Raw genomic sequence first — 112,562 nt, 5'->3', positions numbered from 1 at the left:
GAGCGCTTCGCGGGCGCCTGGCTGCAGGGAGCGACCTCCGCGGAACTCGCCGTCGCGACCACGCACGCCGACGACGTGTCCGTCATCAAGGCCCAGGGCGCGAAGGCCGTCGTCGTCAAGCGGGCGCTGAGCGACCTCAAGACCGTGAAGGAGAGGCTGGACAAGGCCGCGGCCCGCGTGGACACGCGTGACACACCGGTCTGGTACGTCGACGTACCGACCAACCGTGTCGTCGTCCAGGCGGTCAAGGAGGCGGCCGCCACCGACTTCATCAAGGCCGCCGGCGTCCAGAACAAGGGTGTGGGCGTCCATGTGTCGGCGGCACGGCCGCGGCCGCTGGCGGACCTCGTCGGCGGTGAGGCCTACTACATCGAGGGCTCCGCCCGTTGCTCCATCGGGTTCTCCGTCACCAAGGACACCCAGCAGGGCTTCGCCTCGGCCGGCCACTGCGGCGATGCCGACGACTCGACCACCGGCTTCAACATGGCCGAGCAGGGCACCTTCGAGGCCTCCACGTTCCCCGGCAAGGACATGTCGTGGGTGAGCGTCAACAGCGACTGGACCGCCACGCCCGACGTCAAGGGAGAGGGCGGCCAGCGCACGCAGGTCACCGGTTCGGTCCAGGCGCTGGTCGGCGCGTCGATCTGCCGCTCCGGTTCCACCACCGGCTGGCACTGCGGCGCCATCGAGCAGCACGACACGAGTGTCAGCTACTCCCAGGGCACCGTCGACGGTGTCACCGAGACCACCGTGTGCGCCGAGCCGGGTGACTCCGGCGGCCCGTACGTCTCCGGCTCCCAGGCACAGGGCGTGACCTCCGGCGGCTCGGGTGACTGCACGGACGGCGGCACCACCTTCTACCAGCCGATCAACCCGATCCTCAGCGACTTCGGGCTCATCCTGAAGACCGCCGCCGCGCAGGGCGGCACTCCCGCCCCGCAGGACCCCGGCACCCCGGTCAACTGGGCCGCCGGCCGCGTCTTCGAAGCGGGCGCCACGGTGACCTACGGGGGTGTCCGCTACCAGTGCCTGCAGACCCATCAGGCGCAGGGCAGGTGGTCGCCGAGCGCCACCCCGGCCCTGTGGCAGCGGTTGTAGGCGGATGCAGAAGTCGTACGGCGGACGGTGCGGGGCGCGGCCCCGCACCGTCCGTCCTCGTCTCTGATCACGACGGCTGGTCGTCCGCGAGGAACGCGTAGGCGGTGGCGATGAAGGCGTCGCGGGCGCGGAAGCGGCGGGTGCACAGCGCGACCAGGGCGGTGCCGGTGTCGGGCCGGAAGCCCAGGAAGGCCTGCTGACCGAGGGTCGCCCCGCTGTGGAAGTACATCGGTCCGCCGTTCGTGGGGTGCCGGAACCACGCCACCGTGTGCACATGCCGGTGCCCGTAGCCGCGTCGCAGCACGGGTGTGCGCACCGCCCGCAAGGCCCCGGCGAGCGGGGAGGCGGCCGGGTCGAGGTGAGCCTCCAGGAACGTGAGCAGATCGTGGGGTGTGGCGCGGACGGCGCCGGCCGCCTCGAATCCCCCGGCGTCGAAGCCGAGCGTGGGCGTGTGCCCGTCCTTGGCGTGTCCGACGGCGTCGGCCTTCGGGTCCTGCGCCCGCAGCGCGATGCCGCTCAGGCCGAGGGGGCGCAGCACATGGGCGCCAAGCAGTTCCGCCCAGGGCGTGCCGGCCGCCGCGGCGACGGCGTGGCCGAGCACGGCGACGCCGAAGTTGGAGTACTGCCACCGGGTCCCGGGCCGGTGCCGCGGACGGTGGCGCAGGAAGGCGCCGGTGACCCGCTCGGCCGGGTAGCTGCCGTAGGGATTGGTACGCCAGGCGGGCAGTGCCCGCAGATAGAAGTCGGCGGGCAGGGTGGGCAGTCCGGCCGTGTGCGTGACGAGGTGGGCCAGCGTCACCGGGTCGGCCTCGGTCCGCCGGCCCGGCGCGAGACAGGCGACGGCCCGCTCGCCGCCGGTCAGCAGACCGCGCCGGATGAGCTGGGCCAGCAGCAGCCCGGTGAACGTCTTCGAGGCGGAGCCGATCTCGTACCGCAGGTCCTGCCGTGGGACCGGCGAGTGCGGGGCGGTGCCACCGCAGCGCAGGAAGCGACGGCCGGACCTCGAGACGGCGAAGACGACGTCCGGTGCGTCGACGGCGTCCACGGCGGCGGCCAGCCGCTCCCGCAGCGTGTCGTCATCACAGGCGGCGCCGCCCGCAGGTTCAGGGTCCGTGTCGTCGGCGGTGCCTGGCCAAAGGACGGGCCGGCCGGTCATGAGGTCGCGTGGGTCAGCTCGGCGAGGGAGCGGGACGTGGCCAGCACGGACGCGAACGCCGCGACCAGCGTCGGGTGGTAGACCATGTCGAACACCTCGTCCGGCTCGCCCTCCGGCATCCCCCGTACGGCGGGCATGGCACCGTTGGGCTGCTGTGCGGCGGCGAAGCCCTCCCAGGCCCGTTCGTCCAGGGTGGGTCGGGGCAGACAGGCGTCGACCACGAGGAGTTCGCCGAGCAGGTCCCAGCGCTCGAGGTCCAGCCAGTCGTCGATCCACACCGGCAGCCAGGTGGCGAGGTAGTCGGCGATGTCCGGCGGCAGGCCCCCGGGATGCTCGCCCCAGTCGGTCAGATGGAACACCGTGTGGGTGAGGTCGTAGGCGATGTGCCCGCCGACCGTCCAGGGTTCGGGGGTCCGGGCCAGCCAGGTGGGACCGACCAGGTCCGCCTCCGGCGTGCGGGGCGTGAGGCCGAAGCGGCGCTGGAACGCGGCGAGTCCCAGGCGTCGGGTCGGGTCCAGTTCGAGCGCCGACCAGCTTTCGAGCCGGTGGTAGAGGACGGTGGCGCGCTCCACCTCGGGCTCGCTGTACCCGAGTTCCTTGTACGGCAGGTACACCTCGAAGGGGATGGGCGACATCGGCTCGATGCGCTGACCGCGCACCAGCATGCGGCCGCCGTCCAGGGTGTGCCGCCAGGTGTGGTCGAGGAGGCGGCGGGCGAGGTCGGCCTGCCGGGAGCCGGCGACGCCCTCGCGGAACAGCACCCGGCAGATCAGGGCCAGTTCACCGACGGGCTTGAAACGCTCCAGGAAGCCCACCTCGGGATCGACGTCGGGCTCCAGGCGGAATCCGTCGCGGTGGGCCCACAGCCACTCCAGGGCGCGGACGCCGACGGTGTGCATCAGACGGGTGTCGGTCATCCGGGCACTCCTTGTCCGCTGCGGCGGGTCGGTGTGCTTCCCGCGCGCGATCCGTGGCCGTCGGGGTGTTCGTCGGCTTCGCCGCTGAGACGCTTGACGGTCTGTGCCGCCGCGAAGGCGGCCATCAGGGTGGAGTGGTAGCAGTGCAGGAAGTCCGGCTCCGCCGCGGCTTCGTCGCGTGGAGCCTCCTGCGGGAGCGCGCCGGAGTCGTACTGGGCCCGCGCGATCCGCATCCAGGCGTCCTGGAAGGTCGCGCGGCGGGGCGGATCCGGCAGGCTCGCGGCCACGACCAGCAACTCGCAGCCCAGATCCCACATTCCGGCGTCCAGGCAGCCGTCGAGCCAGGACGGCAGCCAGTGGGTCAGATAGGCGACCAGGTCCGCGGGGACGCCCGCGGGATCACGGCCCCAGTCGGTGAGGTGGAAGACGACGTGGGTGAGGGCGTACCCCGAGGAGCGTTCGAACGTCCAGGGCTCCGGCAGACCGCCCAGCCAGGTGCGCCGCAGCACCGGCCCGGACTCGTCAGGCCGGTCGATGCCGCTGCGCCGCTCGGCCTTCAGGACGCCGAGCCGGCGGGTGGGTTCCTGTTCGGTGAACCGCCAGCCCCGGGTACGGGCCGTCGTGGCGGCGGCGGCCTCGTACCCGGAGTGCCGCAGTCCGGCCGCGGCGAAGACCGAGTAGACCTCCAGGGGGTAGGTCGCGAAGGGCTCCAACCGCTGGAGCCGTACGAAGAGTTCGCCCCGGCCGGTCTGCTGCCAGGCGAACCGCAGCAGGTCCGAGGCGCACACGTGGAGCGGGTCCGACGGTGCCAGGTGTGTGCGTACGCTCTGGCACGTCTGGGCGAGTTCCCCGAGCGGTTTCCAGGTGGCGTCCACGTGGCCGTCCGCGGTGAGCGCGTCCTCGCCCAGCGCGAAGTCGCCGCGATGCGCGGCCAGCCAGGCGAACGCGGCGGTTCCCACCTCCCGGATCTCGCTGACGCCCAGGGCGGTCATACGAGCGCTCCGGCCGCCCGCATGACACGTGTGGCCTGAACCTGGAGGGCCACCCTGGGGTCGGCGCCGCCCATCAACTCCACGAAGTCGAGGCCGGTTTCGAGGCCGAGGGTGTCGGGCACCCCGTCGAGCAGGGTCAGCCAGCGTCCTGCTCCGGCCGCCTGCTGCCAGTCCCTGCGGCGTACGGCCCGTACGAAGCCCCGGGCCACGTCGACCGGGCGCCGTCCTGCCGCGCGGGCCACGCCGCTGTCCTCGCCGGGGACGGCGAGGGGGGCCAGGACGGCGAGTTGGTGGGTCAGCGTCTGCCACGCCGCGTCGTCGAGCCAGCCTGCATCCGGTTCGGTGTCCCCGGCTCCGGCGGGCGGGCCGTCGAGAGGTGTGTCGAGCCGCAGCAGTGTGCGGCGCATGGCCCAGTGGCTCCACCTGACGGTGGGTGCCGCGTCCGGGCGTGGCGGGAAGGCCTCCACCGTTCTGCGGAAGACGGCAAGTGCCTCCGGTGCGGGCGGAGTCGGGAAGAGAACGTGCGGGAGCAACAGATCCGCTCCCAACACCCTGACGGCGGCGAGCGCGAGGCCCGCCTCGACGTCGTCCATCGTCTCCGTGCCGGACATGCGCACGTGGTCCCCGCCCCGAAGGGCGGAGACCACGTCGGACGCAAGGTCCTGCACAGCGCCCTGCAAGAGGGCCGAAGTGCCTGACTGCTCCATTCAGTCGCTCCCGTTCGTTCCGCTCAGCCCTTCTTCGGGCGAGGGGTCGGTGGCGACAGCAGCAGCTTGGTGTCTGCGGAGAGCAGCGCTAGGGCGGCGCACTCGCGGCTGTCACGGAAGACGCCGTCGGGCTCTGCGGGGTCGAGTGCCGCCTCGAGGTCGGTCCGTACACTTGTCGTGTCCTGGATCGCCTTGTCAATGGAAGGCATATCACCATCTCCTCTGGGGTCAGCTAGCCTCCACAACCAAGAGCACCACACAGTCACAAAGCGCGCATCTTTTCCCACAGCGTGCGATCTGTCACGTATTCAACATTCAGGGCGCCCACGGCTGGGGCCGGCTGACGGTCCCTCCGGGCGGCGACCCGTTGCCGGGAATTCGAATCCAAGTCAGCCGAAAGGCCCCTCAGGCATCCATGCCTGATCTGTTGATTCGTTTTCCGGTGCCGGCCACCACTGAGGGCCAACTATGGCACCCGGCACGGGAATCAAGTGTTCATCCGCGTTACCGGCCAGTTTCTCGCAGATGGCTCGACGGTGACCGGACAGAGCCAAGTGCCTGGCCTGATCAGGCGGGTTGGCCAAAAGGAACACCCGCACCGGCCGTCGCGGGATTCAACGAAGGGGCTTCTGACCGTGGCGCCGACTTATCAACGCGTGTTGATTCCTCGGTAACCTCAAAAAAAGCTCAGGGATCCCTCAGGAAACGTGTAATGGCGGTTGACGTCTCGCTAATCTCCGACTGAAGGAAGAGCAGGTCACCCGACGGTCGTCAGACGAGAGGTGCGCATGCGAAACCGTCCGCGGCTCGCCACACCCCCCAGCGCCCCCCACGGCGTGCGTGCCGCGACCCCCCAGGGTCGCCCATGACCACCAGCCCCGCTTTCGTCCCCGCTCAACTCGTCGGCCGGCAGGCCGTGCTCGACACCCTCGACGGTCTTGTGCACCGGCTGCAGGACGGTGTCTCCGACATCGCTGTCATCACCGGCCCCGTCGGCTCCGGCCGCAGTGCCGTGCTCGAACGGGCCGTCGAGCGGGCCCGGTCCTCCGGTCTCGCGGCCGGTGTCGCCCGCTGCTCCCCGCGCGAGTCCCAGCTCCCCTACGGCGCCATCACCCAGCTGCTGGGCACTCTGTGCGGTCCGTCCCGGATCGGTGCGCTCGCCTGCGGCATCGGCCCCGCCAGCCGGCCCACGGACACCGTCGCCCGCATGTGCGACACGCTCCTGGCGCTGTCGGCGGGACGGCCCGTGCTGCTGGCCGTCGACGACCTGCACCTCGCCGACCCTCACTCCCTGCGCCGGCTCGTCGACCTCATCGACCGGGCCCGTCAGGGCGCCGTCCTCGCCGTCGTCACCTCCCCCGTGCCGGTCCGGCAGGTACTCGCGGCGGCCGGAGCACGGCCCTCGGTCCCCCGCCCCGTGCACACGCTGCGCCTCGACCCGCTCACCACCGCCGAGGCGCGCGGCCTGGTCGAGTCCCGCGTCGGCCACCCCGTACCGCCGCCCGTGCTCACGGTGGCCGGCATCGCCGACCGGTCTCCCGCCGTCCTGCACGCCGTCGCCGACCGGATCAACGCTTTGGGCCGCCCCCTGGACACCGATGCCGTACCGCAGCTCATTGCCGCCGCCCGCACCACTTGGTCCGCCCGTGCCCTCAACACCATCCACGGGTTGCCCAAGAACGTCGTCGCGCTGCTGCACGCCACGACCGTCGGCGGCCGGCATGTGCAGCCGGCCCGGCTCGCGGCCCTGACCGGACTCGACGCCACAGCCTTGGCCGACGCCGTGGACGCCCTGCGGGCCTGCGGGCTGCTCGCCGACACCGACCCTCCCCGGTTGCGCCACCCCTGGTTCGCCGACGAGGTCGTGGCGGGCATGAGCGGGCCCGAGCGTGACCGTCTGCACCGTCGCGCCGCCTGGCTGGACGGCCAGGAGGGCTCCGGCGTCGGCACCGTCGCCGAGATGCCCGGCGATGCCACCGCCCTGGTGTGCCCCTGGACCGCCTCGGACCACACCGACTCCGCCTGCGCCCGCCCCCCGCAGGCCGTCGACCTCGCCACCGCGACCCTGAGGCACTCGCTGTGCGAGCCGGTGACCGAGACGGAGCGGGCCGGGCGCCTGATCCGGCTGGCCGCCGCCGAGGCCGCGATCGCCCCGCAGGCCTCGGACGGCCGGCTGCGCCAGGTGATGCTGCGCCACCTCAGCCGCGCCACCTGGCCGCACGTGCTCCACGCCGCCGATCTGCTGCTCGGCCGCGGTGACGCCGAGACGGCCCGCTGGGTGATCGCCGACGTCCACCAGCGGGCCCTCACCGAGATTCCCGACGACGAGCTGCGCCCGCTGCGCGCCCTGGGCCGGCTCGCCCACAAGGAGAAGGGGGGCCTGCCGCTCGTCGCCCCGCCGCCCCTGCACTCCGACCGCCCCGGGCACCCGGCGCAGTCCGCCGTGCTCGCCTGGACCCTCGCCACCCGCGGCGAGGACCGGGCCCAGGCTCTGGAACTCGCCCGTGCCGCACTGGACGAACCGGAGTCCGTCCCCTATATGTGCCGCTTGGCCGCGGCGCGTGCCCTGCTGTGCGCGGACGACGTACCCACCGCCCTCGTCCGCCTCGACGCCGTCGCCGCGGACGCGCACCGTGACAACGCTGTCGCGGCCGCGGCGCAGGCCTTGCTGAGCCGTGCCGAGGCCGAAGTGCGCCATGGCCGCGGCGAGGAGGCGATGCTCCCTCTGAACGCCGCCAAGGCGGCCCTCCCGCCCGCCTCGTGGCACAGCCTCCTCGCACCCCGGCTCGCCGGCGCCGAGATCCTCGCCCTTGTGCGCTGCGGCCGCGTGGACGAGGCCCGGAGCGCCTCGGAACGCGCCCGGAGCCGGCCCGAGGGCCACAGCGTCACCATGGCCTTCCTGCTGTACGCCCGTGCCGAACTCGCCCTCATCGACGGGGACGCCGCCCGGGCCCTGCTGCTGCTCGAGGAGTGCGGCCGGGTGCTCCGTGCCAAGCGCTGGCGCAACCCCATGCTCATCCCGTGGCGCAGCACGGCGGCCGTCGCCCACCATCATCTCGGCGCCCCCGTCATAGCGGACGAGCTGCTCGCCAAGGAGCTTGACGTCGCGGAGCGTTGGGGAACGAGGGAGGCCTTCATCGCGCTGCGCGCCCGCACTCACGAGGCGCTGGCCCGGCACGGGGTCGACGTCCCCTGGGCGTCCGGCCCCGACATCCCTCCTGCGGCACCCGACGAGACCGCACCGGAGCCGGAGGTCCTGACGCCCTCCGAGCGCGACGTGGCCGCCTTCGTCGTCGAGGGACTGGCCAATCGCGAGATCTCGCGGCGGCTGGGCCTGGCCACCCGCACCGTCGAGTTACGGCTCACGAACGTCTACCGCAAGCTCGGCATCAAGGGGCGCGCCGCCCTCGTCGCCCGCCTGCGGGCCCGGCAGGAGGACGCCTGATCCATGCTGCTGGAGCGCGATGGGGAGCTGGCCGCCTTGGACGAGGCGGTGGCCCACGCCCGTTCGGGCACCGGGGTCCTCGTCGTCGTCGAGGGCGGTGCCGGCGCCGGCACCACGGCCCTGCTGAACCGGCTGGCCGACCGGGCGACGGCGGCCGGTGCGCTCGTACTGCGCTCCACCGGCACCCCCGGCGAACGCGCCGTCCCCTTCGGTGTGTTGCGTCAGCTCGTGCTCCCTCTCATCGCCGAACCCGACCTGCTCACCCCGCCGCCGGCCGCCGCACCGCCCATCGTCCCCGGCACCGGCACCGGCCGGTCGGGGTTGACCGGCGCCGCCGTCCGCGCCGACACGCTCCACTGGCTGCACATCCTGTTCGCCGGACTGAGCGCCGAGCGGACCGTAGTGGTCGCCGTCGACGACCTGGGCTGGGTCGACGACGCCTCTCTGGAGGCGCTCGCCCACCTCGCCGCCCGCCTCGACGGGTTGCACCTGCTGCTGGCCGTGGTCCGCAAGAACGGCGTCGGCGCGTCCGACCCGCTGGTCGGCGAGATAGCCGCGGCCGCCACTCACCGGGTCCACGCCCGCGGACTGTCGCGCCGTGCCACGGCGGAGCTGGTGAACCGCCACCTCGGGCCGGGCTGCCCCGACGAGTTCGGCCGGACCTGTCACGACGTCACCGGGGGCCGGCCCAAGGACCTGAGGGTGCTGTGCGACCGGGCCCGGCTCAGGCGGCTGGGCGCACCGCACTGGCACACGCAGCGACTGCGCGGACTCGGCGAGTCGCTGCACCGCGAGCGGCTGCGGTCGCTGCTGCGCCGCGAACCCGTCCTGGACGCCTTCCTCAAGGCCACCGCCGTGCTCGCCGGCCAAGCCACCGACGAGCTCGTCGCGCTGCTGGCGGGACTGGGCCGGCGGCAGTGCGAACAGGCCCGCGAGGTCCTCGCGCAGGTGTGGCCCGCGGCCGTCGGCCAGGGCCCGGCCGCCCACCTGCGCGCCGCCTGTGCCGTCGTACTCCAGGCGATGGGGGACGAGGAGAGCTCCCGCCGCCACCGGCGGGCATCGGCCCTGCTCGACGCGTCCGGTGCCGGACCGGAGGAGGTCGCCGTGCCGCTGCTGCACGTCGACCGGCTCGGCGATCCGTGGGAGATCCACCAGTTGCGTGCGGCGGCGGCCGCGGCGCGTCGCCGGGGCGCGCCCGAGTCGGCCGTGCGCTATCTCAGCCGGGCCCTCGTCGACGTGCCCGCCGCCAGCCATGTGCGTGCCGAGTTGCTGTACGAACTCGGGGTCACCGAACTGGATCTGAGGTCCCCGGTCGCGGGCCGCCACCTCGTGCAGGCGGCGCGGCTCATGCCCCGGCTACGGCGCCGCGCCGAGGTCGTCTCGAGCACACCGATGGACCTCGTGCGCAACGATCCCGAGGTCGCTGCCCTCGTCCGGGAGACGGCCGCCGGCCTCGGCACGCCGCGCGAGGCCGACCGGCAGGGCGGGTATCTCGCGATGCGGCTGGAGGCCCGGGCCCGGTACGCCGGCCTTGACGACCCCGGCCTGGTGACGTCGGCGGCGCGCCGGCTGCACGAACTCGACGAGCAGCGCCACGGCGCCTCGGCGGCCGAACGCGAATTGCGCACCGTCCTGGTGTTCACGGCGGCCATGGGCGGACAGACCGACCACCGCAGCGTGGCCCGGATGGCCCGGCAGGTCCTGGAGGAGGAGCCCGCGCACACCGCCCTGTCCGGCCTGGCGCTCGAGCTGCTTCCCCCGGTGCTCTACTGCACGGACAGCCCGCACATCGCCGCACCCTGGCTGGACGCCGCGCGCCTGCACGCCGTGCAGGAGGGCACCCGCGCCAGGCTGTCCCGGATCGAGGCGGTGCGGGGTCTCACCCAACTGTCCCGGGGCGAGGTCGGTCTGGCCCGGGAGTGCGGCGACCGCGCACTCGCGCTCGGCGAGGGCGTGGAATCCCGGGACCGGGTGCAGCCCACCCTCGTTCTTGGCTTCATCGCTCTCGAACTGGACGACGCCGAACTCGCCGCAGATCTGCTCGATGCCGCCGAACCCTCCGCCGACCTGCGGATGTTCGCCCTGCACGGGGCGCTCAACGGCCTGCTGGCCGAGGCCCGGGGCGACCTGCCGGTGGCGCTCGCGCACCATCTGGACTGCGGTCGCGTCCTGGAGCGCGCCGGCTGGGTGAATCCGGCTTTCGCCCATTGGCAGGTGCGGGCCGCGCTGGTCCAGCACCGGATGGGCCGCACCGCCCAGGCGCTCGCGATGGCGCGCACGTATCACGAACACGCCGTTCGCTGGGGAGCTCCGACCGCTCTGAGCCGCGCGCTGCGCCTGCTCGGCGTCGTCACCGACGGCGCGCCCGGCGTCGAGTTGCTGCGGCAGGCCGTCGACACGGTCGAAACGGACGGCAGCCGCTTGGAGACCGCCCATGCCCTCATGGAACTGGGACGGCGTCTTCAGCAGGAGTCTGTCCCGGAGGGCGACCGCCTGCTCAGACGTGGGCGCCGACTGGCCGCCGAGTTAATGAACGTGCCAGCCGAGTCAGTGCACGGCACCTCGGCCTCGGCTCGCCCCGCGCGGGCACTCGCCGCCGGGCTCACCCCGGCCGAGACACGGGTGGCGGAGCGCGCGGCGCGCGGTCTCAGCAATAGGGAGATCGCGGAGGAACTCCAAACGAGTCTACGGGCCGTTGAGAGACACCTCACGAGCTCCTATCGAAAATTCCGCATTACCGGCCGGGAGAATCTGGCCGAGGTCATGGGAATGGACGGAACCGGCTAGTCTGCCCAGGAGATCCCGCAGCCATGCCGCAGAGCTGCGCGGAGTTTTGTTCATTGTGTTCACGTGATTCATGCAACCCAATGCCCGTCTAATTTTCCCTGACCCTTCACTGCCGCACACTCAGATGGCTCGTCGCTCACCCGGGCACGCACTCCGACATGGGCGGATTCTGACTTCAGCGCCTCTCGGACGCACATTCGCAGGTTGCCGAAGGGTACCGAGAAAGCGATTGCACGCGGACCGCAATGCGCACCGAACCATCACCGGCGGGCACCGCAGTCTTAGCGGTGAATAGGCTCCGGCGAGCCCTGTATGCCTTGACACGTATTTTCATTCGATGGCAATGTCATGAGTGAAGGAACACTCCCCGCTGCGGGATGCACCACTGGTCATGAGCGCTGAGAGAGAGTGGCCCACCCCCCATGAACAACCCAGGCCTGGACTCCGCCGAAATCCTCCCCGACGCACCGCGGAACTGGTCTCCGGAACCGTATCGCGACAGCTATTTAGCGCTTTTCGAGCAGTCCATCGTTTGTATCGCGAATCTTGATCTGGAATTCCGGATAATGGAGGCCAACCGATCCTTCGCCCGCCAATTTGCTTGGACCCCCGGGCACGGTACGGGAAAGGACTTCTGTGATCTCCTGCATCCCAGTGTGCAGGGCAAGACGAAGAACGAGTTGATCCGGCTGGCGGACGGTCAGAGCCCGCGGTTCGCCGACCACTTGGTCGCGGTGGGCGCGCAGGACGCCGTATTCCGCGCGGAGATGACGGGAATCGCCGTACGAAGTGGAGCCGGCCGCGTCGACCGCATCCTGGTGCTGGTCGACCCGGAGGAATCCGCGGACGGTCCGCAGATCGCCAACGCACGGCGCAAACTGTTCAGTCCGATGCACGCCCGCATTCTGGAAGGTGTGGCGATGGGTGAGTCGACGGTCCAGCTGGCCACGAGACTCTTCCTCAGCCGGGGCGGAGTGGAATACCACGTTGCGTCGCTGTTGCGGAAGATGAAGGTGACCAACCGGCCGGCGCTGATATCGAAGAGCTACTCCCTGGGTGTCTTCGCCGTCGGTCAGTGGCCGCCGCGGGTACGCCCGGAGTTCGTCTCCGACTGACCGCGAGAATCCGAAGGTCTCGTGGGCCCCACCGTTTCCCCGCGGTGGGGCCCACGGCGCTCTGTCAGTGGCCGCTGGAGAAGGCCCGCATGCGCCGGTGTCAGCCGACGGGTCTGCGTTCGGCGACGAGCATCGCCGTCAGTTCGCCGCGCCCCCGGATACCGAGCTTGCGGTACACGCTGGTGAGGTGGAACTCCACGGTGCGCTGAGTGAGGAACAGGGCCTCGGCGATCTCCCGGTTGGTGGCTCCGGCCGCGGCCCGCTCGGCGACCTGGCGTTCGCTTCCGCTCAACGCGTCGGTGGGTGACTCGGTGCCGCGTCGCAGCCGGCCGCCCGCCGCGCCGAGGGCGGGCACGGCCTGGTCGAGGAGCAGCCGGTCGCCGCAGAGTACGGCGATGTCGATGGACCGGCGCAGCCGTTCGCGCGCGCTCTCGGCGTCGCCGCGCTCCAGCAGCCGCCTGCCGAGCAGGTACTCGGCGCGGGCGTGCTCCAGACGGCCCGGGCTGTCGTCGAGGAGACGGACGGCCTCGGTCAGTTCGTCGATGCCGGTGTCGCCGGGCGTGAGGACACCGCGGGCGAGGGCGAGCATGCCCAGGGCGCGGGGTGTGCCCCAGCGCCGCACGGCCGGTGCCACGCGGTCGACGAGGTCGCGTCCCTCGCCGGGCCGGCCCAGTTCGGCGAGCAGTTGCGCGGCGTCGTACCACCAAGGGGCGAGGACGGGGTTGCCGATGCCCGCCTCGGCGAGGCTGTCACCGCAGCGCACGAGGTGGCCGAGGGCGCCCTCCAGGTCACCGAGAGCGGCACTGACTCGGGCCCGGCTCATCATGTAGGTGTGCGACTCCAGCGCGAACTCCTCCAGGCGGGGCCGCCGGATCAGGTCGAGCACCTCCTCGGCGCGGCGGGCGTCGCCACGCAGGACGAGAACGTCCGCGAGGGTGCAGTGCGGGCCGACGGCGCTCTTCACATGCAGGTCGCGGTGGACGAGGTCGAAGGCGAGCTGCGCGTCCGCCAGCGCCTGCGCGAGGTTGCCGGTCCACATGTGCACCTGGGCACGGGTGGTGGAGGCGAGGGCGCTGTTCCAGGCCTGGCCGCGCTTTTGGGCGTGCTCCAGCAGCGCGGTGAGCACCGACTCGACGGGCCTGACCTCGTCGGCGAGATAGAGGGTGAGGCTCGCGCCGAGGGCGCCCCAGCCGCCCAGTGACACGTCCCCGACCCGAAGGACCCGTTCGGCGGCCGGGACCAGCTCGGCAGCGGGGCGGCCCTCCAGGGTGCCGAGCGCGCACAGCATGCCGAGCAGCAGGCGCTCCTCGGCGGTCTCGCCGGGCGGCCACACATGTTCGCGGAACCGCTCGCTGACGCGGCGCACGGTGGACTTCTCGTCGAGTCCGGAGACCAGCGCCATCGCCTCGACGAGGGTGCGCAGCGCCTGTTCCTCCGCGGAGTCGCCGAGTTCGGACTCGACCATGGGCAGCGTCTCGCGCACCAACTCGAAGGCGCGCAGCGAGTTCTGGGCGCCGAGGGAGGTGATGACGTACTGCAGGACGAGGCGGCAGCGCAGGCGCGGGTCGGTGGCCAGGGACAGCGCGTGTTCCAGCCGGCCGAGCGCGGTGGGGTGGTCGGAGTGGGCCAGGACCCGGGCCGAGGCGGACAGCAGCTCGATGTCGTCGAGGTCGTGCCGTAAGGCGCGGGAGAGGTACTGGCCGGCGGTGGCCGGGGCGCCGCGCTGCTCGGCGCCGAGGGCGGCGGACCGCAGGACGGTGACCATCCAGGGCTCGGGCACCTCGGACAGGTGCATGAGCTGGACGGCCACCTGGTCGCTGGGGCGCCCGGAGTCGTTGAGCAGGCGGGCGGCGCGTTCGCGCAGCGCCAGGCGTTCCTCGGCCGGGGTCGTGTCGAGCACGGCCTGGCGCATGAGGTCGTGGCGGTAGCCGAGGGAGTCGGGGCGCAGCAGTCCGGCGGCGCGCAGGGCGTCTACGGCGACGGCGGCGGGGCCGGGAGTGGTGCCGGCGAGGGCGGCGACGGGTTCCAGGTCGTCGGACTCCAGGATCGCGAGCGCCTTGGCGACGGCGAGCCGGTCGGGTCCGAGCCGGTCGAGGTGGAAGCGGGCCACCACGCCCTGCCCGAGGCCGTCCCGCAGCGCGTCGGCGTCGAGTCCGGCGTCCGGGGCGCGTTCCCTCAGCTCGCGGACGACGAGCTGGACCAGGAAGGGGGTGCCACCGGTGAGTTCCATGCAGCGTCCGACGACGGACGCGTCGGGTGTGACGGCGAGGGCCGTGGCGAGCATGGTGCGCACGGCGTCGTCGGTGAGCGGCTCGACGTCGACGGTGAGGCAGGAGGGGGCGTCGGCCATCTCGTCCAGCACCTCGGGACGTGCGGGCTCGACCTCGGTGCGCAGCGTCAGGAGCAGGGCGACCGGCAGTCCCTCGGCCCGGCGCAGCAGGAAGCCGAGCCAGCGCAGGGACGCCTCGTCGCACCACTGGAGATCGTCGACGGCCAGGATCAGGGGCCGCTCGGCGGCGAGGGAGGCGGTGAGCCAGTAAAGGCCGTGCATGACGCCGTACATGTCGGCCGGCAGGCCGTCGGGGGCGCCGTCCGCCGTGAGGGCGGGCAGGGCGAGTGCGGCGCTGCCGGCGAGGGCGGCGCTCCCGGCGAGCAGTGGATGGCGCGCCGGGTCTCCGTCGGTGAGCCCGAGCGGCGCGAACAGCCCGCGTACGGCCTCGTAGGCGGCGCCGCCGCTCTCCTGGCACTTGACGGTGAGAACACGGGCGTCGGTGCCCGGTTCGGCGAGCGCCGCGGACATCAGCCGGGTCTTCCCGATGCCGGCGGGCCCGCGGAGCAGGACCGCGCGTCCGTCGCTCGTGCCGTGGAGGTGCTCGCGGATCAGGGTGAGTTCCAGGTCCCGGCCGACGAGCACAGGCTCGTCCTCAGCCTTCAGACCGGACGTTAAAGGCACCGAGTCTCCTGTACTGCCCCCGCCCGCACGGGAGTTGGCGGAAGCACAAACCGAACGACCTTTTCTTGTCCGATCATATGCATCCAACGGAGAGCTCCTCGGCCGCCCGCGATCCGGTCACGCACGACCCGCGGCACCCTTCACGCATTCCCGGTCGCCCACTCGGATCCGATCGCCCATGCCACGCCGCCGGTCAGAGCACCCCCGGGAGAGCAATCTCGTTCGACCCTCCGCACATCCACGGCGGAGCAGGTGAACGGGAATCGCATTCGAGTGTGGCGCACTACACATGAGTGGCCCGCGAAGAATCCGTGAGTGGCCAAGAGGAAATGGCGCGGGCACGCGGGTGCACGCAGAGGGCGGCCGCCCCGGGGGACGGGCGGCCGCCCGGCTCCGACCGTCCTCAGCCGTTGGAGTAGCGGCCCGCCTGGGCGAGGAGCTCCTCCGCGTCGTCGACCGGCGGGTAGATCCAGACCGCGTTGATCTGCTGCTTGAGCGTCTTGGCCTCCTCACCGGACAGCGCGATCTCGCGCTCCCAGCCCTCGGTGTAGAGGGCGCCGGCCGGGCCGAGGTCGAGGCAGGTGACGTACGGGTCCGGGGTGAAGGGCAGCAGGGCCTTGCCGAACAGCTCGGCGGCCACGTTGTGACCCGCGAACTTGCCCATCGGCAGGGCGTGCTGGCAGGACTGCGTCGTGGAGTGGCCCGCCTCGGCGGTGGCGAGTGCGGTGTCGCCGGCGGCGTAGACGTCGGGTACTCCGACGACCTGGAGGTACTCGTCCACGCTCAGCCGGCCCAGCCGGTCGCGTTCGGCGGGGATCTGGGCCGTGAGGGGGCTCGCGGCCATGCCGGCCGTCCAGACGACGGTCGCCGCGGGGATCACCTCACCGTCCGAGAGGGTGACGTCCTCGGAGGTGACGGAGGCCACGGTGCGCCCCAGCCGTCGTTCGATCTTCAGTTCGTCGATCGCGCCGAGGATGGCCGGGCGCGGCACCGCGCCGAGTTCGGGGCCGACGACGTCGGCGAGGTCGACCAGCAGGACACGGACGTCCTCGGCGGCGCCCTCGCCGGCCGCGATGCCGTGCAGCCGCTCCCCCAGCGCGGTGGCGAGCTCCAGCCCGGTGAAGCCTGCACCGACCACGACTGCGGTGTAGCGGCCCGGGGTCGACTCCCGCTCGGGCAGCCGGCGCAGATGGCTGTCGAGTGCGGCGGCCGCGGGCAGAGTGTCGACGTCGAAGACGTCCTGCGCGCCCGGGAACTGGGGGCGTACGAGCTGGCTGCCGGTGGCCAGCACCAACTTGTCGTAGGACAGGGCCAGTTCCTCACCGGTGGGCCGAACGGCCCGTACGGTGTGCGCCTCGGTGTCGATTCCGGTGACGGTGGCCTGGACGCGGCGTACGCCGATCGGGCCGAGGACTCGGTCGAGCGGCACGCGCATGCCCTCAGGGGCGTCCTCGTAGAGGCGAGGGCGGATGACCAGGTCGTCGCCCGCGCTGACGAGCGTGACGCGCACATCGTCGCCGCCACCTGCCTCGCGGGCGGCGCGCACGGCTCCGGCCGCGCTCCACACTCCGGCGAACCCGCCGCCGATGATCAGGACGTCCTTCATGAACTTCTCCGTTCTGAAAAAGCCGAGGTGATCAGCCGGTGCTCCGCGAGTCGGTGCTCCGCGAGCAGGGGCTGTGTCTGCGGGGGCGTCCCCGAGAGCCCGTTCCGCTAATTCTGGACACTACATATCCTGGATATTGAGTGTCAAGATTTACCTGAGCTCGATGCCGGACATCCTGGACATGTAATGTCCGTAATATGCGAATGGCTAAAGGGGTCGAGTGGGCGCTGCACACACTGCTCAACCTGGACATGATCGGCGGCGGCCCGGTGGGCAGCGGCCAGCTCGCCGAGGCCCACGGCCTCTCGGCGTCCTATCTCAACAAGCAGTTGCAGCAACTCGCCCGCGCCGGACTCGTGCTCTCGGTACCCGGGCCGCGCGGAGGCTTCCACCTGGCCAGGCCGCTTGAGGACATCACCTTGCTGGACGTCGTGGAGGCCATCGAAGGGGACGCGCGTCTCTTCCACTGCACGGAGATCCGCTGCTGCGGCAGGATCGGCGAGCTGTCACCCCCGCCGACGGGCATGTGCGCCGTCAACTCGGCCATGCGCAGGGCGGAAGAGGCCTGGCACCAGGCGCTGGCCGCCCAGAGTCTCGACGAGATCAGGACGGAGCTGGACGGCAGCCCGGACGTGCGGCGGATCGTGCGCTCCGCCCTCGAATAAGCCGGCACTCGACACTCGTCCAGCACCCGGCACTCGTCCGACACCCGGCACTCGTCGAAGGCCGCGCAGAAGTCACGTGCCTCAGTCGCGACCCCGCACCGCCGCGAGGCACTGGTCGTACAGGCCGGCCAGGTCGAGGCGGCCGTCATGCCTGGCCCACAGCTCGGTCGCCGTGTCGATGCAGGCGAAGACCGTCGCGACGATCGCCTGGGCACGCGGGTCGGCGGCAGCGCCGGGCCCGGGGCTCAGCCGTGCCTGGACGACCGGGACGAGTTCGGCCTGCCAGCGCAGACGCTTCTCGATGTAGCGGGCGCGCAGCGAGGGCGTGTCGAAAATCAGGCGGGACAGCTCCAGCACCCGCTCCGGGGTATGGCGGGCGGTCAGCAGGACCTCGAATCCGGCGCGCAGCGCGTCCCAGGCGGAGACCTCGGCGGGCTGCTGCTCGACGGTCCGCCTCAGCAGTTCGCCCAGCGCCTCCTGGTCTCCGCAGACCAGGTCTTCCTTGGTGCCGAAGTAGCGGAACAGCGAGCGCTGCGAGATCCCCGCCTCCCGCGCGATCTGCGCGATCGTCGTCTGCTCGTAGCCCTGCTCGGTGAACAGGCGAACCGCCGTGTCCAGGATCGCCTCGACGGCGACCTGCCGTGAGCGGTCCCACAAAGTCGTCATGACCATCAGGCTACCCCTCTAGACAGCGACCGCCTACCTGGCATTAACTGCCAGAAAAGCAGTGACTGAAAAGAGGGCACTCCATGTCAGCCGTCGACTACCGCGGACAGACCACACTGATCACCGGCGCCAGCGCCGGCCTGGGCGCCGAGTTCGCCCGCGAGCTCGCCGCCCGCGGCTCCGACCTCGTGCTGGTCGCCCGCCGCAAGGACCGCCTGGAGGAACTGGCCGGCGAACTGCGCACCCAGCACCGGGTCCAGGTCCACGTGGTGGGGATGGATCTGGCCACGGACAACCCGGGGCAGGAGCTGGCCGCGCTGCTGGAGCGGCAGGGCGTGCAGGTCACCAGCGTGATCAACAACGCGGGGTTCGGGAGCTTCGGCCCCTTCCATCAGGCGGATCCGGTACGGCTGCACCAGGAGATCGCCGTCGACGTGACCGCGGTCGCCGACATCAGCCGCGCCTTCATCGAGCAGTTGCGTACGGCGGGGCGCGGGGTGCTGGTCAACGTGGCGAGCATGGCCGCCTACCAGCCCAACCCGCGCATGGCGCTCTACGGGGCGACGAAGGCATTCGTACTGAGCCTCACGGAGGCGCTGTGGGAGGAGTCGCGCGTCACCGGTCTGCGGGTGCTGGCCCTCTCCCCCGGCGCCACCCGGACGGAGTTCTTCGATGTCGCGGGCACCACGCAGGCCGCGGGCGGAACCAGGCTCGCCGCACCGGTCGACGTCGTCCGCACCGCGCTGGCCGCACTGGACCGCAGGAACCCGCCGCCCAGCGTCATCGCGGGACGTATGAACCGGGTGATGGCCTTCCTCGCCCGTCGCGTGGCCACTCGACGGCAGGTCATCCGGGCCATCGGCCGGCTCACCGCCGAGGGGGCATGACGATGGGCGGGACAGCCGTCGTACTGGGCGGCGGAGGCGCCGTCGGGATCGGCTGGCAGGCCGGCCTGCTGACCGGGCTGGCCGAGGGCGGCTGCGATCTGTCCGGAGCCGACCTCGTCGTCGGCACCTCGGCCGGAGCACTGGTGGGTGCGTTCCTCGCCCGCGGAGCCGATCCGTCGGCGGCCTTGCGTTCGCTTGCCCGGATGGCGCCGGCCATGACCGCGGACCAACTGGCGGAGGGATCCAGGGCTCTCCTCGCCGCAATGGCGGACGCCGGTCAAGGACCCGAGGCGCTGCGCTCGATCGGCCGGCTCGCCGCACGGCAGCCGGCGCTGCTCGACGAGGCGGCCTTTCTCGGCCTGGCAGCCGATCTGGACGGCCAGCCCTGGCCGGGGAACTACCGGTGTACCGCGACCGCCGTCGACACCGGCAAGGTCGTGGTGTGGACCCCCGAATCCCGGGTGGCGCTGCATCGCGCCGTCGCCGCCAGCTGCGCGGCACCGCTGATGTTCCCGCCCGTGACGATCGACGGACGCCGCTACATGGACGGCGGCGTACTGAGCCACCTCAATGTCCGGGCCGCCGTCGGTGCCGAGCGCATCCTGGCCCTGTCGTGCTTCCCGCTCGACCAGCCACTCGCGGCCTTCCAGACGGTGAGCCAGGAGATCGCCGAACTCCACGCCTCGGGAACCGCGTTGCTGGCCATGGAACCCCCCCCCCGAGGTGTTCGCGCTGGGTGCGGGCGGCCCGGCCATGATGGACCCGGCGCTGGCCGAAGAGGCGTACGCCCTCGGACGCGCACAGGCGGACCTCGAGAGGGACGGCGTGATGGCGTGGTCGGGTGAGCGGCGATGGTGAAAGGGAGGACGGCAACTTAGGCGCGAGCGAGGCGAAACGGGTCACACCGGCGCGGGGCGACCGCGGAACGAGGCGCGGTAGCCATGCGGCGTTGTCCCGGTCACTCGCTTGAAGCGCTCGCGGAACGCGGTGGGCGAGCCGAACCCGGCCTGGTTCGCCACGCGTTCGACCGGGTCGTCGGTGGTCTCCAGCAGGTACTGGGCCCGGCGGACGCGTGCGCGCAGCAGCCACTGCAGGGGCGTGGTGCCGGTCTGTTCGTGGAACCGTCGGCTGAAGGTCCGCTCGCTCAGCCCGGATCGGGCCGCCATGGTCTCCAGGGAGAGGTCCTGGCCCAGGTGTTCCTCGATCCACGTGAGCACGGGTTCCAGGACCGAGCCCTGCGGCGCCGGGGGCTGTTCGTGGACGATGAACTGGGCTTGTCCGCCTTCCCGTTCCAACGGCATCACCATCAGGCGGGCGGCGTCGGCCGCCACGGCAGAACCCAGGTCCTGCCGGACCAGGTGCAGGCACAGGTCCAGGCCTGCCGACGCACCTGCCGACGTCAGCAGCCGGCCGTTGTCGACGTACAGCACGTCCGGACGCACCTCCACCTTGGGGTGCAGCTCCGCGAGCAGACCGGTCGCCATCCAGTGCGTGGTCGCGGCGTGACCGTCGAGGAGCCCCGCCTGGGCGAGGGTGAAGGCCCCCGAACAGATCGAGGCGATCCGGGTCCCCCGTGCCGCCGCTGCCCGCAAGGCCTCCAGGGCCTCCTCGGGGGGCGGGCGGCCGTAGTCGAAGCGACCGGGCACGATGATCGTGTCCGCGTCGGCCAGCGCCTCCAGCCCCCAGGGCGCCCGCACGACGTAAGTGCCGCTGTCCACCTCCGGCTTCACGCCACAGACCCGCACCTGGTAGGGCCGTCGGCCGTCCGGCAGCCGTACGCATCCGAACACCTCGACCGGGACCGCCAGATCGAACGCCAGCACCCGGTCCAAAGCGAGAACTGCCACGGTGTGCATGGCATCAACGATAGACGTAATTCGGCCAATGCCAACACCCTCACCAAAAGCCGCAAAGTCAAGAACTTCCCACGTCAGACGCGTGGCGAGAATCCGTTGGTCTTTGTCGATCCAGCCCCTGTGCCGTATTTCGGCCACTCACTAGCGTGAGAACTCGGGCCCCGAGAGCGAACGACCAACCACCGCCGAAAGGAGCGGTCTCTTGTTCATCGATCATCTGTGGATGGTGGGGTTCCGCCTCTGCACCGGTACGGATCGGATCGTCAGGCACTTCTATGTCGTCCGGGACGCCCGGGACGAGCACCACGCCCGGCAGCTCGCGGCCCGGCTGGCCGACACTCTCGTGGAGCGGCGGGCACGCGAGTACGCGCCGCTCGACGAGACGTGGGCCGAGGTCCTCCTCCTGCGCCGCGACGACCTGGGGAACTGGCGCGCACCGAGTCGAACGGCCGCCGGCTCCGCTCAGGCCCAGGCGGTGACCGGCACGAACGAGCTGTCCTGCCGGAACAGCTGAGTCCCGTCCGCCCGTTGCACCCGCAGCTCGTAGTTGTAGTGCCGCAGGTAGTACCCGGGGTAGTTGTACGACTCGAGGCGGATCGAGCCGCCGGCCGTGCCCGTGCGGGCGATGAACGTGGCGTCCTTGGCGAAGGTCGACGTGCCGTCGCTGGTGTCGAAGCGGCCGCGGAAGTCGTAGTGGCGGAGGTACCGGCCGGAGGAGTCGCGGAAGGAGTAGCCGTTCGCGTCGGCGAGGCCCGCCACGACCGTGAAGGTCGAGGCCTGTTTCTCGGCGGTGCTGCTGGAGGCGCCGACCACCGGGAGGTTGAGCAGCAAGGACTGCACCTGCCAGTGGCGGGTGGTGTAGTTGGCGGACTGGAAGGAGCGGGTGACGTTCTTCGCCAGGGCCGGGCCGCCGGAGACCGTCTCCTTGACGACCGTGAAGTGGCGGGCCGTTCCCGAGACGGCGGGCAATGCGGCCGGGGCGGACCAGGTGGCGAAGGTGTCGTGGCTGTCGCTGTAGTAGTACGTGCCGTCGCCGTAGCCGTCGAAGAACAGACGCCAGCCGCCGTTGTCGAGTCGGACCAGTGCGGGGCCCTCGCGGTAGCTGCCCCAGCCGGCCCAGTCGCCGGTGCGGGAGATCGTGTAGGGGCCCGTCAGCGCGGTGGCCGTCGCGTACTCGATGTACTTCGTCGTCTCGTTCTTCGTGAAGGCGTGGTACGTCGAGCCGGTCTTCACGATGAAGGTGTCGATGTGGTTCTCGCCGATGCCGGACAGGGCCACCGGTGAACTCCAGGCCGTCAGCGTGGAGTTGGTGGCCTTCAGCAGATAGGGCGTGAAGATCCACTCGTCGTCCGTGGTCGAGCAGGAGACGATGACGTTCACGCTGCCGTCGCCGTCGACGAACCACTCGGGCGCCCAGGCGCGGGAGAGACCGGCGATCGGGACCGTGTAGTCGTACAGGAACGTCCAGTTGACCCGGTCGGCGCTGCGGGCGAAGCCGATGGTGGTGCTGGGGTCCTGCCAGGTGTGGGTCGTATAGGTGATGTAGTAGTAGCCGTTGGTGTGCTTGAAGATGCTCGCGTCGCGGATGCGGTTGCTCGGCGGTGTGTAGGCGGAGGCCTGGACCAGGCGGAAGTCGGTGGCGTCGTCGGACTGATAGACGTTCACGGTCCCGTCGTCGCTGTTCAGGAACGGCACGATCGTGTACCGGGTGGCGGAGCCGCTGGGCGGTGCGGCCGCCAGTGCCGTGCCGAGCAGTCCGGGGGCCTCGCCCAGGGCCAGCGCCGAGGCGGGTAGGGCGGCCATCGCCCGCAGCAGAGTGCGGCGGGACGGGGTGTGGAGGCGTCTGGTCACGTGCGGCTCTCCCTACGGCTCAAGGGACAACTTCGACATACAGGTTCGGGATTTCGAACGTGGTTCGGAAATTCGATCAGAAGGTAGGGGTGGGGTCCGGGCGCGTCAATGGTTTGCACACGGGGAGGCGGGACCTGGGGGAAACCTGTGGTGAACCTCGGAGCCGCACCGGCGAAAACGTTCCGCCGTCGACACAACTGACGTTACCGTTCGGTAGACAACGTCGTCCCGGAGGTGCCCCGCATGACACCCGACCGTGCCGTAGGCCTCGCCGAGTCCGCCCGTGCGCTGGCCGACGGGGAGGTGACGTCGCAGGATCTCGTCGCGCAGGCGCTCGCGCGGATCGAGGCGACGCAGGGTTCCCTCAACGCCTTCCGGGTGGTGCGGGCCGAGGCGGCCCTCGCCGAGGCCGCGGCCGCCGACAAAGAGCTCGCCGCCGGAGCGCGCCGGCCCCTGCTGGGCGTTCCGGTCGCCGTGAAGGACGACATGAACGTGGCGGGCGAGCCGACCGCGTTCGGGTGCGGCGGGGAGTTCCCGCCCGTCGCCGAGGACGGCGAGGCGGTACGGCGGCTGCGCGCGGCCGGTGCCGTGATCGTCGGCAAGACCAACACCTGTGAGCTGGGGCAGTGGCCGTTCACCGAGGGGCCCGCGTTCGGCGCGACCCGCAACCCGTGGCATCCCGGCCATACGCCGGGCGGCTCGTCCGGCGGTTCGGCGGCCGCCGTGGCCGCAGGTCTGGTGCCGGCCGCGCTCGGCTCGGACGGCGCCGGCTCGGTGCGGATTCCCGCCTCCTGGACCCATCTCATCGGCATCAAGCCGCAGCGCGGCCGCATCTCCACCTGGCCCCGAGGCGAGTCCTTCAAGGGCATCACCGTCAACGGCACCCTCGCCCGTACGGTGGCCGACGCCGCTCTCCTGCTGGACGCGGCCGCCGGCAACCATGAACACGACCCGCACCGGCCAACCGCGATCGACGCCTCCCAGGCCGCGGGCCGCGACCCGGGACGGCTGCGCATCGCGCTCTCCCTCAAGCCCCCGTTCACCGCGCTGCCCGCCCGCCTCCAGCCGCAGGTGCGGGCCAGGATCGTCGAACTCGCCGAGAAACTGAGCGCGTTGGGACACCACGTCGAGGAGGCCGATCCGCCGTACGGCCAGATCGGGCTGACCTTCGTCCCGCGCGCCACGGCCGGTATCGCCGAATGGGCCGACGAGGTGCCCTTCCCCGCACTGCTCGACCCGCGCACCCGCAGCGCCGCCCGCCTGGGCCGGCTCCTCGGCGGGGCCCCGCTGCGGGCGGCCCGGCGCGCGGAGGCGGTCCTGCACCGTCGTATCGGCAGGTTCTACGAGTCGTACGACGTCGTCCTCGCGCCCACGACGGCCGCTCCCCCGCCCCGGATCGGCGCGCTGCTCGGCCTCGGCGGTTTCGCCACCGACCGCGCGATGATCGCCGCCTGTCCCTACGCCTGGCCGTGGAACGTGCTGGGCTGGCCCGGCGTCAACGTCCCCGCCGGATTCGTGGGCGGGCTGCCGGTCGGCGGCCAGTTGCTCGGGCCCGCGAACAGCGAGCCGCTGCTCATCTCGCTGGCCGCGCAGCTGGAGGCGGAGCTGCGCTGGCACGAGCTGTGGCCGCCGCAGCAGGATGAGACGGCGCCGAGCGCGGTCGCCTGAGCCACACCAACTCCCGGGCCCCAGGCCCTACCCTGTGACCATGGACGACGCGTCGATGGTCGGGCTCATGGGGCGGGTCACGGGGACGATCGGGCCGGGACTCGTCGGCGAGGTGATCGTGCGGGTGCGTGGCGGCGCCGAGCACTTCCTCGCCTATCCGGCCACCGGCACGGACCGGATCGAGCGGGGCACGGTGGTGATGGTGGTGGAGTACCAGCCCCCGCGCACGGTCTACGTCCAGGCGGCATACGACAGTTGAGCTCGCCCCGTCGCAGGTGAGAGACCTGTGTGTCAAGGTTGCGACAAGGATCCGTCAACGCCTGTACCCGCGCGGCGGCGAGGCGCACACTCCCATTCGTTCGGTGCCGAAAGGGCACCATCCAAAGGGGGCGTATGCCGATGGTTGTCGGCGTCGTGGCGGGGGCGGCCGTTGTCGCTGTCCTCGTTCTTGTCGGTCTGTTCAAGATGATGTGGCGGGTCGCCGAACCCAACGAGGCCCTGGTCATCTCCGGCTCCAAGCACCGCACGGAGGGCCTGGAGGAGGGCATGGGCTTTCGCATCGTCACCGGGCGCGGCACTCTGGTGCTGCCCGGTGTGCAGGCGGTGCGCAAACTGTCGCTCGATCTGAACGAGACCGAACTTCACGTGGACTGCGTGACCCACCAGGGCATTCCGCTCAAGGTGCGGGGCGTGGTCATCTTCAAGGTGGGCGACGACTTCGTGTCGATCGCCAACGCGGCCCGCCGCTTCCTGGACCAGCAGAAGCTGATGTCCGAGCGGGTGCACAACGTCTTCGCCGGTCATCTGCGGTCCATCGTGGGCGGGTTGACGGTCGAGGACATGATCCGCGACCGGGAGAAGCTCACCGGGCAGACGCGGGCGGCGTGCGGTACGGAGATGGAGAAGCTCGGCCTCATCGTCGACTCGCTCCAGATCCACGAGATCGAGGACCCGACCGGGTACATCAAGAACCTGGCCGCCCCGCACGCTGCGGCCGTGCAGCGGGACGCGCGCATCGCGCAGGCCGAGTCGAACCGGCTCGCCACCGAGGCGGAGCAGCAGAGTTACGCGCGGATGGCCGAGGCGACCCGGGACAGCGAGATCCTCCAGGCGGGCTACCAGGCCGAGCGCGACAAGGCGGGTGCCAAGGCCCGCCAGGCCGGGCCGCTCGCCGACGCGGCCGCCCGGCAGGAGGTCGTCGTCCAGGAGACCCGGGTCGCCGAGCTGGAGGCCCAACGGCGCGAGCAGCAGCTCCAGGCCGATGTCCGCAAGCCCGCCGACGCGCAGGCGTACGAGAAGCGGACGCTGGCCGAGGCCGAGCGCGACGCGCGGATCTCGGCCGCCCAGGCCAAGGCGAAGGAGACGGAGCTGGCGGCCGCCGCCGAGGCGACCCGGGTCAAGACGGCCGCGGGCGCCGAGGCGGAGGCGACCAAGGCACGCGGCTCGGCCACGGCGGCCGCGACCCGGGCCACCGGTGAGGCCGAGGCCGCCGCGGCCCAGGCGAAGGGTCTGGCGAACGCCGAGGCGACCAAGGCCAAGGGGCTCGCGGAGGCGGAGGCCATCAAGGCCCGTGCCGCCGCGCTCGCCGAGAACCAGGAGGCCGTCGTCGCCCAGCAACTCGCCGAGAACTGGCCGGAGATCGTCCAGGCCGGCGCGTCCGCCTTCGGCAACGTCGACAACATGGTGGTGCTCAACGGCGCCGACGGCATGGCGGACATGTTCGCCAAGGCGCTCACCATGGGCGGTACGGGTCTGGGTCTGGCGCGTCAGCTTCTCTCGTCGATGCAGCAGAACGGTCAGGCGCCGAAGGACGCCTCGCCGCTCAACGGGCTCGCCCAGAACCAGAAGGTGCCGATGGACGAGAAGTGACCCTTCACGCGTAGCTCACGGGGGCAGCCCCTAGGGTGCCCCCGTGAGCACGTATACCGACGAGAACGTTCCGGGCCGCTCCGGCCCCACCGCCACGACCGAGGCCGACCCCCGCGCGGTCGGCAAGGTGCGCACCGAGTACTCCCCCGCGCACGACGGTGACCCCGACCCCGGGGAGATCGTCTGGACCTGGGTCCCCTTCGAGGAGAACGACGGACGGGGCAAGGACCGCCCGGTGCTGGTCGTCGCCCGGGAGGCCGGCGGCACCTTCCTGGCCGTGCAGCTCTCCAGCAAGCGGCACGACGGGGACCGCGAGTGGGTCGCCATCGGCAGCGGGCCCTGGGACCGGTCGGGGCGCGACTCCTGGATCGACGTCGACCGCATCCTCCGGCTGCACGAGCAGGGCATGCGCCGCGAGGCGTGCGCTCTGGACCGCGGGCGGTTCAACCTGGTCAGGCAGCGGCTGCACGAGCGCTACGGCTGGACCTGACGGTCGGGGAACGCCCGTACGAACGCGGCGCGCACCGGACTGTCCGGCGTGCGGTCCAGGATGCCGAACACCACGTGCTCGAAGGCCCCGGCGAACCGTCCGCCGGGCCCGAGCAGCCCCCGGAACGCCCCCGCGACCTGCGCCGGGTCGTTCTGGAACACCCCGCAGCCCCAGGCGCCCAGCACCAGCCGCCGGTACCCGTGCGCGGCGGCCGTCTCCAGCACCCGCTCGGCGCGGATCGCCAGCGCGCGGGGCAGCTCGGGCGTGCGCTCGGGGGCCGTACGCCGCACCACCCCCGCGTTCGGGGCGGCGGCGGTCAGGAAGCCTGCGCTGTACGGCTCGTCGAGCAGGCCGCCGCGGTCGTCGCGGAAGACGGGCACGCCGGGTGAGTGGATGACACGGTCCGTGCAGAACGGGTCGCGGTGGGCGCGGTGGTGGTCGTAGAACTCGCGGGCCCCGAGCAGGCAGGTGTACAGCGCCGAGGCGCGGCACAGGGCCTCCTCCTGGGCCTGGGCGCCGTTCAGATAGCCGCCGCCCGGGTTCCGGGCCGAGGCGAAGTTGAGTACGGCCGTCCCGTCGCCGAGCCGGCGGGCCGCCTCCAGGCTGCTCTCGCCCGTGACCTCGAACAACGTCCGCGCCTCGGTCATCGGCGGTACCGGCACGGCCTGCGGTCCGTGCATCCGCGTGCCGTACCGTGCCGCCTCGATCGCCGCCGCGACGGACACCACGCGGCCGTCCGGCGCGCGGTACGTCCCGGCCGCCACGATCTGTTCCGTCTGCTGCGCGATGCCGCGCAGGCGTGCGCTCATGGCGCCACCCCCGTGTGCGCCATGAACGCGCTCACCGTCGCCGTTCGCGCCATGATCGTGCGACCGCTCCGGATGCCCGCGATCTCCCCCGCCGTGCTCACGCAGGCATCGTGAGCGATGCTGGTCATGCGGTGCAACAGAATTCCGGGCCCACAGCCCACCGAGAACGATCGGGAAAGCCCCAGCTAACACTCGGGGAGCGGATGTTACCGACCCGGAACGTGCCGGTACGCACCCTTGTGCGAAGCGACGCGAGGGTCTTGGGTTGGACGAGTGTGCCGAGCCGGGCCGCAAGATCCGGGCCGGTGGCACCCTGGAAACTCAGGAGGATCCCGACATGTCCGATTCGGTGAGTGATTGTACGGAGCAGCCGCGCTCCGCAGTCACCGAAGCCGAGGTGGAAGCCCTGGTCCGGGGCATCTGCTTCAAGACCGGCCCGCCACGCACCCTCGGGGTCGAAGTGGAATGGCTCGTCCATGAGCTGCGCAGCCCGCAGCTCCCCGTGACACCCGAACGACTCGAAGCGGCCTACGCCGCACTGCGGACCGTGCCCCTGAAGTCGGCGCTCACCGTCGAACCCGGCGGTCAGCTGGAGCTGAGCTCCCCTCCCGCCGCCTCGCTGATGGAGTGCATCGGTACCGTCTCCGCCGACCTCGACGCCGCGCGCGAGGTACTGCGCGCCCACGATCTGGGTCTGGTCGGCATCGGCAACGACCCCTGGCACTCGCCCCGCCGGTTCCTGCGTCAGCCACGCTATGACGCGATGGAGGCCAGTCTGGACCGTGTCGGCCCGGCCGGCCGCGCCATGATGTGCACCTCGGCCTCGGTGCAGGTGTGCCTGGACGCCGGATACGAGGAACCCGGCCCGCTCGGGCACGGGCGGCGCTGGTGGCTGGCGCACCATCTGGGCGCCGTTCTCGTCGCCGCCTTCGCCAACTCCCCGCTGGCGGGGCGCGAGCCCACCGGCTGGCTCTCCACCCGGCAGCTGCTGTGGATGGAGATCGGCGCGGGCCGCGCGGGCGCTCCGCCGCTGGACGGCGATCCACGGGCCGCCTGGGCCCGGCACGTGGTGGATGCGCCGGTGATGTGCGTACGACAGGACGGCGGCGCGTGGGACGTCCCGGAGAGCCTGTCGTTCCGGGAGTGGACCAGATCGGGGGCGCCCAGGCCGCCGACGCAGGAGGATCTGGACTATCACCTCACGACGCTGTTCCCGCCGGTCAGACCGCGTGGTCATCTGGAACTGCGCATGATCGACGCCCAGCCCGGCGAGGACGGCTGGATCGTGCCGCTCGCCGTGACGACCGCGCTCTTCGACGACCCGGAGGCGGCCGAGACCGCCTACCGCGCCGTGAAGCCGCTGGCCGAGCGCGCGCTGCCGCTGCCCGCGCCGCACAATCCGCTGTGGATCGACGCGGCCCGCTCGGGCCTCGCCGATCCCGAGCTGCGGGAGGTCGCGGACACCTGTTTCACGGCGGCGCTGGAGGCCCTGCCCCGGCTGGGCGCCACGACCGAGGTCACGGACGCCGTGGCGGCGTACCGGGACCGCTATGTCGCACGGGGCCGCTGCCCCGCCGACGACCTTCTGGACGAGCTCTACGGCACGGACCGCACCCTGCATGGGAAGGACAACCGGACATGACCGACCCCGCTTTCGACGCCGACACTCTCCGCGAGCGGGCACTGACCACCCTCACCACCGCCCGTGCCCGCACGACCCTGCTGACCAGCTGCGTCGAGGACCCCGACCTGACAGCCCAGCACTCGCCGCTGATGTCGCCGCTGGTCTGGGACCTCGCGCACATCAGCAACCAGGAGGAGCAGTGGCTGCTCCGGACGGTGGGCGGGCGGGACGCGATGCGGCCCGAGATCGACGGCATCTACGACGCCTTCGAGCACCCGCGCGCCGCACGACCCACGCTGCCGCTGCTGCCGCCGGCCGAGGCCCGGAACTACGCCTCCGAGGTGCGCGGAAGGGTGCTGGACATCCTGGACGGCACGGCCTTCCACGGGACCCGGCTGACCGAGGCGGGCTTCGCCTTCGGGATGATCGCGCAGCACGAGCAGCAGCACGACGAGACCATGCTGATCACCCATCAGCTCCGCAAGGGCCCGCAGGCCCTGACCGCCCCCGACCCTGACCCGGCGCCCCTGTTCACGGGGCCGTCCGAAGTCCTGGTCCCCGGCGGCCCGTTCACCATGGGCACCTCGACCGAGCCGTGGGCGCTGGACAACGAACGCCCGGCGCACCGGCGCGAGGTGCCGTCGTTCTACATCGACACCACGCCGGTGACGAACGCCGCGTACCAGGCGTTCATCGCGGACGGCGGCTATGACGACGACCGCTGGTGGACCCCGGAGGGCTGGGCGCACATCCGGCAGCACTCCATCCACGCGCCGCTGTTCTGGCACCGGGACGGCAAGCAGTGGCTCAGGCGGCGCTTCGGCGTCACCGAGGTCGTGCCGCCGGACGAGCCGGTGCTGCACGTGTGCTGGTACGAGGCCGACGCCTACGCCCGGTGGGCCGGGCGCAGGCTGCCCACCGAGGCCGAGTGGGAGAAGGCCGCCCGGCACGACCCGGCCGCGGACCGCTCGATGCGCTACCCGTGGGGCGACGCCGATCCGACGCCGGAGCACGCCAACCTCGGTCAGCGGCATCTGCGCCCGGCGCCCGCCGGAAGCTACCCGGAGGGCGAATCACCGCTCGGCGTACGGCAGTTGATCGGTGACGTGTGGGAGTGGACGGCGAGCGACCTGCTGCCGTACCCGGGCTTCCAGGCGTTCCCGTACAAGGAGTACTCGGAGGTGTTCTTCGGGCCCGAGCACAAGGTGCTGCGCGGCGGTTCGTTCGCCGTGGACGCGGTGGCCTGCCGGGGCACCTTCCGCAACTGGGACTATCCGATACGGCGGCAGATCTTCTCCGGCTTCCGCACGGCCCGCTCCGCGGGGGACCTCTGATGTGCCGTCATCTGGCCTATCTGGGGCCCGGGGAGCCGCTCGGCCGGCTCCTCGTGGCACCCCCGCACGGTCTGTTCCGCCAGTCGTGGGCACCGCGGCGGCAGCAGCACGGGACCGTCAACGCCGATGGCTTCGGGGTCGGTTGGTACGCCGAGGAGGACCCGGTGCCGGGTCGCTATCGCCGCGCGGGGCCGATCTGGGCGGATCCGTCGTTCGCCGATCTGGCCCGGGTGGTGCGGAGCACCGCGCTGCTCGCCGCCGTACGGGACGCGACGGTGCCGGGCGCCGACCAGGAGGCCGCGGCGGCGCCGTTCGCCACGGGACCCTGGCTGTTCAGCCACAACGGCGCCGTCAAGGGCTGGCCCGGCACGCTGACGCCGCTCGTGCCCGGCCTCCCGGCCGTGGACCTGCTGTCACTGGAGGCCCGCAACGACTCGGCGTTCGTGTGGGCGCTGGTCCTCGCGCGGCTGCGCGGCGGCGACGAGCTGGGGCAGGCGCTGGCCGACACGGTCGTGGAGGTCGCCGAGGCGGCCCCCGGCTCCCGGCTCAACCTGCTGCTCACCAACGGCGAGACCATCGCCGCGACCGCCTGGGGCGACACGCTCTGGTATCTGACCCGGCCCGGCGGCGGCACCGTCGTGGCCTCCGAGCCCTACGACGACGATCCGCACTGGCAGGAGGTCCCCGACCACACCCTGCTCGCGGCGAGCCGCACCGACGTTCTGCTCACCCCGCTCAAGGAACCGAGCGGCCCCCTGGCCCCCGCACCACACAAGGAGCCCAGCACGTGAGTCCGTTCCTCATCACCCGCACCCTGCCCGAGGACGCCACCGATGCCGCACTGCGCGCCGACGTCCTGGAGGGCCTGAGGGGCACGCCCAAGACGCTGCCGCCGAAGTGGTTCTACGACGCGCAGGGCAGCGAGCTCTTCGAGAAGATCACCGAACTGCCCGAGTACTACCCGACGCGCGCCGAGCGCGAGATCCTCGTCGACCGGGCCGACGAGATCGCCGCCGTCACCGGCGCCCGCACCCTGGTCGAACTGGGCTCCGGCTCCTCGGAGAAGACGCGGTACCTGATCGACGCGCTGACCGGACTGCACACCTACGTCCCGGTGGACGTCAGCGAGAGCGCGCTCACCCAGGCCGGGCAGGCACTCGTCCAGGAGCGGCCGGATCTGAACGTCCATGCCCTGATCGCCGACTTCACGGCGGGCATGGACCTGCCGGACACGCCAGGTCCCCGGCTGGTGGCGTTCCTGGGCGGCACGATCGGCAATCTGCTGCCCGCCGAGCGCGCCGCGTTCCTCGCCTCCGTGCGAGCCCTGCTCTCCCCCGGTGACGCGCTGCTGCTCGGCACGGACCTGGTCAAGGACGAGCGGGTCCTGGTCGACGCCTACGACGACGCGGCCGGGGTGACGGCCGCGTTCAACAAGAACGTGCTGACCGTGATCGACCGGGAGCTCGGTGCCGACTTCGATCCCGGTGCCTTCGAGCACGTGGCGCTCTGGAACCCGGACCACGAGTGGATCGAGATGCGGCTGCGCGCGCGTACGGCGCAGACGGTGAAGGTGCCCGCCCTGGACCTCGCCGTCGAGTTCGCGTCGGGCGAGGAGATGCGCACCGAGGTGTCGGCGAAGTTCCGGAAGGAAGGGGTCCGCACGGAACTGTCCGCGGCCGGACTGGAGCTGGCGCACTGGTGGACGGACGGTCAGGGTCGCTTCGCGCTGTCACTGAGCGTGGCGCGGTGACGGACGGCTCGCGCGATGCCCCGCCTTGGGGCACGGTGGAGTGACGCGTGTGAGAGGAGCACCCACATGTCGAACCACACCTACCGTGTGACGGACATCGTCGGCACCTCGCCCGAGGGCGTGGACCAGGCGATCCGCAATGGCATCACGCGGGCCTCGCAGACCTTGCACAACTTGGACTGGTTCGAGGTGACCGAGGTGCGTGGCCAGCTCGACGGCGGGCAGATCGCGCACTGGCAGGTGACCATGAAGGTTGGCTTCCGCCTGGACGAAGCCGGGTAACACGCCGGGTCCGGTCCTCAGATACGGCCCCTCAGGTCCGCCCCTCCCGCTCCTGCGCCACCTTCAGCGCGGCGGAAGGGGCGGTCCAGCGTGCCCGTACGACGGTGAATCCGGCGCGTTCGGCGTCCTCGCACACCAACTCGTCGTCGTCCACCAGCACCCGGATCTCGCGGGTGCGGGCGAGGCGGCGCAGAATCTCGAGCTTGGTGCGCCGGGCGGGCCTGCGATCGTCGTTGCGCCGCATGTACACGCGCCCTTCGGGCAGTCCGTGCGCCGCGAGCCAGTCGAGCGTGTCACGCCGGCAGCGCTCGGGGCGCCCGGTGAGATAGCGGACCTCGCATTCCCCGGCACTCTCCCGCACCAGTGCGACGCCCTGCTCGATCGGCGGGTCCTGCGGGGCGGCCGCGAAGAATCCGTCCCAGTCGCGCGGCTTGCGCTCCAGGAAGTGCTGCCGGTGCGCCGTGTCGGCGAGGGTGTTGTCCAGGTCGAACACCGCGAGCGGACGGTCGTTGCTGTCGGTCACGCCTCTCACCCTAGGCGTGGGTCCTGATTTGAGACAGTCCGACCCGAGGAAATGGTCCGGACTAATTCCCGGAGAGCCGTTTTCCGCAGGCCCCACAAGATCGACGAAAAATCACGAGGGGTGCGAATGCGCCACCGCGGGACGGCAATTCAGATCGACGGTTGATTGCTCAAAGAGAGCGCTGTCATACTCCGGCTTCCGGCTCTCGCCGCCCGAAACCCGTCCCCCCATCAGGCCTGCACTCACCAGTGCGTTCGGCATGCCGCAGCGAAGAAGGTGCGCCTGTGCCCGAGTTTTCACCATGGCACGACAATTCTCTCACATACAGTTCGCCGATTAATGATCCCGTACGGCCCAAACGCATATCTGAAGACCCGGAATTTCACTCGCTGCGCCGCGCTCAGCGCAGGTTCGGCGTCCGTGCGACCCTCCTGTCGGTCGGCGGATTCCTGTTGTACGTACTGCTGTCGCACACCGTCCCCGGCCTGATGAACCAGCGTCTGGCCGGCGACCTCACCCTCGGCCTCGCGCTGGGCCTCGGTCAGTTCGTCGTGATGGGCGTGACGGCCTGGTGCTACGTACGGCACATGCGCACCCGGGTCGACCCGCTGGTCCGTGGCCTGGGCTCGCGACTGCACCATCAGCCGGAGACACTCCACCGCCGGCCGGACCCGGGCTCGTCCCATGGCGCCGCACCGCATGGCCAGGCCGGGCAGGCCGTCCACCCCGGCGCCAGGGGGTACCGCACGTGGTGACCCTGTCCGCAGGCATCGGCGACCGGTTCAGCCTGCAACTGACCTTTGTGCTGTTCCTGTCGGTGGTCGTGGTCACGCTGTTCATGGCGCTGCTGACGGCCCCTCAGCGCGACGAGATCAGCGAGTTCTACCTCGGCAACCGCACCATGTCCCCGCTGCGCAACGGCCTGGCGATGTGCGGCGACTACGTGTCGGCCGCCACGCTGCTCGGCAGCACCGGACTGGTCGCCCTCACCGGCTACGACGGCCTGCTGTACCTCGGCGGCACCGTGGTGGCCTGGATGATGGTGCTGATGCTGATCGCCGAACCCCTGCGCCGCGCGGGCAAGTTCACTCTCGGCGACACCCTGGCCCTGCGGATGCCCCGGCTGCAACGGCCGGCGCGGCTCGCCCTCGCCGTGTGCACACTGGCCATCACGACCCTCTATCTGGTCGCCCAACTCGTGGGCAGCATCGCCCTGCTGACCCAGTTCACCGGCGAACCCAGCGCCGTGACCCGCACCTTGTGCGTGATCGTGATCGGCACCGTCGTCATCGTGTACGCGGCCATCGGCGGCGCGCCCGGTGCCACGGTCATCCAGATCATCAAGGCGGTGATGCTGGTGGCGGGCGTGACGGTCACCGCGGTCATGGTGCTGCACCGCTACGACTGGAACCCGGGCACCCTGCTGTCCGCGGCCGCCGACCACAGCGGCACCGGCGCCCGCTTCCTCGAACCCGGGCTGCGCTACGGCGCCAGCACCACCAGCAAGCTCGACTTCTTCAGCCTGGAGCTGGCGATCGTCCTCGGTCTCTCCGCTCTCCCCCATGTGCTGATGCGCCTGCTCGCCCCGCGCAAGGTCGCCGTACTGCGCTCCTCCCTCATGTGGGCGGTCGGCCTGGTCGGTCTGGTCTGCCTCGCGGCCGGCGTCCTCGGCCTCGGCGCCACCGCCGTGGTCGGCCGGGAGACCATCGCGAACACGGACCACAAGGGCGACGCGGCCGTACTGCTCCTCGCCAACGCCCTGGGCGGCGGTGTCCTCACGGCCCTGCTGTCCTGCCTCGCCTTCGTCACGCTGCTCGCCGTCGCGGCCGGCCTCACCCTGGCCGCCGCCTCGTCGCTCGCCCACGACCTGTACGGCGAGGTGATCCGCAGGGGCCGCGCGAGCGAGACCGAGGAACTGCTGGTCGCCCGGCTGTCCGCGGTCGTCATCGGCGTCCTCGCGATGCTGCTCGCGCTCGTCTCCTGGGGCGCCAACACCGCGACGCTCGCCTTCCTCGCCTTCGCCATCGCGGCGTCGGCGATCCTGCCGACGATCGTCTACACCCTCTTCTGGCGCCGCTTCACCGGTCAGGGAGCGCTGCTCAGCCTCTGGGGCGGACTGGTCTGCTCGGTCCTGCTGGTGCTGTTCTCCCCCGTGGTCTCCTCCACGCCGGGGTCGTTCTATCCGGAGTCGGACTTCGCCTGGTTCCCGCTCCAGAACCCGGGCATCGTCTCCATCCCGGCCGGCTTCCTCCTCGGCTGGCTCGGCACCGTACTGAGCGACCGTCAACAGCCCCAGGACGACGCCGCCTACCAGGAGTTCGAGGTGCGGATGCTGGTGGGCGCCAAGGAGTAGACCTCTCCCCACGCCGTCAATTGTTAATGGGATCCATTTTCATATAGCCTCCTCGATGTTCACCCACCGAGGAGGTCCTGGATGGCTGTCCCCAAGCGGAAGATGTCCCGCAGCAACACCCGCCACCGCCGCGCCCAGTGGAAGGCGAGCACGCCCCGGCTCGTGCCCCTCACCATCGACGGCGTCAGCCACCTCGTGCCGCAGCACCTGGTCAGGGCGTACGAGCGCGGGCTGCTGCGCCCCGAAGGCTGACCGGCTTTCTCGTGGTGGGCGGGACGACCCGGCGTCCTGCCTATTCTGGTGGAGGGCCGGACCTGCTCGCAGCGCGCGAGAAGGGAGCCGCGGGTGACCGAGCGGACCATCGACAGGGCAGCCGCGGACACCCTGCGGCAGGCCAGGGAGGCCGTCGCGCGTGAGGCGTGGGCGGAGGCGTTCCGGCTGCTGGGCGCCCTCGATCCCGCTTTCCTCACCCCCGACGACCGTGCCGCGTTCGCCGACGCCGCCTGGTGGACGAGCCGGGTGGAGGAGTCGGTCGTCCAGCGGACGCGCGCCTACTCCGGGTACGTCGCGGCGGACGCGGCCCGGCAGGCGGGCCACTCGGCCTGGCTGCTGTTCTACGAGCATCAGTTGGCGGGGCGCAGCGCCGTGGCCGCGGGCTGGCTGCGCCGGGCGCGGCGGCATCTGCGCGACGAGCCGGAGTGCGTCGAGCAGTGCTACCTCGTCTGGGTCGACGCGGAGGACGCCCAGCGGCGCGGTGCGTTCGACGAGGCCATGACCGCCGCCCGCCACATGGCCTCGATCGCGCGCCGCCGCGGCAGCCCGGATCTGCTCGCCATGGGCGTCCAGGCGCAGGCCGGCGTACTGGTGGCCCAGGGGCGCGTCAGTGAGGGGCTCGGCCTCCTGGACGAGGCGATGTGCTCGGCCATGGCGGGTGAGCTCAGCTCCTTCTTCACCGGGTGGGTCTACTGCCTGGGCCTTCAGCAGTCCATGGCCTGCGTCGATCTGGAACGCGCCGCCGAATGGACCGACGCCGCCATGCGGTGGTGCGCGGCGATGCCGGCCGAGAACAACTTCCGCGGACTGTGCCGGGTGCACCGGGTGGAGGTGCTGGAACTGCGGGGCAGCTGGGACGAGGCGCTGACCGAGGCCGAGCGGACCTGCGAGGAACTGCTGCCGTACGAGCGGCGGATGGCCGCCGAGGCGGTCTACCTGGTCGGTCAGATCCAGCGGCGGCGCGGAGAGCTCACGGCGGCCGAGCAGTCCTACGACCGAGCCCACGAACTCGGCCGCGACCCGCAGCCCGGCCTGGCCCTGCTGCGCTGGCCCAGGGCAAGGCCGACGCGTCGGCCACGGCCCTGCGGCTCGCCCCCGCGAACGGCGCCGAGGCCGGCGGTCTCGCACGGTGCCGGCTGCTCGCGGCCCGGGTGGAGGTCGGCCTGGCGCTGGGCCGGACGGCCGAGGCACGCGCGGCGGCCGAAGAGCTTCGGTCACTGGCCCGGGACTGGCAGCGGTGGTGCGGATCGGAGGCGACCCTGATGCACGCGAGCTCCGCCGGCGCCTGCGGAGCGGTGGCGTTCGCGGCTCGGGACCTCGACCGCGCGCTGCCCCGGTTGCGCCGGGCGCTCACTCTCTGGCTGGAGCTGCGGGTGCCGTACGAGGCGGCACAGGTGCGGATGACCCTGGCCGCCGCCGACCGGGCCGCCGGGGACGACGAGGGCGCCCGGATGGAGCTGCGGGCCGCCGAGCAGACCTTCCGCCGGCTCGGCGCCGTACCGGAAGCGCGCCGGGCGGCGGCGCTGCTCGCCGATGTGCGCCCGGGGCGGCCCGGCGGGCTCACCGAGCGGGAGATCCAGGTGCTGCGGCTGGTCGCAGCGGGCCGCACGAACCGGGCGGTCGCGGCGGAGCTGGTGATCAGCGAGCACACCGTCGCCCGGCACCTGAACAACATCTTCGCCAAGCTCGACGTGTCCTCGCGGGCGGCGGCGACGGCGTACGCGTTCCGGCACGGCCTCGCCTGACGCGTATGGGCCGTTCGGCCCATGCTCCGCTCCCCCGGGGATGGGCGATTCCGGCGATGAGCGCTCCCCCTTCGTGCGCGTACACCGGTGAGGTACCCCTTCCCGGCACAGGAACGGAGAGCGGCGGCCATGAGCACCTCCACAGCGACCCTCGACCCCCAGCTGACGGCCCGGTTGCGCGGGGCCGTGCGCGGCGACCTCGTCGAGCCCGGCGATCCGGCCTACGACGAGGCCCGCAAGGTCTACAACGCCATGCACGACCGGCGGCCGGCGATCATCGTGCGGGCGGCGGACGCCGGTGACGTCATCGCCGCGGTCGGCCTCGCCCGCGACCAGGGCCTCCCGCTGGCGGTGCGCGGCGGCAGCCACAGCGTCCCCGGCCACGGGACCTGCGACGACGGTGTCGTCCTCGACCTCGGCGGGATGCGCGGCATTCGCGTCGATCCGGCGAGGCGCGTCGCCTGGGTCCAGGGCGGCTGCACGTGGGCGGACGTCGACCACGCCACGCACGCGTTCGGCCTGGCCACCACCGGCGGGGTCGTCTCCACGACCGGCGTGGGCGGCCTGACGACCGGCGGCGGCATGGGCCACCTGGCCCGGCGCTGCGGTCTGGCCTGCGACAACCTCGTCGCGGTGGACCTGGTGACCGCCGACGGGACCTTCGTGACCTGTACGGACGACCAGCACAGCGACCTGATGTGGGCGGTGCGCGGGGGCGGCGGGAACTTCGGGGTCGTCACGTCCTTCGCCTTCCGGCTGCACCCCATCGCCGACGTCCTCGGCGGGCCGGTCTTCTTCCCGCTCGACGCCGATGTGCTCCGCCGCTACCGGGAACTGGTCGCCGAAGCCGACGAAAGGCTCGGAGCCGTCTTCGTCGTCGGGCTCGGACCGCCGGTGCCGTTCCTGCCCGAGCGCTGGCACGGCCGGCCGTTGTGCGGTGTGGTCGCCTGCTGGAGCGGACCGCGGGACGAGGACGACCGGATCCGGGAGCGCGTCGCCGCCCTCGGGCCGGTGCTGGGCCGGCATCTGGAGCGCATTCCCTACCCGCTGATCAACACGCTCTTCGACGAGTTGGTGCCCGCCGGCCTCTACCACTACTGGAAGGGCTCCTTCACCCGCGGCCTGCCGGACGGAGCCGTCGACGCCCTCGTCGAGTACGGCGCCACCACGCCCTCGATCCAGAGCGTGACGGTCGTCTTCCCCATCGACGGAGCCTGCCACCGCGTGGGCCCTGAGGAGACCGCCTTCTCCTACCGGGACGCCGACTACTCGATCGCGCTCAGCCCGACGCTCACCACCCGGGAGGACTGCGAGGCCCGCAAGGACTGGGTGCGCGCCTTCCACCGGGCGCTGGAGCCGCACTCCATGGAAGGCGGCTACGTGAACTTCATGGACGGCGACGACCAGGACCGCGTGCAGACCAACTATCGCGCGAACTACACCCGTCTCAAGGAGCTGAAGCAGCGCTACGACCCCGGGAACCTGTTCCGTCTGAACCACAACATCGCACCGTGAGGAATCCTTCCGGCTCCCAGGTGTTGAACCCTGTATGAGCTCCGTGATCGCCTCGACCCGCTTCTCCGTCCTGGACCGCTCCCGCACCCGCGAGGGCCACACGAACGGAGAGGCGCTGCGTGACACCGTGGAGCTGGCGCGGGAGATCGAGGCGCTCGGCTATCACCGGTTCTGGGTCTCGGAACACCACGGCGTGCCCGGCGTCGCCGGCTCGGCGCCGACCGTGCTGGCCGCGGCGGTCGCCTCCGCGACCCGCACCATCCGGGTCGGGACCGGCGGGGTGATGCTGCCCAATCATCAACCGCTGGTCGTGGCCGAGCAGTTCGGGGTACTGGAGTCGCTGTTCCCCGGCCGCATCGACATGGGACTCGGGCGGTCCGTCGGCTTCACGGACGGCGTGCGCAAGGCGCTCGGGCGGGACAAGGGGGTCTCGGAGGACTTCGCGGTGCAGATCCAGGAGCTGCTCGGCTGGTTCCGCGGCACCTCACCGACCGGAGTCCACGCACGCCCCGCCGAGGGTCTGACCGTGCCGCCGTTCGTGCTGGCCATGGGCGAGGGAGCGGACATCGCGGCTCGCGCGGGGCTGCCGATGGTCATCGGCGACCTCAGGAACAGGGAGAAGATGCAGCGCGGGATCGATCTCTACCGCGCACACTTCCGGCCCTCCGCCTGGGCCGCCGAGCCGTACGTCATGATCTCCGGCACGATCGCGGTGGCCGCCACACCCGAGGAGGCCCGGCGGCTGCTCGTGCCGGAGGCCTGGTCGATGGCGTACTCGCGCACGCACGGCACCTTCCCGCCGTTGCCGCCCGCCGAGCGCGTCGAGGCGCTGACGATGACCGACAAGGAGCGCGGCTTCTACGAGGGCGGTCTCGCCGGGCACATCGCGGGCACTCAGGAGCAGGTCGCGCACGAGCTGGAGACGGTGCTGAAGGAGACGGGGGCGCAGGAGGTGCTGGTCACGACCAGTACGTACGACCGTACGGCGCTCGTGGACTCCTACCGCCGGCTCGCCCGGATCGTCGACGCCTGATCCGGGCGAGCGGAGATGCGCCGGCTCAGTCCGTATCGCGGGGGTCGAAGGACTTGGTGTCGACGGTCAGCGGCTTCGGGAACGCGCCGGACACCGAGTCCCAGCGGGTGAACTTGAAGTTGGTGCCCTCCCGCTCCCCGTCCGCGGGCGTGGCCTCCCCGTCGTGGGTGACGAGCAGGCCCTTGGGGAAGGACCGGCCCAGCGGGACGTTGACCACGACGGCACCGTCGGAGTGCTGCACCCCGTCGGTGGCGGCGCTGTCGGTGACGGCGAAGGACCCGAGGTAGGCGTTGCGGCCCTGGCGCTCGTACACGGCGAAGGTGTTGTCGCCCTGGCTGGAGGCGAGCAGATAGCCCTTGCCGTCGGCGGCGTGGTAGATCGCCGCGCCCTCCGCGTCGGCGCTGAGGTGCTCACCGCCGAAGCCGGGGTCGTCCGCGGTGTCGACGACGCACTCCTCCTCCTCGGCGTCGTACGTCCACGGAGTGCCGTACTCCCGCACCCGGTCGATCAGCTTCGGGCGCTCGAACTCCTCGTCGTCCAGGTCGATCCGCCACAGCCCGACGTCCTCCTGGGCCGCGTACAGGACGTGCTCCTGCTGGTCCACGGTCATGCCCTCGACCTGGGCGTGGTCGCCGGGGTCGGCGCACGGCGTCCAGCTCCGCCCGTTCGGCAGGGTGAAGGAGCCGGGCAGATCGAGGGTGTCCTCCGTCTTGTAGCCGACGCGGCCGCCACGGTCCTGAAGCTGCAGCAGCCGCAGGCGTGTCTCCGAGCGGCGCGACACCACGGCGTAGGCGTTGTCGTCGTCGCTGAAGGCGGCCAGGCCGTAGGCGGTGCGCTGGTCGTCGACCTCGGCCTCGCTCGCGGAGAAGACCGGCGCCGCGTTCGCCGCGGTCACGTCCCTCAGCGGGGGCCGGCCCGCGGCCACGGCGGCCGGGTCGATCGCGTAGGCCCGGACCCGGTCCCGGCCGCGGTCGCTGACCAGGGCCAGGTCGGTCTTCCTGCCGCCCAGTTCGAAGCCGTAGACGACGTCGACGTTGTTGAAGCGGCCGGGCGCGGCCTCCTCGCCGGGCGCCGCGGGGGCGGCGATGTGCTGCAGGCGCCTGCCGTCGAGGTCGTAGACGTCGAGGCCGGCCTCCTTGAGGGTGCCGATGACGAGACTACGAGCCGGATTGCCGGGGTCGACCCAGACGGCCGGGTCGTCGGCGTCGGCGTTGCCGCCCGCCTCGTCGTCGTACACGGCGGGCGTCTCCGCACGCGCGGAGACGGAGACCGGCTGCGGGGCGGAGGCACCCGTGACCATCAGCAGCGCGGCGGTGAGAGTGCTCAGAGCGGAAGCGCTCACGAATACTCCTCAGTAGGAAAAGTGACGGGCGAGACGCTATGGGCGACCGGTGTGGGCGGGCCGACGGCACCGTGAACATCAGGTGGTTCATGCGGGCGCCGCGTCTGGTTCGCATAGAATCGCGGGGTTTGCCCCCGACCTCGTCCCGTCCCTCCCGGAGCCCTTGCCCCATGCACTCCTCGCACGACCCGAACGTCCGCGTCCGCGGCGCCCGTGAGCACAACCTCAAGGGTGTGGACGTCGACATCCCGCGCGATGTGCTGACCGTGTTCACGGGGGTGTCCGGTTCGGGGAAGTCCTCGCTCGCCTTCGGCACGATCTACGCCGAGGCCCAGCGCCGCTACTTCGAGTCGGTCGCGCCCTACGCCCGCAGGCTGATCCATCAGGTCGGCGCGCCGAAGGTCGGCGAGATCACCGGGCTCCCGCCCGCCGTGTCCCTGGAGCAGCGCCGCTCGGCACCGACGTCCCGCTCCTCGGTGGGCACGGTCACCAACCTGTCCAACTCCCTGCGCATGCTGTACTCCCGCGCCGGTGACTACCCGCCGGGCGCCGAGCGGCTCGACTCGGACGCCTTCTCGCCGAACACCGCGGCGGGGGCGTGCCCGGAGTGTCATGGGCTCGGCCAGGTGCACCGTACGACCGAGGAGTTGCTGGTCCCCGATCCGGCGCTGTCGATCCGGGAGGGTGCCATCGCCGCCTGGCCCGGTGCGTGGCAGGGCAAGAACCTGCGCGACATCCTCGACGCGCTCGGCTACGACGTCGAACGGCCCTGGCACGCTCTGCCCGCCGAGCAGCGGGAGTGGATCCTCTTCACCGACGAGCAGCCGGTCGTCACCGTCCACCCGGTGCGCGACGCCGACCGCATCCAACGGCCGTACCAGGGCACGTACATGAGTGCCCGGCGGTATGTGATGAAGACGTTCTCCGACTCCAAGAGCCAGACCCTCCGGGCCAAGGCGGAGCGGTTCCTCGCCGCCAAGCCCTGCCCGGCGTGCGGTGGCGGCCGGCTGCGGCCCGAGGCGCTGGCGGTGACCTTCGCCGGCCGGACGATCGCGGAAGTGGCCGCGCTGCCGCTCACGGAGCTGGCGGGCACGCTGGACGGCGGCGCCTCGGAGACGGTCCGTGTCCTCACGGAGGACCTCAGGTCCCGGATCGCACCCGTCGTCGAGCTCGGCCTCGGCTATCTCAGCCTCGACCGCGCCACCCCGACCCTCTCGGCGGGCGAACTGCAGCGCCTGCGGCTCGCGACCCAGCTCAGGTCCGGTCTGTTCGGTGTCGTGTACGTCCTCGACGAGCCGTCCGCCGGGCTGCACCCGGCGGACACGGAGGCCCTGCTGCGGGTGCTGGCGCGGCTGAAGGCGGCCGGGAACACGGTGTTCGTGGTCGAGCACCACCTCGATGTCATGCGCGGCGCCGACTGGCTGGTCGACGTGGGGCCGCTGGCCGGCGAGCACGGTGGGCGGGTGCTGCACAGCGGGCCGGTGGCGGAGCTGGCGGCAGTCACGGAGTCGGCCACCGCCCGTTTCCTGTTCGACGACTCCCCCGCCGCCGTACGCCAAGTGCGGGACCCGCACGGTCGGTTGAAGGTCGGTCCGGTCACCCGGCACAACCTGCGCGGGGTGACGGCCGAGTTCCCGCTCGGGGTGTTCACGGCCGTCACCGGTGTCTCGGGGTCGGGCAAGTCCACGCTCATCGGCGAGATCACCGAGGACCTCGCGGGCGTGGGCCGCCTGGTCTCGGTCGACCAGAAGCCGATCGGGCGCACCCCGCGCTCCAACCTCGCCACCTACACCGGCCTCTTCGACGTCGTGCGCAAGGTGTTCGCCGCCACCGACGAGGCGCGGGCCCGTGGCCACGGTGTCGGACGCTTCTCCTTCAATGTGGCGGGAGGCCGCTGCGAGACCTGTCAGGGCGAGGGGTTCGTCAGCGTCGAGCTGCTGTTCCTGCCGAGCACCTACGCACCGTGCCCGGACTGCGGCGGGGCGCGCTACAACCCCGAGACGCTGCAAGTGGCGTACCGGGGACGGAACATCGCGCAGGTGCTCGACCTCACGGTCGAGGCGGCGGCGGAGTTCTTCGCGGACACCCCGGCCGTGGCCCGCAGCCTGGTCACCCTGATCGACGTAGGCCTCGGCTATCTGCGTCTGGGCCAGCCGGCCACCGAGCTGTCCGGCGGGGAGGCGCAGCGCATCAAGCTGGCGAGCGAGTTGCAGCGCGGCCGTCGCGGCCACACGCTGTACCTCCTCGACGAGCCGACCACCGGACTCCACCCGGCCGACGTCGAGGTGCTGATGCGCCAGTTGCACGGGCTGGTCGACGCCGGGCACACCGTAGTCGTGGTGGAGCACGACATGTCCGTCGTGGCGGGCGCGGACTGGGTGATCGACCTGGGGCCGGGCGGCGGTGACGCGGGCGGACGGATCGTGGCGGCGGGTCCGCCCGCCCGGGTGGCCGGGGCGCGAGACAGCGCGACCGCGCCCTATCTCGCCCGGGTCATGCCGTGAGGGGCTCGCGCGACGGTGCCGGAGCCGACGGCTGTCCGGTGCCGGCGGCGGGCGCCGTGCTGCTGCCGCCGGTCGCCGGCCGGGGCAGGACGCGTTGCGGGGCGGGGACCGGGACCGGGACCTGACGCTGCCCCGGTACGGCCGCCACTTCGGCCGCCGTCGCCAGGGAGCGGCGGTCGGGGCGGCTGTTCGGCATGATCGGCTCCAACACCTCTGCCTCGGCGACGAGTCGACGGGCCCGCGTCACCCGCCACACCGAGGAGAGCAGGGAGTCCCGGCCGACGAACGCGGCCGCCGTGGAGAACGCGCCCCCGGCGACCCCGTACCGCAGGCGCACCGGCTGCACGGGGACGCCCGCGTCGAGGGCGGCCTGGAAGGCGGCCCGGCGGAAGTGGCCCTGGGCGCGACCGCACCAGGTGCTGCCCTCGGGGAACACGGCGACCGCCTCCCCGGCCCGCAGCGCCCCGGCGATCCGGGCCACCGTGTCGGGCAGGGCACGGATGCGGTCCCGGTCGATGAACAGGGCGCCGCTGCGGGCGGTCAGCCACCCCGCGACGGGCCAGTCCCTGATCTCCGACTTGGCGAGCATCCGGGCCGGGCGCACGGCGGCGACCAGCGGGATGTCCAGCCAGGACACATGGTTGGCGACGAGCAGCAGCCCGCCGTCCGGGGCCGCGCCGCCGCCGATGCGTACCCGGACCCCCGCGGCCCGTACGATCCAGCGGCACCAGCGCCGGACCAGCCCGGCGGGTATCCGCCCGCCGAGCGGCATCAGCAGGCATCCGACGATCAGCAGGGCCAGGACCACCGCGATCCGCAGGACGGCCAGGGGCAGGGCTCTGGTCGCCCCCGCCGCGTCGATGCAGGTGTGCGGGGTGCAGGGGGCGCTGGGCCGCCAGAGGGTCCCCGCGTCGGGCGCGTGGCTCATGATGCCGACGGCCGGTGTGCCGGCCGTGGGAGCGGTCGCCGTGGGGACACCGACGGCACCGAGGGAGGAGGTGCTCATGGCCGCCCCGTCCGTCACGCCGGGACGAGGGAGAGGAAGTGCCGCAGATAGCGCGAGTTGACCCGGCGCATCGACAGCAGCACGTACAGGTCGGCGACCCCGAACTCCGGGTCGTGCGCGGGCTCACCGCACACGAAGGCGCCGAGGCGGAGGTAGCCGCGCAGCAGGGCGGGCAGCTCGGTACGCGTGGCGGGGGCGGGGGCGGTCGGCTGCCAGGGGCGCAGCGGACGTACCCGGTACTCCTCCGGGGCCAGGTGCTTGGCCTGCACCCGGTCCCAGGTCGCGGCGGCGAGGGAGCCGCCGTCCGCCAGCGGGATCGAGCAGCAGCCGGCCAGCCACTCGTGGCCGCGGTCGACCATGTAGCGGGCGATGCCGGCCCAGATGAGGCTGATCACGGCGCCGTCGCGGTGGTCGGGGTGGACGCAGGAGCGGCCGACCTCGACCAGGTTGGGGCGCAGGGAGTCGATGTTGCTGAGGTCGAACTCGCCCTCCGAGTACAGCCGGCCCGCGACCGCGGCGCGCTCCGGCGGCAGCAGTCGGTAGGTGCCGACGACCTGCCCGGACACCTCTTCCCGGACGAGCAGGTGGTCGCAGTACGCGTCGAAGGCGTCGATGTCGTGACCCGGCTGCGGGGTGGACAGCAGGGCCCCCATCTCGCCGGCGAAGACGTCGTGCCGCAGCCGCTGGGCGGCGCGCACGTCCTCCTCGTTGCGAGCGAGGCCCACGGTGTAACGGGTGGGTGCCGTGGGCTGCGGGGGACGGTCGACGGTCAGTACGCCGGTCATGGCTTACTCCTGGTCACGGGCCGGGGACGGCGAGCGGGGGGCTTGCGAGCGGTGCGGTGTGCCGCCCCTGTTCTTCCTATGCCGGTTGGCCTACGCGTGACCTGTGCCAGGAGAGTGGATGTGCGGATGTTGAACGGCGCGAACCGGTACCGGTCGTCCACATTCCGGTGCCCGACCGGTCAGCCGGGCGGTCCGGTGCTGTTCACCTGGCGACCGAAAAAGCGCGAGACGGGGCCGGGGAGCACCACTCCCGACCCCGCCCGTCCGCACCTTTCGGCGAACGTCTGTTGGGTGACCCGTCCTATCGTTTCACCTTGCGCGCGGCCCGCAGCCACTCCTTGTTCATTCCGGTGATGGACATCAGCGGGATTCCCTTGGGGCAGGCGGTGGCGCACTCGCCCGTGAGCGTGCACCCTCCGAAGCCCTCCTCGTCCATCTGTGCCACCATGTCCAGGACCCGGGTCTCGCGCTCGGGCGCCCCTTGCGGCAGCACGTTCAGATGGTTGATCTTGGCGGAAGTGAACAGCATCGCCGCCCCGTTGGGACAGGCCGCCACGCAGGCCCCGCATCCGATGCACTCGGCGTGCTCGAAGGCGAGGTCGGCGTCCGGTTTCGGTACCGGCGTCGCATGCGCCTCCGGCGCGGACCCCGTCGGCGCGGTGATGTATCCGCCGGCCTGGATGATCCGGTCGAGCGCCGAACGATCGACGACCAGATCCTTGATCACCGGGAAGGCCGACGCCCGCCACGGCTCGATGTCGATCGTGTCGCCGTCCTTGAAGGACCGCATGTGCAGCTGGCAGGTGGTCGTCCGCTCGGGCCCGTGCGCGTCGCCGTTGATCACGAGCGAGCAGGCACCGCAGATGCCCTCACGGCAGTCGTGGTCGAAGGCGACCGGGTCCTCGCCCTTGAGGATGAGCTCCTCGTTGAGGGTGTCGAGCATCTCCAGGAAGGACATGTCGGAGGAGATTCCGTCCACCTCGTAGGTGGACATGGCGCCTTCGGTGCCGGCGTTCTTCTGCCGCCAGACGCGCAGGGTGAGCTTCATGCGTAGCTCCGCTGGGTGGGGTGGACGTACTCGAAGACCAGGTCTTCCTTGTGCAGCACGGGAGCGGTGCCCGTGTCGGTGAACTCCCAGGCGGCCGCGTAGGCGAACTCGTCGTCCTTGCGGGCCGCCTCGCCGTCCGGCGTCTGCGACTCCTCGCGGAAGTGGCCGCCGCAGGACTCGCTGCGGTCCAGCGCGTCGAGGCACATGAGCTCGGCGAGCTCCAGGTAGTCGACGACGCGGTTGGCCTTCTCCAGGGACTGGTTGAACTCCTCGCCGGTGCCCGGAACCTTGATCCGGCGCCAGAACTCCTCGCGGATCTGCGGGATGCGCTCCAGCGCCTTGCGCAGTCCGGAGTCCGTGCGCGCCATCCCGCAGAACTCCCACATCAGCTCGCCCAGCTCACGGTGGAAGGAGTCCGGCGTACGGTCGCCGTCCACGGCCAGCAGCAGGTTGAGCCGGTCCTGGGTCTCGGCCAGCACCTCCTGGACGACGGGGTGTTCGCCGGTGACCGTGTCGTGGTGCGGGTTGCGGGCGAGGTAGTCGTTGATGGTGGCCGGCAGGACGAAGTAGCCGTCGGCCAGGCCCTGCATCAGGGCCGAGGCGCCGAGGCGGTTCGCGCCGTGGTCGGAGAAGTTGGCCTCTCCGATGGCGAACAGGCCGGGGACGGTGGTCTGGAGGTCGTAGTCGACCCACAGCCCGCCCATCGTGTAATGCACGGCCGGGTAGATCCGCATCGGCACCTCGTACGGATCCTCGTCGGTGATCCGCTGGTACATGTCGAAGAGGTTGCCGTACTTGGCCTCCACGGCCTTACGGCCCATGCGCTGGATCGCATCCGCGAAGTCCAGGTACACGCCCTGTCCGCCGGGGCCCACTCCCCTGCCCTCGTCGCAGACGTTCTTCGCGGCGCGGGAGGCGATGTCGCGGGGCACGAGGTTGCCGAAGGACGGGTAGATGCGCTCCAGGTAGTAGTCGCGCTCGTCCTCGGGGATCTGGTGGGCGGGACGGTCGTCGCCCTTGGCCTTCGGCACCCAGATCCGGCCGTCGTTGCGCAGCGACTCACTCATCAGGGTCAGCTTGGACTGGTGGTCGCCGGTGCGCGGGATGCACGTCGGGTGGATCTGGGTGAAGCAGGGGTTGGCGAAGTAGGCGCCTCGCCGGTGGGCCCGCCAGACGGCGGTGGCGTTGGAGTTCATGGCGTTCGTCGACAGGTAGAAGACGTTGCCGTAACCGCCGCTGGCGAGTACGACGGCGTCGGCGAAGTACGTGTCGATGCGGCCGGTGATGAGATCGCGGGCCACGATGCCGCGGGCCCGTCCGTCGACGACGATCAGGTCGAGCATCTCGGTGCGGGGGTGCATCTCGACGTTGCCCGCGGCGATCTGCCTGCTGAGGGCCTGGTAGGCGCCGAGAAGGAGCTGCTGGCCCGTCTGGCCGCGGGCATAGAAGGTCCGTGACACCTGCACACCGCCGAAGGAACGGGTGTCGAGCAGACCGCCGTACTCCCGCGCGAAGGGCACGCCCTGGGCCACGCACTGGTCGATGATCTCCACCGAGATCTGCGCGAGCCGGTGCACGTTGGACTCCCGCGCCCGGAAGTCGCCGCCTTTGACGGTGTCGTAGAAGAGGCGGTGGATGGAGTCGCCGTCATTGCGGTAGTTCTTCGCCGCGTTGATGCCGCCCTGCGCGGCGATGGAGTGGGCGCGGCGCGGGGAGTCCTGGTAGCAGAACTGGACGACGTGGTAGCCCTGTTCGGCGAGGGTGGCACCGGCGGAGCCGCCGGCCAGGCCCGTCCCCACCACGATCACCGTGTGCTTGCGGCGGTTCGCGGGGTTGACCAGCTTGGCCTCGAAGCGGCGTTTGTCCCAGCGCTCGTTGACGGGGCCACAGGGGGCCTTGGCGTCGACGACGGGTTCGCCGGTCGCGTAGTTCACGTATTCAGCGGTCATCTCAACTCACCACTCCGGTCATGACGCCCACGGGTACGGCGATGAACCCGACCGTGAGCAGCAGCGCGAGGACGTTGGCCGTGGCCTTCAGGGCGCGGTCGCGGGTGCGGCTGCCGGCGCCGAGGGTCTGGGCGGCGCTCCAGAAGCCGTGCCGGACGTGCAGGCCGACGGCGAGCATCGCGACGATGTAGATGACGTTGCCGTACCAGGTGGAGAAGGTGTCCACGACGTTCTGGTAGGGGTGGCCCGCCTGGAAGCCGCCGGAGTGCACGGTGCCGGTCGTCAGGTCCAGGACGTGCCAGACGATGAACAGGCCGAGGATGATCCCGCCCCAGCGCATCGTGCGGGTGGCATAGCTGGCGCGCGGCTTCTTGTGCACGTACTTGCTGGGGCGCGCCTTGATGTCACGGCGGCTGAGCTGGTACGCGGAGACCGCGTGGGCGACGACGGCGACGACCAGCACGATCCGGACGAGCCAGAGCGTCCACTCGTAGTGCATGAACGGCTCGCCGACGATGCGCAGCCAGTGCGCGTAGTGGTTGAACTCGCCCGCCCCGAAGAAGATCTTCAGGTTTCCGATCATGTGGACGACCAGGTACAGCAGCATGATCAGCCCGCTGACCGCCATCACGGTCTTCTTGCCGACGGTGGAGTCCCACACCGTGCGCGCCATGGACGGTCGTCGGTCCGTCCGCGTTGCCAGAGCCATGCCTAGGACGCTAGAGCCGGACCACCTCATCGGTCCAAGACATGGTCCGGCTCGTTTCCATAGGCACACCCTATGCTGGCTGTATGCAGTTCCAGCAGCTCCAGTACTTCGTGGCGGTCGCCGAGACCCGGCACTTCACCCGTGCCGCCGACCTGGTGCATGTCGCGCAGCCCTCGCTGTCGCAGCAGATCAAGGCGCTGGAGCGGGAGTTGGGCGCGGACCTGTTCCTGCGGGCCCGCGGCAACATCACGCTGACCGACGCCGGGGAGGCCCTGCTGCCGCTGGCCCGGCGCATCCTGGCCGACGCGGACACCGCGCGGCACGAGGTGCAGGAACTGATGCAGCTGCGGCGGGGCCGGGTCCGGCTGGGTGCCACCCCGAGCCTGTGCACGGGCCTGCTCCCGGACGTGCTGCGCGCCTTCCACGACCGCTATCCCGGCATTCAGCTGCTGATCGAGGAGGGCGGCTCGCTCGATCTGGTACGGCAGCTCGCACGCGGCGCCCTCGACCTGGCCCTGGTCGTGCTGCCACTGCCGAGCCCGTCCCCGGCGCTGAACACGGTGGAGCTGCTGCGCGAGGATCTGGTGGTCGTCTCCTCCCCCGAGGCCGCGCGCCCCGGTGGCGGACGGCGCACCGTGCGCATCGCCGATCTGGAGGGCGAGCGTCTGGTGATGTTCCGGCACGGCTACGACCTGCGCGAGCTGACCGTCGCCGCGTGCCGCGCGGAGGGCTTCGAGCCGGACTTCGCCGTGGAGGGCGGGGAGATGGACGCCGTGCTGGGGTTCGTGCGCGCCGGGCTGGGTCTGGCGGTCGTGCCGCGCATGGTGGCCGCGCGGTCGGGCCGGGGACTGCGGGTCACCCCGCTGGCCCGGCCCGGACTGCACCGCACGATCGCGCTGGCCCACCGCAGCGACGTGGCGCCGCCGCGGGCCGCGCGGGAGCTCCAGCGGATGCTGCTGGAGCGGTGAGCGTCAGGTGCGCGGGGCAAGGAGGTCCGTCATGCCGATGCGCTCGTAGAACTCGGTGCGGACCCCGTCGGCGACCTCACTGACCCGCTCGGAGCCGTCGTCGGCCGGGTCGATGGTGGTGCGGAAGGGACGCTCGCCCTTGGTGGTGTCGACGATACGGACGATGGCACGGGCGACTTCCCGGACGTCGGCATCGGCCGGTGCCAGGGCGGCCAGCGCCTTGCCGACGTCGTCCATCAGACCCGCGTAGAAGAGGTCGTATGCCTCCGCGGTGACCGTGTCCGCCGGGTGCATCGCGTGGGCGAAGTGGTTGGTGCCCGAGGTGTAGGAACCCGGGACCACGATGGCCGTGTCGATGCCGAAGCGGCTCAGCTCGACCGAGTAGCTCTTGGCCAGGTGGTCCATCGCGGCCTTCGCGCCGAAATAGGGGCCGAGGTAGGGCGGGGTGCCGCCGTAGGTGCTGGAGGAGCCCACCCACAGCAGCAGACCGTCGCGGCGGTCCCGCATCCCCGGCAGTACGGCCCGGTTGACGCGCTGGGTGGACAGCACGTTGGTGTCGTAGATCTCGGCGATCTGCTCGGGCGTGAACGACTCGGTCGGTCCGAGCACCATGTGCCCGGCGTTGTGGACGACGACGTCGATCCGCCCCGCCTCGGCCACGATCTGCGCGACCCCGGCGTCCACGGACTCCTGGGCGGAGACGTCGAGTTCGACGGTGCGCAGCGCCACGTCGTGCTCGTCGGCGTAGGACCGGGCGTCGGCTACGGCCGGGGCGTTGCGGCCGGTGGTCTGCCGTATGCCGGCGTAGACGGCGTGTCCGGCGTCGGCGAGGGCACGGGCGGTCAGGGCACCGAAACCGCTGGAGGCACCGGTGACGAGGACGACGTAGGGCATGGCGAAGCTCCTTGTGGACGGTCGGGCGGTGGTCCGGCGGTCGGTCAGGCGAAGGTGATCACGCTGCGGCCGTGGGCGGATCCGTCGGCCATGGCGTCGAGGGCGCCCTGCGCCTGCTCCAGGGCGATCGGCGTGACCTCGGGCAGGATCCCGTGGGCCGCGGAGAAGGCGAGGGTGTCGCGCAGGTCGTGGGGCGAGCCGGAGGGGGAGGCGACCACGTGCAGGCGGTTGAGGATCATGGGCGGGGTGGGCAGCGTGAGCGGCTCGCTGCCGTAGCCGAGGAGCAGGAGGGTGCCGTCGGGGGCGAGACCGCCCAGGGTGGCGGCGGCCGCGGCGGAGGACGGGGCGGCGTTCAGCACCAGGTCCGCGCCGCCGTCCCACCCCTTGAGGGCGTCGGCCGGGTCGGACTCGTCGGTGGCGACGAACAGTTCGGCGCCCAGGGCCTTGGCCTGGTCCTCGCCGCGCCGGGAGCGGCCCACCACGGCGAGGCGGGCGCCCATGGCGACGGCGTAGCGCGCGGCAAGGACGCCCACGCCGCCCAGGCCCACGACGGCGACCCGGGAACCGGCCCGCACGCCGCCCTGCCGCAGACCGTTGAAGGCGGTGAGGCCCGCGCACATCAGCGGCGCCGCGGCCACGGGGTCGAGGCCATCCGGCAGCGGGGTGACGAAGCCGGCCTTGAACAGGGCGTACTCGGCATAGCCGCCGTCGGCGACGACGCCGGTGATCCGCTTGCGGGGACACAGGATCTGGTCGCCGCGCACGCAGTAGTCGCAGTGCCCGCAGGAGTCGTACAGGAACTGGGCGCCCACCACCGTACCGACCTCCGGGAAGGTCACACCCTCACCGACGGCGGTCACCACACCGGTGATCTCGTGGCCGGGGACGACGGGGTAGCGGGCGAAGGGGTAGTGGCCGCGCAGCAGGTTCAGGTCCGAGAAGCAGACTCCGCAGGCGGTGACCTTGACGAGGACCTCACCGGCGGCGGGCTGGGGAACATCGAGACTGTCGAGCGCGAGCGGGAGGTTCGGTCCGGTGGCGACAGCAGCACGCATCGCGGGCTCCAAGGGGGGTCGGGGAAGGACTCCGGTGAGTTCCTGGCCCTTCCGAGTCTCCGAGCCCGCTGAGACGCCGTCCAATGCCGGTTGCGGTCCGATTGATGCCCGGACGGCATCGACGCAGGTCTACGTCGTGCCACGCGCCCGCGCGGCGGCCTGCACCGTCTCGACGAAGCCGGTCACCAGGTGCGAGGGGCGCGCGCCGTTCCAGGCCAGGGACACCTGTCCCGGCGGTACGTCGGCGACCGGCACGTAGGCGATGTCGGACCGGGGGAACGCGGCCGCTACGGAGCTCGGCACGAAGGCGATGCCGCGCCCGCCCCGGACATAGCCGAGGAGTTCCTCCATGTCGTGGAAGGCGGGACCGTGGCCGGGCCGGGTGCCGTCCGGGCGCGGATCGGCGTTCCAGACGGCCGACCAGGCCTCGGGCGCCTCCGCGTACTCCAGGACGGGTTCGTCGGTGAGGACGCCGAGGGCGACCTTGGCGTCGTGTGCCCTGGGATGATCGACGGGCAGGACGGCGGCGATGTGCTCGGGGTAGAGGGGCAGGAGGTCCACCCCTTCGGCCTCCAGCGGCGGCCTCACGAACCCGACGTCGACGCTGCCGTCCAGCAGGGCGCGCGCCTGGCTCCACCAGCGCAGGCGGACCAGTTCGATGGAGACTCGGGGGAACCGCGCGGAGAACGCGTTCAGCGCGAGGCCGACGTCCGTGCCGAGCATGAACCCGACGACGAGTGCGTTGTCCCCGGCGCTGATCCGACGGGCCCGCTCCTGGGCGGTCTCCGCTGCGGCCAGCAGTGACTTGGCATCGCGCAGGAACTGTTCGCCCGCCGGGGTGAGCGCGACCTCGCGCGTGCTGCGGGTGAACAGCTCGACCCGCAGCTCGTGCTCCAGCTGCCGCACCTGCCGGGACAACGCCGGCTGGGTGACATGCAGCGCGATGGCCGCCTGCCCGAAGTGCCGGCGCTCGGCCACGGCGACGAAGTAACGCAGCTTGCGCAGATCCAGATCGACCGGACGCTCGGGCATGACCGCTCCCGCCTTTCCGCCGACCGGCTCGGCCTTGCCGTGCCGCCGTCGGCGGAATTCACGCTATACGACCGGCCGTACGGGACCCGGAAGAAGATCACCCGCCGTCCCGTACCGCCCTCGCTGTCAGCCCGTCGCGTCCACCAGCGCAAGCTCGTGCAGTCGCTCCGGTGGGCCCGGGCGGGCGTAGTACCAGCCCTGGGCGGTGTCGCAGCCCAGTATCCGCAGCTGCTCGGCCTGTGCGCCGGTCTCCACGCCCTCCACCGTCACCGAGAGGTTCAGGCCGTGGGCCAGGGAGACGATCCCCTCGACGATCTTGAGGTCGACGGGGTCGGCAGGGAACCGCTGCATGCTCTGGGTGAAGGAGCGGTCCAGCTTGAGGATGCTCACCGGCAGCCGGCGCAGATTCGCGAGGTTGGAGTAGCCGGTGCCGAAGTCGTCCAGGGCGATGTCGACACCCATCTCGGCGAGCCGGCGCAGGGGCTTGAGCAGGGCGTCGTCGGCGCCGATCAGGGCCGACTCGGTGACCTCCAGGCAGAGGGCGTCGGGTGCCATGCCCGCGCGCTCCAGGATGTCCACCGTGTCCTGCACCAGCCCGGGGTGGGTGAGCTGGCACGGCGAGAGGTTGACGTTGATGCGGAAGGGCCCGGCGTCGTCGTGGGCTTCTCGCCAGGCGCGGGCCTGACACACCGACTGCTCCAGCACCCAGCGGCCGAGCGGCACGATGAGCCCGGTGTGCTCGGCCAGCGGAATGAACCGGTCCGGGCCGAGCACGCCGTGTTGCGGATGCAACCAGCGCACCAGGGCCTCCGCACCGCGCACGCTGCCGTCGCCGAGATGGACCAGCGGCTGGTACTCGATGAAGAACTCGCCCCGGTCCAGCGCCGTCGGCAGCGCCGTGGTCAGGCCGTGCCGGGTGATGGCGCGGGCGTCGGCCTCCGGGTCGGCCAGCTCGAAACGGTTGCCGCCCGCCGACTTGGCCCGGTACATGGTGATGTCCGCGCTGCGCAGCACCTCCGCCGGCCCGCGTTCCCCGGCCGGGCCCTCGACGATGCCGATGCTGCCGCGCACGGTCAGTTCCCGGCCGTCGACGCTGATCGGGGCGATCAGCGCGTTCATGATCCGGGCGGCGAGCTCGTCGACCTCGCGCTCGGTGTCGGGGCCGGTGGTCAGCGCCACGAACTCGTCGCCGCCGAGCCGCGCGACCATCTCGCCCGGCGCGGTGGTGCAGGACTGCAGACGGTCGGCGACCTCGACGAGCAGCCGGTCGCCGGCCGCGTGGCCGAGGCTGTCGTTGACGGTCTTGAAGCCGTCCAGGTCGAGGTAGCACAGCCCGAACCGCTGCCCTTCGCCGGCGCCCAGTGCCTTCTCCAGGCGCTCGAAGAAGAAGGTGCGGTTCGGCAGTCCGGTGAGCGCGTCGTGCGTGGCCTCGTAGCGCAGCCTCAGGTTGAGCAGCCGCCGCTCGGTGGTGTCCTCCATCAGGGCCAGCTGGTACTGCGGTTGGCCGTCGGCGTCGCGCAGCAGGGAGACCGTGAGGTTGGTCCACAGGACCGTTCCGTCGGGGCGGTAGAAGGCCTTTTCGACGTGGTAGTGCTCGCGCTCGCCGCGGACGAGTTCGTCGTAGAGCGTCCAGGTCTGCGGCGCGTCCTCGGGGTGGGTCCACTCCTTGACGTTGCGGCTGCGGACGGCCTGTTCGGAGACGCCGAACATGCGGAGGAGGGCGCCGTTGACCTGCAGTATGTGGCCCTCCAGGTCGGCGATCCCGATTCCTATCGCCGCGCCCTCGAACACCGCGCGGAAGCGGGCCTCGGTGGCGTGCAGCGCCTGCGCCACCACGCCCTGTGCCTTGAGGGCGGCCGCGGAGATCGACTCCTGCTCGGCCAGCGTCCGCTCGCGCAGCGCCTGGGCGAACCCGGCGGCCATGGCGTGCTGGAGCCGCGACGAGCGGGCCCGCAGGTCCTCCTGGTCGCCATCGGCGCCGCAGTAGAGCACCAGGTAGGCGTCGACGCAGTCCAGCGAACGGCTGAGCGCCTCGGGGTCGGTGCAGTGCGCGGCGACGAGCGCGGTGCCCACCGCCCTGCCCTGCTCCGCGTCGAACGTCCTGGCCCTGAGCGCCTCGCTCAACCGCCGGGCCAGCGGCATCAGTTGGTCTTCGAGCTCCGGCCGGGTCGACGACGTCGAGGTCACCGGGAAGACCGCCCGGCTCCAGATCGTCGCGAACCGGCGCAGTCTGTCCTCCGGCCCGTCCGGCCCCGCCTTCACGCCGTACGTCCCACGCCGGCGAACCCGGAGAAGGCCCACGGATCCTCGTCCTCCGGTGCGGTGTCGGACCGCCAGTGCGGCATCGGCACCAGTCCGGGTTCCACCATGTCGTACCCCTTGAAGAACCGCGCGATCTCGTCGCGCGAGCGCATGATCAGCGGGTTGCGAATGTCCTTGTAAACGTCGACCGTGCCCTTGGCCCGCTCCTCGGGCAGCGGGATTCCCTCGTACGAGGCATGCGTGAGCACCAGCAGGCTGCCGGGCGCGAGCGCGTCGCGCAGCTGGGCCACCGCCTCGTAGGGTTCGTCCTCGTCCTCCACGAAGTGCAGTATGGCAACGAGGAGCAGCGCCACTGGCCGGTTCAGGTCGATCAGGCGCTCGACCTCGGAACTGGTCAGGATCTCCTGGGGCTTGCGCAGGTCCGCGGCGACGACGTCCGTGGTGTCGTGGCCCGCCAGGACCGCCTGGCTGTGCGCGACGGCGACCGGGTCGTGGTCGACGTACACCACGTGTGCGCCGGGACTTGCCGCCTGGGCCACCTCGTGGACGTTGCCGAACGTCGGGATGCCGGAGCCGATGTCCAGGAACTGGGTGATGCCCTGGTCGACGGCGAAGCGCACCGCCCTGCGCATGAACGCCCGGTTGGCCTGCATGATCTTGGGGAGTCCCGGCATGAAGTCCATCGCCTTGCGGGCCGCTTCCCGGTCGACCTCGAAGTTGTGCGAACCGCCCAGGTAGTAGTCGTAGATCCGCGAGACGCTGGGCACCGAGATGTCGATGCTCCGTGGGGCCCAGGCGGGACGCTCCATCTATCTCTCCAAGGCGTAGGCGATCCGGTGTTCGAGCTGAGGCTACTGATCGCCCGCCAAAGGAGCGAGCGGAAACGGAAATTGACCATCCGTTCCCGGTCACTGCCAGTGGCACGTGCCGAATTGACGCCCCTCGTACCCTCTACGAAAAGTATCCGAAGCATTCCACAGAGACCCGAACCATGGTGAAAGAGGGCGATGAACCGCGCTGAACGCACGCAAACCGGTCCGCCCCCTGCGCATGAAGCTTCAGGGGGCGGACCGGTGAGTCGGCGCGCCGTCCGTTCGTCCGGCACTCTCGCTGTCGTCATCCCTCCCTTCCGTGTCCTGCTCGGCTGGGTGAGGCGATCAACCCTGGGGAGGTGTGATCTCTACTGCTCCGACGCGCCGACCGGCTTGCCGTCGGGACGGATGGCGAACCAAGTGCCGCCGACGCCCTGACCGTTGGTGTCGCCGGGCTTCTTGTCACCGGCGAAGGTGTAGATCGGCACACAGTCGATGGTCTGCTGCTTGATCCCGTCGGGCCGGTCGAAGACCACGTAGCCCTGACCCCGGGGACCGGACCCCTTCAGATCGATGCCCTCGGTGTCCTCGGCGTCGACCGGCTCGATGACCGGCCACTTCTCCAGGCACTCGCCGGTGCACGCCGTCTTCATCGGCCAGGGCGAGTCCTTCATGAAGCGGTAGACCGTGTGGCCGTTCTTGTCGATGACGATCTCGCCGAGCTTGGCGTCCTGGCGCGTGGACAGACCCGGCAGATCGGCCGCCTCGGCCCCGCCCTCGCCCTGCGCCTTCTTGCCCGTGGGGGCGAGTGCGTACCAAGTGCCGCCCACACCCTGGCCGTTGACGTCACCGGCCTTGGTGTCCTTCGCGTACCGGTACGCCGGCCAGCCGTCGATCGTCAGCTGCTTGGTGCCGTCGGTGCGGGTGACCGAGCCGAGCTTGTTCTTGTCGATGCCCACACCGGCCGTAGCGTCGTCCGCGGGGACCGGCGGCCACTTCGTGGCGCAGTCGCCGTCACAGTTCGACTTGGGCGGCTCGGCGACGTCCTTGTCGAAGCGGTAGAGGGTCATTCCGTCGCTGTCGGTCAGCAACTCGCCGAGTTCCGCGTTGGTGGCCACGGTCAGTTCACCGGCCGACGCGGCCTGGGTGGCGGCGCTCTCCTGGCCCGCCGCACCCGCGTCGTAACCGGATCCGAGGCCGGTGCCGCTGCCGTAGCCGCCGGTCGCGGCTGTGGCACCCACGTTCTGGCTGCTCGCCGGCGGGGCGGTCTCCGAGCCGCATGCCGTCGTCAGCGCCGCCACCGCCACGGCGCTCACCACGAGCGAGGCGCTCCGCCACGAGGTCTTCATCGTCAACTCCCCATACTCACAAGGGTGTTGCAGCGCCCTGCTGCGCCGCCGCACGACAAGAGGTACGCACGGGAGGCACTGGCGTGTTCAATCGCGGCACAAATTTCTTTCCGGAACCTGTGACGGCACCCGCGTCACGGCTGTGAACGACCGCACCACCGCGCCGACTCCGCCCGCATCCCTTCGCACGCGCGTGCACCCCTGCGGTTACGGCCGCACCCCCTGATCAAACCTATCGAGGGTCATCCGTCGCCCGTTCGGGGCATTCCACCCGTTCTCCGGCACGCCGGGGCGCGCGGTGGCCGCAAGATCTTCGTCGTGCATGCACTCGAACCGACCCAATCCACCCTCACCGCAAGGGTGTTGACGGTGGTCACCCTGACCTGGCTCCTGGTGTCGGCACCGTCCGGGGCGGCCGTGGCCACGTCCTGCGCGTACGTCGGCACCGGGCCGGACGGAGCACCGGCGGTCGCGGTCGCCGACACCGGCCCCGGCGGCGCACAGGCGGTCGCGGTGACCGGCCCCTTCACCTGGCCGACTCCCCCGCAGTGCCCGACGCCGACTCCTACGCCCACCCCGACGCCGACGCCCACACCCACGCCCTCGCCGCCGCCGAAGACGACACCGAAGCCCACACCGCCACCGCCCACACCCACGCCCACCCCGAAACCGGAGCCGCCGCCTCCCCCGCCGCCACCGCCGCCACCGGCGAAGCCGGCACCCCAGCCCGCGCCGCCGCGCCCGCGGCCGACCCCCTCGCCGACGCCCACACCGACGCCGTCCGCCAAGCCCACCCCGAGTCCGTCCGCGACCCCGGTGCACTACCCGCCGTACCACGCCACCCCGCACAAGCGGGCCGCGCACGACGGCGCCCAGTCACCCCTCACCTTCGTCCTGCTCATCGCGGTGCCCGCCATCGCCGCCGTCGCCGCACTGCGTCCGCGCTGACCCTGGAGGCCCCTCTTGCCGGAATGGCTTGTTCTCACCCTCGCGATGCTGGCCGCCTGCGCCGTGGTGGTCGTCATCACCCTCGTACGGCACCGCACAGCCCCTGATGACGAGGATCCCAGCGAGACCCCGGACGTCATCGAGTACATGACGATGTGGATCGGGGTGGTGTACGCCATCGTGCTGGGCCTTGCCATCGCGGGCGTGTGGGAGGCGCGCAGCGCCGCTCAGGACCACGTCCAGGCGGAGGCCGTGGCGCTGCACGAGGTCTCGGAGCGGGTCCGGGTCTATCCGGCCGATGTCCGCGACCGCATTCGGGGCGATGTCAACGCCTATGTCGGACACGTCGTCACCAAGGAGTGGAAGTACATGACGGAGCACGGCGACGTCACCGACCGCGGCACCGAGCTCCTCCAGCGCGTCCGCGAGGACGTCACCGACTACGAACCCAGGTCGGACTTCGAGGCGCAGGCATACCAGCCGCTCCTCGACCAGGTGACCGCGGCGGACCAGGCCCGCAACGCACGCGCGAACTCGACCGGCGACACCATGCCGGGCGTGGTGTGGTTCGGACTCCTCGCCGGTGGTGTCGTCACCATCGGGATGGTGTTCGCCCTCCAGATCCGGCGCACGGCCCGCGAGCTGATCCTCGCCGGGCTGTTCTCGGCGCTGATCGCCTTCCTGCTCTTCCTCATCTGGGACTTCGACGATCCCTACAGTCGCGGTGTGACGGCGTCGGCGGAGCCCTTCCTCGCGCTCTTCCCGGGCAGCGGGGACTGACAGGCCCTCATTCGGGGCGGCGGCGACCGTTGGTGACGGCACCAGACACGCCGCCGCCCCCTGAGCGGCCCAAGGGGTTTCCCCCATTCGTACGACACCGATCGCGCGGATGTACGCACCTTCCTAGCGTTTCGGTCACCGAGGGGCATTTCTGGCGCAAGCGGAAAGGGTCCGCGACTGCACCTCGGGGACCGGAGGACACACCATGCACGCGATACGCGTCGCCTCTGCCGCACTGCTGGGCGTGAGCGCCCTCGCCATGACCGCCCCCGCCGCCCTGGCGCAGGACGACGACTCCGGCTTCTGGGCCGGCGTCCGGCCCACCACCGTCGAGCGCGGCGGGCAGGTCAGGCTGCGCGCGACGGGCTGCGAGCAGAGCGTGACCGTGTCCTCGGGGGTCTTCGACACGGTGACCATCCACCGGGGGCGGACGACGGCCTGGGCCACGGTCGACCGGGACGCCAGGCCGGGTGCCGTGTACGAGGTGTCGTTCTACTGCGGCACCTTCTGGCAGAGCGTCGACCTCACCATCGCCGGCGGCCGGCCGGACCGTCCCGATCACCCGCAGCGCGGTGTGCAGGCGGGCGAGGGCGGCACCCTCGCCGGGCTGGACCTCAAGCAGATCGGACTGGGGGCCGCGCTCATCACGGCCGCGCTCGGGACGGCGTACCACCTCTCCCGGCGCAGCACCGACGAGGACGACGCCTGACGCCTGCCCTCAGTCGCGCTCCCCGCATCGGGCCTTCGCCCCGGATCCCCCCACCAGGGGGCCGGGGCAAAGGCCTGTGCAGGTGCGACCTGTCTCGCGTGCGACGGGCGGCGGTTCAGATCCGCTTCTCCGCTCGCCGCCGCATCCAGTACACCCCACCGCCGATGAGGGCCACGGCGATGAGCCCGCCCCCGATGGCCATGTCGGTCGGGGTCGCCCCCGTGGAGGTGCTGCCGCCCAGACCGCCGCGGACGCCACCGATGACGGTGAAGGCGTTCGGGAGCGTCAGGGGCCGGCTGGAGCCCGTGCAGTTGACCGTGATGCTGTGCGCACCCGGCCTCGCGTTCCTGTCGATCGTGGCGGTGCCCTTGGCCGTGTTGCCGCCGACCGGCGTCAGTGTCGTGGGCCGGAACGCGTCCGAGGTCGCGGTGCCGCCGCGTGGGCAGCCGTCGACGGTGATGGTCAGCTGCCCGCCGCGTGCGACGACGCTGGGCAGAGCGACGATGTTGCTCGGGCCGACGGGCATGCCGTCGCGCGCCGCGGCCACCGGGGCGGCCAGACCGAGGGCGGCGACCGCGGTGACGGTGGCCGCCAGGGTTCGTGTGGTGCGCATGGGATCCTCCGCGGAAGACGCCCCGGGAACCGTCCCCGGTATCGATCGGCGAGAAAGCGCCTCCCAGAAAGACCCTCAGTTGCCATGCCCGGGGCCGCATTTCGGCGATGGTCCGTCCTGGTGAGAGGACACGCCGGAAGATCACCCCGCAATCGGAATTGCCGCAGGTCACGCACCGTCAGAATTTTCCGGCCGGTGGCAACTCGGATGGCGCACCGAAGGAGTTCGGGCCACCCGTTCGCCTCTGCCCCCGTCGCCGGTTTCGCGCACGCGACTTAGCGTTTTCGTATGCGCGAATGACGTGGCGACGGCCGCGTCGAGAGGGGAAGTCGAATGCCCGGTTTCGAACTGGCCGAAGAAGAGGAGGAGCGGCGGAGGAAGCGTGCTCCCTGGGGCGTGATAGCGCTGGTCCTGCTCACCGGTCTCGCGCTCGTCCGCAATGGCTCCGGCGAGTTCGACGTGGGTCCCCCGCAGCCCGCCTCGGCGGCCGCGGCGGACCACCGGCTGCCCGCCGGCGTCCTCACCCAGGCCGCGCGCCCGCTGCCGTTCGCCCTGCCGGACCGGGTCCGGATCCCCGCGATCCAGGTGGACGCGCCGGCGATCCCGGTCGGCCTGGACATGGACGGCTGGGTCGGCGCGCCGCCGGCGGAGGACCCCAATCTGGCGGGCTGGTTCACCGGATCCGTCTCGCCCGGCGAGAAGGGCACCGCGGTGGTCGTCGGCCATGTCGACAACTTGCAGGGGCCCGCCGTGTTCTACGGTCTCGGCTCCCTCATGAAGGGAAACCGCGTCGAGATCGTCCGCAAGGACGGAAGGACGGCCGTTTTCGAGGTCTACGGCATCGAGGTCTTCCAGAAGGAGAATTTCCCCGGCGACCGGGTCTACGCATCGAAGGGCACCGCCGAATTGCGGGTCATCACCTGCGGCGGCGGTTTCTCCCAGCAGACCGGTTATGACGGCAACGTCGTCGCTTTCGCCAGCCTGGTCGAGGTCCGCTGAGCGTTCCCCCGGCCGGGCGGCGAAAGCCGTCACGCGTAATGCCGTTCCGGGACGGTGAGGTGATACCCGGCATCCAGCAGCCGGGGCAGATAGGCCCGCAGCGCGTGGACGCTCTGGGAGCGGTCGCCCCCGGCGTCGTGCGAGAGCACCACGACGCCGGGGGCGGCGCCCTGGCCGACCCGTTCGATGATGGTGCCGGTGCCCGGGGTGGTCCAGTCGAGGGTGTCGACCGTCCAGGCCATCGGTTCCATGCCGAGTTCGGCGCCGAGTTGGAAGGCGGCGCGGTTCCAGGCGCCGTAGGGGGCACGGAACCACACGGGGCGCTCGCCGCAGCTCTCCTCGATGATGTCGCTGGTGCGTTCCATCTCCTCGCGGATCCGGCCGCGGCCGAGCTTGAGGAGCAGCGGGTGGGACCAGGTGTGGTTGCCGATGACATGGCCCTCTTCGGCCATTCTGGCCACGATGTCCTTGTTCTCGGCGACCATCTCGCCGCACACGAAGAACATCGCGCGGACGTCGTACTCGCGCAGGGTGTCCAGGATGTACGGGGTGTAGCGGGCGTCCGGTCCGTCGTCGAAGGTCAGCACCATGGTGCGGCCGCGTCCGGACACCCGCAGCAGCGGTGCACGCCGTACGAGGGTGCGGCGGGGCGCGGCTTCGGGCGGGCCGTATCCCGTCAGGGGCTGGAGGCGGTAGGCGGAAGGCTTCAGCAGCGGGCGCGCCTGCGGGCCGGCGACCGGCGTCGGGGTGGCGGCCCGCGTCGGGGTGGCGGCCGGCAGGACCCGCTCGCCGCCCGCGAACGTGGTGAACAGACCGGCGGTGCCGGCGGCCCCGACGGCGGCGGCACCGGCGAGCAGCGCGCGGCGCCGGGTGAGCAGACGCGGGGGCAGCTGATCGTTGGTCATGACTCATGAGTCGCCCGATGCGAGGTCGACGCACCAGTACGACACCGGAACGGACGCTCGAAATCACTCACCCGGCCGACGGGTCGGGGTCGCTGAGACCGGTCAGCGGCGGCGTACCAGGGGGAACGGCAGGGTCTCGCGGATCGTCAGGCCGGTGAGGAACATGACCACACGGTCCACGCCGATGCCGAGGCCTCCGGTGGGCGGCATGGCGTATTCGAGGGCGTCGAGGAAGTCCTCGTCGAGTTCCATGGCCTCGGGGTCTCCGCCGGCGGCCAGCAGGGACTGGGCGGTGAGGCGGCGGCGCTGTTCGACGGGGTCGGTGAGCTCGGAGTAGGCGGTGCCCAGTTCGGTGCCGAAGGCGACGAGGTCCCAGCGTTCGGCGAGCCGGGGGTCGGTGCGGTGCTGGCGGGTGAGCGGGGAGACGTCGGTGGGGAAGTCCTTGTAGAAGGTCGGCAGCTGGGTCTTCTCCTCGACCAGCCGCTCGTACATCTCCAGGACGACGTCGCCATGGGCGTCGTCGGCGATGTACGGCACGCCGACACGGTCGCAGTGCCGGTGCAGCCGGAGCAGTTCGGTGCCGGGGTCGATCTCCTCCCCGAGCACCTCGGAGATCGCGCCGTACACCGTCTTGACCGGCCACTGCCCGGAGATGTCGTACTCCCTGCCGTCCTGGTGGGCGACCGGTGATCCGAAGGCGGCGGTCGCGCAGCCCTGGATCAGCTCGCGGACGAGGTCGAGCATCACGTCGTAGTCGGCGTACGCCTGGTAGGCCTCCAGGATCGTGAACTCGGGGTTGTGCTTGTAGTCGACGCCCTCGTTGCGGAAGGTGCGGCCCATCTCGAAGACCTTCTCCACGCCGCCGACGCACAGCCGCTTGAGATAGAGCTCGGGCGCGATGCGCAGATAGAGGTCGAGGTCGTAGGCGTTGATGTGGGTGGTGAAGGGCCGTGCGTTGGCGCCGCCGTGGATCTGCTGCAGCACCGGTGTCTCGACCTCGAGGTAGCCCCGTTGCAGCAGGCCCTGGCGCAGCGCCTGGACGGCGGTGGAGCGGGCGCGGACCACGTCGCGGGCGACGGGGCTGGACACCAGGTCGAGATAGCGCATGCGGACCTTGGCCTCGGGGTCGGCGAGGCCGCGGCGTTTGTCGGGCAGGGGGCGCAGGCACTTGCCGATGAGCTGCCAGGAGGTGACGAAGACGGTCGGCTCGCCCTTGTCGCTGGCGCCGGCCAGGCCGGTGGCGCTGATGAGGTCGCCGATGTCGGTGTCGGCGGTGAAGCGGTCGAGTGCGGCGCCGGAGTCCTTGCGGGTGAGCGCGAGTTGATGATCGCCCGACCAGTCGCGCAGCACGGCGAAGACGATGCCGCCGAAGTCGCGCAGCAGCATGATCCGGCCGGCGACGGTGACCTGCTCGCCCGTGCGGACGTCGGCGAGGGCGTGGGTGCGGACCGGGATGCCGACCGGGTAGGGGTCGACGCCGTCGGCGCGCAGCCGGTCGAGGGTACGGTGCCGGACGCGGACCTGCTCGGGCAGGCCCGCATCCGGCCCGGCCGCCCCGGCCTCGTCCCCTCCTTCGAGGCCGAGCGCCGCCAGCGAGGGCAGTCCTTCGGTGGTGGCGGGGCGCGGTCCGTTTCTTGAGTGCCCCTTTCTGCGGAGCTTGTGCAGGGACGGTACGGAGACGAAGCCCTCGGCGATGGCGGACGCCGTGCCGATCCGGGCGAGGGAGGCGGCCTCGCCGTAACAGATGAAGCGCGGGTACCACTGCGGGTCGTACTTGGCGTTGGAGCGGTAGAGGGCCTCCAGCTGCCACCACTTGGAGAAGAACAGCAGCAGCCGCCGCCACAGCCGCAGCACGGGTCCGGCGCCGATGCGGGCGCCCTCCTCGAAGACCGAGCGGAACACCGCGAAGTTCAGGGAGATCCGGCGGATGCCCAGCTTCGGTGCGACGGCGCACACTTCGGCGACCATGAACTCCATGACGCCGTTGGGGGCACCGCGGTCACGCCGCATCAGGTCGAGGGAGATGCCCTCCTTGCCCCAGGGCACGAAGGAGAGCAGGGCGAGCAGCTCACCGTCCTCGCCGAGCGCCTCCACGAGGAGGCAGTCGCCGTCGGCCGGGTCGCCGAGGCGGTCCAGGGCCATGGAGAAGCCGCGTTCGGTCTCGGTGTCGCGCCAGGCGTCGGCCTTGCGGATCACTTCCTCCATCTCCGCCTCGCTGAGGGTGGAGTGGCGGCGGATACGGCAGTGGGCACCGGTGCGGCGGACGCGGTGGACGGCCTGTCTGGTCACCCGCATGTCGCGGCCGTCGAGGTCGAAGTCCTGCGGCCGCAGGATCGCCTCGTCGCCGAGTTGCAGGGCACCGAGTCCGGCGCGGGCGTAGGCGGTCGCGCCGTCCTCGGAGGCGCCCATCGCGGCGGGCACCCAGGCGTAGCGGCGGGCCAGGTCCAGCCAGACGGCGATGGCGTGCGGCCAGGCCTCCCGGTCGCCGACCGGGTCCCCGCTGGCGAGGCAGACACCGGCCTCGACGCGGTAGGTGACGGCGGCCTTGCCGCTGGGCGAGAAGACGACGGCCTTGTCACGCCGGGTGGCGAAGTAGCCGAGGGAGTCCTGGGCGCCGTACGTCCTGAGGAGGGCGCGGATGCGGGCCTCCTCGTCGTCGTGCAGGGCGGCCTCCATGCGCTGCGAGCGGAACAGCGTCGCTGCGGCGTTCAGCAGGGCGAGCGCGCCGAACAGGCCGAGCAGGAAGTACAGGGGGCGCGGCGGCCGTCCGTCGTAGGTGGTGCCGGAGACGAGGCCGCCGCAGACCCGGTCGGCGGCCCATGCGAGCCGCTGGCTCTGCGGCAGGGTGCCGGGGAACAGCTCGACCAGCCCCCAGCCGGCCAGGATCCCGATGACCAGCCCGACGAACAGGACGCCGAGGGCTCTTCGTACGGCGGCTCTGCGGGAGGCGGCGTAGAACTCCCCGCGGGCGACGATCAGCAGGGCCAGAGCGAGAGCGCAGACGATGAGGGACGGAACGGAGTCGGAGTAGTCGCCGACGACCGTGCCGAGGATGTCGCTCAGGACGAGCAGGCCCAGATAGACGACGACCAGCCACCAGGCGATCTTCTTGCGGGCGGCCGTCGCGGCGGCGAGCAGGAAGAGGAAGACGGCGTAGGCGAGGTTGGCGCTGACGGGGACGATGATCTGGTCGAGGGCGCGCACGACGGGACGCAGCCCGTCACGCAGCGGCGGGATGAAGGCCAGCAGGACACAGAGCAGTCCGAGGGCGCCGAAGAAGGTCGCGAAACCCTCCGGCACCCTGCTGAGCGGACCCTTCCCGGGCGGCCGTGCCGGGCCCTTGGCGCGTCGGTCCGGGGCGGCCTCCACGGTGGCACTCATGTTCCGACTCTAGGAAGCCCGCGGCCTCCTCGCCCGTCGAGCGTCCCGGCCGACGGCGGGACCTCGGGCTTCCGATAGCCTCCTGCCGTGACGGAACAGCACTCGCACCGGTTCGAGCGGGGCACGGACGGCCCCAAGGTCATCGTGGTCGGGGTCGACGGCTCGGACTCCTCGATGCACGCGGCCGCCTACGCGGCCGGCCTCGCCCGGCGGCAGAACGCTCTGCTCGCCCTCGTGTACGTGCAGCCGGTGATGACGGCGGGCGCGGCGCTCGGGGCGCCGGTCGCGGACACGACCAGCGAGATCGCCGAGGATCTGATCGCCCAGATCCGGGACGCGACCGAGCGGCTCAAGGGGATATTCGACGTCCGCTGGGAGTTCCACACCTTCCAGGGCGACCCCTACAACGGTCTGGTGAAGGCGGCCGACGACCTGAAGGCGGACGCCGTGGTGGTGGGCGCCTCCGAGCAGGCCGGGCACCGGATCGTCGGCTCCGTCGCGATCCGGCTGGTCAAGGCCGGGCGGTGGCCGGTGACGGTGGTGCCGTAGTGGCGGATCTGTAGTGGCGTAGCTCCGTCGGGGCATACATCTGGGGCATGACTTCTCATGCCTTCGACGTGGACGCCTTCCTCCGACGGCCGCTGACCGCACGCATCGCGACCAACGGGCCGACGGTGCGCCCGGTCTGGTACCTCTGGGAGGACGGCGCCTTCTGGATCCTGACGAGGCCGTGGGCACGGCTCGTGCACCGGGTGCGGGAGGATCCCGCGGTGGCCCTCGTGGTCGACGAGTGCGATCCCGCGACCGGTCTCGTGCGCCAGGTGACCGCGCGGGGCCGAGCCGATCTGGTGCCGTTCGACGTCCCCCGTGGCCGGCGCAAGCTCACGCGCTATCTGGGTGCGGACGAGAGCCGGTGGGATCCGCGGTTCGTGCACTATCTGCACGACGATCCGGCGGAGCGCGGCACGGTGTGGCTGCGGCTGGAGCCGGCGTCGCTCGGCGTGCGGGACCTGAGTTACGTGACCGCACGCTGAGGCGACGGGGCGTCACAGGGTCTGCAGGAAGTCGAGCAGGACCTTGTTGAAGATCTCCGGCTTCTCCAGGTTCGGGTAGTGGGCGACGCCGTCCACGACTTCGGCACGGCCGTCGCGGACGGTGGTGGCGAGCCGCTCGGCCGCGGCGAGCATGTCGGCCGGCTCCAGGCCGCCGTTGAGGGTGAGCAGCGGGACGGTGATCTCCGCCGCGCGTGCGAAGGTGTCCGCCACGGGCACGAACCAGTCCTTCTCGCCGGGTGTGTGCTTCGACAGCGTGCCGCGGGCCATCTCCCGTATCAGGCGCAGGCTGTCCTGGTCGACGTCGGCGACGGTCCGCTCCGGTCCCGGCAGGAGCCGCTCGAAGGCATCGAGCCAGCCCTCGATGTCCGCGGCGGCCAGTGCGCGCGCCATCTCGGCCTGTAGCTCGCGGGTCCAGGCATCCGTGTACTGGAACTCCCCGGTCGCGGCACCGCAGGTGACGACGGCGCGCACGAGATCCGGGTACTCCAGCACCGTGTTGGTGGCGATCAGACCGCCCATGGACACGCCTACGAGGACGGCGGGGCCCGCGTCCAGGTGGTGCAGCAGGCCGGCCAGGTCGTCCGCCCAGCGGAAGGGCCTGCTCGCGTTGGCCGAGGAACCGTGGCCGCGCACGTCCGGGGCGATCACGCGGTGTCCGGCCGCCAGGGCCGGGATCTGGGCCCGCCAGACCCGGTGGTCGACGAACCCGGAGTGGAGGAGGACCACGAGGTCGCCGGAGCCGGTGTCGAGGTAGGCGAGGTCGCCGTCGGCGGAGGGGAAGAAGCGCAGTTCCGAAGCTTTCGTCGCTGTCGTCATGACAACCAAGGTGTCATCTTCGGAGTGGTTTGGCAACCTAGGTGTCATGATGAAGCGGTGGACGACTCCAGCACGCCCCTCTCCCCCGACGATCTCGGCGACCGGGTCAGCGAGGTGTTCGACCTGATCGGCGCGCTCTACCGGCGCGGCCTGCGCAAGCTCGAGCAGAGCGAGGAGGTCGAGGGGGTATCGGTCGGCGTGCGCTCCGTCCTGGTACTGCTGCACAGATACGGGCCCATGACGGTGCCTCAGATGGCCCGGCTCATGGCGCTGACCCGGCAGTTCGTGCAGCGCATGGTCAACGACGCGGTGGCCAGGGGCTGGGTCGAGGCCACCCCCAATCCCGCGCACCAGCGTTCCTCGCTGATCCGGATCACGGGGGAGGGGGAGGCCGTCATCACCGCGATCCTCGCGCGCGAGCACGCCCTGAACCGGCAGGTCGGCGGCGATCTGACCGACGCCGAGCTGCGGGCGTGCGCACGCGTGCTGAAGGAGATGCTGAAGACCTTCGACCACGTGGACGTGGACTGATCTACTCCCCCATCTCCAACCCGTCCTCCCCCGCACCCCGGCTCAGCACGACCTCCCGGATCCGGTCCCGCACGCCCCGCAGTTCGGCGCCCTGGGCGATGGACCGGTTGAGATTGAGCACCCGCCCGGCGTCGATGTCGAACAGCTGCGGGACGAACTCGGCCTTCGACACCTCCCAGCGGCCGTCGCCCCGGGTCGGCGGTTCGAAGGTGAAGCGGGCCAGGGTGGACTGGTTGGCGCGCGGGTCCTGCACGCCCTGCTGGTTGTACATAGCGCCGGCGACCTGGTCACCCATGCCGTAGACCACCCAGGTGCCGTTGACCTTCTCGTAGGCCTGCGGGACATGGGCATGGGTGCCGAGGATCAGGTCGATGTCGGGGCGTTCGCCGGAACGCGCGGCGGTGAGTTCGCGGGCCAGCGTCAGCTGCTCCTCGTCGGGCGCGTCCTGCCACTCGGTGCCCCAGTGCAGCGATACGACGACCACGTCGGCGCCCGCCTTCCGGGCGGCCCGTGCCTCCGCGACGATCTTCTCCCGGTCGATCAGGTTCACCGCCCAGGGCTGTCCCGGCGGGAGCGGGAAGCCGTTCACGCCGAAGGTGTACGCGAGATGCGCGACCTTGGCCTGGCCCGCGCGCAGCACCGTCACACTGCGCGCCTCGCCGTCGCTGCGGGCCGTGCCCGCGTGCCGCACCTTCACCCGGTCGAGGGCGTTGAGGGTCCGCAGGATGCCGGCGGCGCCGTCGTCGAGGCTGTGGTTGGAGGCGGTGGAGCAACCGTCGTAGCCGGTGGCGGCGAGGCCCTGGGCGACCTCCGGCGGGGATTTGAAGAGGGGGTAGCCGGTGTACTCGCCGTTCTCCCCGTAGACGGTCTCCATATGACACAGCGCCAGATCGGCACGGGAGACCACGGGTTCGATGCCCGCGAACATCGGGCGGAAGTCGTACCCCCTGCCGCCCGCGTCGAAGCGTGCGCGGTCCATGATCGGGGTGTGCGGGACGACGTCGCCGGAGGCGACGAGGGTGAAGCCGCGGGTGCCGGCGGAGGCGCCCGGGCCCCCCGAGGCCTCGCGGTTGTGGGCCTGGCAGGCGGCTCCTGCGGCGAGGACGGCCGTGACAGCGATGGCCACGAGCCGACTGCGTGCGATCATCAGCTCACCCCTTGCGGTCGTATATACGCATCAAATAGGTACGAAATACAGCCCTCCCGCAAACAATTCGACCGCTTCCGTTAGCCCGTCCGGACCGCCCCGGGTTGCGGAAGGAACCGTTCATCGAACCGTTCGTCGACGCGATCGACCGTCCGCCGCAGAGCCGTGCGTGCTCCCTGTCCCAGAACCGCCGCCTGCGATGCCATACGGCCATGACGGCCGGAACCACCCTCACGAACGGGACGACCGCCGAGCACGAGCTCGCCGCACTGCAGCGCGAGCACGGCCGGCCCCTCTTCGCGCTCCTGCTCCGGCTCTGTGACGGCGACCGGCAGCGCGCCGAGGACCTCGTGCAGGAGACGCTGGTGCGCGCCTGGCAGCATCCCGAGGCCCTGCGCGCCGACGACTTCGACTCCGTACGGCCCTGGCTGATGACCGTCGGGCGGCGGCTCGCCATCGACGCACGGCGGGCACGGCAGGCACGGCCGCCGGAGGTCGGGGACGCGATCCTGGAGAACGCGCGCGTCATCTCCGACCACGCCGAGCGGGCCGCCGAGATGCTCGATGTCCGCGAGGCTGTGAAGACTCTCACTCCGGAGCACCGTGAAGTCCTGGTGCTCGTGTACTTCCAAGGGGCGAGTGTTGCGGAGGCCGCGGAAACCCTTGGAATTCCGCCCGGTACGGTGAAGTCCCGCGCGTACTATGCGCTGCGCGCCCTGCGCCGGGTGCTTCCCGGATACGCGGCCGACCTGCGGTGAAACCGAAGGCTGAGTCAAACCTCCGTAAAGCGCCTTGCTGAACACCCCGGTTGAGTAATCGGCTGTCCTCATCCGTTTTCCGGATTGGGCAAGGGCCCAGGGCCCCGGGGTAGGGCGACGCACTCACCGGAGGAAGGCAGGAAGGGATGCTGCACAGAGGTCAGGAGAGCACGGACGGCACCGGTGGCGGTGAACTGACCGTCCCCATGGCTTGGTTGTACGCCGAGTACATCGCCGACGAGCTCCTGCGCACCGGCGACCTGATGCCGCCGACGTCCTTCGAGTTCCGCGCCGGGCGTGACGCCCTGGCGCTGACCATTTTCCTGTCCGACACCGACGGCGAGCTCTCCGGCATCCGGGTGGTGACCCAGCTGGAGACCTGGCTTTCGCTGACGGCTTACGACCAGCCGTGGCAGGACTGGGTGCGCCGGCGCATGGCGGCACTCGCGGCCGAGGCGGTGGAGTCCGGCGGGCCCGCGCCCGACCTGGAGCTGGCCGAGGCGGCCTGGCGCTGGCTCCAGGAGACCGAGCTGCTCGCGCCCGATCTGAACGCGGTACCGGGCGGTGGCGCCCTGGTGGGCGAGGACGAGGGACCGAAGGTGTGGACGCCTGCCTGGCAGCTCGGGCTGCCGCTCGGGCATCTCGCCATCCACCTTTTTTAAGTTCTTTTCTCCCCGGACCAATCCTCGGCACCGACCGCTACGAATCCCTTGGTTGCGATTCTGTATAGGCCTTGAGTGATTCGACTGTCTGGTGCGTACCAGTGGGCGCAAGGAGTAACACACCCCACACCCAACGGCACGAGGATTCGGCATGAGGTCCCTGGAGAGGCATCGCGACGTCGCCGCGTACGCGCTCGGCGTGCTGAACGAAGCGGAGGCGTTCCGCTTCGAGGACCACCTCATGGAGTGCCCCCGCTGTGCGGCACACGTGACCGAGTTCGGGCCCATCACCCGCCAGTTGATGTTGTACCGGCGGGCCACGCCCCAGTTCGTCCACCCCATGGCCAAGCCGGGACCGCAGATGCTGAACCGGCTGCTCGAAGCGGTGGCGGCCCGCCATCGCGCACTGCGCCGGCGCACCCTGTACGCCGTGGCCGCCTCGGTGGTGATCGCCCTCGCCGCGCCCGGCCTCGCGATGCTGGCGAACGGCGACGGCGGGACCGTACGGGTCGTCGAGGCGACCGACGAACGGTCCGGGGTGTGGGCGCAGGTCACGACCGAGGACGAGGCCTACGGCACCCAGGTCGAGCTGAAGGTGAAGGACGGCGCGGGCCCCCGGCCCTGCCATCTGATCGCCATCGGCCGGGACGGGGCGGAGGAGACCGTGACCAGCTGGTCCGCCGCCCACCACGACGCCCGCGAGAACACCATGATGGGCGCGTCGGCCATGCACACCGAAGAGATCACGCGCTACGAGGTGCGAACGGCGGACGGCGAGCATCTGGTGACGCTCAAACCCCGCTGAACCGCTCCCCCACCGTCCGGTTCCGGACTACTTCAGCAGCCTCGACATTCTCCGGTCCGCCAGCGGCTTCCCACCCGTCTGGCACGTCGGGCAGTACTGGAGCGCGGAGTCGCTGAAGGAGACCTCGCGGATGGTGTCGCCGCAGACCGGGCATGGCTCGCCGGTGCGGCCGTGAACGCGCAGGCCGCTCTTCTTCTCGGACTTCAGCCGGCCGGCCGCGACCCCGCGCGAGCGCTCGACCGCCTCGGTGAGAGTCGTCCGCAGGGCCCCGTACAGCCGGGCCGTCTCCTCGGGGGTCAGTGACGCCGCGAGCTTGAAGGGCGACATCTTGGCCGCGTGCAGGATCTCGTCGCTGTAGGCGTTGCCCACCCCGGCGATCAGGCTCTGGTCACGCAGGGCGCCCTTGATCTGGCGGCGCTCGTCCTTCAACAGGTCCGCGAACCGCGTCTCGTCGAAGTCGTCGGCGAGCGGGTCGGGGCCGAGCCGGGCCACGCCCGGGACCTGCTGCGGATCCTGGACGACGTACACCGCGAGCCGCTTCTGTGTGCCGGCCTCCGTCAGGTCGAAGCCCGCGCCCGTCTCCAGCGCCACGCGCAGCGCGAGCGGTCCCTTGCCGGGGCGGGGCATACCGCTCGGGAGCCCGTCCTTCCACTGCAGCCAGCCCGCGCGGGCCAGATGGGTCACCAGGTGGGGGCCGTCGGCCGTCTCGAGGTCCAGGAATTTGCCGTAGCGGTGTACGGCGGTGACCTCGTGGCCTTCGAGAGCGGTGACCGGGGGGTCGTACGTCTTGAGCACGCTGATCGCCACGGGCAGCACACGGACGATCTCATGGCCGACCAGGTTGTCGGTCAGGAAGTCCTTGAGCGCTTCGACCTCGGGGAGTTCCGGCATACGTCCAGAGTGCCATCCGGCACCGACAGTGCCGGGTGGGTTCACTCACGCGTCGCGTGCCCTGCGGCGGTCAGGGCCGCTCCGGCACCAGGAATTCGCACCACACCGCCTTGCCGCCGCCCCGCGCCTCCACGCCCCACACGTCCGTGAGCAGGTCGACCAGGAGCAGTCCGCGGCCGGAGACACCCGACTCCCCCGCCTCGCGGCGGCGCGGCAGGGCGCTGGAGGAGTCCTCGACCTCGACGCGCAGCCGGCGTTCGGAGCCGGCGAGGACCCGCAGGGTCACGACGGCGGAGCCCTCGGTGTGCATCAGGGCGTTGGTGATCAGCTCGTCGGCGACCAGTTCGATCTCGTCGGCCCGGTCGGCGGCGCCCCAGGCGCGCACGGCGGCGCGGATCATGTGCCGGGCCGCGGTGAGTGCTTCGGGATCGCCGGGGGCCACGTGCTGCTGGAGCCGGCCGCCGGCCTGCGGGGCGTCCAGGACGCGGCGGCGCAGCAGGAGCAGGGCCACGTCGTCGTCGCCGCCGCGTGCCTCGGCCACGTCGATGAGGCGGTCCGCGAGGGCCCGCACATCTGCCGGGCCGTCGGCGATGAGCGCGGTGAGGGTCTGCATGCCGTCGTCCAGGTCGGTGCCGGGCTGTTCGACGAGGCCATCGGTGCACAGCAGGAGGGTGTGGTCGGAGTCCAGCTCTATCGTGCCGACCGGGTATTCGAGCCGCCCGAACTCCGCGGACAGACCGAGCGGCAGCCCGCCCTCGACCGAGATGCGGCGGCAGGCGCCGTCCGGCTCCCGGATCAGCGGGTCGATGTGGCCGGCCCGCACCACCTGCACGACCCCGGTGGACAGGTCGGCCTCCGCGTACAGGCAGGTCGCGAAGCGGTCGGTGTCCAGCTCGTGCAGGAACACGGAGGCGCGGGCCATCACCGTCGCCGGGGTGTGTCCCTCGGCGGCGTAGGCGCGCAGGACGATCCGCAACTGGCCCATGACGGCGGCGGCATGTGTGTCGTGGCCCTGTACGTCACCGATGACGGCGCCGACCCGGCCGCCCGGCAGCGGGATCAGGTCGTACCAGTCGCCGCCGATGTCGCGGCCGAGCGAGGCGGAGCGGTAGCGGACGGCGACGTCGGCGCCGGGCACGCTGGGGATGGTGCGCGGCAGCATGGCCTGCTGGAGGCCGGTGGCGAGGTCCTTCTCCTGCTCGTAGAACATGGCCCGCTGCAGGCTCTGCGCGATGCTGCTGCCGAGGGCGAGGAGGACGTTGCGGTCCTCGGTGGAGAAGCCGCGCCGGTCGCTGTAGAGCAGCCCGATGGCGCCGATGGGCCTGGCCTGGGCGATCAGCGGCAGATAGGCGGCGGACGTGATGTTCAGGTCGGTGATGTGCGGCCACAGGACGGGGTAGCTCTCGGCGAACTCCTCCGGTGACTCGATGAAGCGCGGACCGAGGGTCCGTACGACCTCGCTCATCGGGTACTGCTCGTCGATCCGGGTGACCAGGGTGCCCGGCACGAAGCTGCCGGCGGGGCCCTCGGCGACCAGCCGGATGCGGCCGGCCTCGACCAGGCCCATCACCAGGCTCTTGGCGCCGAGGTGGGTCAGGCCGTGGGTGTCCTTGAGGACGTCGATGACGTCCTGGATGGTGCGGGCGTGGGCGAGGGCGGCCGTGGTGAGCTGGACGACGCTGGTCTGCTGGCGCCGTGCCTCGTCGTCGGTCGGCAGCTCGCGCCGCTCCTCGCTCTCGGCGAGTTCGTCGGTGGCGTCGCGGACGACGCCGACGATGCGGCGGGGCCGGCCCGTCTCGTCGCGGCGGATGTAGCCCTGGGTGTGCGTCCAGCGCATGGTGCCGTCGCGGCGGCGGATGCGGAAGTAGGCGCCGTAGTTCTCGCTGCCGTCCTTCAGGGCCTGCGAGACCAGGCCGTCCAGTCGGTAGCCCTCCGGCGACGGCACCCGGATCGCCAGGCTCGCGGGGTTTCCGTCGTATTCACCGGGGCGCAGGTCGAAGACCTCGTGGGCCTGGGCGTCCATGTGGAACACGCCGGCGTCGAGGTCCCAGTCGAAGGTGCCCATGCGGTTGAGCGCCAGGATCGGGTCCGGGTGGGCGGGCCAGTCGTCCGGGAGTGACAGGGCGCTCGCTCCCCGATCAACCATGGGCCCACCTTGCCAGGATTTGCCGGATTCTTCGACTGGGGCGACGCAACCGTCTTCACGCCCTTTGGTCACGCAAGCGGAGAAGTGGTATACGGAGAGTCACATCGGTCGAGGGGACGACAATGAGGAGAGGAGGGGTACGGCCGTGGACTGGTTCGTCGCACCGGACTACTGGACGAGTCGGCTGGTCTTCCAGCGGGCTCTGGCCGGCGTGTACCTCGTCGCCTTCCTGACGGCGGCCCTTCAGTTCCGGGCGCTGATGGGTGAGCGCGGCATGCTGCCCGTGCCGCGCTTCGTCGAGCGGGTGCCCTTCAAGGCGGCCCCCAGCCTGTTCCACCTCCACTACTCGGACCGCTTCTTCGCCGGCTGCGCCTGGGCCGGCGGCGCGGTGTCGGCGGCACTGCTGGCAGGGCTCGACTCCGTGGTGCCCCTGTGGGGCGCCATGCTGCTGTGGCTGATCCCGTGGGCGCTGTACCTGTCGATCGTCAACGTCGGCCAGACCTGGTACTCGTTCGGCTGGGAGTCCCTGTTGCTGGAGGTCGGCTTTCTCGCCGTCTTCCTCGGCAACGACGAGGTGGCACCGCCGGTCGTCGTGCTCTTCCTGCTGCGCTGGATCCTGTTCCGCGTGGAGTTCGGCGCGGGTCTGATCAAGATGCGCGGCGACGAGTGCTGGCGAAAACTCACCTGCCTGGACCACCACCATGAGACCCAGCCGATGCCGGGCCCGCTGAGCTGGTTCTTCCACCATCTGCCGAGGCCCCTGCACCGGGTCGAGGTGGCCGCCAACCACTTCACCCAACTCGTCGTGCCCGTCCTCCTCTTCACCCCGCAGCCCATCGCGTCGGCCGCCGCCGCGCTGATGATCGTCACCCAGTTGTGGCTGGTCCTCTCGGGCAACTTCTCCTGGCTGAACTGGATCACCATCGTGCTGGCCCTGTCGGCGCTCCGGTTCCCGAGCGATCCGCCGTCGGTGCCCGACGCACCGCTGTGGTTCGAGGTCGTCGTCCTCGCGGTCGCCGTGCTCCTCGCCGGTCTGAGCTACCACCCGGTCGCCAACATGATCTCCCGCCGCCAGATCATGAACCGCTCCTTCGACCCGCTCCACCTGGTCAACACCTACGGCGCGTTCGGCAGCGTCAGCAGGATCCGGTACGAGGTGGTGATCGAGGGCACCTCCGAGGACGTACCGCGCGAGGACTCGGACTGGCGGGAGTACGAGTTCAAGGGCAAACCGGGCGATCCCCGGCGCTGGCCCCGGCAGTTCGCGCCGTACCATCTGCGGCTGGACTGGCTGATGTGGTTCGCCGCGCTGTCGCCCGCGTACGCCGGTTCATGGTTCGGCACCCTGGTGGAGCGGCTTCTGGAGAACGACCGCGACACCCTGAAACTGCTGCGCCACTCCCCCTTCCCGCCCGACGCGCCGCCCCGCTACGTCCGCGCCCGTCTCTTCCGCTACCGGTACACGACCTGGCGTGAGCTGCGGGAGACGGGCGCGTGCTGGAAGCGGACGTATGTGCGGGAGTTCCTGCCGCCGACCCGGCTGGCCGGGGTGGCTCAGAGATCGTAGACGCGGGTGGCGGTCACCTCGAAGATCTGCTCCCGATCGGACGAGTCGGTCAACTCCCTTGCCGCGGACAGGACTTGACCGTACGTCGCGGCCAGCGTGCTCACCGGCCAGTCCGAGCCGAACATCAGGCGCGGCGGTCCGAAGGCCTCCAGCACCACGTCGGCGTACGGGCGCAGGTCGTCGACGGTCCAGGAGGCGGGGTCGGCCTCGGTGACCATGCCGGAGAGCTTGCAGACGGTGTTGGGGAGCGCGGCGAGGGCGCGGACGTCGGAGGTCCAGGGCTCACGGTGCCCGGAGGCGATCGGCGGCTTGCCCAAGTGGTCCAGGACGAAGGTGAGTTCGGGCAGCGAGACGGCCGCCTTGACGCAGGCCGGCAGCTGGTGCGGCAGCACGATCAGGTCGTACACCAGCCCTGCCTCGGCGACGGCGGCCAGTCCTCGCCGTACGTCCGCACGCAGCAGCCATTCCGGGTCGGGTTCGCCCTGCACCTGGTGGCGGATCCCCTTCAGATACTGCCCGCCGGGCAGCTCCCGCAGCCGGGCCAGCTCCTCGGCCACGTCCCATCGCGTGAGGTCGGTCCAGCCGACGACGCCCGCGATCAGCTCGTGCTCGGCGGCGAGGGCCAGGAACTCCGGCGTCTCCTCGGCGACGGTGATCGTCTGGACGAGTACGGTACGGCCGACTCCGGCCGACTCCGCTTCCGGCGCGAGGTCGGCGACCGTGAAGTTCCGTCGCAGCGGCCGGAGTTCGGGGCCTGTGATCCAGTCCTGGTCCCGCACCGACAGGTCCCAGACGTGGTGGTGGGCGTCGACGACCGTCACGGCAGCTCCCATACGGCGGGCAGCCCGGCGTCCGCGCCCTCGCCGGAGTAGTCGTGCACCACGTCGAGCAGTTCGGCCATGCGGGCCTGCCAGGCCACGTTGACCGGCAGCTTCTCCAGCTCGGCGAGGAGACGGCCGTAGTCCTCGCACTCCAGGACGTGGAAGAGGTCGGTGCCGCTGCGCCAGATCGTCCAGGACGTCGCACCGGCGGCCCGGATGGCGTCCGTGAGCTCGACCGGCACCTCCCGGTGGGCGGCCTCGTATTCGGCGACGCGGTCCGCGCGGACCTTGGTGTGCAGGGCGACCCTCATGACGGCTCCTCGGTGGCCAGGAGTCCGGTGTCCCGCAACTCCTGCCAGAAGGCGGCGGGCACCGGTGTGGCGAACTGGTCGACGCAGTCGTGGACTTCCGCAGCCGAGCGGGCGCCCACCAGAACGCTCGCCACAGCCGGATGGGCCACGCAGAAGGCGAGCGCGGCGGCACGCAGGGTGATGTGGTGACGCCGGGCGATCTCCTTCATGCGCAAGGCCTTGTCCAGCAACTCACCCGGCGCCTGGACGTAGTTGTACGTCGCCCCGGGCTTGGGATCCGCCAGCAGTCCCGAGTTGAAGGCACCGCCGATCACCACGGAGACGCCTCGCTCCACGGCCGCGGGCAGCAGTTCCGTGAGCGCGCTCTGGTCGAGCAGCGTGTAGCGGCCCGCGCACAGCACCACGTCGACGTCCGTGTCGCGGACGAAGCGGGTGAGCATCTCGGCCTGGTTCATGCCCGCACCGATCGCGCCGATCATTCCCTCCGAGCGGAGCTTCTCCAGGGCCGGGTAGCCCTCCCGGAAGGCCTGCTCGGCGTGGTCGTCGGGGTCGTGGAGGTAGACGATGTCGACGCGGTCGAGGCCGAGCCGTTCCAGGCTGGCCTCCAGGGTGCGTCGAATGCCGTCCGCGGTGAAGTCCCAGACGCGGCGGTGCGTGGCGGGGACGGCGAAGCCGTGTCCCAGGTCGTCGCCGCCGTCGGCCTGTGCCTCCAGGCGGCGGCCCACCTTGGTCGAGACCGTGTACTCCTCGCGCGGGTGCTCGAGCAGGACCGCGCCGAGGCGGCGTTCGGACAGGCCGAGGCCGTAGTGGGGTGCGGTGTCGTAGTAGCGGATGCCGCGCTGCCAGGCGGCGGACACCGCCTCGTGCGCCTGCTCGTCGGTGACCTCGGTGTAGAGGTTGGCGATGACGGCGGCTCCGAAGCCGATTCCCCGGGGGATGCTCACCGGCCCGCCGGCCGCAGACGCAGGCCCTGCATGCCGCCGTCCACGGCGAGGGCGGTGCCGGTCGTGGCGCCGGAGAGCGGGCTCGCCAGGTAGGCGATGGCGCCCGCGACCTCGACGGCCGAGACGAGACGGCCGGTGGGCTGGCGGGCCTCCAGCGCGGCGCGTTCGGCGCCCGGGTCGGCCGCGGCGTCGAGGAGGCGGCCGACCCACGGAGTGTCGACCGTGCCGGGGTTGACGCAGTTGACGCGGATGCCCTCGCGGACGTGGTCGGCGGCCATGGCGAGGGTGAGCGAGTACACGGCGCCCTTGGTCGCGCTGTACAGCGCCCGCTGCGGCAGCCCCGCCGTGGCCGCGATGGAGCAGGTGTTGACGATCGCCGCGTGCGTGGAGCGGCGCAGATGGGGCAGGGCGGCGCGGGCGAGCCGCACCATGCCGACGACATTGACGTCCATGACCCGGTGCCACTCGGCGTCGTCGTTGTCCTCGACGGTGCCCTGGGCGCCGATGCCTGCGTTGTTGACCAGCACGTCCAGTCCGCCGAGGCCGGCCACCGCGGCGGCCACGGCCTCGCGTACGGAGGTGTCGTCGGTGACGTCGGCGCGGAAGGCGAGCAGCGGCTTCTCCACGGACGACGGGTCCAGGTCGAGCACGGCGACCTGGGCACCGCGCGCGGCGAGGAGTTCGGCCGTGGCCCGGCCGATGCCGGAGGCGCCTCCCGTCACCAGCGCCTTGAGACCCTCGAAGTCGCTCATGCCGCCTGTCCCTTCTTCTGCGTCTTGAGGTCGGCGGCCCAGAAGTCGCCACCGGGGAACGTGTACCGCGCGATCGACTCGGGTCGCATGGCGGCCGAGAAACCCGGCGCGGTGGGTGCCGTGTAGTGACCTTCCCTGATCGCCACCGGGTCGAGGAAGTGGTCGTGCAGATGGTCGACGTACTCGATGACGCGGTCCCGCGTGGTGCCGGTGACCGCCACATAGTCGAACATCGACAGGTGCTGGACGAGTTCGCACAGTCCGACGCCGCCCGCGTGCGGGCACACCGGCACCCCGAACTTGGCCGCGAGCAGCAGGATGGCGAGGTTCTCGTTGACGCCGCCGACGCGGGCCGCGTCGATCTGGACGAAGTCGAGGGCGCCGGCCTGGAGCAGCTGTTTGAAGACGACCCGGTTCTGGACGTGCTCGCCGGTGGCCACCTTCACCGGGGCGACGGCCTCGCGGATGGCTGCGTGGCCGAGGACGTCGTCCGGGCTGGTGGGCTCCTCGATCCAGTACGGGTCGAACTCGGCGAGGGCCTTGGTCCAGCGGATCGCCTCGGCCACGTCCCAGCGCTGGTTGGCGTCGATGGCCATGCGGATGTCAGGGCCGACGACCGAGCGGGCGACACGGCAGCGCCGTACGTCGTCCTCCAGGTCGGCGCCGACCTTCAGCTTGATCTGCCGGAAGCCGTCGGCGACGGCCTGGGCGGCGAGCCGGGTGAGCTTGTCGTCGTCGTAGCCGAGCCAGCCGGCGGAGGTGGTGTAGGCGGGGTAGCCGCGTTCCAGCAGCCGGGGGACGCGCTCCTGCGCGCCCTCGCGGCCCCGGCGCAGGATCGCCAGCGCCTCCTCGGGCGTGAGTGCGTCGGTGAGGTACCGGAAGTCGATCTGACGGACGATCCACTCCGGGTCGGCGTCGGCGAGCAGGCGCCACAGGGGCTTGTCGGCGCGCTTGGCGGCGAGGTCCCACACAGCGTTCATGACCGCGCCGATCGCCATGTGCATCACGCCCTTCTCGGGGCCGAGCCAGCGCAGCTGGCTGTCGCCGATCAGGTCGCGGTTGAGGGTCCCCGGGTCGGCGCACAGCTCGTCGACGGACCTGCCCACGACATGGCCGCGCAGCGCCTCGATCGCGGCGACCTGGATCTCGTTGCCCCGCCCGATGGTGAAGGTGAACCCGTGCCCCTCGTGGCCGTCGGCCCCGTCGGTGCGCAGCACGACGTACGCGGCCGAGTAGTCGGGGTCCGGGTTCATCGCGTCGGAGCCGTCGAGCTCGCGCGAGGTGGGGAAGCGGATGTCATAGGTGTCGACCGCGGTGACGCGGGCGGAGGCGCCGGGGGTGCCGGAGGTCGGGGACACAGAGGGCCTTTCGGTCGGTGGCGGGGACGGCGCGCGGTCAGTCCTGGGCGCGGCCCGTCGTCACACGGGCGATCATGAGGGCGACCAGGATGATTCCGCCGTAGATGGCCTGGATCCAGAACGACGGGACCTGGGCGAGGGTGAGCAGGTTCTGGACGACGCCCAAGAGGAGTACGCCGGTCAGGGCGCCGAACATGGTGCCCTTGCCGCCGTCCAGGCTGATGCCGCCGATCACCGCGGCCGCGAACACGGTGAAGATCATGTTGTTGCCCTGGTTGGCGCTGATCGCGCCGACATAGCCCGTCTGGATGATGCCGCCGACGGCCGCGAGGGTGCCCGCGACGACGAACACGCCGAGCATCACCCGCTCGACCCGGATACCGGCCGCGCGGGCGGCGTCCGCGTTGCCGCCGATGGCGTACAGGGCGCGCCCGATGCGGTGGTACTTCAGCACGAACCCGGCGACGGCGAAGGCGGCCGCGGCGAGCCACACCGACATCGGGATGCCGATGAAGGTCGTGGTGGCGAGGGAGTAGAAGCTGTCGGGCATGCCGAACAGCGTCTTGCCCTTGGTCGCGCCGACCAGCAGACCGCGCAGGACGATCAGCATCGCGAGCGTCACGATGAACGCGTTGAGCTTGAACTTCACGACCAGGATGCCGTTGAAGGCACCCACGGCCGCGCCCGCCACGAGGATCGCCAGCAGCGAGAGCGCGGCGGGGAGTTCGGTGCCCCAGCCGGACTGGGCGGCGGGCAGCACGAGCAGCGCACCGACGGCGGGTGCGATGCCGACGACCGATTCGAGGGACAGGTCGAACTTGCCGGTGATGAGGACCAGCGACTCGGCCAGCACGACCATCGCGAGGGCGGCGGAGGCGCCGAGGATCGAGATCAGGTTGCGTTCGGTGAGGAAGGAGTCGTTGACGACCGCGCCGAGCACCAGGAGGAGCAACAGGGCCGGAACCAGGGCGAGTTCGCGGGCGCGGCGGAGCAGCACCGTCCTGGCCGCGCGGGCATCGGGGACCTTGACGGGCGCAACCGGTGGGGCCTTGGTGTCAGCCATGGTCCACTCCTTCTATGGAGGCGATCAGCTCGTGGTCGCGCCAGCCCGCCGGGTGCTCGGCGACGACGCGGCCGTGGAACAGGACGAGGACGCGGTCGCAGCGCCGCAGATCGTCGAGTTCGTCGGAGACGACGAGCACGGCGATGCCGTCGTCGCGGGCGCTGTCCACGCGGGCCAGCAGGGATTCCTTGGACTTCACGTCGACGCCCGCGGTGGGGTTGATCAGCACCAGCAGCCGGGGGTCGGAGGCCAGCGCGCGGGCCATGACCACCTTCTGCGCGTTGCCGCCGGACAGGTCCGAGACCGGCTGGTCGGGGCCTTCGGTGTGGATGTCGAGGCGTTCGATGAGGGCGGTGGCGAAGCCGCGCTTGCGTTCGGTGCCGACGAAGCCGAAGCGGCCGAGCCGGTCGAGGACGCTCATGGTGGCGTTGTCGCCGATGGTCATGCCGGCGACCAGGCCCTGGTCGTGCCGGTCGCGGGGCACACAGGCGACGCCGGCCTTGAGGGCGGCCTGCACATCGCCGAACGGCAGCCGGTCTCCGTCCAGCCGTGCGGTCCCGCCGGTCGGGGTGTGCAGCCCCGCGAAGGACTCGGCGAGCTGCACCTTGCCGCTGCCGCTGATCCCGGCGAGCCCGACTACCTCGCCGCGGCGGACGGTGAGATCGATGTCCCGGTACGCCGGTGAGGTGAGCCCGCGGGCTTCGAGCAGGACGGGGCCGTCGTGGTCGACGTCCCCGGGGTCCACGGCCTGTTCGGCGATGGCCTCGAGGGACTCCCCCGCCATGGCCTCCACCAGCGCCCGGCGCGGGAGTTCGGCGACGGGGGCGGTGGTGATCCAGCGGGCGTCACGCAGGACCGTGACGGTCTGGCAGACCTCGTACACCTCCTGCAGGTGGTGCGAGATGAACAGGAAGGTGACTCCGGAGTCCTGCAGCGCCCGCATGCGGGTGAACAGCCGCTCGATCTCCCGGTTGTCGAGCTGGGCGGTCGGCTCGTCGAGGATGATGAACCGGGCGCCGAAGCTCAACGCCCGAGCGATCTCCACCATTTGACGGTCCTCGACCTTGAGGTCGGCGGTGCGGGCCTCGGGGTCGACGTGCACGTCCCAGGTGGCCAGGAGTTCGGCGGCCTCGGTGCGCAGTCTGCGCCAGCTGATGAAGCCGCGCTGGAGGGGCTGCCGGTTGATGAACAGGTTCTCGGCAACCGTCAGCTCGGGGACCACGGTGGGCTTCTGGTAGACGCAGGCCACCTTGCGGCGCCAGGCGTCGCGGTCGGCCAGCGGGGGCGCGGGCTCGCCGTCGAAGCGGACCTCGCCCTCGTCGGCGGCCTGGAGCCCGGTGAGGATGTTGACCAGGGTCGACTTGCCGGCGCCGTTGCGGCCGACGAGGGCGTGCGACTCGCCGGGCAGGACGGTGAGCCGGCCGTCGGCGAGGGCGGTGGTGGGGCCGTAGCGCTTGACGATGTCCCGCGCTTCAACGAGTGACGTCGTCATTTGACCGTGTTGCCCCAGAGCTTGGGGTCGTCGACGTTCTCCTTGGTGACCAGCGGCGCGGGCAGCTGGTCCTCCAGGATGCCGCTGGGCAGCTTGACGATGGTCGAGTCGTGGTCCGTGGGGCCCGGCTCGAACTTCTTCCCCTCCATCGCCGCCTTGATGTAGTACATGCCGTACTTGGCGTAGAGGTCGGCGGGCTGGGAGACGGTCGCGTCGATCTCGCCCTTGCGGATGGCGTCGTACTCCTGCGGGATGCCGTCGTTGGAGACGATCGCGATGTGCCCGGACTCCCCGGCCGTCTTGAGCATTCCCTTGGACTTCAGGGTCTGCAGGGTGGGCGCGAGGTAGACGCCGCCCGCCTGCATGTAGATGCCCTTGATGTCGGGGTTGGCGTTGAGGAGGGTGTCGAGCTTGGAGGCCGCGGTGTCGGACTCCCACTTGGCGGGGATCTCCAGGACCTTCAGCTTGGGGTACTTCTTCTTCACACAGGCACGGAAGGCCTCGGAGCGGTCACGGCCGTTGACGGAGGCCAGGTCGCCCATGATCTGCACGACCTTGCCACTGGAGACGTTCTCCCCGAGGTAGTCGCAGGCCTTCTCGCCGTACGCGACGTTGTTCGCGCGCACCACCATCGCGACCTTGCCCTTGTCGGGCGCCACGTCGACCGCGACGACCGGTACGCCCTTGCGCTCGGCCTGGTCGAGGCCGGCCTCGATGGCGGCGCTGTCCAGCGGGGCGACGACGAGGCCCTTGACGCCCTGGTTGAGCTGGTTGTTGATGTCGGTGATCTGCTGGGAGGGATCGCTGTTGGAGTTGACCGTCTTGAGCGTGTCGACGCCCTGGGAGTCGGCCATCTTCGGCACGTAGTCGTTGTACGACTGCCAGAACGGCGAGGTCAGCAGGGGCAGGATCACCCCGACCTGGCCGCTTCCGCCGCCTTGGGCTCCGGCGGCGCCGGTGTCCTTGGTGCTGCCGCACGCGGCGAGCGCGAGCGAGGCGCCGGCGACCGCGCACACCGCCCTGACCATCCGTGACCTGTTCTGCTTCCGCGCTGTCGTGCCGGGCATCTGGCGGCTCCTCGTTGAGCGTGTTCGAGCACTTGGTTCGAGCAGATGCCCGCATATTTATCAGACCACTTCGGCGATACAACACCCTTCGGGGGCAGATTTTCGCGGTTTCAGGCCGTAGTGGTCGGACCAAACCGTAGTGGTCCGACCAACCTGGTGATTACACTGCCGCTCACCGGGCGCGGGCAGACGCCTCGGCCGACGGGAGGAACGGCGTGGACGACGAGACAGCCCCGCAGAAGGGCACCGTGACACAGCGCGCCATCGAGCAGATCAAGGCGTTGATCGCGGAGGGGCGGCTGGAGCCCGGCCAGCGGCTGCCCACCGAGCGCGATCTGGCCGCCCGGCTCGGCATCTCCCGCAGCTCGATGCGCGAGGCGATCCGCGCGCTCACGGTGCTGGGGGTCCTGGAGGCCCGGCACGGCTCGGGCATCTACGTCACCCAACTGGAGGCCGGCGACCTGCTGGAGACGTTCGGCGTGGTCGCCGACCTGTCCCGGGGCCCGCGTCTGGTGGAACTGCTGGAAGTGCGCCGCATCCTGGAGTCGACGGCGACCGCGCTGGCGGCGGCGAGGATCACCCCGGACCAGCTCGCCGAGGTCGAGAAGCATCTGACGGCGATGAACGCCACGGAGGACCCGGAGGAGATCCTCGCCCACGACCTGGCCTTCCATCGCGAGATCGCGATCGCCGCCGGCAACGAGACCATGGCGGCGATCCTGGAGGGCCTGTCCTCCCGCACGTTCCGTGCCCGCGTCTGGCGCGGCTACCAGGAGGAGGGCGCCTTCACCCGCACCCGACGCGAGCACGCCGCGATCCACCGCGCCCTGATCGCCCGCGACCCGGACGCGGCGCGGGCCGCGGCGGCCGCGCATGTGGGCGAGGTGGAGGAGTGGCTGCGAGCGCAGCTCGGCGGCTGAGGACCGCCATGACGCAGAAGGCCGTTCCCCTCACCTGCGGGTGAGGAGAACGGCCCCCGTCATGACCGGGCTACGGCGTCACGTCGAACCCGTGCTCGCGCCCCAGCCTCTCCAGTGACACCTGGCCGGGAATGCCGTTGGCGTCGTCGCCGGAGAACCCGCAGCGGCGCTGCCAGGCGGCGTACGCCGCGACGGTCGTGGTGCCGAAGTGGCCGTCCGCGAACCGCCCTTCGAGGAGGCCCTCCGCGACGAGGGCCTTCTCCACCCTCTTCACACCGGCGTACGACACGGGCGTGCCCGGCTTGGCCGGGTCGTGCAGGGCCGCGGCGACGACCTTCGACACGTCGATCACCGGCCGCGGACCCGGAACGGTCGGTGAGCCCCCGGGCCGCGGGGCACCCTTCTCCACCCACGCGTACAGGTGCTTGCCGGGGCACGCCGTGGCGAAGCCGTCCTTGTGCCCCTTGATCTCCTTGCCGGCACCGTGCTTGCGCAGCAGTTCGATGCCGTCGCGGATCGCGCCGAGCATCGCGTCCGTCGGCTTGGTGAGCCCCTCGGAGCCGACCAGGCCGACGATCGCGTAATGGCCGCGGTTGAGTTCCTGGTTGCCGTTCGCCCCGGTGCGCTTGCCGAGGCCCCGGCCTTCCAGAAGGTGACCGTGCGGGCAGGCACCGTAGTTGTAGGCGATGTCCGAGTAGTTCTCCTTCTCGTTGTTCAGATGGTCGACTCGGATCCTCTTCCACTCGGCGATGCACAGATCGTGGTCGTCGAGGAGCTTGACGCTGACCGGCGCGCCTTCGTAGTGGACCTTCACGCCCTTGGTCGAAGTCTGTGCGGGTGCGGCGGATGCGGGCCAGCCGAGCTGGGCTCGCGTGACAAGCTTCAAATGTGCCTCCAAGGCGCGAAACCTACGCCAACCTCCCTGAGTGTGGGGCCAGTTGCCGTCCGCTTCGCGACGGCGCGCCGCTGTTCGCCGTCAGTGGACCTCGGCCCGCCGCAGGCGCAGAGTCACCAGTTCGAAGGGGCGCAGACGCAGCGCGACACACGAGCCGTCGTACGACGGTGTCTCGGGCAGGGAGCGCTCCAGCAGGTCCGTCGCCGTGACCTCCGAGACCGCGAAGTCCGCCGTCAGCGTGGCCCGTACCCTGCCGCCGTGGGCCTCGTGGAGGCGCACCACCAGGTCCCCGCTGCCGTCGTCGGCCAGCTTGACGGCCGTGATCACGACCGCGTCCCGGTCCACCGCCACCAGCGGAGCCACCTCCCCGGCACCGCTGATCCGCCGCTCCGGCAGATTGATCCGCCAGCCCTCGCGCACCGCGTCCCCGACATCGGCGCCCGGCACCAGGGCGTGCCGGAAGCGGTGCAGGCCCTGGTCGGTCTCGGGGTCCGGGAAGCGCGGGGCGCGCAGCAGGGAGACGCGGAGCGTGGTGGTCGGGCCGAGGTCGCCGTCGGTGCGGACCGTGCGGGTCACGTCGTGGCCGTACGTCGAGTCGTTGACGACGGCGACGCCCCAGCCCGGCTCGGCCACATGGACGAAACGATGGTTGCAGGCCTCGAACTTGGCGGCCTCCCAGCTGGTGTTGGTGTGCGTGGGGCGGTGGAAGTGCCCGAACTGGGTCTCCGCGGCGTACCGTTCCGCGTGCACGTCGAGCGGGAAGGCCAGCTTCAGGAACTTCTCCGTCTCGTGCCAGTCGACCTCGGTGTCGAACAGCAGCCGCCGCTCCCCCGGCGCGAGCGAGAGCACCTGGGTGACCCGGGAGCCGCCGAAGGAGCGGGCGATCCGCACGGAGGTCCCGTCGTCGCCCGGGGCGATCTCGTCCACGTCCGTCAGATCGGTGACGGTGTGCCGGTAGAACTCGTCGACGTCCCAGGCGTCCCACATGTTCGGGAAGTCGGGGTGGAGCTGGAGGAGGCCCGCGGCAGCGTCCGGCGCGACGGTCTCGCGGTCGGCCTCGATGTCGTACGCGGACACGACCAGGCCCCGGGCGTCGATCTCGATCCGCAGCAGGCCGTTGTCGAGGACGAAGCCGCCGTCCGGGCGCGGGGTGAGTGCCGTCCGGCCCTCGGTCGCCGGGGGTCGTGCCCCGCCCGCCGGTACGCCGGCACGTGGGTGCGGGGCGGCGTTGAAGACGAGCTCGGCCTCGCCCTCGCCGGTCAGGGCGCGCTGGGCCGACTCGATGATCGCGGTCAGCTCGCCGGCGAGGCGCTCATAGGTGGCGCGCGCCTCGCGGTGCACCCAGGCGATGGACGAGCCGGGCAGGATGTCGTGGAACTGGTGCAGCAGCACCGTCTTCCAGATGCGGTCCAATTCCTCGTACGGATAGGGGAATCCGGTGCGTACGGCAGCCGTGGCGGCCCACAGCTCGGCCTCGCGCAGAAGGTGTTCGCTGCGGCGGTTGCCCTGCTTGGTCCTGGCCTGGCTGGTGAGCGTGGCGCGATGGAGTTCGAGGTAAAGCTCACCGACCCAGACGGGCGCGTCGGGGTATTCGGCCTCGGCCTTGCGGAAGAAGGCGTCCGGGGTCTCCCAGACGACGGTGGCGGAGCCCTCCAGGTCGCGCAGCCGGGCGGCCTTGGCGATCATCTCGCGGGTGGTGCCGCCTCCTCCGTCACCCCAGCCGGTGGGGGCGAGCGAGTGCCGGGCGACGCCCTTGTCCTTGAAGTTGCGGGCCGCGTGGGCGATCTCGCTGCCCTTCATGGAGCAATTGTAGGTGTCGACGGGCGGGAAGTGGGTGAAGATCCGGGTGCCGTCGATGCCCTCCCAACGGAAGGTGTGGTGCGGAAACTTGTTGGTCTGGCTCCACGAAATCTTCTGCGTCAGCAGCCACTTGGCGCCGGCCGCCTTGATGATCTGCGGCAGTCCGGCGGCGAAGCCGAAGGTGTCGGGGAGCCAGGCCTCGTCGTTCTCGATGCCGAACTCGTCGAGGAAAAACCGCTTGCCGTGCACGAACTGCCGGGCCATCGCCTCCGAGCCGGGCATGTTGGTGTCCGACTCCACCCACATCCCGCCCGCCGGCACGAACCGGCCGTCGGCGACCGCCTTCTTCACCCGCGCCCACACCTCGGGCCGGTGCTCCTTCACCCACGCCCACTGCTGGGCCTGGGACATGGCGAAGACGAAGTCGGGCTCGTCCTCGATGAGGGCGGTCATGTTGGACGTCGTACGGGCCACCTTGCGCACGGTCTCACGCAGCGGCCACAACCACGCCGAGTCGATGTGGGCGTGCCCGATGGCGCTGATGCGGTGGGCGGACGGCACGGCGGGCGTGGCGAGCACGCCGGCCAGCCGTTCCCGCGCCCGCGCCGCCGTCGCGTTCACGTCCTGCAGGTCGATCGCGTCGAGCGCCCGCTCCACCGCCCGCAGGATCTCCCAGCGCCGCGCCGACTCCACCGGCAGCTCGGCCATCAGCTCGCCCAGCACCTCCAGGTCGAGCACGAGCTGCCACACCGTCTCGTCGAGGACGGCGAGGTCCATGCGGGTCAGCGTGTACTGGGGTGCGCTCCCGGCCGTCTCCTTGTCGCCCAACCGGGTGGGCAGGAAGGGGTGGTAGTCGAGGATGACCGGGTTGGAGGCCGCCTCGATGTGCAGCCGGACCTCCTCGCCGCCTTCCACCGGGGCGCCGATGCGGACCCACTGGTTGCGCGGGTTGAGGCCCTTCACCGGGGTACCGTCGGGCCGGTAGACCAGGCCTTCGCACTGGAAGCCGGGCATGTTCTCGTCGAATCCGAGGTCGAGGAGCGCCTCGACGGTCTTCCCGGCCCACGCCTCGGGCACGGTCCCGGTGACCCGGAACCAGCTGGTGCCCCACGGAGCACCCCAGCGGGCGCCCACCTCGATCGGCCCGGGTTCGGCCGCGAGCCCTTCGGCGACGGGCACCGGCTCGCCGGGCGCGTGCCACACCGCCACGTCCAGCTGCACTGACTCGGGGTACACGGCGGGGCGGACGCGCTCGTCGAGGACGCGCTTGAGGCGGGCTTCGACCAGGTTGCGGTCGTCATGCATGCGGGGTGCTCCGTAGGTCGTCCGGGCGGGTGGTTACCAGCGGTGGTTGACGGTCACGGGGGCCGACGTGGTGTAGAGCTCCCCTACGGCACGCAGTTCGAACCGTGCCTCCTGTTCGCCCTGTTCGGGTCGCAGGCCGCCGACGAAGTAGGCGCGCTGACAGGTGCCGCCGAGGAAGCGCCGGGTGCCGTCCGGGAGGAGGCGGTGGACGGTGTGGTGGCGCACGTCGCCGGGTGCGGGGCTCCAGGCGAGGCGCAGGTCGCCGCCCGAGGCGCCGGTGACACGGAAGTCCGCGGGTGCGGCGGGCGTCTGCGCGGCCGTGCGGACCGCGAGGCCGCCGAGCCGCCACCGCACGGGACCGCCGCCGGCCGCGGTGATCCGGACACCGATCGCACGCATGGTGCCGGTCAGCCCGGTGAGCCGTACGGTCGAGGTCTGCCAGCCGCCGGCCGCGGTCACGGGGAAGTAGGTGTACGGCGGTGTCGCCCCCGGTGTGGTGGGCTCGGCGGTGGCGACGGCCAGTTCGACGTTCACGGTGCCCGTGTCGGTGCGATGGGTCAGCTCGACGACCGTGTCCGCGGTGACCGGCAACCGTGTCGCATACACGTCCAGAACCGCCGGCCGGTCCAGTTCGCCGGCGACGAGCACACTGCTGCCGCCTCGCCAGGCGTCCGCGAAGTCGAAGGTCACCGCGGGGCGCTGCCCGTCCGTGTGCACGGCCCAGCGCCGGGACGGCAGCCGGTCCTGCAGGCCCAGGTGGTTCCAGGGCGCGTCCGACGTCACCTCGCCGTCCTCGTACCAGCGCAGTCCGTGCCCGGTGTTGAACACGCTCGCGAACGGCACCGAGGTCACCGTCGACCGGTCGGCGACCGAGACGGCCGGTGCCCGCCAGCCGTCGGTGCCGTCCGGCCGTGAGGGATCCAGTGACCGCCCGGTCCAGAACCGGTCGTCGGCGGCGTGGAAGTCGCCCGGAGCCCGGCCGTCCGCCGGGAGGTGGTTGCGTGTCCACTCGGGCCGGTAGAAGCCGACCGACACCACGTGCGCCTTGTCGCGCGGCACGAACGCGTCCCAGTTCACGGACGAGTTCCAGCCGTTCGCCTCGACGTCGACACCCGCCCACAACTCGTAGCGGTTACGGCCCAGTTGCTGGGCCCGCTGCCCCGACGACGTCAGCTTGGCCGCAGTCCAGCGGAAGTCGACGAACATGTCGTCGGCGGCCTGGAAGAATGCCTCGTTCTGGGAGTTGAGCGCGCCCTGCCAGCTCACGCTTCCGTTCACGGTCATCGAGTCGTACCAGGTGACCCGCTGGCCCGCGGCCTTGGCGAGCGTCTTCAGCTCGCGCAGGAAACCGAGCATGTCCGCGCCCAGCGCGGTGTTCCCGCCGCTCGTCTCGGCGTTGACGAACCACCCGTCGAATCCGTACGCCGTCGCGACCGCCACCAGCCGCTCGGCCAGCGGATACCGCCCGGCCGCGTCCTTCTGCACCAGGTCGCGCGTCCACTGCAACTGCCCGCCGTAGGCGACGGGCGGCAGGAAGATGTTGCCGAGGACGGGGACTCCGTGGCGGTGCGCGGCGTCCACGATCGGCGCGTTCGGCGCCAGGATCAGTCCCTCGCCCGAGGATCCGCCCCAGAAGACCAGCTCGTCGATGTACGCCCAGTGCGTGAGGGCGTAGTAGTCGGCGGTGGCCGAGCCCTGGGAGGGGTTGCTCGCGGTGGGCCCGAAGGACACCAGGGACTGGATACGGGCCTGGCCCGCGCGGGCCGTGGTGTTGACCGGGGCGGGGGTGAAGCGCGGGGCGAGCGGGACCGTCGCCGCGTTGAAGGCGAGGTCCGCGTCGTCGGCCGCGCGCCAGGACTTCAGGCTGCGCCAGGTGATGCCGGTGCCGGGGGTGCCGGAGGGCAGCGAGTCCGGGTACCAGTAGGAGGCGTACGGCTGGAGGGCCGCGGCCTTGGGCCGGGGAGCGGCTTCCGCCGGCAGCGCGGGCAGGAGCGCGGCCGTGGCGCCGGCGATGAGGACGGTGCGTCTGGTGGGATTCACGAGCGGGTGCCTCCTTGTGGGGTGGGGAGTACCTGATCGGGAGCTACGACCTCGGTGATGCCGCGCGCGGTGAGGTGTTCCTGGTCGTGCGCGCGGGTGTCGAGGACGGTGGTGGGGCGGACTCCGTCGGCGGTGAGCCGGAAGAAGGCCTCGAAGGCGGGGCCGCCCGGTGCGCAGGCGGAGCGTAGGGCAGGGACGACGAGGGCGGTGGTCCGGGGCGCGGGCACCGGCTTGGGCTCGCTCGCCGCACGGGCCAGGACCCGAGCCGTGTCCTTCGGTTTCCGGTCGTTGGTCAACAGACCCAGCCCGTATTCGAGTTCGGGAAAGTCGGCCAGCTCCCGGGACACGTCGTGGGAGCACCACCACGTGATGCCCCACAGATCGGGGCAGTCCAGGGCGTTGGCGACGGTCGCCTCGGTGAAGGCGGCGGCGTGCTCCGGCGGGATGAGGGGCGCGGGTGCCCCGACCTCCTGGAGCCAGACGGGACGGTGGGGTTCGTCGGCCCAGGCCTTGCTCAGCTCGACGAGGTACGCCGCGTGGTGCTCGGTCGGCACGGAGGTACGGCCGTGGCGCTGGGCGGTGCCGTTGAAGACCCAGGAGTGGACGGCCGTCAGGGCGCCGTGCCGGGCCGCCTGGGCCGGGGTGAACGGCTGGTCGTCCTGGTACCAGGTGGCGTCGTACTCGGCGTGCAGGTGCAACCGCCCGGGGGCGCCCTCTTCACAGGCGGCGAGCATGCGGGTGAGCCAGCGGTCGATCTCGTCCTCGGTGGCCCGGTCCGGGTCGGGATGCGGGCCCGCCGAGAACTGGTTGACCTCGTTGCCGAGCGTCATGCCGAGGAAGTTCGGCCGGTCGGAGAGGGCGGCGGCGAGGGTGCGCAGGTAGGCGGCCTGGCCGTCGAGGACGTCCGGGTCGGTGAAGAGGTTGCGGCGGTGCCAGGTCCGGGTCCATGCCGGCAGGAAGTCGAAGCTGCTCAGATGGCCCTGGAGACCGTCCACGTTGACGTCGAGGCCGCGCTCGGCGGCGGCATCGACGAGCTGGACCAGCTGCTCGACGGCCCGGGGGCGGATCAGCGTGCGGTTCGGCTGGAAGTACGGCCACAGCGGGAAGACCCGGATGTGGTCGAGGCCCAGCGCCGCGATGGAGTCGAGGTCGGTGCGTACGGAGTCGAGGTCGAAGTCGAGCCAGTGGTGGAACCACCCTTCGCTCGGGGTGTAGTTGACGCCGAAGCGCACGGCAGAAGGCATGCGTGTCCTTGTGACGGAGGTGCGACGGAGGTGCGGCGGAGTCCGGGGTTCAGCCCTTGACGGCACCCTCGCCCACGCCGCGGAAGAAGTACCGCTGGAGACCGGCGAAGAGGGCGATCAGCGGCGCCACGGCGATGATCGTGCCCGCGGCGACGAGGCGTTCGTCGTTGGCGAAGGTGCCGTGCAGATAGTTGAGGCCGATGGTCAGCGTGAACTTGGAGGGGTCGCTCAGCACGATGAGCGGCCACAGGAAGTCGTCCCAGGCGCCCATGAAGGCGAAGATCGCGACGACTGCCAGCGTGCCCTTCACGGACGGCACCGCGATCCGCAGGAACCGCTGCCAGACGTTGGCGCCGTCGACGTAGGCGGCCTCCTCGATCTCGTACGGCAGATTGAGGAAGGCGTTCCGCATCAGCAGGACGTTCAGGGCGCTGACGCAGCCGGGCAGGACGACGCCGATGAGGGTGTTGTTGAGGCCGAGCTCCCGCATGGTCGTGAACTGGGCGATGATGATGCCCTCCACGGGCACGAGCATCGCCAGGATGAAGACCAGCGTGGCCACACGGCGGCCCCGGTAGCGGAGCCGGGCGAGGGCATAGCCCGCGAGTGCGGCGCCGACGCAGTTGGTGACGACGTTGGCGGTGGCGACCTTCAGCGAGTTGAGGGCGTAGTCCCAGACGGGGATGGTGTCGGCGACCCGCTCGTAGTTGTGCAGCGTCGGGTCGCTCGGCAGGAACTTCGGCGGCGAGCTGAAGATGTCCTCGGTGGGGCCCTTGAGCGAGGTCGACAGCTGCCAGATGAACGGGCCGACGGTGAGGGCCAGCACCGCGAGCAGGAGCAGATAGCGCAGGGCGAGTTCCCAGACGCGGACGCGGCGGCCGTGTTCGTCGGTGACGCGGGGTTCGCGGGCGACGGCCGGCGCCTTCGCCGTGGGCCGTGCCCTCTCCAGCACGCTCATGACTCGTCCTTCCGGTCGGCGCGCAGCACGAGCAGCATCAGGGCGACGGTGACGACGAAGACGACGACCGAGATGGCCGAGGCGTAGCCGACGCGGCCGGTCAGGCCGGTTCCGGTGCGCTGGACGAGCATGACGAGGGTGGTGTCCTCGCCCGCCGGGCCGCCGCTCGGGCCGGCCATCAGATACACCTCGGAGAACACCTTGAAGGCGGCGACCGAGGAGAGCGCGCCGACCAGCACCATGGTGGAGCGGACGGCCGGCACGGTGACGGTGAGGAAGCGGCGGATCGCTCCGGCGCCGTCCACGGCCGCCGCCTCGTGCAGTTCGCGGGGTACGTTGGCGAGCGCGGCCAGGTAAATGATCATGTAGTAGCCGAGGCCCTTCCAGACCGTCACGGCCATGGCGCTCAGCAGAAGCAGCCACTGGTCGCTGAGAAAGCCGACGCGGCCGACCCCGATCGTCTCGAGGAGCGAGTTCACCAGTCCCCGCTCGTCGAGCAGCCAGACCCAGATCAGCCCGACCACCACGATCGAGGCGACGACCGGGGTGTAGAAGGCGGACCGGAAGAAGGTGATGCCGGGGATGTTCTTCTGCACGAGCAGCGCGAGCAGCAGCGGCAGGATCACGAGCGCGGGCACGACACCGACGACGTACAGCGTGCTGTTGCGCAGGCCGATCCAGAACATGTCGTCGCCGAGCAGTTCGCGGAAGTTGGCCAGGCCCACGAATTCACCCGGGATCAGGGTGCGGCGATCGGTGAAGGCGTTGACCAGCGTGGAAGCGAACGGGTACAGGATGAAGGCGCCGGTGATCAGCAGGCCCGGGGCGGCGAAGAGCCAGGGGCTGGTCGGCAGCTGGCGCCGCACCCGGGAGACGGTGGAGAGGGCCATCGCGTACTACCCCTGCTGCTGGAGCAGCGTGTTGCAGGCCTCGACAGCGTTGTCGAGAGCTTCCTTGGGGCTCTCCTTGCCCTGCAACGCCTTGGCGACCTCGTTGCGCAGCTCGGTCTTCATCTGCTCGCTGAACAGCACGGGCGTGTAGTTGACCGCGTTCTTCAGCGACTTGGCGGCGGCGACCCGCACCCGTGTCTCGTCGGTGCCGTCCTCCTTGGTGAAGTACGGGTCGTCGAGCGAACCGGCGGTGCTGGGGAAGATGGCGACCTGCTTGGCGAACGACATCTGGTGCTCGGCGTCGGTGACGTAGTGGGCGAAGGCGACCGCGGCGGGTGTGCGCTTGGTCTGCGCGTTCACCATCACGCCCATCACGTACATGTTGACGTGGCCGGTGCTGGTGATCTGGTCGGTGATGCCGATGTTCCTGTACAGGTTCGGCGCCTGCTTCTTGAAGTTGCCGAGGTCCAGCGCGCTGCCGGGGTTCATGGCGACGGCTCCGGTGAGGAACTTCTTGCCGGACGACTCCGGGGTGGCGGTCAGCGCCTGCGGGTCGAGGGCCTTGGCGTCGTACAACTCCTTGTACTTGGTGAGGAGTTCGACTCCCTTGGCGTCGTTGAAGGCGAAGGCGGTGCCCTCCTTGTTCATCAGCTCGACGCCGTAGCGGCCGAAGTCCTCGACGGTGGGGACGTTGGCGAGGGTGGCGACCTTGCCGTCGCTGTCCTTCGCCATCTTCAGCGCGGCGTCGAAGACTTCGTCGTACGTCTTCGGCGGCTGCTCGGCGTCGAGTCCCGCCTCCTTGAAGAGGGACTTGTTGTAGAAGAGCGGGCCGGTGTTGAGGTACCAGGGGAAGGCGTACGTCCCCGCCATGCCCGGTATCCGATGGCTGGCCCAGGCCCCTTCCAGATACTCCTTCTGGTACTTCCCGGCGGCCTTGTCGAGGTCGAGCGCGAGGCCCGCCTTGGCGAGCGGGGCGACCAGGTCGGGCGAGACGTTGACGACGTCCGGGAGCGTGCCGCCCGCCGCGTCCGCGCTGATCTTGTCGGCGTAGCCCTCGGCGGGCTGGTCGACCCACTTCACGCTGGTGCCGGGGTGCTTCTTCTCGAAGTCGGCGATCAGGCCCTCGAAGTAGTCCTTGAAGTTGGCGCGGAGATTCCAGGTCTGGAAGGTGATGTCGCCCTCGACCTTGCCGGAGGCGTCGGCGGTGCCGCTGTCGCCGCCTCCCGAGCCGCAGGCACTGAGTGGCAGCGCGACACAGACGGCGAATGCGGCAGCGAGGGCTCTACGGGATATGGGCACCGTGAACCGGCCTCCTTTGCGGGCGGGTTGGTAGACGAGGCAGACCCTGCACGCCGGTCCACGGGCCCGTCAATGGCTCTCGCGCAGCTAATTTCTTTAGTGACTAATGCGCATTAGGATCACCGAGCTGAACCGCATTAGGTTCACGGCGCTGAACCGCATTAGTGCATACTGCTCCGGGAATGTGTCACTGGAATGGGAGTCACGATGTCGGGCAAGCGGTCACCGGCCCGTCGGCCGACGATGAAGGACATAGCGCGGCACGCCGGGGTCTCCCAGAGCGCGGTCTCCTTCGCGTTGAACGGCCGGCCGGGCGTCTCCGAGGACACCCGTGACCGGGTGCGGCAGGTCGCCGAGGAACTGGGCTGGCGGCCGAGTACGGCGGCACGCGCGCTGTCCGGGGAGGGCGCGGCGACGGTCGGCTTCGTACTGGCACGTCCCGCGGACACCCTCGGGGTGGACTCCTTCTTCCTCCAACTCGTCTCGGGCATCCAGGAGGTGCTGGCGGAGCGCCATCTCGGCCTGCTGTTCCAGGTGGTGGAGGACGTGGCCGACGAGTGCGCGGTGTACCGGCGCTGGTGGGCCGAGCACCGCGTGGACGGCGTACTGGTCGTCGACCCGCGCACCGACGATGCCCGCCCCGACCTGCTCGACGAACTCGGCCTGCCCGCCGTGGTGATCGGCGGCGCACCGGACGACCGGCACCCCGGCCTGTCGACCGTCTGGGCGGACGACGCGGGCGCGATGGCGTCCGTGGTGGACGGCCTGTACGCCCTTGGCCATCGGCGGATCGTGCACATCGCCGGCCTGCCGGGGCTCGCCCACACCGAGCGCCGAATCCGCACGCTGCGCGCCGAGGCGGGGCGCCGTGGCCTGTCCGAGGTGAAGTCGGTGACCACCGACTACTCCGACGCCGAGGGCGCGGCGGTGACCCGCCGTGTGCTGGAGGGCCCGACTCCCCCGACCGCGCTGATCTACGACAACGACGTGATGGCGGTGGCCGGCGCCGCCGCCGCGGCCGAACTCGGCTTCTCCGTACCGGCGGACGTCTCGGTGGTGTCCTGGGAGGACTCGGCACTGTGCCGGATGGTCAAGCCGTGGCTGTCCGCACTGTCCCGCGACAGCGTGGAGTTCGGTCGCACCGCCGCCCGCGAACTGACCGCCCTGCTGGACGGAGGAGCCGCGCGGGCGGTACGGGTGCCGGTGCCGCGGTTGATCGAGCGCGGGAGTACGGGGGTGGCGCGGGGGGCGTGACGATCGCGCGCCCCCCGCCGCACGGCTCTAGACGCGCAGCCCCTGAAGCCCTTCGTAGGCGGCCGTCACGATCTCCATCCCACGGGTGTCCTCCGTGGGCTCGCGCATCTGCTGCGTCACATACGCCACGACCATCCGGCTCTCGGGCTCGATCATCAGCAGGGATCCGCCCCACCCTCCCCAGCCGTAGGTGGTGCCGAACAGTCCGTAGCCCAGGCCCCACCGCATGGGCATGCCCAGGACGCGGTCGTCGCCGTCGAACTGCTCCTCCCAGGCGCGCTCGCAGCCGGCCCGGGAGAGCAGCCGTACCCCGTTCACCTCTCCCCCGCAGGCCAGGAGCGACTGTGTCAGGGCGACCGAGCGGGCGTTGCCGTATCCGCTCGCCGCGGGGATCTGGGCGCGGCGCCAGGCCAGGCTGTTGCCGTCCCGGACGCGTACGCCGTTCCCGGCCTCGGAGCCCTCCGGGTTGCCGGGCGCGCTCGCCGCGTAGTCCTCGCCCTGCCCAGTCGGCGGGATCGCGCGGGCGACCCGGTGGTCGTGCTCGGCGGCCAGCCCGATGTGGAAGTCCGCGCCCAGTGGTCCGGTGACCTCCTGGGCGAGGAACTCGCCCACGCTGCGGCCGGTGACCCGGCGGACGACCTCGCCGACGAGGAAACCCTGGGTGAGTGAGTGGTATCCGGCCGCCGTGCCCGGCTCCCATCGAGGGGCCCGGGCGGCGAGGCGGGCCGTGGCGGAGGGCCAGTCGTAGAGGTCCTCGACCTGCCCGTCCCAGTCGGGCAGTCCGGCGGTGTGCGCGAGCAGATGCCGTACGAGCACCTTCTCCTTGCCCGCCGCCGCGAACTGCGGCCAGTACCGGGAGACCGGTGCGTCCGGGTCGAGTTCGCCGCGGTCGGCGAGGATCAGAGCGCACAGCGCCGTCATCGTCTTGGTCACGGACCAGACGTTGACGATCGTGTCGCGCTCCCACGGGGCGGTGCGGTCGGCGTCCGCGAACCCGCCCCAGACGTCGACGACCGGCTCGCCGTCCACGAAGACGGCGACGGAGCCGCCCGCGTCCCCCGCGTCCAGCATGGCGGCCAGTGCGTTGGGGACGGCGATGAACAAGTTGTCGTACGAGCCCTGGATGTCGGCCATGCGCCCCATCCAGCCCGTTCCGCCCCGCCCCGGTCAACCGAATTTCAGACCCGCGAACGGTACAGCCCGAACTCCGCCAACCGGGCCGCCGCGCGGGAGGCGGTCACCCGGACCCGCCACCGCCGGGCCCGCACCGGAGTCGCCAGCAGCAGGATGCGGCCGGCGCCGATCGCTCCGGCCCGGGTCACCTCCGTCCAGACACCTTCGCGCTGCGCCTCGACGACGAAGCTCTCCACCTGCTGGCCGTGCCGGATGTCCTCCGCCAGCCGGATCCGGTTCACCTCCCGCTCGCGGCCGAGGTCGACGGTGACCCGGCCCGGCGAGACGGTCGTACGGGCGTCACGGGCCAGGTCCTCGGGGAGCTCGCGGTCCACGCGCTCGCGGAACTCCCGCAGCCGCGCCACATCCGCCGCGGGCAGCAGTCCGTCCGCGTCCGGCGGGATGTTGAGCAGCAGCACCGAGTTGCGGCCCACGGAACGGAAGTAGATGTCCGTCAACTGCTCGACGCTCTTGGGCTGTTGGTCGGCGTGATGGAACCAGCCGTCGCGGATCGACACGTCGCACTCGGCCGGCCACCACTGGAGGAAGTCGGCCACCGGCCGAGCCTTGACCAGCGCGGCACGGCTGCCCATGTCGGGGGCGTCGTACGCGAGGGCGTAGTCCGTGCGGCCGTAGTCCTTCTCCTGCACCGGTACGACGCTCCACTCGTCCTCCCGGGCCAGCCCGCCCTCGTTGCCTACCCAGCGCACGTCCGGGCCGGACACGGCGATCACGGCGTCGGGGGCGAGGGACCGGACGAGGGTGTACCAGCTGTCCCAGTCGTACTTCTCCACCTTGTCCGGCGGGATGCGGCCCTGTGCGCCGTCGAACCACACCTCGTCGATCGGTCCGTACTCGGTGAGCACCTCGTAGAGCTGGTTGAGCATGTGGGCGCCGTAGTCGGTGCCCGGGAGGGTGTACGAGCGCGGCGGTGTGCGGTCGTCGCCCGCGACGAGGGTGGGGATGGTGCGGTCGGTGCGGGCGCTGCCGTTGGCGTAGACGCCGTGGAGGTACTGGTTCTCGTCGGCGGGTGAGATGTAGACGCCGACCTTGATGCCGTACCGGCGCATGGAATCGGCGAAGGAGCGCAGGACGTCGCCCTGTCCGTCACGCCAACTGCTCGATGCCACCGAGTGGTTGGTGTAACGGGACTGGTGGAGCACGAAGCCGTCGTGGTGCTTGACGGTGAGGATGGCGAGCTTGAAGCCACCGTCGCGCAGGGCGCGGGCCCACTGGTCGGTGTCGAGGCGGGCCGGCTGGAACACGTCCGGGTCCTCGTCGCCGGTGCCCCATTCCAGGCCGGTGAAGGTGTTCACGCCGAAGTGCAAGAAGGCGGTCCGCTCCAGGCGCTGCCAGGCGATCTGCCGTGCGGTGGGACGGACCTGGGATGCCTTGCGGACCAGGTCGGCCTCGGTGTCGTCGGGGCTGACGGGGATGCGGTGGCGGGGGTCCTGCGCGCGGGCGGCGGGCGCCGCGAGGGCGGGTCCGGTGGCGCCCGTCGCGGCGAGGACGGCAGCCGTCGCGACGAAGACGCGGCGGGATACGGCCATGGGAAGGCTCCTCGGGTCAGTCCTCGGGTCAGTGCTGGGATGAGGTCCTCAGGTCAGGTGCCATACGGCGGGGGTGCGCCGGTCCGGCGGGTACTGCGCGATCCGGCCGTCGTCCGTCACACTCACCGTCATCCGGGTGATGGCATTGACGAGCCGGTAGCCACCGGCAGCGGGCTCCAACTGCCAGCGCTGGAGGGTGTTCCGGGCATCGCAGGTCTGCGGCGCCGCCTCCGCACCCGGCTGGAGCGGCACGTTGAGCGTGAGCTTTCCGCCGCGGATCTCGAGGCAGCCGTCCGTCGTCCGCACCGTCGCATAGCCGTCGGCCGTGCGCTCGACCTCGGCGTCGAACGACCGCCCGCCCGTCCGGAAGGTGTACGTCCCGTCCGCCACCGGCACCCGGGTGAGGTCCCGCCATCCTGGCGCGTGCCCGACGGCCGTGCCGCGCGCGGTGAACTCGGCGTAGGTGGCGTCGGGATGCGGATCACCCCAGGTCGTCTGGGCGATGTGCCGCAGCGCGGGCCACAGCGGGACGGCGACCTCGTTCTCGGTCTCGCCCCGTCCGTTGTCGGGCCAGAGGCTGATCTTCGCGCCGGTGATGCCCTCGGAGGTGGCCAGCTTCTCGCCCTCGAAGCTGCGCGGATCCCAGCTCTGGTCGTACAGCCCCTTGGTGTCGCTGTGGAAGCCGCCTCGGACCAGGTAGAGGGCGTAGGCCGCGTTCATCAACGGGTAGCCCTGGGCGCGCAGCAGGCTCGGCTTGGTCGCCACGTTCAGCCAGTGCTCGACCGTCGTTCCGGTGGCCACCGGGACGGTGTTGGCGCCGGTGAGGCCGTCGTTCCAGATGCGCAGCTGCTTGCCCTTGCCCGCCGCGTAGGCGTGGACGCGGTTGACGAAGTCGATGAACGCGTCCTGGGGTGTGGCGTCGGGGCCGTACCTGTCCTGGGCGTACTTCAGAATCTGCGGATACTTGGCGAAGTCGGAGCCGAGCATGTACTCGTCGGCTCCCATGTGCCAGGACGTCGAGCGGAAGACCTGTGCGTACTCGTCGATCAGGCCGGTGTAGTAGCTGAAGGCCTCCGGCCTGGTGATGTCGAGGCGTGAGGGCTGCTTGTTGCCGTCGGAGTCGGTCAGCTGGAGGTCCGGGCGGTTCTCGATCCAGGGGTCCATGTGCCCCGGGGAGTTGATCTCGGGGATGATCTCGACGTGGTACCGCTTGCCGAGGGCGACCATGCCGCGGATCTCGCCCTTGGTGTAGTAGCCCCAGGTGTTCGCCTCGGGATGGGCGTCGCTCTTCACCTTCAGTTCGAGGAGCAGCTGGTTGAGCTTGTGGTACGCCATCTCGCGGACCAGGTTCTCCAGCCACGGCAGGGAGACGTGGATGTAGCAGGCGCAGACGCCGACGCCCCGCTCCTGGTAGCGCGGGATGTCGACGGTGCGTCCTGCGGGGACGCGGTCGCCCTGCGCGAGGAGCTGGAGAAGGGTGCGGGTGCCGTAGAAGGCACCGGTCTCGGTCGCCGCGGTGATCGACAGCCGCCGGTCCGCGCGCAGTTCGTAGCCCTCCGCCCCTAGGGACGTCCGTGCGGGCTGGACGTCGACGACGATGTCGCCGGGCCGGGCGCCGCCGCCCACCACGGGAGGCGTGCCCTTGCCCGCGTCCCGGAGATCGTCGGCGAGGGTGCCGGCGACCCGCCGTGCGCTCGCGCCCTCGGCCACGAGCCGGGCGGAGCGTCCGTACTGGTAGCTGCCGGATGCCGGGGTCCAGTCGGTCAGGGCCGGCACCGTGACCGGCGCGCCCTGCTCCTCCTGCGCGAGCGCGGGCACCGGCGCCGCGAGCAACAGCATCAGCGTGGCCAGAACACCGGCCGCTCTCCAGCGTCTCCTCATGAGGCACCCCATTCATCGGATGTCTGATGATTGGGCGGGCCCCATGGGCTGTCAATGGGATGCCGATGGAGCCGAGTTGGCTCATTGATCGGATGATGCGCAGGTCAGCGAGGGGGAGTCGGGAAGTGACGCCGTGAAAAGTCCAAGAAGACCGTCCCGAATATCCAAGCCCGGCAGCCTCTCGACGCCGGGCCCGCCGCCCGGCAGAGTTCTCCTACATACTCGCGAGTAATCCTGAGGAGCGCCCGTGACCAGCTGGGTCGGTCGGACCGCCGCCGAGATCGCCGCCGCCGTACGGGAGAAGCGGGCCACGCCCCGGGAGGTGGTGGCCGAGCACCTGGCCCGGATCGAGCGACTCGACGGCCGCGTCGGTGCGTTCCGGGTGGTGCGGGCCGAGGCGGCGCTCGCCGAGGCGGACGAGGTGGGCTCGCGTGCCGATCTCGCGGAACTGCCCCTGGCCGGGGTACCGGTGGCCGTCAAGGACAACCTCGCCGTGCGCGGCGAGTCCAAGCGGATCGGCTCCGCGGCGACCGCGGACACTCCGGCCGACGACGACCATGTCACCGTGGCCCGGCTGCGGGCGGCCGGCGCGGTGGTCGTCGGGCTGACCAATGTGCCGGAGCTGTGTGTCTTCGGCACCACCGAGGGCGTGCACGGCACCGCCCGCAACCCGTGGGACACCTCGCGCACGGCGGGCGGTTCGTCGGGCGGGAGCGCGGCCGCGGTCGCCGCGGGCATGGTGCCGATCGCCCTCGGCAACGACGGCATGGGCTCCCTGCGCATTCCGGCGGCCAACTGCGGCCTGCTCACCATCAAGCCCGGCACCGGCGTGGTCCCGGCCGGTGTCAGTGACGGCGACTGGTTCGGCATGTCGGAGAACGGCCCCCTGGCGACGACGGTCGAGGACGCACGCCTGATGCTGTCGGTCCTGGCCGACACCGAGGCCGTACGCCCCGACACGGCTGCCACGTACCGGATCGCCCTGTCCCTGCGCAGCCCGATCGCCGGGGTCGTCATCAGCAAGCCGTACGCCACGGCCGCTCGCGAGGCCGCGGGGCTGCTGATCAAGGCCGGTCACCAGGTGCGGCGCGCCGACCCGCCGTATCCGATGTCGCTCGGCGTCACCTCACTGACGCACTGGACGGCGGGCACGGCCGTGGACGCGCAGAACCTCGATCCGCGACTGCTCACCCGCCGCACCCGGGTCCACGCCGCCGTCGGCAGGCGCTTCGTCGACCGGGTACGGGTCGGCGAGAGCCGAGGGCAACTGCGCCGGCGTCTGGAGCCGTTCTTCGCCGAGTACGACATGCTGCTCACTCCTGCCCTCGCGCGTCGCTCCCCCAAGTCCGAGCCCTGGCACGAGCGGGGCTGGCTGCGCAACGTCATGGCCAACACCAACTACTCGCCGCTGACCCCACCGTGGAACCTCACCGGCTGGCCCGCGATGGCGATCCCCTTCGGCGCACTGCCCTCTGGTGCCCCCACGGCCGTACAGCTGGTCGGACGCCCCGGCTCGGAGGCAGAGCTGCTGGCCCTCGCGGAGCGGATCGAGACACTGCGCCCTTGGCGGCGGACGGCTCCGCTGGACTAGGTCGTGTCCGCTCGTTCGTACGCGGAGCCGGGACGGCGTCCGGATCTTTGTGGCTTCTGCCAGTACGGCGGTCTGTCCGCGTTTGGAGAGACTGCCGATCAGTGGCTGCGGCGTGTCCCGGCGACGGGGGCCGAGCCGAGGAACATGGCGAAGCGCGAGGGAGGACACCACGATGAGCGTCCAGGTGTACGACGAGATCGGTGAGGCGTTCGAGGGCTTCAAGGCCCTGCCGCTGGCGAGGTACGGGGAGGTGCCCAGCTTCCTGGGCATGGTCGGGGACGTGCGCGGCAGGTCGGTGCTGGACCTGGCCTCCGGCACCGGTTTCTACAGCAGGGAGTTCAAGCGGCGCGGCGCCACCGAGGTGCTGGGCATCGACATCTCCGGTGAAATGGTCGCCGTGGCGCGGAAGTTCGAGGAGCGCGATCCGCTGGGTGTGCGCTACGAGGTGGGCGATGTGACCGAACTACGGCCTCTCGAGCGGCGGTTCGACATCGCCACCGGGGTGCAGCTGCTCCACTACTCCGTGGACATCGCCGCCATGGAGCGGATGTGCCGCAATGTGCACCGCAGCCTGGTGCCCGGCGGCGAGTTCTTCGTGCTCGCGCAGAATCCCGACTACCGGGCCGGCGAGCCGCCCCTGGACAGGTACGGCTTCCGCTGCGAGCCGACGGGCGAGGAGAGCGAGGCCGGGCCGCGATACAGGATCACGGCCCTGCTGGACCCGGCGCCGATCTCGTTCGTCGCCACCAACCCGCGCCGCGAGGTCTACGAGGAGTCTCTGCGGGCGGCCGGCTTCAGCGAACTGACCTGGGTCCCGCTGGAGGTGTCCGAGGCCGGCGTGCGCGAGCACGGTGCGGACTACTGGGCGGACCTCCTCGCCAACCCTCCGCTGGAGATGCTGCGCTGCCGCGCCTGACGCCCTATCGGGCAGCCGCCTCCCCCACCGCGAAGGGCCCGTCCGCGCCGAATGCCAGCCGGGCGAAGCGCTCGCCGATACGGCGGTGGGTGGCGGCGTCCGGGTGGAGCTCGTCGGGGAGCGGGAGTTCGGCGGAGTCGGCCTCGCCGTAGAGGTCGCGGCCGTCGAGGTAGTACAGGTTCGGGTCGTCGGCGGCCCGCTGCCGCACGATGCGGGACAGCTCGTCGCGGATGACGCCCAACGTCAGCTTTCCGCTCGCGCGTTCCGCCGGGTCGCCCATGGCGACGAACCGCAGCCTTCCGTCGCCGAGGCCACTGAAGTCGGGGGCGCAGGGGCCGGGCGTGTCCTCGTGGATCGGGCACAGGATGGGCGACACGACCAGCAGCGGGGCCGTCGGGTGTCCTTCCCGGATGGTGTCGAGGAAGCCGTGTACGGCGGGGCCGAAGGCGCGCAGCCGCATCAGGTCCGCGTTGACCAGATTGATGCCGATCTTGACGCTGATGAGATCGGCCGCGGTGTCGCGCAGGGTCCGGGCGGTGAACGGATCGAGCAGGGCACTGCCGGCCAGGCCGAGGTTGATCAGCTCCACGCCGCCGAGGGACGCGGCGAGCGCGGGCCAGATCCCGGTCGGGCTCGCGGCGTCGGAGCCGTGGCTGATCGAACTCCCGTGGTGCAGCCACACCTTGCGGCCCGGTGCGCGTGCGGGCTCGACGGGGGCGTCGGTGCGCAGGGCGATCAGTTCGGTGGTCTCGTTGTGCGGCAGCCAGATCTCGATGCCCTTCTCGCCGTCGGGCAGCCCGGTGAAGCGGACGGTGCCGGGGCGGCCGGGCCGGAGCTCGGCGGTCCCGGCCATCATGTCGACGACCACGACATTGCCGTCGGTCACACTGCCCTGCCCCGCCCGGCGGCCGTCGACGATCAGGTCGTACACGCCGTGCGGACGGGGCGGGGCGCCCACGTAGCTGCGCTTGGTGGGCAGCGTGTCCAGCTCGACGGCGGTGGCCCGGGTGCGGAAGGCGAGCCGTACCCCCGCGGTCTGTGACTCGGCCATGGCCAGCTGCCCGTCGGTGTTCTGGGCGCGGGCCCGGGCGGGCAGCCGGTGCGGCAGCACTCCGCGCTCGGTGCGCTCGACGTCGAGGGCACCGCGCAGGAGTTCCGCGGTGACGGGCGTGGTGATCCAGTCGTGCTCGGTGTTCATGTCCTCAGCCTGTCGATCAGGAGGTGGGCTCGGCGGGCCAGTTGCGCAGCAGGGCGTCGAGGCCGTCCAGGATCCGGGTCCAGGTCTCCTCGGAGTCGGGCGCGCTGTGGCTGAAGCCGCCGGCCGATTCGAGGCTGGCGTAGCCGTGGAAGACGCTGCCGAGCAGCCGTACCGCGTGGGTGGCGTCGGGCTCCGTGAGGTCGTAGCCGCGCAGGATCGCCCTGGTCATCTGGGCGTGCCGGACCCCGGCACTGCCGGCCGCCGTCTCGGGGTCGAGCCGCATCCGCGCGGCGGCGGCACGGCCCGGGTGCCCGCGCTCGTAGTCACGGTAGACGTGTCCGAAGGCGACCAGGGCGTCCTTGCCGGCCCGCCCGGCGATGGCGTCGGCGGCCCGGTCGGCCAGTTCCTCCAGCGCGAACAGCGCGATCCGCGTCTTGAGGTCCTGGGAGCTCTTCACATGCGAGTACAGGCTCGCGACCTTGACGTCGAACCGCCGGGCGAGCTCCGACACCGTCACCTGCTCGAACCCGACCTCGTCGGCCAGCTCCGCACCTGCCCGGACCAGGCGTTCCGTGGTCAGCCCTACGCGTGCCACAACCATCCTCCCATTCGCCAGGAGCGATTATGCAATCGCCTAAAGCTTTTAGGCAAACAAGGATGACGTAAAGCCGAACCCTTACAGGGCTCGGTACATGATGTGCAGCCCCACCGGGCCGTGCCGTGGATGGTCGAACGCCTCGGGAACCGTGCCGAGGATCGTGAAGCCGAGCGAGGTCCACAGAGCGACGGCCGGGTTGGTCTCGACGACGGCGTTGAACACCATGCCCCGGTACCCGTCGGCCTTGGCCGCGGCCAGGAGATGCCCGGCGAGGGCGCGGCCGACGCCGCGGCCGCCGTGATCGGGGTCGACCATGAAGCCGGCGTTGGCGATACGGGCGGCGGGGCCACCGTAGTTGGGGGTGATGTACGCGGAGGCGACGACGGCTCCGGACTCGTCCTCGACCACATGGACGCGCTTGGCCGGGTTCATCCAGAGGGCCCTCGCGGCGTCCTCAGAGGTGTCCGGGTCCCATGCGTAGGTCTCGCCGGCGGCGACGATCCGGTGCCAGAAAGGCCAAATCCGCGGCCAGTCCTCGGCCGCGGCTTCTCTGATCAGCATGGGCGTGAGTCTCGCACGCCCATGCGATCGGCGATCGCGAAGAGTCTGCCCTGTCAGTCGACGCTGGGCAGGATGTGGGGCTCGGCGAGGTCCTCTTCGTAACCTGCCAGGCGGATGGGGGCGGACCTGGCCCACACATCGAGACTGCCGATCTCCTTGGACCGGCCGCCCGCGCGCTCCGTGCGTTCCTTGGGGCGCTGTTCGCGATTCGTCTTCTCAGGTGTCACCGCGCACTCCTTCTGTGTCGGATCACCCTCGGGGCGGGCCGGCCCAGTCTGCGGTCCGGCACCTGACGCCCGCTCGGGTCTTACTCAAAGTCGGCTCGGACGCGGTGGCGCCGGTAACTGGGGTCAGAGCAGGCCGTTGTGCACCGGCTTGTCCCGGGACGGACCATGGGTGTGGGTTGGGACCCTGTATTGCTGTCCGTCCGCTACAGATTAACCAAATGAGCGGGTGTCCGCTCGATGGGGCTGCAAACAACTGGTAACTATCTGAAGTCGACCGGTTTTCATCTGCACGCTATCTGCTGTTTTCTTACGTAATGCGCCGTTTACACATCACCCGTTCGGGTCAACAGCGCACTCGCGCCCGGCCCGAAGCCCACAGGACGCAGCGCAGTTCAAGTCCCGTTGGCCGATTCGCAAGGCGGCCATGATCTGCTGACGTACGGCAACGGCTTGCCCGGCGGGAGGACTGACGCATGGAGCTGCGCAGTGTCGAAGAGCTGATGGATCTGCTGTACGCCTGCCGGGGCACCCGGGACGCACCGGGCCTCGGCAACACCCGAGTCGATCTCCACCAACACGCCCTGCAGACGGCCGCACTGTTGCGCCGAGCCCGCCCCGCCGACAAGGAACTCCAGGTCGCGGGGCTCGTTCATGCCATCGGTCCGCTGCTGCACCAGGGCGACGTGACCCGCCACTCCGACTGCGCCGCCGACGCGGTACGACCCCTCCTCGGCGCACGGGTCTCCCGCCTGGTCCGCGACCACTGGCGGGCCCGCGATTCCGCCGACGACGACCTGCTGCGCCTGCACCAGGCCGACGAGGAGGGCCGCAGCGTGGAGTTCGACGCCGGGGTCCTGGAGGACTGGCGCGCGGTGCTGGAGCTGGTGGCGTCCAGGCACTCGCCCCTCGGGGCTGTCAACTGACGACCCGTCATGAGACCGTACGGCGATGACGACGCCGTACGGTCTCCTCGGCAGGGCCGCCATAGTCACCGGCGCCACACGCGGCATCGGGCACGCCGTCGCCCGGCGACTGACCGCCTCGGGGGCGCGGGTGTGCGTGACCGCGCGGGACGCCGAGGAGGTGCGGCGGACGGCTGCCGAGCTGGGCGGTGTGGGGGTGGCGGGCAGCGTGGCCGACCCTGATCATCTACGGGCGGTGGTGGACCTCACCCTGAGCGAGTTCGGCCGGATCGACGTGATCGTGAACAACGCGGCGACGAACCTGCCGTACGGCCCCCTCATGGACGTCGATCCCCTGGCATGGCGCGAGGCGTTCACCGTGAACGTCGAGGCTCCGCTGCGGCTCGTGCGGTGCGCCTGGCACGCCTGGATGCGCGAGCACGGCGGCGCGGTGGTGAACGTCTGCACGGAGGGCGCCGGGCATGTGGGCCCGAATGTCGGGGCCTACGGCACCAGCAAGGCGGCCCTGCTGCACCTGACCGGACAGCTCGCGGGCGAACTGGGCCCGAAGGTGCGGGTCAACTCCGTCTCGCCCGGTCTTGTCCGGACCGAGATGGCACGGTTCGTGTGGGAACCGGGCGAGGCGGAGGTGGCCGCCGGACTGCCCCTGGGACGGATCGGCGAACCGGAGGATGTGGCACGGGCGGTGGCGTGGCTGGCGTCGGACGCGGCGGAGTGGGTCACCGGGGCCGACCTGCTGGTGGACGGGGGAACGCGAGTACGTGCCGCTCAACCGTCCACCGCCTGCGCAGTCCATGAACGCCTACGGACGAACCGGCCGACCTAGGGGCGCGGGGAACTGCCTACCACTTACCCGGCGCGTAGTCCTTCAGGAAGACCCCGTACACGTCCTCGCCCGCCTCACCCCGCACGATCGGGTCGTACACCCGCGCCGCCCCGTCCACCAGATCAAGCGGCGCGTGGAACCCGGCCTCGGCCAGACGCAGCTTGTCGTAGTGCGGCCGCTCATCCGTGATCCAGCCGGTGTCGACCGAGGTCATGAGGATGCCGTCGCTCTGGAACATCTCCTGCGCGCTGGTCCGCGTCACCATGTTCATCGCGGCCTTGGCGGCGTTCGTGTTCGGGTGCCCGGCGCCCTTGTAGCCGCGGCCGAAGACGCCTTCCATCGCCGAGACGTTCACGACGTACGCGCGCCCGCTCGACGCCTTCTTCGCGGCCTGAACCATGGCCGGGCGAAGGGCGCTGATCAGGATGAAGGGCGAGGTGTAGTTGCAGAGCTGGGTCTCCAGCAGCTCCACCGGGGAGATCTGGTCGATGGTCTGCACCCAGGTGTTGCTGTCGACGACATCGGGGACCAGGCCGCCCGCGTCGATGGCGGTGCCGTCCAGGTGCCGCGCGACGCTGGCGTTGCCCGCGACCAGCGCGAGGTCGGCGACCTTCTGGGCGTCGAGGCCGCTGGTGCCGAGGGGCAGCGCGGCGAGGCCGTCGACCGCGCCGGAGTTGAAGGCACCGATGACGTGGTGGGCGGGGAGCTCCCCGGCGGGCAGCGGGGCGCTCTCGCCGTCGGCCAGCGCGGCGTAGGCGGACGGCAACCGGCGCACGGTCTGCGTCGCGTTGTTGACGAGGATGTCGAGCGGGCCCGCCTCGGCGACCTGCTCGGCGAGGGCGACGGCCTGGGCCGGGTCGCGCAGGTCGATGCCGACGACCTCCAGGCGGTGCATCCAGTCCGCGGAGTCGTCCATGGCCTTGAAGCGGCGGATGGCGTCCTTCGGGAAGCGCGTGGTGATCGTCGTGTGCGCGCCGTCGCGCAGCAGCCTCAGCGCGATGTACATGCCGATCTTGGCGCGGCCGCCGGTGAGCAGGGCACGCTTGCCGGCGAGGTCGGCGCGGGCGTCGCGCTTGGTGCGGTTCAGGGCGGCGCAGTCGGGACAGAGCTGGTGGTAGAAGTAGTCGACTTCCACGTACCGGCTCTTGCAGGTGTAGCAGGAGCGCGGGCGCTGGAGTATCCCCGCGATCCTGCCCTCCTCGGTGTTCGACGACGGCAGCAGACCCTCGGTCTCGTCGTCGATGCGCTGCGCGGAGCCGGTCGCCGTGGCCTCCGTGACCGCCTTGTCGTGCGCGGTCTTGGCGGCCCTGCGCTCCTGACGGCGGCGCTGCTTCACGGTGCGGTAGACGCCGGCGGTGGCCCGGCGCACCGCGATGGCGTCGGGGTGGTCGACCTCCAGCTTGTCGAGCTCCTCGAGCACGCCGAGGCAGACGGCCAGCCGCTCGGGGTCGATGCCGGGGCCGTACATGACCTCGTCACCGGGCTCGTAAACGACCTCGGCCCTGGTCGCCGCCGAGCCGTCCTCTGTCACCGTCATCGCCGCTGCCGTTCCCTGATCACCCGCGGCGCTCCGGTCGCGCCTGCTTTCGAACGGGGCATTCTACGGAGCGCCGGGCCACTCCTCCAAAAACCGGCGAACCGGCCCGGGAAAGGGGTGCTCAGGGACCGCAGGCGGTGATCAGCTCCGCGACCTCCTCGGACACGGCCCTGGCCAGCACATCGAGGTCCGGTACGGCCTCGGCGTCGGCGACGAGTCCGTAGTGGACGCGTCCGCGGTACGTCGAGATCGCCACCGCCAGGGACTGGCCGCGGGCCAGCGGGGCGAAGGGGTAGACCTCGGTGACGGGGTGGCCGCCGAGCTTCAGGGCGATCCCGGGCAGCGGCACGCTGGTGACGAGGATGTCGAACCAGAGCCTGGCGGCCCCGCCCACCAGCGGCCCGCCGAACCGGTGGCCGAGCGCCGGCACGTGGTCGGCGAGCAGGGCGACGGCGCCCGCGCCCCGGTGGGGGCCGGCGTCCTTGTTGCGGTCCATGGCGGTGCGGACCGTGGCGAGGCGGCGCAGCGGCTCGGGGTCGTCGACCGGGAGCCGTATCAAGTAGCCGGAGAGCCGGTTGCCCTGTGGGTGGGCGGTGCGCGGGCGGCGCCTGGAGACGGGGATCAGGGCGCGGGGCGCGACGCCCTCGCTGCCGTCGCCGCGCTCGTCGAGCCAGCGGCGCAGGGCGCCGGCGACGACCGCGATGAGCACGTCGTTGACGGTGCCGCCGACGGCCTTGCGGATCACGTGCACGTCGTCGATGTCGACGACGACTCCGGCGGTACGGCGGGTGCCGCTCGGCTCGGCCGCCAGCGCGGACGACGAGCGCATCCCGAGGGTCGACACGGCGACGGAGGCGCCGATGTCGAGGGCCCGGCCGACGTCGGACAGGGCGCCGCGCAGCAGCCCCGGCAGCCTGCGCACGTCGGGCAGCCGTCCGCGCGAGGGCTCCTCGGGGCGGGGCTTGCGGGCGGGCATGTCCATGGGGTCCAGGACGGCGGCGGCGAGCGTCAGCGCCCGCAGTCCGTCGGCCAGGGCGTGGTGGAACTTGAAGAGCACGGCGAACGACTGCCCGTCCTCGCCCGGCAGCACATGCGCCTCCCACGGCGGCCTGCCGCGCTCCAGCGGGCGCTCCAGGAGCCGGCCCGCCGCCTCCTGGAAGTCGGCGGTCGGGGCGTGCAGCCGGACGTGGTCCAGGGGGTCGAAGTCCGGAGCGGGCTCGCGGGTGGCGCCACCGAAGGAGAACGGCTGGAGCAGGCCGCGGGGCTGCCACGCGTCCCGGATGCGCATCCGCAGCCCCGGGACGGCCGCGGCGCGCGCGGCGAGCAGGTCGGCCGCGTGGGCGCCCGCGGTGGGCGAATGCGTGGCGAAGACACCGAGGGCGCCCAGGTGCATGGGGTGTTCGGCGGACTCGATGTTCCAGAACGCCAGGTCGAGAGGTGCGAGCAGGTCAGAAGTCAATGGCTTGCCTCGCGTCGGCGACGGGGGTGGACCAGAAGTCAATCGCCCATGGGCGATTACAGTCAAGTACGATCAAGCTACGCTCAGTTAACAGCAGATTAAGTCCCGCCCCTCGAGAAAGGGGCGGGACTCATGGTGCATATGAGGTCACTTCACCACGGGTAGCGGCACCGGGCATCTCGAGCGTGTCACCCGGGAGGCCGACCATCTGCTCCATCCGGCGCTCTCGTACCCGTCAAGCCAGAAACCCCTGTCGAGGGTGGCGCACACCGAAGCGGACATGACAGGCCTGACACGAGGGACCTCGACCAAATAGCCTCACCCATAGCACAGTTGATGGCTTATCAATTGCGAAATCAACTAAAACTTTACGAATTCTTGGTGTAGCTCGGCCGTCGACTACGTGAGCCTCATGGGCATCACGCGGTGACTGCGGGCCCAGTGGGAACAACGGGCCGCGGAACCGTCCCCCCACGTACGGTGAGAGGCAACAACCATGACGAGGAACCGCGCCTTGCGGTACGGCGGCCGCACCCTGGTGCTGGCGACGACGGCGTTCGGGATGATCGCGGCGGCCGTGCCCGCGCAGGCCGAGGAGCAGCCCACCGCGGAGCAGATCATGGCCGACTGCGCTTCCGGGGAAGGCAAGTGCAGCTTCAACTCCCCGGAGATCGGCCAGGCCTACCTCGGTGAGCCCCGTCAGGTCTCGGAACTGCTGTACAACTGCACGACCTCGTCCGCCTCCCAGTCGATGTCGTGGGCCGACACCGTGGGCTCCTCCCACTCGGTGGGAGGCTCGGTCACCGTCGGCGGGGGCATCGAGGGGATCATCACCGCCAGTGTGACCGCGACGTACAACTACACCTGGCAGAGCTCGCACACGGAGACGAGTTCCTTCACCGTGAGCGTCCAGCCGGGGGAGGTCGGCTGGATCTCCCGCTCCCAGGTCATGCAGCGGATATCCGGCACGTGGCAGACGCACTACGACGACCCCAAGTGGGGCCACTACTACTGGTTCGTACCCGACGTGGTCACCGGCCCTGCCCCGAACGGCACGGACGGCAAGCACAGCGCGGTCGTGGTGAAGTCCCGCAAGATGACGGCGGACGAGAAGAGGCTCTGCTCCACCGGCGCCACCCGGGGCGAGGTCTTCACCCGCTGAGCCCGTCGGAGCGGAGTCCGGCGAGAATCGCAGTGGTGGGGGGGGGGGGTGGGGGGGGGAGAGAGGAACACGGACGCGCCCCCCCCACCACCACCCCCCACCCTACCACAAAGGGAGAACCCCCCTCCCCCCCCCTACCGTCCTCCACCC

The 112,562-nt window shown here is 71.2% G+C and carries 99 protein-coding genes (1 of these 99 only partly in view); 44 read left to right on the top strand and 55 right to left on the bottom strand.

Going from position 1 to position 112,562, the window contains the following annotated elements; genetic code table 11:
- Nucleotides 1–1,098, top strand: the 3' portion of a protein-coding gene (locus ACFQ6S_RS02685; RefSeq protein WP_383402385.1) for an alpha-lytic protease prodomain-containing protein. The gene continues 279 nt to the left of window position 1, outside the view; only the last 1,098 of its 1,377 coding nucleotides appear in the window; its start codon lies off the left edge, out of view; the stop codon is at nt 1,096–1,098.
- A gap of 67 nt (nt 1,099–1,165) precedes the next feature.
- On the opposite strand, the gene ACFQ6S_RS02680 is transcribed toward ACFQ6S_RS02685, so the two are convergent.
- The 5 genes from ACFQ6S_RS02680 to ACFQ6S_RS02660 are packed head-to-tail and all read right to left on the bottom strand — an operon-like array spanning nt 1,166 to nt 5,079.
- Complete coding sequence (locus ACFQ6S_RS02680; protein WP_383402382.1) at nt 1,166–2,254, bottom strand: serine hydrolase domain-containing protein; 1,089 nt, start codon at nt 2,252–2,254, stop codon at nt 1,166–1,168.
- Nucleotides 2,251–3,171 carry a DUF6895 family protein gene (locus ACFQ6S_RS02675; protein ID WP_383402379.1) on the bottom strand — a complete coding sequence of 307 codons (921 nt, stop codon included), beginning with the start codon at nt 3,169–3,171 and terminating at the stop codon, nt 2,251–2,253. The genes ACFQ6S_RS02680 and ACFQ6S_RS02675 overlap by 4 nt, the downstream gene beginning before the upstream one ends.
- Nucleotides 3,168–4,163 (bottom strand): DUF6895 family protein, encoded by a 996-nt coding sequence (locus ACFQ6S_RS02670; protein WP_383402376.1) that lies wholly within the window; start codon nt 4,161–4,163, stop codon nt 3,168–3,170. The genes ACFQ6S_RS02675 and ACFQ6S_RS02670 overlap by 4 nt, the downstream gene beginning before the upstream one ends.
- Nucleotides 4,160–4,870 carry a hypothetical protein gene (locus tag ACFQ6S_RS02665; RefSeq protein WP_383402373.1) on the bottom strand — a complete coding sequence of 237 codons (711 nt, stop codon included), beginning with the start codon at nt 4,868–4,870 and terminating at the stop codon, nt 4,160–4,162. Before ACFQ6S_RS02665 ends, ACFQ6S_RS02670 begins: the two co-directional genes overlap by 4 nt.
- A 23-nt stretch (nt 4,871–4,893) precedes the next feature.
- Nucleotides 4,894–5,079, bottom strand: coding sequence for a hypothetical protein (locus tag ACFQ6S_RS02660; RefSeq protein ID WP_383402371.1), 186 nt, complete (start codon nt 5,077–5,079; stop codon nt 4,894–4,896).
- A 656-nt stretch (nt 5,080–5,735) separates the two neighbouring features.
- Between ACFQ6S_RS02660 and ACFQ6S_RS02655 the strand changes: the two genes are divergently transcribed.
- The 3 genes from ACFQ6S_RS02655 (at nt 5,736) to ACFQ6S_RS02645 (ending at nt 12,217) form a co-directional block, all read left to right on the top strand.
- Complete coding sequence (locus tag ACFQ6S_RS02655; protein WP_383402368.1) at nt 5,736–8,315, top strand: AAA family ATPase; 2,580 nt, start codon at nt 5,736–5,738, stop codon at nt 8,313–8,315.
- 3 nt (nt 8,316–8,318) lie between these two features.
- Nucleotides 8,319–11,102 (top strand): AAA family ATPase, encoded by a 2,784-nt coding sequence (locus ACFQ6S_RS02650; RefSeq protein ID WP_383402365.1) that lies wholly within the window; start codon nt 8,319–8,321, stop codon nt 11,100–11,102.
- Between the two features lie 422 nt (nt 11,103–11,524).
- The gene (locus ACFQ6S_RS02645; protein WP_383402362.1) at nt 11,525–12,217 is read left to right on the top strand and encodes a LuxR C-terminal-related transcriptional regulator; all 693 of its coding nucleotides are present in this window, start codon (nt 11,525–11,527) and stop codon (nt 12,215–12,217) included.
- A gap of 100 nt (nt 12,218–12,317) precedes the next feature.
- Here the strand turns inward: ACFQ6S_RS02645 and ACFQ6S_RS02640 are convergent, their stop codons facing one another.
- Complete coding sequence (locus tag ACFQ6S_RS02640) at nt 12,318–15,170, bottom strand: ATP-binding protein (RefSeq protein ID WP_383402360.1); 2,853 nt, start codon at nt 15,168–15,170, stop codon at nt 12,318–12,320.
- A 403-nt stretch (nt 15,171–15,573) separates the two neighbouring features.
- Nucleotides 15,574–16,776, bottom strand: coding sequence for an NAD(P)/FAD-dependent oxidoreductase (locus ACFQ6S_RS02635; RefSeq protein WP_383402357.1), 1,203 nt, complete (start codon nt 16,774–16,776; stop codon nt 15,574–15,576).
- A gap of 203 nt (nt 16,777–16,979) precedes the next feature.
- Here ACFQ6S_RS02635 and ACFQ6S_RS02630 point away from each other — a divergent pair, with 203 nt between their 5' ends.
- Entirely contained in the window at nt 16,980–17,441 is a 462-nt protein-coding gene (locus ACFQ6S_RS02630; RefSeq protein WP_383402356.1) for an RrF2 family transcriptional regulator, read from the top strand.
- A gap of 81 nt (nt 17,442–17,522) precedes the next feature.
- Here ACFQ6S_RS02630 and ACFQ6S_RS02625 read toward each other — a convergent pair whose 3' ends face one another.
- Nucleotides 17,523–18,107 (bottom strand): TetR/AcrR family transcriptional regulator, encoded by a 585-nt coding sequence (locus ACFQ6S_RS02625; RefSeq protein ID WP_383402353.1) that lies wholly within the window; start codon nt 18,105–18,107, stop codon nt 17,523–17,525.
- A gap of 83 nt (nt 18,108–18,190) precedes the next feature.
- Between ACFQ6S_RS02625 and ACFQ6S_RS02620 the strand changes: the two genes are divergently transcribed.
- Together ACFQ6S_RS02620 and ACFQ6S_RS02615 are read left to right on the top strand one after the other, a co-directional pair.
- Entirely contained in the window at nt 18,191–18,994 is an 804-nt protein-coding gene (locus ACFQ6S_RS02620; RefSeq protein ID WP_383402350.1) for an SDR family NAD(P)-dependent oxidoreductase, read from the top strand.
- A 2-nt stretch (nt 18,995–18,996) separates the two neighbouring features.
- Nucleotides 18,997–19,839, top strand: a complete 843-nt coding sequence (locus ACFQ6S_RS02615) for a patatin-like phospholipase family protein (protein WP_383402347.1) — start codon at nt 18,997–18,999, stop codon at nt 19,837–19,839.
- 54 nt (nt 19,840–19,893) lie between these two features.
- Here the strand turns inward: ACFQ6S_RS02615 and ACFQ6S_RS02610 are convergent, their stop codons facing one another.
- Complete coding sequence (locus ACFQ6S_RS02610; RefSeq protein WP_383402344.1) at nt 19,894–20,850, bottom strand: GlxA family transcriptional regulator; 957 nt, start codon at nt 20,848–20,850, stop codon at nt 19,894–19,896.
- A gap of 202 nt (nt 20,851–21,052) precedes the next feature.
- Between ACFQ6S_RS02610 and ACFQ6S_RS02605 the strand changes: the two genes are divergently transcribed.
- Nucleotides 21,053–21,364, top strand: a complete 312-nt coding sequence (locus ACFQ6S_RS02605; RefSeq protein ID WP_383402341.1) for a hypothetical protein — start codon at nt 21,053–21,055, stop codon at nt 21,362–21,364.
- On the opposite strand, the gene ACFQ6S_RS02600 is transcribed toward ACFQ6S_RS02605, so the two are convergent.
- On the bottom strand, nt 21,313–22,701 hold the full coding sequence (locus ACFQ6S_RS02600; RefSeq protein ID WP_383402338.1) for a glycoside hydrolase family 43 protein: 1,389 nt from the start codon (nt 22,699–22,701) through the stop codon (nt 21,313–21,315). The two genes, ACFQ6S_RS02605 and ACFQ6S_RS02600, sit on opposite strands and share 52 nt — an antisense overlap.
- A gap of 243 nt (nt 22,702–22,944) precedes the next feature.
- On the opposite strand from ACFQ6S_RS02600, the gene ACFQ6S_RS02595 reads away from it, so the two are divergent.
- The 4 genes from ACFQ6S_RS02595 to ACFQ6S_RS02580 all read left to right on the top strand — a co-directional run bounded on the left by ACFQ6S_RS02595 (nt 22,945) and on the right by ACFQ6S_RS02580 (nt 26,728).
- On the top strand, nt 22,945–24,369 hold the full coding sequence (locus tag ACFQ6S_RS02595) for an amidase (RefSeq protein WP_383402336.1): 1,425 nt from the start codon (nt 22,945–22,947) through the stop codon (nt 24,367–24,369).
- Nucleotides 24,370–24,409: 40 nt separating this feature from the next.
- Nucleotides 24,410–24,628, top strand: coding sequence for a hypothetical protein (locus tag ACFQ6S_RS02590; RefSeq protein WP_383402333.1), 219 nt, complete (start codon nt 24,410–24,412; stop codon nt 24,626–24,628).
- 134 nt (nt 24,629–24,762) lie between these two features.
- Nucleotides 24,763–26,238: a flotillin family protein gene (locus ACFQ6S_RS02585; RefSeq protein WP_383402330.1), complete on the top strand. Its 1,476-nt coding sequence runs from the start codon at nt 24,763–24,765 to the stop codon at nt 26,236–26,238.
- Between the two features lie 43 nt (nt 26,239–26,281).
- Nucleotides 26,282–26,728 carry a type II toxin-antitoxin system PemK/MazF family toxin gene (locus ACFQ6S_RS02580; protein WP_383402327.1) on the top strand — a complete coding sequence of 149 codons (447 nt, stop codon included), beginning with the start codon at nt 26,282–26,284 and terminating at the stop codon, nt 26,726–26,728.
- Here the strand turns inward: ACFQ6S_RS02580 and ACFQ6S_RS02575 are convergent.
- Nucleotides 26,713–27,537 carry a TIGR02452 family protein gene (locus ACFQ6S_RS02575; protein WP_383402324.1) on the bottom strand — a complete coding sequence of 275 codons (825 nt, stop codon included), beginning with the start codon at nt 27,535–27,537 and terminating at the stop codon, nt 26,713–26,715. The two genes, ACFQ6S_RS02580 and ACFQ6S_RS02575, sit on opposite strands and share 16 nt — an antisense overlap.
- 337 nt (nt 27,538–27,874) lie before the next feature.
- Here ACFQ6S_RS02575 and egtA point away from each other — a divergent pair, with 337 nt between their 5' ends.
- From egtA to ACFQ6S_RS02550, 5 genes are all read left to right on the top strand, one after another.
- Nucleotides 27,875–29,179, top strand: a complete 1,305-nt coding sequence (gene egtA / locus ACFQ6S_RS02570) for an ergothioneine biosynthesis glutamate--cysteine ligase EgtA (RefSeq protein ID WP_383402321.1) — start codon at nt 27,875–27,877, stop codon at nt 29,177–29,179.
- The gene (gene egtB / locus ACFQ6S_RS02565; protein ID WP_383402318.1) at nt 29,176–30,495 is read left to right on the top strand and encodes an ergothioneine biosynthesis protein EgtB; all 1,320 of its coding nucleotides are present in this window, start codon (nt 29,176–29,178) and stop codon (nt 30,493–30,495) included. The genes egtA and egtB overlap by 4 nt, the downstream gene beginning before the upstream one ends.
- Entirely contained in the window at nt 30,495–31,286 is a 792-nt protein-coding gene (egtC, locus tag ACFQ6S_RS02560) for an ergothioneine biosynthesis protein EgtC (protein ID WP_383402316.1), read from the top strand. The genes egtB and egtC overlap by 1 nt, the downstream gene beginning before the upstream one ends.
- Nucleotides 31,283–32,245, top strand: a complete 963-nt coding sequence (egtD, locus tag ACFQ6S_RS02555; protein WP_383402313.1) for an L-histidine N(alpha)-methyltransferase — start codon at nt 31,283–31,285, stop codon at nt 32,243–32,245. Before egtC ends, egtD begins: the two co-directional genes overlap by 4 nt.
- A 66-nt stretch (nt 32,246–32,311) precedes the next feature.
- Nucleotides 32,312–32,527 (top strand): dodecin, encoded by a 216-nt coding sequence (locus ACFQ6S_RS02550; protein WP_383402310.1) that lies wholly within the window; start codon nt 32,312–32,314, stop codon nt 32,525–32,527.
- A gap of 31 nt (nt 32,528–32,558) precedes the next feature.
- Here ACFQ6S_RS02550 and ACFQ6S_RS02545 read toward each other — a convergent pair whose 3' ends face one another.
- Nucleotides 32,559–33,050, bottom strand: coding sequence for a hypothetical protein (locus ACFQ6S_RS02545; RefSeq protein WP_383402308.1), 492 nt, complete (start codon nt 33,048–33,050; stop codon nt 32,559–32,561).
- Nucleotides 33,051–33,412: 362 nt separating this feature from the next.
- On the opposite strand from ACFQ6S_RS02545, the gene ACFQ6S_RS02540 reads away from it, so the two are divergent.
- The 7 genes from ACFQ6S_RS02540 to ACFQ6S_RS02510 all read left to right on the top strand — a co-directional run bounded on the left by ACFQ6S_RS02540 (nt 33,413) and on the right by ACFQ6S_RS02510 (nt 39,969).
- Nucleotides 33,413–33,805: a DUF485 domain-containing protein gene (locus ACFQ6S_RS02540; protein ID WP_383404282.1), complete on the top strand. Its 393-nt coding sequence runs from the start codon at nt 33,413–33,415 to the stop codon at nt 33,803–33,805.
- A complete protein-coding gene (locus ACFQ6S_RS02535) occupies nt 33,799–35,403 on the top strand; it encodes a cation acetate symporter (RefSeq protein ID WP_383402305.1) in 1,605 nt (534 codons plus the stop codon). The genes ACFQ6S_RS02540 and ACFQ6S_RS02535 overlap by 7 nt, the downstream gene beginning before the upstream one ends.
- 81 nt (nt 35,404–35,484) lie before the next feature.
- Entirely contained in the window at nt 35,485–35,655 is a 171-nt protein-coding gene (gene rpmF, locus ACFQ6S_RS02530) for a 50S ribosomal protein L32 (protein ID WP_383402302.1), read from the top strand.
- Between the two features lie 93 nt (nt 35,656–35,748).
- Nucleotides 35,749–36,939 (top strand): hypothetical protein, encoded by a 1,191-nt coding sequence (locus ACFQ6S_RS02525; RefSeq protein WP_383402300.1) that lies wholly within the window; start codon nt 35,749–35,751, stop codon nt 36,937–36,939.
- Entirely contained in the window at nt 36,939–37,421 is a 483-nt protein-coding gene (locus tag ACFQ6S_RS02520; RefSeq protein WP_383402297.1) for a response regulator transcription factor, read from the top strand. Before ACFQ6S_RS02525 ends, ACFQ6S_RS02520 begins: the two co-directional genes overlap by 1 nt.
- A gap of 129 nt (nt 37,422–37,550) precedes the next feature.
- Nucleotides 37,551–38,936: an FAD-binding oxidoreductase gene (locus tag ACFQ6S_RS02515; protein WP_383402294.1), complete on the top strand. Its 1,386-nt coding sequence runs from the start codon at nt 37,551–37,553 to the stop codon at nt 38,934–38,936.
- A gap of 34 nt (nt 38,937–38,970) precedes the next feature.
- A complete protein-coding gene (locus ACFQ6S_RS02510) occupies nt 38,971–39,969 on the top strand; it encodes an LLM class flavin-dependent oxidoreductase (protein WP_383402291.1) in 999 nt (332 codons plus the stop codon).
- Between the two features lie 25 nt (nt 39,970–39,994).
- Here ACFQ6S_RS02510 and ACFQ6S_RS02505 read toward each other — a convergent pair whose 3' ends face one another.
- Nucleotides 39,995–41,311, bottom strand: coding sequence for a phytase (locus ACFQ6S_RS02505; protein ID WP_383402288.1), 1,317 nt, complete (start codon nt 41,309–41,311; stop codon nt 39,995–39,997).
- Nucleotides 41,312–41,481: 170 nt separating this feature from the next.
- Between ACFQ6S_RS02505 and ACFQ6S_RS02500 the strand changes: the two genes are divergently transcribed.
- Nucleotides 41,482–43,815, top strand: a complete 2,334-nt coding sequence (locus ACFQ6S_RS02500; protein WP_383402285.1) for an ATP-binding cassette domain-containing protein — start codon at nt 41,482–41,484, stop codon at nt 43,813–43,815.
- On the opposite strand, the gene ACFQ6S_RS02495 is transcribed toward ACFQ6S_RS02500, so the two are convergent.
- The 5 genes from ACFQ6S_RS02495 to ACFQ6S_RS02475 all read right to left on the bottom strand — a co-directional run bounded on the left by ACFQ6S_RS02495 (nt 43,805) and on the right by ACFQ6S_RS02475 (nt 49,276).
- On the bottom strand, nt 43,805–44,743 hold the full coding sequence (locus ACFQ6S_RS02495) for a lysophospholipid acyltransferase family protein (protein WP_383404280.1): 939 nt from the start codon (nt 44,741–44,743) through the stop codon (nt 43,805–43,807). The genes ACFQ6S_RS02500 and ACFQ6S_RS02495 overlap by 11 nt on opposite strands.
- A 92-nt stretch (nt 44,744–44,835) precedes the next feature.
- Nucleotides 44,836–45,606: a GNAT family N-acetyltransferase gene (locus tag ACFQ6S_RS02490; protein ID WP_383402282.1), complete on the bottom strand. Its 771-nt coding sequence runs from the start codon at nt 45,604–45,606 to the stop codon at nt 44,836–44,838.
- Between the two features lie 301 nt (nt 45,607–45,907).
- Complete coding sequence (locus ACFQ6S_RS02485; RefSeq protein WP_383402279.1) at nt 45,908–46,654, bottom strand: succinate dehydrogenase/fumarate reductase iron-sulfur subunit; 747 nt, start codon at nt 46,652–46,654, stop codon at nt 45,908–45,910.
- On the bottom strand, nt 46,651–48,603 hold the full coding sequence (locus ACFQ6S_RS02480; RefSeq protein ID WP_383402277.1) for a fumarate reductase/succinate dehydrogenase flavoprotein subunit: 1,953 nt from the start codon (nt 48,601–48,603) through the stop codon (nt 46,651–46,653). Before ACFQ6S_RS02480 ends, ACFQ6S_RS02485 begins: the two co-directional genes overlap by 4 nt.
- A gap of 1 nt (nt 48,604) precedes the next feature.
- Complete coding sequence (locus ACFQ6S_RS02475) at nt 48,605–49,276, bottom strand: succinate dehydrogenase (RefSeq protein WP_383404278.1); 672 nt, start codon at nt 49,274–49,276, stop codon at nt 48,605–48,607.
- 119 nt (nt 49,277–49,395) lie between these two features.
- Here ACFQ6S_RS02475 and ACFQ6S_RS02470 point away from each other — a divergent pair, with 119 nt between their 5' ends.
- Nucleotides 49,396–50,280, top strand: coding sequence for a LysR family transcriptional regulator (locus ACFQ6S_RS02470; protein ID WP_383402274.1), 885 nt, complete (start codon nt 49,396–49,398; stop codon nt 50,278–50,280).
- Between the two features lie 3 nt (nt 50,281–50,283).
- Here the strand turns inward: ACFQ6S_RS02470 and ACFQ6S_RS02465 are convergent, their stop codons facing one another.
- The 6 genes from ACFQ6S_RS02465 to ACFQ6S_RS02440 form a co-directional block, all read right to left on the bottom strand.
- Complete coding sequence (locus ACFQ6S_RS02465) at nt 50,284–51,174, bottom strand: SDR family oxidoreductase (RefSeq protein ID WP_383402271.1); 891 nt, start codon at nt 51,172–51,174, stop codon at nt 50,284–50,286.
- A gap of 44 nt (nt 51,175–51,218) precedes the next feature.
- Entirely contained in the window at nt 51,219–52,229 is a 1,011-nt protein-coding gene (locus tag ACFQ6S_RS02460; protein WP_383402268.1) for an alcohol dehydrogenase catalytic domain-containing protein, read from the bottom strand.
- Nucleotides 52,230–52,358: 129 nt separating this feature from the next.
- The gene (locus ACFQ6S_RS02455; protein ID WP_383402266.1) at nt 52,359–53,261 is read right to left on the bottom strand and encodes a LysR family transcriptional regulator; all 903 of its coding nucleotides are present in this window, start codon (nt 53,259–53,261) and stop codon (nt 52,359–52,361) included.
- 126 nt (nt 53,262–53,387) lie between these two features.
- Nucleotides 53,388–55,523 (bottom strand): putative bifunctional diguanylate cyclase/phosphodiesterase, encoded by a 2,136-nt coding sequence (locus ACFQ6S_RS02450; RefSeq protein WP_383402263.1) that lies wholly within the window; start codon nt 55,521–55,523, stop codon nt 53,388–53,390.
- On the bottom strand, nt 55,520–56,332 hold the full coding sequence (locus ACFQ6S_RS02445) for an SAM-dependent methyltransferase (RefSeq protein ID WP_383402260.1): 813 nt from the start codon (nt 56,330–56,332) through the stop codon (nt 55,520–55,522). The genes ACFQ6S_RS02450 and ACFQ6S_RS02445 overlap by 4 nt, the downstream gene beginning before the upstream one ends.
- A gap of 371 nt (nt 56,333–56,703) precedes the next feature.
- Nucleotides 56,704–57,684 (bottom strand): SCO0930 family lipoprotein, encoded by a 981-nt coding sequence (locus ACFQ6S_RS02440; RefSeq protein ID WP_383402257.1) that lies wholly within the window; start codon nt 57,682–57,684, stop codon nt 56,704–56,706.
- A 318-nt stretch (nt 57,685–58,002) separates the two neighbouring features.
- On the opposite strand from ACFQ6S_RS02440, the gene ACFQ6S_RS02435 reads away from it, so the two are divergent.
- From ACFQ6S_RS02435 to ACFQ6S_RS02425, 3 genes are all read left to right on the top strand, one after another.
- The gene (locus tag ACFQ6S_RS02435; RefSeq protein ID WP_383402254.1) at nt 58,003–58,632 is read left to right on the top strand and encodes a hypothetical protein; all 630 of its coding nucleotides are present in this window, start codon (nt 58,003–58,005) and stop codon (nt 58,630–58,632) included.
- A 15-nt stretch (nt 58,633–58,647) separates the two neighbouring features.
- A complete protein-coding gene (locus tag ACFQ6S_RS02430; RefSeq protein ID WP_383402251.1) occupies nt 58,648–59,412 on the top strand; it encodes a hypothetical protein in 765 nt (254 codons plus the stop codon).
- Nucleotides 59,413–59,617: 205 nt separating this feature from the next.
- Nucleotides 59,618–60,121, top strand: a complete 504-nt coding sequence (locus ACFQ6S_RS02425) for a hypothetical protein (protein WP_383402249.1) — start codon at nt 59,618–59,620, stop codon at nt 60,119–60,121.
- Nucleotides 60,122–60,236: 115 nt separating this feature from the next.
- On the opposite strand, the gene ACFQ6S_RS02420 is transcribed toward ACFQ6S_RS02425, so the two are convergent.
- A complete protein-coding gene (locus ACFQ6S_RS02420) occupies nt 60,237–60,734 on the bottom strand; it encodes a hypothetical protein (protein WP_383402247.1) in 498 nt (165 codons plus the stop codon).
- A 333-nt stretch (nt 60,735–61,067) separates the two neighbouring features.
- Here ACFQ6S_RS02420 and ACFQ6S_RS02415 point away from each other — a divergent pair, with 333 nt between their 5' ends.
- A complete protein-coding gene (locus ACFQ6S_RS02415) occupies nt 61,068–61,733 on the top strand; it encodes a class F sortase (RefSeq protein ID WP_383402244.1) in 666 nt (221 codons plus the stop codon).
- Between the two features lie 29 nt (nt 61,734–61,762).
- On the opposite strand, the gene ACFQ6S_RS02410 is transcribed toward ACFQ6S_RS02415, so the two are convergent.
- Together ACFQ6S_RS02410 and lysX are read right to left on the bottom strand one after the other, a co-directional pair.
- Nucleotides 61,763–62,638: a polysaccharide deacetylase family protein gene (locus tag ACFQ6S_RS02410; RefSeq protein ID WP_383402241.1), complete on the bottom strand. Its 876-nt coding sequence runs from the start codon at nt 62,636–62,638 to the stop codon at nt 61,763–61,765.
- 102 nt (nt 62,639–62,740) lie between these two features.
- The gene (lysX, locus tag ACFQ6S_RS02405) at nt 62,741–66,019 is read right to left on the bottom strand and encodes a bifunctional lysylphosphatidylglycerol synthetase/lysine--tRNA ligase LysX (protein ID WP_383402238.1); all 3,279 of its coding nucleotides are present in this window, start codon (nt 66,017–66,019) and stop codon (nt 62,741–62,743) included.
- A gap of 87 nt (nt 66,020–66,106) precedes the next feature.
- Here lysX and ACFQ6S_RS02400 point away from each other — a divergent pair, with 87 nt between their 5' ends.
- Together ACFQ6S_RS02400 and ACFQ6S_RS02395 are read left to right on the top strand one after the other, a co-directional pair.
- Complete coding sequence (locus ACFQ6S_RS02400) at nt 66,107–66,568, top strand: universal stress protein (protein WP_383402235.1); 462 nt, start codon at nt 66,107–66,109, stop codon at nt 66,566–66,568.
- A gap of 47 nt (nt 66,569–66,615) precedes the next feature.
- Nucleotides 66,616–67,053 carry a pyridoxamine 5'-phosphate oxidase family protein gene (locus tag ACFQ6S_RS02395; RefSeq protein ID WP_383402232.1) on the top strand — a complete coding sequence of 146 codons (438 nt, stop codon included), beginning with the start codon at nt 66,616–66,618 and terminating at the stop codon, nt 67,051–67,053.
- 12 nt (nt 67,054–67,065) lie between these two features.
- On the opposite strand, the gene ACFQ6S_RS02390 is transcribed toward ACFQ6S_RS02395, so the two are convergent.
- Entirely contained in the window at nt 67,066–67,890 is an 825-nt protein-coding gene (locus ACFQ6S_RS02390; protein ID WP_383402229.1) for an alpha/beta fold hydrolase, read from the bottom strand.
- 57 nt (nt 67,891–67,947) lie between these two features.
- On the opposite strand from ACFQ6S_RS02390, the gene ACFQ6S_RS02385 reads away from it, so the two are divergent.
- Nucleotides 67,948–68,421 carry a MarR family winged helix-turn-helix transcriptional regulator gene (locus tag ACFQ6S_RS02385; protein ID WP_383402227.1) on the top strand — a complete coding sequence of 158 codons (474 nt, stop codon included), beginning with the start codon at nt 67,948–67,950 and terminating at the stop codon, nt 68,419–68,421.
- A gap of 1 nt (nt 68,422) precedes the next feature.
- Here ACFQ6S_RS02385 and ACFQ6S_RS02380 read toward each other — a convergent pair whose 3' ends face one another.
- Complete coding sequence (locus tag ACFQ6S_RS02380; RefSeq protein WP_383402224.1) at nt 68,423–69,568, bottom strand: CapA family protein; 1,146 nt, start codon at nt 69,566–69,568, stop codon at nt 68,423–68,425.
- Between the two features lie 212 nt (nt 69,569–69,780).
- On the opposite strand from ACFQ6S_RS02380, the gene ACFQ6S_RS02375 reads away from it, so the two are divergent.
- The 3 genes from ACFQ6S_RS02375 (at nt 69,781) to ACFQ6S_RS02365 (ending at nt 71,793) form a co-directional block, all read left to right on the top strand.
- Complete coding sequence (locus tag ACFQ6S_RS02375) at nt 69,781–70,326, top strand: sigma-70 family RNA polymerase sigma factor (protein WP_383402222.1); 546 nt, start codon at nt 69,781–69,783, stop codon at nt 70,324–70,326.
- 146 nt (nt 70,327–70,472) lie between these two features.
- Nucleotides 70,473–70,988, top strand: a complete 516-nt coding sequence (locus tag ACFQ6S_RS02370; RefSeq protein ID WP_383402219.1) for a hypothetical protein — start codon at nt 70,473–70,475, stop codon at nt 70,986–70,988.
- Nucleotides 70,989–71,139: 151 nt separating this feature from the next.
- Nucleotides 71,140–71,793 (top strand): zf-HC2 domain-containing protein, encoded by a 654-nt coding sequence (locus ACFQ6S_RS02365; RefSeq protein ID WP_383402216.1) that lies wholly within the window; start codon nt 71,140–71,142, stop codon nt 71,791–71,793.
- Nucleotides 71,794–71,820: 27 nt separating this feature from the next.
- On the opposite strand, the gene ACFQ6S_RS02360 is transcribed toward ACFQ6S_RS02365, so the two are convergent.
- Nucleotides 71,821–72,684, bottom strand: a complete 864-nt coding sequence (locus tag ACFQ6S_RS02360) for an Fpg/Nei family DNA glycosylase (protein WP_383402213.1) — start codon at nt 72,682–72,684, stop codon at nt 71,821–71,823.
- Between the two features lie 70 nt (nt 72,685–72,754).
- Nucleotides 72,755–74,830, bottom strand: coding sequence for a SpoIIE family protein phosphatase (locus ACFQ6S_RS02355; protein WP_383402210.1), 2,076 nt, complete (start codon nt 74,828–74,830; stop codon nt 72,755–72,757).
- 145 nt (nt 74,831–74,975) lie between these two features.
- Between ACFQ6S_RS02355 and ACFQ6S_RS02350 the strand changes: the two genes are divergently transcribed.
- Entirely contained in the window at nt 74,976–76,397 is a 1,422-nt protein-coding gene (locus ACFQ6S_RS02350) for a lipase maturation factor family protein (protein ID WP_383402207.1), read from the top strand.
- Here ACFQ6S_RS02350 and ACFQ6S_RS02345 read toward each other — a convergent pair.
- Genes ACFQ6S_RS02345 through ACFQ6S_RS02310 form a run of 8 tightly spaced genes read right to left on the bottom strand, consistent with a single transcriptional unit; the run spans nt 76,385 to nt 84,205 of the window.
- Nucleotides 76,385–77,230, bottom strand: coding sequence for an amidohydrolase family protein (locus ACFQ6S_RS02345; protein ID WP_383402204.1), 846 nt, complete (start codon nt 77,228–77,230; stop codon nt 76,385–76,387). The genes ACFQ6S_RS02350 and ACFQ6S_RS02345 overlap by 13 nt on opposite strands.
- The gene (locus ACFQ6S_RS02340) at nt 77,215–77,529 is read right to left on the bottom strand and encodes an L-rhamnose mutarotase (RefSeq protein ID WP_383402202.1); all 315 of its coding nucleotides are present in this window, start codon (nt 77,527–77,529) and stop codon (nt 77,215–77,217) included. Before ACFQ6S_RS02340 ends, ACFQ6S_RS02345 begins: the two co-directional genes overlap by 16 nt.
- Nucleotides 77,526–78,473: an aldo/keto reductase gene (locus ACFQ6S_RS02335; RefSeq protein ID WP_383402199.1), complete on the bottom strand. Its 948-nt coding sequence runs from the start codon at nt 78,471–78,473 to the stop codon at nt 77,526–77,528. Before ACFQ6S_RS02335 ends, ACFQ6S_RS02340 begins: the two co-directional genes overlap by 4 nt.
- The gene (locus ACFQ6S_RS02330) at nt 78,470–79,225 is read right to left on the bottom strand and encodes an SDR family NAD(P)-dependent oxidoreductase (RefSeq protein WP_383402197.1); all 756 of its coding nucleotides are present in this window, start codon (nt 79,223–79,225) and stop codon (nt 78,470–78,472) included. Before ACFQ6S_RS02330 ends, ACFQ6S_RS02335 begins: the two co-directional genes overlap by 4 nt.
- Nucleotides 79,222–80,583: an L-fuconate dehydratase gene (locus ACFQ6S_RS02325; RefSeq protein ID WP_383402194.1), complete on the bottom strand. Its 1,362-nt coding sequence runs from the start codon at nt 80,581–80,583 to the stop codon at nt 79,222–79,224. Before ACFQ6S_RS02325 ends, ACFQ6S_RS02330 begins: the two co-directional genes overlap by 4 nt.
- Nucleotides 80,584–80,620: 37 nt before the next feature.
- Nucleotides 80,621–81,646 carry an ABC transporter permease gene (locus tag ACFQ6S_RS02320; RefSeq protein WP_383402191.1) on the bottom strand — a complete coding sequence of 342 codons (1,026 nt, stop codon included), beginning with the start codon at nt 81,644–81,646 and terminating at the stop codon, nt 80,621–80,623.
- On the bottom strand, nt 81,639–83,138 hold the full coding sequence (locus ACFQ6S_RS02315; protein ID WP_383402189.1) for a sugar ABC transporter ATP-binding protein: 1,500 nt from the start codon (nt 83,136–83,138) through the stop codon (nt 81,639–81,641). The genes ACFQ6S_RS02320 and ACFQ6S_RS02315 overlap by 8 nt, the downstream gene beginning before the upstream one ends.
- Nucleotides 83,135–84,205: a sugar ABC transporter substrate-binding protein gene (locus tag ACFQ6S_RS02310; RefSeq protein ID WP_383402186.1), complete on the bottom strand. Its 1,071-nt coding sequence runs from the start codon at nt 84,203–84,205 to the stop codon at nt 83,135–83,137. The genes ACFQ6S_RS02315 and ACFQ6S_RS02310 overlap by 4 nt, the downstream gene beginning before the upstream one ends.
- Before the next feature lie 215 nt (nt 84,206–84,420).
- Here ACFQ6S_RS02310 and ACFQ6S_RS02305 point away from each other — a divergent pair, with 215 nt between their 5' ends.
- Nucleotides 84,421–85,125 (top strand): FadR/GntR family transcriptional regulator, encoded by a 705-nt coding sequence (locus ACFQ6S_RS02305; protein WP_383402183.1) that lies wholly within the window; start codon nt 84,421–84,423, stop codon nt 85,123–85,125.
- 70 nt (nt 85,126–85,195) lie between these two features.
- Here ACFQ6S_RS02305 and ACFQ6S_RS02300 read toward each other — a convergent pair whose 3' ends face one another.
- From ACFQ6S_RS02300 to ACFQ6S_RS02270, 7 genes are all read right to left on the bottom strand, one after another.
- Nucleotides 85,196–86,011, bottom strand: coding sequence for an N-acetylmuramoyl-L-alanine amidase (locus ACFQ6S_RS02300; RefSeq protein WP_383402180.1), 816 nt, complete (start codon nt 86,009–86,011; stop codon nt 85,196–85,198).
- 90 nt (nt 86,012–86,101) lie between these two features.
- Nucleotides 86,102–89,125, bottom strand: coding sequence for an alpha-mannosidase (locus ACFQ6S_RS02295; protein ID WP_383402177.1), 3,024 nt, complete (start codon nt 89,123–89,125; stop codon nt 86,102–86,104).
- A 33-nt stretch (nt 89,126–89,158) separates the two neighbouring features.
- Complete coding sequence (locus tag ACFQ6S_RS02290) at nt 89,159–91,165, bottom strand: endo-beta-N-acetylglucosaminidase (RefSeq protein WP_383402174.1); 2,007 nt, start codon at nt 91,163–91,165, stop codon at nt 89,159–89,161.
- A complete protein-coding gene (locus ACFQ6S_RS02285; protein WP_383402171.1) occupies nt 91,162–92,409 on the bottom strand; it encodes a glycosyl hydrolase in 1,248 nt (415 codons plus the stop codon). The genes ACFQ6S_RS02290 and ACFQ6S_RS02285 overlap by 4 nt, the downstream gene beginning before the upstream one ends.
- A 49-nt stretch (nt 92,410–92,458) precedes the next feature.
- Nucleotides 92,459–93,367, bottom strand: coding sequence for a carbohydrate ABC transporter permease (locus tag ACFQ6S_RS02280; protein WP_383402168.1), 909 nt, complete (start codon nt 93,365–93,367; stop codon nt 92,459–92,461).
- On the bottom strand, nt 93,364–94,257 hold the full coding sequence (locus ACFQ6S_RS02275; protein WP_383402165.1) for a carbohydrate ABC transporter permease: 894 nt from the start codon (nt 94,255–94,257) through the stop codon (nt 93,364–93,366). Before ACFQ6S_RS02275 ends, ACFQ6S_RS02280 begins: the two co-directional genes overlap by 4 nt.
- Nucleotides 94,258–94,263: 6 nt before the next feature.
- Nucleotides 94,264–95,556 (bottom strand): ABC transporter substrate-binding protein, encoded by a 1,293-nt coding sequence (locus tag ACFQ6S_RS02270; RefSeq protein ID WP_383402163.1) that lies wholly within the window; start codon nt 95,554–95,556, stop codon nt 94,264–94,266.
- A 207-nt stretch (nt 95,557–95,763) separates the two neighbouring features.
- Between ACFQ6S_RS02270 and ACFQ6S_RS02265 the strand changes: the two genes are divergently transcribed.
- Nucleotides 95,764–96,810 carry a LacI family DNA-binding transcriptional regulator gene (locus tag ACFQ6S_RS02265; protein ID WP_383404276.1) on the top strand — a complete coding sequence of 349 codons (1,047 nt, stop codon included), beginning with the start codon at nt 95,764–95,766 and terminating at the stop codon, nt 96,808–96,810.
- Between the two features lie 27 nt (nt 96,811–96,837).
- Here the strand turns inward: ACFQ6S_RS02265 and ACFQ6S_RS02260 are convergent, their stop codons facing one another.
- From ACFQ6S_RS02260 to ACFQ6S_RS02250, 3 genes are read right to left on the bottom strand one after another with little or no spacing between them, the layout of a single operon-like run.
- On the bottom strand, nt 96,838–97,944 hold the full coding sequence (locus tag ACFQ6S_RS02260) for a serine hydrolase domain-containing protein (RefSeq protein ID WP_383402161.1): 1,107 nt from the start codon (nt 97,942–97,944) through the stop codon (nt 96,838–96,840).
- A gap of 44 nt (nt 97,945–97,988) precedes the next feature.
- Entirely contained in the window at nt 97,989–99,533 is a 1,545-nt protein-coding gene (locus tag ACFQ6S_RS02255) for an alpha-L-fucosidase (protein WP_383402159.1), read from the bottom strand.
- A 48-nt stretch (nt 99,534–99,581) separates the two neighbouring features.
- Complete coding sequence (locus ACFQ6S_RS02250; RefSeq protein ID WP_383402156.1) at nt 99,582–101,414, bottom strand: family 20 glycosylhydrolase; 1,833 nt, start codon at nt 101,412–101,414, stop codon at nt 99,582–99,584.
- 247 nt (nt 101,415–101,661) lie between these two features.
- On the opposite strand from ACFQ6S_RS02250, the gene ACFQ6S_RS02245 reads away from it, so the two are divergent.
- Nucleotides 101,662–103,005 (top strand): amidase, encoded by a 1,344-nt coding sequence (locus ACFQ6S_RS02245; RefSeq protein ID WP_383402153.1) that lies wholly within the window; start codon nt 101,662–101,664, stop codon nt 103,003–103,005.
- 172 nt (nt 103,006–103,177) lie between these two features.
- Entirely contained in the window at nt 103,178–103,921 is a 744-nt protein-coding gene (locus tag ACFQ6S_RS02240; protein WP_383402150.1) for a class I SAM-dependent methyltransferase, read from the top strand.
- A gap of 4 nt (nt 103,922–103,925) precedes the next feature.
- Here the strand turns inward: ACFQ6S_RS02240 and ACFQ6S_RS02235 are convergent, their stop codons facing one another.
- From ACFQ6S_RS02235 to ACFQ6S_RS02220, 4 genes are all read right to left on the bottom strand, one after another.
- On the bottom strand, nt 103,926–105,119 hold the full coding sequence (locus ACFQ6S_RS02235; RefSeq protein WP_383402147.1) for a GDSL-type esterase/lipase family protein: 1,194 nt from the start codon (nt 105,117–105,119) through the stop codon (nt 103,926–103,928).
- A 16-nt stretch (nt 105,120–105,135) separates the two neighbouring features.
- Entirely contained in the window at nt 105,136–105,714 is a 579-nt protein-coding gene (locus tag ACFQ6S_RS02230; protein ID WP_383402144.1) for a TetR/AcrR family transcriptional regulator, read from the bottom strand.
- A gap of 81 nt (nt 105,715–105,795) precedes the next feature.
- Nucleotides 105,796–106,278, bottom strand: coding sequence for a GNAT family N-acetyltransferase (locus ACFQ6S_RS02225; protein ID WP_383402141.1), 483 nt, complete (start codon nt 106,276–106,278; stop codon nt 105,796–105,798).
- Nucleotides 106,279–106,331: 53 nt separating this feature from the next.
- Nucleotides 106,332–106,505 (bottom strand): hypothetical protein, encoded by a 174-nt coding sequence (locus ACFQ6S_RS02220; RefSeq protein ID WP_383402138.1) that lies wholly within the window; start codon nt 106,503–106,505, stop codon nt 106,332–106,334.
- A gap of 473 nt (nt 106,506–106,978) precedes the next feature.
- Here ACFQ6S_RS02220 and ACFQ6S_RS02215 point away from each other — a divergent pair, with 473 nt between their 5' ends.
- Nucleotides 106,979–107,428, top strand: a complete 450-nt coding sequence (locus ACFQ6S_RS02215) for a hypothetical protein (RefSeq protein WP_383402135.1) — start codon at nt 106,979–106,981, stop codon at nt 107,426–107,428.
- Nucleotides 107,429–107,453: 25 nt separating this feature from the next.
- A complete protein-coding gene (locus ACFQ6S_RS02210; protein ID WP_383402132.1) occupies nt 107,454–108,254 on the top strand; it encodes an SDR family oxidoreductase in 801 nt (266 codons plus the stop codon).
- 16 nt (nt 108,255–108,270) lie between these two features.
- On the opposite strand, the gene ACFQ6S_RS02205 is transcribed toward ACFQ6S_RS02210, so the two are convergent.
- Both ACFQ6S_RS02205 and ACFQ6S_RS02200 read right to left on the bottom strand, forming a co-directional pair.
- A complete protein-coding gene (locus tag ACFQ6S_RS02205) occupies nt 108,271–109,791 on the bottom strand; it encodes an SDR family NAD(P)-dependent oxidoreductase (protein ID WP_383402129.1) in 1,521 nt (506 codons plus the stop codon).
- Between the two features lie 121 nt (nt 109,792–109,912).
- Complete coding sequence (locus ACFQ6S_RS02200) at nt 109,913–111,250, bottom strand: wax ester/triacylglycerol synthase family O-acyltransferase (RefSeq protein ID WP_383402126.1); 1,338 nt, start codon at nt 111,248–111,250, stop codon at nt 109,913–109,915.
- A 496-nt stretch (nt 111,251–111,746) separates the two neighbouring features.
- Here ACFQ6S_RS02200 and ACFQ6S_RS02195 point away from each other — a divergent pair, with 496 nt between their 5' ends.
- Nucleotides 111,747–112,412 (top strand): hypothetical protein, encoded by a 666-nt coding sequence (locus ACFQ6S_RS02195; RefSeq protein ID WP_383402123.1) that lies wholly within the window; start codon nt 111,747–111,749, stop codon nt 112,410–112,412.
- Nucleotides 112,413–112,562 lie beyond the last annotated feature (150 nt).

This window comes from Streptomyces sp. NPDC056479, from assembly GCF_042795335.1.
Taxonomy (GTDB): domain Bacteria; phylum Actinomycetota; class Actinomycetes; order Streptomycetales; family Streptomycetaceae; genus Streptomyces.
The sequence above is the reverse complement of the archived record's forward strand: the minus strand, read 5'-3'. Positions and strand labels throughout refer to the sequence as shown.

Excerpts from the sequence above, each read along its gene's own strand:
- ACFQ6S_RS02680 (WP_383402382.1), bottom strand. The coding sequence starts at position 2,254 with ATGACCGGCCGGCCCGTCCTTTGGCCAGGCACCGCCGACGACACGGAC.
- ACFQ6S_RS02675 (WP_383402379.1), bottom strand. The coding sequence starts at position 3,171 with ATGACCGACACCCGTCTGATGCACACCGTCGGCGTCCGCGCCCTGGAG.
- ACFQ6S_RS02670 (WP_383402376.1), bottom strand. The coding sequence starts at position 4,163 with ATGACCGCCCTGGGCGTCAGCGAGATCCGGGAGGTGGGAACCGCCGCG.
- ACFQ6S_RS02665 (WP_383402373.1), bottom strand. The coding sequence starts at position 4,870 with ATGGAGCAGTCAGGCACTTCGGCCCTCTTGCAGGGCGCTGTGCAGGAC.
- ACFQ6S_RS02660 (WP_383402371.1), bottom strand. The coding sequence starts at position 5,079 with ATGCCTTCCATTGACAAGGCGATCCAGGACACGACAAGTGTACGGACC.
- ACFQ6S_RS02655 (WP_383402368.1), top strand. The coding sequence starts at position 5,736 with ATGACCACCAGCCCCGCTTTCGTCCCCGCTCAACTCGTCGGCCGGCAG.
- ACFQ6S_RS02650 (WP_383402365.1), top strand. The coding sequence starts at position 8,319 with ATGCTGCTGGAGCGCGATGGGGAGCTGGCCGCCTTGGACGAGGCGGTG.
- ACFQ6S_RS02645 (WP_383402362.1), top strand. The coding sequence starts at position 11,525 with ATGAACAACCCAGGCCTGGACTCCGCCGAAATCCTCCCCGACGCACCG.
- ACFQ6S_RS02635 (WP_383402357.1), bottom strand. The coding sequence starts at position 16,776 with ATGAAGGACGTCCTGATCATCGGCGGCGGGTTCGCCGGAGTGTGGAGC.
- ACFQ6S_RS02630 (WP_383402356.1), top strand. The coding sequence starts at position 16,980 with ATGGCTAAAGGGGTCGAGTGGGCGCTGCACACACTGCTCAACCTGGAC.
- ACFQ6S_RS02625 (WP_383402353.1), bottom strand. The coding sequence starts at position 18,107 with ATGACGACTTTGTGGGACCGCTCACGGCAGGTCGCCGTCGAGGCGATC.
- ACFQ6S_RS02620 (WP_383402350.1), top strand. The coding sequence starts at position 18,191 with ATGTCAGCCGTCGACTACCGCGGACAGACCACACTGATCACCGGCGCC.
- ACFQ6S_RS02615 (WP_383402347.1), top strand. The coding sequence starts at position 18,997 with ATGGGCGGGACAGCCGTCGTACTGGGCGGCGGAGGCGCCGTCGGGATC.
- ACFQ6S_RS02610 (WP_383402344.1), bottom strand. The coding sequence starts at position 20,850 with ATGCACACCGTGGCAGTTCTCGCTTTGGACCGGGTGCTGGCGTTCGAT.
- ACFQ6S_RS02595 (WP_383402336.1), top strand. The coding sequence starts at position 22,945 with ATGACACCCGACCGTGCCGTAGGCCTCGCCGAGTCCGCCCGTGCGCTG.
- ACFQ6S_RS02590 (WP_383402333.1), top strand. The coding sequence starts at position 24,410 with ATGGACGACGCGTCGATGGTCGGGCTCATGGGGCGGGTCACGGGGACG.
- ACFQ6S_RS02585 (WP_383402330.1), top strand. The coding sequence starts at position 24,763 with ATGCCGATGGTTGTCGGCGTCGTGGCGGGGGCGGCCGTTGTCGCTGTC.
- ACFQ6S_RS02575 (WP_383402324.1), bottom strand. The coding sequence starts at position 27,537 with ATGAGCGCACGCCTGCGCGGCATCGCGCAGCAGACGGAACAGATCGTG.
- egtA (WP_383402321.1), top strand. The coding sequence starts at position 27,875 with ATGTCCGATTCGGTGAGTGATTGTACGGAGCAGCCGCGCTCCGCAGTC.
- egtB (WP_383402318.1), top strand. The coding sequence starts at position 29,176 with ATGACCGACCCCGCTTTCGACGCCGACACTCTCCGCGAGCGGGCACTG.
- egtC (WP_383402316.1), top strand. The coding sequence starts at position 30,495 with ATGTGCCGTCATCTGGCCTATCTGGGGCCCGGGGAGCCGCTCGGCCGG.
- ACFQ6S_RS02550 (WP_383402310.1), top strand. The coding sequence starts at position 32,312 with ATGTCGAACCACACCTACCGTGTGACGGACATCGTCGGCACCTCGCCC.
- rpmF (WP_383402302.1), top strand. The coding sequence starts at position 35,485 with ATGGCTGTCCCCAAGCGGAAGATGTCCCGCAGCAACACCCGCCACCGC.
- ACFQ6S_RS02520 (WP_383402297.1), top strand. The coding sequence starts at position 36,939 with ATGCACGCGAGCTCCGCCGGCGCCTGCGGAGCGGTGGCGTTCGCGGCT.
- ACFQ6S_RS02515 (WP_383402294.1), top strand. The coding sequence starts at position 37,551 with ATGAGCACCTCCACAGCGACCCTCGACCCCCAGCTGACGGCCCGGTTG.
- ACFQ6S_RS02510 (WP_383402291.1), top strand. The coding sequence starts at position 38,971 with ATGAGCTCCGTGATCGCCTCGACCCGCTTCTCCGTCCTGGACCGCTCC.
- ACFQ6S_RS02500 (WP_383402285.1), top strand. The coding sequence starts at position 41,482 with ATGCACTCCTCGCACGACCCGAACGTCCGCGTCCGCGGCGCCCGTGAG.
- ACFQ6S_RS02495 (WP_383404280.1), bottom strand. The coding sequence starts at position 44,743 with ATGAGCCACGCGCCCGACGCGGGGACCCTCTGGCGGCCCAGCGCCCCC.
- ACFQ6S_RS02490 (WP_383402282.1), bottom strand. The coding sequence starts at position 45,606 with ATGACCGGCGTACTGACCGTCGACCGTCCCCCGCAGCCCACGGCACCC.
- ACFQ6S_RS02485 (WP_383402279.1), bottom strand. The coding sequence starts at position 46,654 with ATGAAGCTCACCCTGCGCGTCTGGCGGCAGAAGAACGCCGGCACCGAA.
- ACFQ6S_RS02480 (WP_383402277.1), bottom strand. The coding sequence starts at position 48,603 with ATGACCGCTGAATACGTGAACTACGCGACCGGCGAACCCGTCGTCGAC.
- ACFQ6S_RS02475 (WP_383404278.1), bottom strand. The coding sequence starts at position 49,276 with ATGGCGCGCACGGTGTGGGACTCCACCGTCGGCAAGAAGACCGTGATG.
- ACFQ6S_RS02470 (WP_383402274.1), top strand. The coding sequence starts at position 49,396 with ATGCAGTTCCAGCAGCTCCAGTACTTCGTGGCGGTCGCCGAGACCCGG.
- ACFQ6S_RS02465 (WP_383402271.1), bottom strand. The coding sequence starts at position 51,174 with ATGCCCTACGTCGTCCTCGTCACCGGTGCCTCCAGCGGTTTCGGTGCC.
- ACFQ6S_RS02460 (WP_383402268.1), bottom strand. The coding sequence starts at position 52,229 with ATGCGTGCTGCTGTCGCCACCGGACCGAACCTCCCGCTCGCGCTCGAC.
- ACFQ6S_RS02455 (WP_383402266.1), bottom strand. The coding sequence starts at position 53,261 with ATGCCCGAGCGTCCGGTCGATCTGGATCTGCGCAAGCTGCGTTACTTC.
- ACFQ6S_RS02445 (WP_383402260.1), bottom strand. The coding sequence starts at position 56,332 with ATGGAGCGTCCCGCCTGGGCCCCACGGAGCATCGACATCTCGGTGCCC.
- ACFQ6S_RS02440 (WP_383402257.1), bottom strand. The coding sequence starts at position 57,684 with ATGAAGACCTCGTGGCGGAGCGCCTCGCTCGTGGTGAGCGCCGTGGCG.
- ACFQ6S_RS02425 (WP_383402249.1), top strand. The coding sequence starts at position 59,618 with ATGCACGCGATACGCGTCGCCTCTGCCGCACTGCTGGGCGTGAGCGCC.
- ACFQ6S_RS02420 (WP_383402247.1), bottom strand. The coding sequence starts at position 60,734 with ATGCGCACCACACGAACCCTGGCGGCCACCGTCACCGCGGTCGCCGCC.
- ACFQ6S_RS02415 (WP_383402244.1), top strand. The coding sequence starts at position 61,068 with ATGCCCGGTTTCGAACTGGCCGAAGAAGAGGAGGAGCGGCGGAGGAAG.
- ACFQ6S_RS02410 (WP_383402241.1), bottom strand. The coding sequence starts at position 62,638 with ATGACCAACGATCAGCTGCCCCCGCGTCTGCTCACCCGGCGCCGCGCG.
- lysX (WP_383402238.1), bottom strand. The coding sequence starts at position 66,019 with ATGAGTGCCACCGTGGAGGCCGCCCCGGACCGACGCGCCAAGGGCCCG.
- ACFQ6S_RS02395 (WP_383402232.1), top strand. The coding sequence starts at position 66,616 with ATGACTTCTCATGCCTTCGACGTGGACGCCTTCCTCCGACGGCCGCTG.
- ACFQ6S_RS02390 (WP_383402229.1), bottom strand. The coding sequence starts at position 67,890 with ATGACGACAGCGACGAAAGCTTCGGAACTGCGCTTCTTCCCCTCCGCC.
- ACFQ6S_RS02380 (WP_383402224.1), bottom strand. The coding sequence starts at position 69,568 with ATGATCGCACGCAGTCGGCTCGTGGCCATCGCTGTCACGGCCGTCCTC.
- ACFQ6S_RS02375 (WP_383402222.1), top strand. The coding sequence starts at position 69,781 with ATGACGGCCGGAACCACCCTCACGAACGGGACGACCGCCGAGCACGAG.
- ACFQ6S_RS02370 (WP_383402219.1), top strand. The coding sequence starts at position 70,473 with ATGCTGCACAGAGGTCAGGAGAGCACGGACGGCACCGGTGGCGGTGAA.
- ACFQ6S_RS02365 (WP_383402216.1), top strand. The coding sequence starts at position 71,140 with ATGAGGTCCCTGGAGAGGCATCGCGACGTCGCCGCGTACGCGCTCGGC.
- ACFQ6S_RS02360 (WP_383402213.1), bottom strand. The coding sequence starts at position 72,684 with ATGCCGGAACTCCCCGAGGTCGAAGCGCTCAAGGACTTCCTGACCGAC.
- ACFQ6S_RS02355 (WP_383402210.1), bottom strand. The coding sequence starts at position 74,830 with ATGGTTGATCGGGGAGCGAGCGCCCTGTCACTCCCGGACGACTGGCCC.
- ACFQ6S_RS02345 (WP_383402204.1), bottom strand. The coding sequence starts at position 77,230 with ATGGGAGCTGCCGTGACGGTCGTCGACGCCCACCACCACGTCTGGGAC.
- ACFQ6S_RS02340 (WP_383402202.1), bottom strand. The coding sequence starts at position 77,529 with ATGAGGGTCGCCCTGCACACCAAGGTCCGCGCGGACCGCGTCGCCGAA.
- ACFQ6S_RS02330 (WP_383402197.1), bottom strand. The coding sequence starts at position 79,225 with ATGAGCGACTTCGAGGGTCTCAAGGCGCTGGTGACGGGAGGCGCCTCC.
- ACFQ6S_RS02320 (WP_383402191.1), bottom strand. The coding sequence starts at position 81,646 with ATGGCTGACACCAAGGCCCCACCGGTTGCGCCCGTCAAGGTCCCCGAT.
- ACFQ6S_RS02315 (WP_383402189.1), bottom strand. The coding sequence starts at position 83,138 with ATGACGACGTCACTCGTTGAAGCGCGGGACATCGTCAAGCGCTACGGC.
- ACFQ6S_RS02310 (WP_383402186.1), bottom strand. The coding sequence starts at position 84,205 with ATGCCCGGCACGACAGCGCGGAAGCAGAACAGGTCACGGATGGTCAGG.
- ACFQ6S_RS02295 (WP_383402177.1), bottom strand. The coding sequence starts at position 89,125 with ATGCATGACGACCGCAACCTGGTCGAAGCCCGCCTCAAGCGCGTCCTC.
- ACFQ6S_RS02285 (WP_383402171.1), bottom strand. The coding sequence starts at position 92,409 with ATGCCTTCTGCCGTGCGCTTCGGCGTCAACTACACCCCGAGCGAAGGG.
- ACFQ6S_RS02280 (WP_383402168.1), bottom strand. The coding sequence starts at position 93,367 with ATGAGCGTGCTGGAGAGGGCACGGCCCACGGCGAAGGCGCCGGCCGTC.
- ACFQ6S_RS02275 (WP_383402165.1), bottom strand. The coding sequence starts at position 94,257 with ATGGCCCTCTCCACCGTCTCCCGGGTGCGGCGCCAGCTGCCGACCAGC.
- ACFQ6S_RS02265 (WP_383404276.1), top strand. The coding sequence starts at position 95,764 with ATGTCGGGCAAGCGGTCACCGGCCCGTCGGCCGACGATGAAGGACATA.
- ACFQ6S_RS02260 (WP_383402161.1), bottom strand. The coding sequence starts at position 97,944 with ATGGCCGACATCCAGGGCTCGTACGACAACTTGTTCATCGCCGTCCCC.
- ACFQ6S_RS02255 (WP_383402159.1), bottom strand. The coding sequence starts at position 99,533 with ATGGCCGTATCCCGCCGCGTCTTCGTCGCGACGGCTGCCGTCCTCGCC.
- ACFQ6S_RS02250 (WP_383402156.1), bottom strand. The coding sequence starts at position 101,414 with ATGAGGAGACGCTGGAGAGCGGCCGGTGTTCTGGCCACGCTGATGCTG.
- ACFQ6S_RS02240 (WP_383402150.1), top strand. The coding sequence starts at position 103,178 with ATGAGCGTCCAGGTGTACGACGAGATCGGTGAGGCGTTCGAGGGCTTC.
- ACFQ6S_RS02235 (WP_383402147.1), bottom strand. The coding sequence starts at position 105,119 with ATGAACACCGAGCACGACTGGATCACCACGCCCGTCACCGCGGAACTC.
- ACFQ6S_RS02225 (WP_383402141.1), bottom strand. The coding sequence starts at position 106,278 with ATGCTGATCAGAGAAGCCGCGGCCGAGGACTGGCCGCGGATTTGGCCT.
- ACFQ6S_RS02215 (WP_383402135.1), top strand. The coding sequence starts at position 106,979 with ATGGAGCTGCGCAGTGTCGAAGAGCTGATGGATCTGCTGTACGCCTGC.
- ACFQ6S_RS02210 (WP_383402132.1), top strand. The coding sequence starts at position 107,454 with ATGACGACGCCGTACGGTCTCCTCGGCAGGGCCGCCATAGTCACCGGC.
- ACFQ6S_RS02205 (WP_383402129.1), bottom strand. The coding sequence starts at position 109,791 with ATGACGGTGACAGAGGACGGCTCGGCGGCGACCAGGGCCGAGGTCGTT.
- ACFQ6S_RS02195 (WP_383402123.1), top strand. The coding sequence starts at position 111,747 with ATGACGAGGAACCGCGCCTTGCGGTACGGCGGCCGCACCCTGGTGCTG.